The organism is Stygiolobus sp. RP850M, assembly GCF_037389295.1.
Lineage (GTDB): Archaea > Thermoproteota > Thermoprotei_A > Sulfolobales > Sulfolobaceae > Stygiolobus.
The window spans coordinates 1-82,590 of sequence record NZ_JBBHKU010000068.1 but is presented as its reverse complement, the minus strand read 5'-3'; the positions used below and the strand labels follow the sequence as shown (position 1 = coordinate 82,590).

General features: G+C 39.0%; 97 protein-coding genes, 1 tRNA gene and 2 pseudogenes. 48 read left to right on the top strand and 52 right to left on the bottom strand.

Going from position 1 to position 82,590, the window contains the following annotated elements; genetic code table 11:
* From WIW52_RS09160 to WIW52_RS09150, 3 genes are all read right to left on the bottom strand, one after another.
* The coding region (locus WIW52_RS09160; protein ID WP_337710048.1) for a hypothetical protein at positions 1 to 1,087 on the bottom strand (1,087 nt) is incomplete at its 3' end.
* A 101-nt stretch (positions 1,088 to 1,188) separates the two neighbouring features.
* The gene (locus WIW52_RS09155; protein WP_337710047.1) at positions 1,189 to 2,043 is read right to left on the bottom strand and encodes a hypothetical protein; all 855 of its coding nucleotides are present in this window, start codon (positions 2,041 to 2,043) and stop codon (positions 1,189 to 1,191) included.
* A 49-nt stretch (positions 2,044 to 2,092) separates the two neighbouring features.
* Positions 2,093 to 4,393 (bottom strand): 4Fe-4S dicluster domain-containing protein, encoded by a 2,301-nt coding sequence (locus tag WIW52_RS09150; protein ID WP_337710046.1) that lies wholly within the window; start codon positions 4,391 to 4,393, stop codon positions 2,093 to 2,095.
* A gap of 68 nt (positions 4,394 to 4,461) precedes the next feature.
* Here WIW52_RS09150 and WIW52_RS09145 point away from each other — a divergent pair, with 68 nt between their 5' ends.
* The gene (locus WIW52_RS09145; protein ID WP_337710045.1) at positions 4,462 to 5,229 is read left to right on the top strand and encodes a GHMP family kinase ATP-binding protein; all 768 of its coding nucleotides are present in this window, start codon (positions 4,462 to 4,464) and stop codon (positions 5,227 to 5,229) included.
* On the top strand, positions 5,184 to 5,978 hold the full coding sequence (locus WIW52_RS09140) for a 4-phosphopantoate--beta-alanine ligase (RefSeq protein WP_337710043.1): 795 nt from the start codon (positions 5,184 to 5,186) through the stop codon (positions 5,976 to 5,978). Before WIW52_RS09145 ends, WIW52_RS09140 begins: the two co-directional genes overlap by 46 nt.
* Here WIW52_RS09140 and panB read toward each other — a convergent pair.
* Both panB and WIW52_RS09130 read right to left on the bottom strand, forming a co-directional pair.
* Positions 5,951 to 6,760 carry a 3-methyl-2-oxobutanoate hydroxymethyltransferase gene (gene panB, locus WIW52_RS09135; protein WP_337710042.1) on the bottom strand — a complete coding sequence of 270 codons (810 nt, stop codon included), beginning with the start codon at positions 6,758 to 6,760 and terminating at the stop codon, positions 5,951 to 5,953. The two genes, WIW52_RS09140 and panB, sit on opposite strands and share 28 nt — an antisense overlap.
* Complete coding sequence (locus tag WIW52_RS09130) at positions 6,657 to 7,331, bottom strand: hypothetical protein (RefSeq protein ID WP_337710041.1); 675 nt, start codon at positions 7,329 to 7,331, stop codon at positions 6,657 to 6,659. Before WIW52_RS09130 ends, panB begins: the two co-directional genes overlap by 104 nt.
* Positions 7,332 to 7,385: 54 nt before the next feature.
* Between WIW52_RS09130 and WIW52_RS09125 the strand changes: the two genes are divergently transcribed.
* The 3 genes from WIW52_RS09125 to WIW52_RS09115 are packed head-to-tail and all read left to right on the top strand — an operon-like array spanning position 7,386 to position 9,557.
* A complete protein-coding gene (locus tag WIW52_RS09125) occupies positions 7,386 to 8,135 on the top strand; it encodes an ABC transporter ATP-binding protein (RefSeq protein WP_337710040.1) in 750 nt (249 codons plus the stop codon).
* A complete protein-coding gene (locus tag WIW52_RS09120) occupies positions 8,113 to 9,294 on the top strand; it encodes an ABC transporter permease (RefSeq protein WP_337710038.1) in 1,182 nt (393 codons plus the stop codon). The genes WIW52_RS09125 and WIW52_RS09120 overlap by 23 nt, the downstream gene beginning before the upstream one ends.
* Positions 9,295 to 9,329: 35 nt before the next feature.
* Positions 9,330 to 9,557, top strand: coding sequence for an Lrp/AsnC ligand binding domain-containing protein (locus WIW52_RS09115; RefSeq protein ID WP_156007152.1), 228 nt, complete (start codon positions 9,330 to 9,332; stop codon positions 9,555 to 9,557).
* Between the two features lie 169 nt (positions 9,558 to 9,726).
* Here the strand turns inward: WIW52_RS09115 and WIW52_RS09110 are convergent, their stop codons facing one another.
* Complete coding sequence (locus WIW52_RS09110; RefSeq protein ID WP_337700420.1) at positions 9,727 to 10,035, bottom strand: hypothetical protein; 309 nt, start codon at positions 10,033 to 10,035, stop codon at positions 9,727 to 9,729.
* A gap of 145 nt (positions 10,036 to 10,180) precedes the next feature.
* Here WIW52_RS09110 and WIW52_RS09105 point away from each other — a divergent pair, with 145 nt between their 5' ends.
* On the top strand, positions 10,181 to 10,357 hold the full coding sequence (locus WIW52_RS09105; RefSeq protein WP_337700538.1) for a ribbon-helix-helix protein, CopG family: 177 nt from the start codon (positions 10,181 to 10,183) through the stop codon (positions 10,355 to 10,357).
* Positions 10,358 to 11,332: 975 nt separating this feature from the next.
* Here the strand turns inward: WIW52_RS09105 and WIW52_RS09100 are convergent.
* The 6 genes from WIW52_RS09100 to WIW52_RS09075 are packed head-to-tail and all read right to left on the bottom strand — an operon-like array spanning position 11,333 to position 14,812.
* Entirely contained in the window at positions 11,333 to 11,965 is a 633-nt protein-coding gene (locus WIW52_RS09100) for an MBL fold metallo-hydrolase (protein WP_337710036.1), read from the bottom strand.
* Entirely contained in the window at positions 11,962 to 13,122 is a 1,161-nt protein-coding gene (locus WIW52_RS09095) for an isopropylmalate synthase (RefSeq protein ID WP_337710034.1), read from the bottom strand. The genes WIW52_RS09100 and WIW52_RS09095 overlap by 4 nt, the downstream gene beginning before the upstream one ends.
* Positions 13,123 to 13,142: 20 nt before the next feature.
* On the bottom strand, positions 13,143 to 13,787 hold the full coding sequence (locus tag WIW52_RS09090) for a 6-hydroxymethylpterin diphosphokinase MptE-like protein (RefSeq protein ID WP_337710032.1): 645 nt from the start codon (positions 13,785 to 13,787) through the stop codon (positions 13,143 to 13,145).
* Complete coding sequence (locus tag WIW52_RS09085) at positions 13,784 to 13,984, bottom strand: hypothetical protein (RefSeq protein ID WP_337700412.1); 201 nt, start codon at positions 13,982 to 13,984, stop codon at positions 13,784 to 13,786. The genes WIW52_RS09090 and WIW52_RS09085 overlap by 4 nt, the downstream gene beginning before the upstream one ends.
* A complete protein-coding gene (locus tag WIW52_RS09080) occupies positions 13,968 to 14,378 on the bottom strand; it encodes a hypothetical protein (RefSeq protein ID WP_337710030.1) in 411 nt (136 codons plus the stop codon). Before WIW52_RS09080 ends, WIW52_RS09085 begins: the two co-directional genes overlap by 17 nt.
* On the bottom strand, positions 14,375 to 14,812 hold the full coding sequence (locus WIW52_RS09075) for a hypothetical protein (RefSeq protein WP_337710028.1): 438 nt from the start codon (positions 14,810 to 14,812) through the stop codon (positions 14,375 to 14,377). The genes WIW52_RS09080 and WIW52_RS09075 overlap by 4 nt, the downstream gene beginning before the upstream one ends.
* A gap of 31 nt (positions 14,813 to 14,843) precedes the next feature.
* On the opposite strand from WIW52_RS09075, the gene WIW52_RS09070 reads away from it, so the two are divergent.
* Together WIW52_RS09070 and WIW52_RS09065 are read left to right on the top strand one after the other, a co-directional pair.
* Positions 14,844 to 15,350 carry a hypothetical protein gene (locus WIW52_RS09070; RefSeq protein WP_337710026.1) on the top strand — a complete coding sequence of 169 codons (507 nt, stop codon included), beginning with the start codon at positions 14,844 to 14,846 and terminating at the stop codon, positions 15,348 to 15,350.
* The gene (locus WIW52_RS09065; RefSeq protein ID WP_337710024.1) at positions 15,328 to 15,747 is read left to right on the top strand and encodes a 6-pyruvoyl trahydropterin synthase family protein; all 420 of its coding nucleotides are present in this window, start codon (positions 15,328 to 15,330) and stop codon (positions 15,745 to 15,747) included. Before WIW52_RS09070 ends, WIW52_RS09065 begins: the two co-directional genes overlap by 23 nt.
* 4 nt (positions 15,748 to 15,751) lie before the next feature.
* Here the strand turns inward: WIW52_RS09065 and WIW52_RS09060 are convergent, their stop codons facing one another.
* A complete protein-coding gene (locus tag WIW52_RS09060) occupies positions 15,752 to 16,156 on the bottom strand; it encodes a hypothetical protein (protein ID WP_337710022.1) in 405 nt (134 codons plus the stop codon).
* A complete protein-coding gene (locus WIW52_RS09055) occupies positions 16,110 to 17,633 on the bottom strand; it encodes a dihydropteroate synthase-like protein (protein ID WP_337710020.1) in 1,524 nt (507 codons plus the stop codon). The genes WIW52_RS09060 and WIW52_RS09055 overlap by 47 nt, the downstream gene beginning before the upstream one ends.
* Positions 17,634 to 17,709: 76 nt before the next feature.
* Here WIW52_RS09055 and trxB point away from each other — a divergent pair, with 76 nt between their 5' ends.
* Together trxB and WIW52_RS09045 are read left to right on the top strand one after the other, a co-directional pair.
* Complete coding sequence (gene trxB, locus WIW52_RS09050; protein WP_337710019.1) at positions 17,710 to 18,681, top strand: thioredoxin-disulfide reductase; 972 nt, start codon at positions 17,710 to 17,712, stop codon at positions 18,679 to 18,681.
* Entirely contained in the window at positions 18,682 to 19,476 is a 795-nt protein-coding gene (locus tag WIW52_RS09045; RefSeq protein WP_337710018.1) for an inositol monophosphatase family protein, read from the top strand.
* Here the strand turns inward: WIW52_RS09045 and WIW52_RS09040 are convergent.
* Genes WIW52_RS09040 through WIW52_RS09030 form a run of 3 tightly spaced genes read right to left on the bottom strand, consistent with a single transcriptional unit; the run spans position 19,415 to position 22,973 of the window.
* Complete coding sequence (locus WIW52_RS09040; RefSeq protein ID WP_337710017.1) at positions 19,415 to 21,235, bottom strand: AAA family ATPase; 1,821 nt, start codon at positions 21,233 to 21,235, stop codon at positions 19,415 to 19,417. The genes WIW52_RS09045 and WIW52_RS09040 overlap by 62 nt on opposite strands.
* Before the next feature lie 30 nt (positions 21,236 to 21,265).
* Positions 21,266 to 22,837 (bottom strand): phytoene desaturase family protein, encoded by a 1,572-nt coding sequence (locus tag WIW52_RS09035; protein ID WP_337710016.1) that lies wholly within the window; start codon positions 22,835 to 22,837, stop codon positions 21,266 to 21,268.
* Between the two features lies 1 nt (position 22,838).
* A complete protein-coding gene (locus tag WIW52_RS09030) occupies positions 22,839 to 22,973 on the bottom strand; it encodes a hypothetical protein (protein ID WP_337710015.1) in 135 nt (44 codons plus the stop codon).
* A 40-nt stretch (positions 22,974 to 23,013) separates the two neighbouring features.
* Here WIW52_RS09030 and WIW52_RS09025 point away from each other — a divergent pair, with 40 nt between their 5' ends.
* Positions 23,014 to 24,102, top strand: coding sequence for an alkaline phosphatase family protein (locus WIW52_RS09025; RefSeq protein WP_337710014.1), 1,089 nt, complete (start codon positions 23,014 to 23,016; stop codon positions 24,100 to 24,102).
* A complete protein-coding gene (locus WIW52_RS09020; RefSeq protein ID WP_337710013.1) occupies positions 24,095 to 24,631 on the top strand; it encodes a phosphoribosyltransferase in 537 nt (178 codons plus the stop codon). Before WIW52_RS09025 ends, WIW52_RS09020 begins: the two co-directional genes overlap by 8 nt.
* Here WIW52_RS09020 and WIW52_RS09015 read toward each other — a convergent pair.
* Complete coding sequence (locus WIW52_RS09015) at positions 24,628 to 26,301, bottom strand: acyl-CoA mutase large subunit family protein (RefSeq protein ID WP_337710012.1); 1,674 nt, start codon at positions 26,299 to 26,301, stop codon at positions 24,628 to 24,630. The two genes, WIW52_RS09020 and WIW52_RS09015, sit on opposite strands and share 4 nt — an antisense overlap.
* 87 nt (positions 26,302 to 26,388) lie before the next feature.
* On the opposite strand from WIW52_RS09015, the gene mce reads away from it, so the two are divergent.
* Positions 26,389 to 26,820: a methylmalonyl-CoA epimerase gene (gene mce, locus WIW52_RS09010; RefSeq protein ID WP_337710011.1), complete on the top strand. Its 432-nt coding sequence runs from the start codon at positions 26,389 to 26,391 to the stop codon at positions 26,818 to 26,820.
* A gap of 55 nt (positions 26,821 to 26,875) precedes the next feature.
* Complete coding sequence (gene hsp20 / locus WIW52_RS09005; RefSeq protein WP_337710010.1) at positions 26,876 to 27,397, top strand: archaeal heat shock protein Hsp20; 522 nt, start codon at positions 26,876 to 26,878, stop codon at positions 27,395 to 27,397.
* On the opposite strand, the gene WIW52_RS09000 is transcribed toward hsp20, so the two are convergent.
* Positions 27,384 to 27,878 carry a ZPR1 zinc finger domain-containing protein gene (locus WIW52_RS09000; RefSeq protein ID WP_337710007.1) on the bottom strand — a complete coding sequence of 165 codons (495 nt, stop codon included), beginning with the start codon at positions 27,876 to 27,878 and terminating at the stop codon, positions 27,384 to 27,386. The two genes, hsp20 and WIW52_RS09000, sit on opposite strands and share 14 nt — an antisense overlap.
* Positions 27,879 to 27,938: 60 nt before the next feature.
* Between WIW52_RS09000 and WIW52_RS08995 the strand changes: the two genes are divergently transcribed.
* Positions 27,939 to 29,513, top strand: a complete 1,575-nt coding sequence (locus tag WIW52_RS08995; RefSeq protein WP_337710005.1) for a GTPBP1 family GTP-binding protein — start codon at positions 27,939 to 27,941, stop codon at positions 29,511 to 29,513.
* Here the strand turns inward: WIW52_RS08995 and WIW52_RS08990 are convergent, their stop codons facing one another.
* Positions 29,514 to 29,915 (bottom strand): SRPBCC domain-containing protein, encoded by a 402-nt coding sequence (locus WIW52_RS08990; RefSeq protein WP_337710003.1) that lies wholly within the window; start codon positions 29,913 to 29,915, stop codon positions 29,514 to 29,516. It abuts the gene before it with no gap.
* Positions 29,916 to 30,344, bottom strand: coding sequence for a CoxG family protein (locus WIW52_RS08985; protein ID WP_156007205.1), 429 nt, complete (start codon positions 30,342 to 30,344; stop codon positions 29,916 to 29,918).
* A 27-nt stretch (positions 30,345 to 30,371) separates the two neighbouring features.
* On the opposite strand from WIW52_RS08985, the gene WIW52_RS08980 reads away from it, so the two are divergent.
* The gene (locus WIW52_RS08980) at positions 30,372 to 30,929 is read left to right on the top strand and encodes a nucleotidyltransferase family protein (RefSeq protein WP_337710001.1); all 558 of its coding nucleotides are present in this window, start codon (positions 30,372 to 30,374) and stop codon (positions 30,927 to 30,929) included.
* Here the strand turns inward: WIW52_RS08980 and cutC are convergent.
* Entirely contained in the window at positions 30,880 to 31,386 is a 507-nt protein-coding gene (gene cutC / locus WIW52_RS08975; RefSeq protein WP_337700369.1) for a glyceraldehyde dehydrogenase subunit gamma, read from the bottom strand. The genes WIW52_RS08980 and cutC overlap by 50 nt on opposite strands.
* The gene (gene cutB, locus WIW52_RS08970; RefSeq protein ID WP_337710000.1) at positions 31,383 to 32,228 is read right to left on the bottom strand and encodes a glyceraldehyde dehydrogenase subunit beta; all 846 of its coding nucleotides are present in this window, start codon (positions 32,226 to 32,228) and stop codon (positions 31,383 to 31,385) included. Before cutB ends, cutC begins: the two co-directional genes overlap by 4 nt.
* Before the next feature lie 195 nt (positions 32,229 to 32,423).
* Here cutB and WIW52_RS08965 point away from each other — a divergent pair, with 195 nt between their 5' ends.
* Both WIW52_RS08965 and WIW52_RS08960 read left to right on the top strand, forming a co-directional pair.
* The gene (locus tag WIW52_RS08965) at positions 32,424 to 33,293 is read left to right on the top strand and encodes a carbohydrate kinase family protein (protein WP_337709999.1); all 870 of its coding nucleotides are present in this window, start codon (positions 32,424 to 32,426) and stop codon (positions 33,291 to 33,293) included.
* The gene (locus tag WIW52_RS08960) at positions 33,290 to 34,342 is read left to right on the top strand and encodes a DNA polymerase IV (RefSeq protein ID WP_337709998.1); all 1,053 of its coding nucleotides are present in this window, start codon (positions 33,290 to 33,292) and stop codon (positions 34,340 to 34,342) included. The genes WIW52_RS08965 and WIW52_RS08960 overlap by 4 nt, the downstream gene beginning before the upstream one ends.
* Here WIW52_RS08960 and WIW52_RS08955 read toward each other — a convergent pair.
* Positions 34,325 to 34,765, bottom strand: a complete 441-nt coding sequence (locus WIW52_RS08955; protein WP_337709997.1) for a hypothetical protein — start codon at positions 34,763 to 34,765, stop codon at positions 34,325 to 34,327. The two genes, WIW52_RS08960 and WIW52_RS08955, sit on opposite strands and share 18 nt — an antisense overlap.
* Positions 34,766 to 34,781: 16 nt before the next feature.
* Here WIW52_RS08955 and rtcA point away from each other — a divergent pair, with 16 nt between their 5' ends.
* Positions 34,782 to 35,789 (top strand): RNA 3'-terminal phosphate cyclase, encoded by a 1,008-nt coding sequence (gene rtcA, locus WIW52_RS08950; protein WP_337709996.1) that lies wholly within the window; start codon positions 34,782 to 34,784, stop codon positions 35,787 to 35,789.
* Here the strand turns inward: rtcA and WIW52_RS08945 are convergent.
* From WIW52_RS08945 to WIW52_RS08925, 5 genes are read right to left on the bottom strand one after another with little or no spacing between them, the layout of a single operon-like run.
* Positions 35,776 to 36,768 carry an alcohol dehydrogenase catalytic domain-containing protein gene (locus tag WIW52_RS08945; RefSeq protein WP_337709995.1) on the bottom strand — a complete coding sequence of 331 codons (993 nt, stop codon included), beginning with the start codon at positions 36,766 to 36,768 and terminating at the stop codon, positions 35,776 to 35,778. The genes rtcA and WIW52_RS08945 overlap by 14 nt on opposite strands.
* Positions 36,769 to 38,052, bottom strand: a complete 1,284-nt coding sequence (locus WIW52_RS08940) for a glutamine synthetase family protein (protein ID WP_337710050.1) — start codon at positions 38,050 to 38,052, stop codon at positions 36,769 to 36,771.
* Between the two features lie 41 nt (positions 38,053 to 38,093).
* Positions 38,094 to 38,324 (bottom strand): hypothetical protein, encoded by a 231-nt coding sequence (locus WIW52_RS08935; protein ID WP_337709994.1) that lies wholly within the window; start codon positions 38,322 to 38,324, stop codon positions 38,094 to 38,096.
* A gap of 11 nt (positions 38,325 to 38,335) precedes the next feature.
* The gene (gene taw21, locus WIW52_RS08930; RefSeq protein ID WP_337709993.1) at positions 38,336 to 39,106 is read right to left on the bottom strand and encodes a tRNA 4-demethylwyosine(37)-methyltransferase Taw21; all 771 of its coding nucleotides are present in this window, start codon (positions 39,104 to 39,106) and stop codon (positions 38,336 to 38,338) included.
* Positions 39,060 to 40,205, bottom strand: coding sequence for an amidohydrolase family protein (locus WIW52_RS08925; protein WP_337709991.1), 1,146 nt, complete (start codon positions 40,203 to 40,205; stop codon positions 39,060 to 39,062). The genes taw21 and WIW52_RS08925 overlap by 47 nt, the downstream gene beginning before the upstream one ends.
* Before the next feature lie 34 nt (positions 40,206 to 40,239).
* On the opposite strand from WIW52_RS08925, the gene WIW52_RS08920 reads away from it, so the two are divergent.
* Positions 40,240 to 40,431 (top strand): hypothetical protein, encoded by a 192-nt coding sequence (locus WIW52_RS08920; RefSeq protein WP_337709990.1) that lies wholly within the window; start codon positions 40,240 to 40,242, stop codon positions 40,429 to 40,431.
* Positions 40,432 to 40,446: 15 nt separating this feature from the next.
* Here WIW52_RS08920 and WIW52_RS08915 read toward each other — a convergent pair.
* Together WIW52_RS08915 and WIW52_RS08910 are read right to left on the bottom strand one after the other, a co-directional pair.
* A pseudogene (locus WIW52_RS08915) lies at positions 40,447 to 41,538 on the bottom strand (hypothetical protein).
* Positions 41,525 to 41,689: a hypothetical protein gene (locus WIW52_RS08910; protein WP_337709989.1), complete on the bottom strand. Its 165-nt coding sequence runs from the start codon at positions 41,687 to 41,689 to the stop codon at positions 41,525 to 41,527. The pseudogene WIW52_RS08915 and the gene WIW52_RS08910 overlap by 14 nt, the downstream one beginning before the upstream one ends.
* Before the next feature lie 676 nt (positions 41,690 to 42,365).
* Here WIW52_RS08910 and WIW52_RS08905 point away from each other — a divergent pair.
* Genes WIW52_RS08905 through cobA form a run of 3 tightly spaced genes read left to right on the top strand, consistent with a single transcriptional unit; the run spans position 42,366 to position 43,974 of the window.
* On the top strand, positions 42,366 to 42,608 hold the full coding sequence (locus tag WIW52_RS08905) for a hypothetical protein (RefSeq protein ID WP_337700348.1): 243 nt from the start codon (positions 42,366 to 42,368) through the stop codon (positions 42,606 to 42,608).
* Positions 42,609 to 42,658: 50 nt separating this feature from the next.
* Entirely contained in the window at positions 42,659 to 43,246 is a 588-nt protein-coding gene (locus WIW52_RS08900; RefSeq protein WP_337709988.1) for a DUF1404 family protein, read from the top strand.
* Positions 43,243 to 43,974, top strand: coding sequence for a uroporphyrinogen-III C-methyltransferase (gene cobA / locus WIW52_RS08895; RefSeq protein ID WP_337709987.1), 732 nt, complete (start codon positions 43,243 to 43,245; stop codon positions 43,972 to 43,974). Before WIW52_RS08900 ends, cobA begins: the two co-directional genes overlap by 4 nt.
* A gap of 14 nt (positions 43,975 to 43,988) precedes the next feature.
* On the opposite strand, the gene WIW52_RS08890 is transcribed toward cobA, so the two are convergent.
* Positions 43,989 to 44,975 carry a zinc ribbon domain-containing protein gene (locus tag WIW52_RS08890; protein WP_337709985.1) on the bottom strand — a complete coding sequence of 329 codons (987 nt, stop codon included), beginning with the start codon at positions 44,973 to 44,975 and terminating at the stop codon, positions 43,989 to 43,991.
* A 156-nt stretch (positions 44,976 to 45,131) separates the two neighbouring features.
* On the opposite strand from WIW52_RS08890, the gene WIW52_RS08885 reads away from it, so the two are divergent.
* Complete coding sequence (locus WIW52_RS08885) at positions 45,132 to 45,653, top strand: hypothetical protein (protein ID WP_337709984.1); 522 nt, start codon at positions 45,132 to 45,134, stop codon at positions 45,651 to 45,653.
* A gap of 14 nt (positions 45,654 to 45,667) precedes the next feature.
* Here WIW52_RS08885 and WIW52_RS08880 read toward each other — a convergent pair whose 3' ends face one another.
* On the bottom strand, positions 45,668 to 46,096 hold the full coding sequence (locus WIW52_RS08880) for an NUDIX hydrolase (RefSeq protein ID WP_337709983.1): 429 nt from the start codon (positions 46,094 to 46,096) through the stop codon (positions 45,668 to 45,670).
* A 60-nt stretch (positions 46,097 to 46,156) separates the two neighbouring features.
* On the opposite strand from WIW52_RS08880, the gene WIW52_RS08875 reads away from it, so the two are divergent.
* Positions 46,157 to 47,434: a hypothetical protein gene (locus WIW52_RS08875; RefSeq protein ID WP_337709982.1), complete on the top strand. Its 1,278-nt coding sequence runs from the start codon at positions 46,157 to 46,159 to the stop codon at positions 47,432 to 47,434.
* A gap of 122 nt (positions 47,435 to 47,556) precedes the next feature.
* Entirely contained in the window at positions 47,557 to 48,825 is a 1,269-nt protein-coding gene (locus WIW52_RS08870) for a Glu/Leu/Phe/Val family dehydrogenase (RefSeq protein WP_337709981.1), read from the top strand.
* A 36-nt stretch (positions 48,826 to 48,861) separates the two neighbouring features.
* Here the strand turns inward: WIW52_RS08870 and cysS are convergent, their stop codons facing one another.
* From cysS to WIW52_RS08855, 3 genes are read right to left on the bottom strand one after another with little or no spacing between them, the layout of a single operon-like run.
* Complete coding sequence (gene cysS / locus WIW52_RS08865; protein ID WP_337709980.1) at positions 48,862 to 50,265, bottom strand: cysteine--tRNA ligase; 1,404 nt, start codon at positions 50,263 to 50,265, stop codon at positions 48,862 to 48,864.
* The gene (locus WIW52_RS08860) at positions 50,262 to 51,188 is read right to left on the bottom strand and encodes a bifunctional phosphoglucose/phosphomannose isomerase (RefSeq protein ID WP_337709977.1); all 927 of its coding nucleotides are present in this window, start codon (positions 51,186 to 51,188) and stop codon (positions 50,262 to 50,264) included. Before WIW52_RS08860 ends, cysS begins: the two co-directional genes overlap by 4 nt.
* Positions 51,181 to 51,621: a hypothetical protein gene (locus WIW52_RS08855; protein ID WP_337709975.1), complete on the bottom strand. Its 441-nt coding sequence runs from the start codon at positions 51,619 to 51,621 to the stop codon at positions 51,181 to 51,183. Before WIW52_RS08855 ends, WIW52_RS08860 begins: the two co-directional genes overlap by 8 nt.
* A gap of 54 nt (positions 51,622 to 51,675) precedes the next feature.
* Between WIW52_RS08855 and WIW52_RS08850 the strand changes: the two genes are divergently transcribed.
* From WIW52_RS08850 to WIW52_RS08830, 5 genes are all read left to right on the top strand, one after another.
* The gene (locus WIW52_RS08850) at positions 51,676 to 52,992 is read left to right on the top strand and encodes an FAD-dependent oxidoreductase (protein WP_337709973.1); all 1,317 of its coding nucleotides are present in this window, start codon (positions 51,676 to 51,678) and stop codon (positions 52,990 to 52,992) included.
* A 65-nt stretch (positions 52,993 to 53,057) separates the two neighbouring features.
* A complete protein-coding gene (locus WIW52_RS08845) occupies positions 53,058 to 54,146 on the top strand; it encodes a DNA double-strand break repair nuclease NurA (RefSeq protein ID WP_337709971.1) in 1,089 nt (362 codons plus the stop codon).
* Positions 54,139 to 55,959 (top strand): ATP-binding protein, encoded by a 1,821-nt coding sequence (locus tag WIW52_RS08840; RefSeq protein WP_337709969.1) that lies wholly within the window; start codon positions 54,139 to 54,141, stop codon positions 55,957 to 55,959. Before WIW52_RS08845 ends, WIW52_RS08840 begins: the two co-directional genes overlap by 8 nt.
* A 1-nt stretch (position 55,960) precedes the next feature.
* Positions 55,961 to 56,353: a hypothetical protein gene (locus WIW52_RS08835; protein WP_337700321.1), complete on the top strand. Its 393-nt coding sequence runs from the start codon at positions 55,961 to 55,963 to the stop codon at positions 56,351 to 56,353.
* Positions 56,331 to 57,275, top strand: a complete 945-nt coding sequence (locus WIW52_RS08830) for an acyl-CoA thioesterase (RefSeq protein WP_337709967.1) — start codon at positions 56,331 to 56,333, stop codon at positions 57,273 to 57,275. Before WIW52_RS08835 ends, WIW52_RS08830 begins: the two co-directional genes overlap by 23 nt.
* Here WIW52_RS08830 and WIW52_RS08825 read toward each other — a convergent pair.
* Complete coding sequence (locus tag WIW52_RS08825) at positions 57,244 to 58,353, bottom strand: MFS transporter (RefSeq protein ID WP_337709965.1); 1,110 nt, start codon at positions 58,351 to 58,353, stop codon at positions 57,244 to 57,246. The genes WIW52_RS08830 and WIW52_RS08825 overlap by 32 nt on opposite strands.
* 77 nt (positions 58,354 to 58,430) lie before the next feature.
* Between WIW52_RS08825 and WIW52_RS08820 the strand changes: the two are divergent.
* Positions 58,431 to 59,681: pseudogene (locus WIW52_RS08820) on the top strand (SLC13 family permease).
* Here WIW52_RS08820 and WIW52_RS08815 read toward each other — a convergent pair.
* Positions 59,629 to 60,765 (bottom strand): acyl-CoA dehydrogenase family protein, encoded by a 1,137-nt coding sequence (locus WIW52_RS08815; protein WP_337709963.1) that lies wholly within the window; start codon positions 60,763 to 60,765, stop codon positions 59,629 to 59,631. The pseudogene WIW52_RS08820 and the gene WIW52_RS08815 overlap by 53 nt on opposite strands.
* A 221-nt stretch (positions 60,766 to 60,986) precedes the next feature.
* Between WIW52_RS08815 and WIW52_RS08810 the strand changes: the two genes are divergently transcribed.
* Positions 60,987 to 61,658, top strand: a complete 672-nt coding sequence (locus WIW52_RS08810; RefSeq protein ID WP_337700533.1) for an A24 family peptidase C-terminal domain-containing protein — start codon at positions 60,987 to 60,989, stop codon at positions 61,656 to 61,658.
* A gap of 24 nt (positions 61,659 to 61,682) precedes the next feature.
* Here WIW52_RS08810 and WIW52_RS08805 read toward each other — a convergent pair whose 3' ends face one another.
* Positions 61,683 to 61,967 carry a hypothetical protein gene (locus WIW52_RS08805; protein ID WP_337700311.1) on the bottom strand — a complete coding sequence of 95 codons (285 nt, stop codon included), beginning with the start codon at positions 61,965 to 61,967 and terminating at the stop codon, positions 61,683 to 61,685.
* A gap of 254 nt (positions 61,968 to 62,221) precedes the next feature.
* A tRNA-Arg gene (locus WIW52_RS08800) sits at positions 62,222 to 62,311 on the bottom strand.
* 188 nt (positions 62,312 to 62,499) lie between these two features.
* Between WIW52_RS08800 and WIW52_RS08795 the strand changes: the two genes are divergently transcribed.
* Positions 62,500 to 62,778: a hypothetical protein gene (locus WIW52_RS08795; RefSeq protein WP_337709961.1), complete on the top strand. Its 279-nt coding sequence runs from the start codon at positions 62,500 to 62,502 to the stop codon at positions 62,776 to 62,778.
* Position 62,779: 1 nt separating this feature from the next.
* Here WIW52_RS08795 and WIW52_RS08790 read toward each other — a convergent pair whose 3' ends face one another.
* The 9 genes from WIW52_RS08790 to WIW52_RS08750 all read right to left on the bottom strand — a co-directional run bounded on the left by WIW52_RS08790 (position 62,780) and on the right by WIW52_RS08750 (position 68,834).
* A complete protein-coding gene (locus WIW52_RS08790) occupies positions 62,780 to 63,115 on the bottom strand; it encodes a transcription factor S (protein WP_337709959.1) in 336 nt (111 codons plus the stop codon).
* 253 nt (positions 63,116 to 63,368) lie between these two features.
* On the bottom strand, positions 63,369 to 63,653 hold the full coding sequence (locus WIW52_RS08785) for a DNA-directed RNA polymerase subunit L (RefSeq protein WP_337700305.1): 285 nt from the start codon (positions 63,651 to 63,653) through the stop codon (positions 63,369 to 63,371).
* Positions 63,643 to 64,209 (bottom strand): exosome complex RNA-binding protein Csl4, encoded by a 567-nt coding sequence (locus WIW52_RS08780; RefSeq protein ID WP_337700531.1) that lies wholly within the window; start codon positions 64,207 to 64,209, stop codon positions 63,643 to 63,645. The genes WIW52_RS08785 and WIW52_RS08780 overlap by 11 nt, the downstream gene beginning before the upstream one ends.
* Before the next feature lie 8 nt (positions 64,210 to 64,217).
* Positions 64,218 to 65,219, bottom strand: a complete 1,002-nt coding sequence (dph2, locus tag WIW52_RS08775) for a diphthamide biosynthesis enzyme Dph2 (RefSeq protein WP_337709957.1) — start codon at positions 65,217 to 65,219, stop codon at positions 64,218 to 64,220.
* Positions 65,216 to 65,746 carry a 50S ribosomal protein L16 gene (locus WIW52_RS08770; RefSeq protein ID WP_337709955.1) on the bottom strand — a complete coding sequence of 177 codons (531 nt, stop codon included), beginning with the start codon at positions 65,744 to 65,746 and terminating at the stop codon, positions 65,216 to 65,218. The genes dph2 and WIW52_RS08770 overlap by 4 nt, the downstream gene beginning before the upstream one ends.
* A 45-nt stretch (positions 65,747 to 65,791) precedes the next feature.
* Positions 65,792 to 66,040 (bottom strand): KEOPS complex subunit Pcc1, encoded by a 249-nt coding sequence (locus WIW52_RS08765; RefSeq protein ID WP_337709954.1) that lies wholly within the window; start codon positions 66,038 to 66,040, stop codon positions 65,792 to 65,794.
* Positions 66,012 to 67,052 (bottom strand): single-stranded DNA exonuclease, encoded by a 1,041-nt coding sequence (locus WIW52_RS08760; protein ID WP_337709953.1) that lies wholly within the window; start codon positions 67,050 to 67,052, stop codon positions 66,012 to 66,014. The genes WIW52_RS08765 and WIW52_RS08760 overlap by 29 nt, the downstream gene beginning before the upstream one ends.
* The gene (locus tag WIW52_RS08755; protein WP_337709952.1) at positions 67,037 to 67,948 is read right to left on the bottom strand and encodes a lysylphosphatidylglycerol synthase domain-containing protein; all 912 of its coding nucleotides are present in this window, start codon (positions 67,946 to 67,948) and stop codon (positions 67,037 to 67,039) included. Before WIW52_RS08755 ends, WIW52_RS08760 begins: the two co-directional genes overlap by 16 nt.
* Positions 67,949 to 67,955: 7 nt before the next feature.
* A complete protein-coding gene (locus WIW52_RS08750) occupies positions 67,956 to 68,834 on the bottom strand; it encodes a HesA/MoeB/ThiF family protein (RefSeq protein WP_337709951.1) in 879 nt (292 codons plus the stop codon).
* 68 nt (positions 68,835 to 68,902) lie between these two features.
* Here WIW52_RS08750 and WIW52_RS08745 point away from each other — a divergent pair, with 68 nt between their 5' ends.
* From WIW52_RS08745 to WIW52_RS08700, 10 genes are read left to right on the top strand one after another with little or no spacing between them, the layout of a single operon-like run.
* Positions 68,903 to 69,724: a transketolase gene (locus tag WIW52_RS08745; RefSeq protein WP_337709949.1), complete on the top strand. Its 822-nt coding sequence runs from the start codon at positions 68,903 to 68,905 to the stop codon at positions 69,722 to 69,724.
* Positions 69,693 to 70,634, top strand: coding sequence for a transketolase family protein (locus tag WIW52_RS08740; RefSeq protein WP_337709947.1), 942 nt, complete (start codon positions 69,693 to 69,695; stop codon positions 70,632 to 70,634). Before WIW52_RS08745 ends, WIW52_RS08740 begins: the two co-directional genes overlap by 32 nt.
* Positions 70,635 to 71,669, top strand: coding sequence for a chorismate mutase (locus WIW52_RS08735; protein WP_337709945.1), 1,035 nt, complete (start codon positions 70,635 to 70,637; stop codon positions 71,667 to 71,669).
* Between the two features lies 1 nt (position 71,670).
* Positions 71,671 to 72,663 carry a 3-deoxy-7-phosphoheptulonate synthase gene (gene aroF, locus WIW52_RS08730; protein ID WP_337709943.1) on the top strand — a complete coding sequence of 331 codons (993 nt, stop codon included), beginning with the start codon at positions 71,671 to 71,673 and terminating at the stop codon, positions 72,661 to 72,663.
* On the top strand, positions 72,660 to 73,721 hold the full coding sequence (gene aroB, locus WIW52_RS08725; protein WP_337709942.1) for a 3-dehydroquinate synthase: 1,062 nt from the start codon (positions 72,660 to 72,662) through the stop codon (positions 73,719 to 73,721). Before aroF ends, aroB begins: the two co-directional genes overlap by 4 nt.
* Entirely contained in the window at positions 73,709 to 74,500 is a 792-nt protein-coding gene (locus tag WIW52_RS08720; protein ID WP_337709941.1) for a shikimate dehydrogenase family protein, read from the top strand. The genes aroB and WIW52_RS08720 overlap by 13 nt, the downstream gene beginning before the upstream one ends.
* Positions 74,478 to 75,650 carry a chorismate synthase gene (aroC, locus tag WIW52_RS08715; RefSeq protein WP_337709940.1) on the top strand — a complete coding sequence of 391 codons (1,173 nt, stop codon included), beginning with the start codon at positions 74,478 to 74,480 and terminating at the stop codon, positions 75,648 to 75,650. The genes WIW52_RS08720 and aroC overlap by 23 nt, the downstream gene beginning before the upstream one ends.
* Positions 75,623 to 76,435: a shikimate kinase gene (locus tag WIW52_RS08710; protein ID WP_337709939.1), complete on the top strand. Its 813-nt coding sequence runs from the start codon at positions 75,623 to 75,625 to the stop codon at positions 76,433 to 76,435. The genes aroC and WIW52_RS08710 overlap by 28 nt, the downstream gene beginning before the upstream one ends.
* Positions 76,408 to 77,643, top strand: a complete 1,236-nt coding sequence (gene aroA, locus WIW52_RS08705) for a 3-phosphoshikimate 1-carboxyvinyltransferase (protein ID WP_337709938.1) — start codon at positions 76,408 to 76,410, stop codon at positions 77,641 to 77,643. Before WIW52_RS08710 ends, aroA begins: the two co-directional genes overlap by 28 nt.
* Positions 77,640 to 78,305, top strand: a complete 666-nt coding sequence (locus WIW52_RS08700) for a type I 3-dehydroquinate dehydratase (protein ID WP_337709937.1) — start codon at positions 77,640 to 77,642, stop codon at positions 78,303 to 78,305. The genes aroA and WIW52_RS08700 overlap by 4 nt, the downstream gene beginning before the upstream one ends.
* Here the strand turns inward: WIW52_RS08700 and WIW52_RS08695 are convergent.
* Positions 78,289 to 78,591, bottom strand: coding sequence for a Rieske (2Fe-2S) protein (locus WIW52_RS08695; RefSeq protein ID WP_337709936.1), 303 nt, complete (start codon positions 78,589 to 78,591; stop codon positions 78,289 to 78,291). The two genes, WIW52_RS08700 and WIW52_RS08695, sit on opposite strands and share 17 nt — an antisense overlap.
* A gap of 158 nt (positions 78,592 to 78,749) precedes the next feature.
* Here WIW52_RS08695 and WIW52_RS08690 point away from each other — a divergent pair, with 158 nt between their 5' ends.
* From WIW52_RS08690 to WIW52_RS08675, 4 genes are read left to right on the top strand one after another with little or no spacing between them, the layout of a single operon-like run.
* On the top strand, positions 78,750 to 79,043 hold the full coding sequence (locus tag WIW52_RS08690; protein ID WP_337709935.1) for a hypothetical protein: 294 nt from the start codon (positions 78,750 to 78,752) through the stop codon (positions 79,041 to 79,043).
* A complete protein-coding gene (locus tag WIW52_RS08685; protein ID WP_337709934.1) occupies positions 79,027 to 80,700 on the top strand; it encodes an ATP-dependent DNA helicase in 1,674 nt (557 codons plus the stop codon). The genes WIW52_RS08690 and WIW52_RS08685 overlap by 17 nt, the downstream gene beginning before the upstream one ends.
* Entirely contained in the window at positions 80,697 to 81,494 is a 798-nt protein-coding gene (locus WIW52_RS08680) for a thioredoxin family protein (protein WP_337709933.1), read from the top strand. Before WIW52_RS08685 ends, WIW52_RS08680 begins: the two co-directional genes overlap by 4 nt.
* Positions 81,495 to 81,517: 23 nt before the next feature.
* Positions 81,518 to 81,745, top strand: a complete 228-nt coding sequence (locus WIW52_RS08675; RefSeq protein ID WP_337709932.1) for a sulfurtransferase TusA family protein — start codon at positions 81,518 to 81,520, stop codon at positions 81,743 to 81,745.
* A 20-nt stretch (positions 81,746 to 81,765) separates the two neighbouring features.
* Here the strand turns inward: WIW52_RS08675 and WIW52_RS08670 are convergent, their stop codons facing one another.
* Together WIW52_RS08670 and WIW52_RS08665 are read right to left on the bottom strand one after the other, a co-directional pair.
* Positions 81,766 to 82,080 (bottom strand): hypothetical protein, encoded by a 315-nt coding sequence (locus tag WIW52_RS08670; RefSeq protein ID WP_337709931.1) that lies wholly within the window; start codon positions 82,078 to 82,080, stop codon positions 81,766 to 81,768.
* A 17-nt stretch (positions 82,081 to 82,097) separates the two neighbouring features.
* Positions 82,098 to 82,412, bottom strand: coding sequence for a hypothetical protein (locus tag WIW52_RS08665; RefSeq protein ID WP_337709930.1), 315 nt, complete (start codon positions 82,410 to 82,412; stop codon positions 82,098 to 82,100).
* Positions 82,413 to 82,590: the final 178 nt, after the last annotated feature.

Below are 82,590 nucleotides of genomic sequence, written 5' to 3'. Positions count from 1 at the left end.
CAACCATTATAACCACTATCATACCGCTTCCAGCCTTGTAGTTGTAAACCTCACCTCTGAACTGTATCGGGTTCAGTTTACTCATAAGGATTGCTGTGACTAAGTACCCCGCCATTACGCCGCTAAAAAGCGACATGCCTACTGTAAATCTCCCTAGTATAGTGTCTACAATTACAAAGGGAAGTGAGAGGAAGGCAGTTTGCAGAGTCTTAATAATTATTTTTTCTGCTATTATTCTCCCCTGGTCTAAAGACATAAAGGTTAGCCAAGGTCTCTCTTGTGAAAGTGCATAAAGACCGGTAGTAGACAGAAAGGACACGATCAGTACATTAGGTGCTATAATCCCCGTGTAAAACGGTGGACGAAAAGTTATTTCTACACACAAATATACTAAGGAGATAAGCACTGAAATCCCTATCGCCTTATAGTAAGGGATAATGTAGAAGAATATCCTTCTCCCAGAAAAAGTAGAACCATAACCCCAAACGAACTCATAATTATTCCAGATTATACGAAGAACAGATTGTTTACCATTAATGAGACTGCTTCTTTTGGCTCTAACTTTAGACCCAGATAGTTGTAAGTCAGCATATCTAACGGAGTAATAAAGTACGAGTGCTGAAAGGATTAGGGAGCTTAGAATTCCGCTTAATAAGTGTCCAAATATTAACGCTGTTGGTGTAAAGTAGAAGTGAAAATAAGGTAGCCAACTTAGAAAAACTAACGCAAAGATTATATAGAACTTATTTTTTGCTAAGGTCAAAGAACTAACTGCTATTCCGAAAATTGAAAAAGAGGTGAAAGCGATATATGAGTACGGAGGGGGATAGAGCAAAATCATGTAAGTACTGAGAACTATAAAGTAAGCTCCCCCGGTAAACATGCTTCCTACTATATATAAAAGGGCTAATGTTGTAGTCTTTACTGGGGAGGTCAGTAAAAAGTCAAAATCTGCCTTTTGGACTATTGAGGAAAATAAATTAAAGACTAAGAAGAACGTAACAAATTCTAGGGCACTTATTTTTAGTTGGGGAAATAGATAGGTAACAAATATTATTTTTCCTATACTGAGGTAAAACAACACCATTAAACCGGAAAATACAATAGTTAATATGACAAAGCTTTTAGTAAATCTTGATAAAATGAAAAACTTAAGAATATAAAAAAGATAGGTTAAATTATCGTATTTCACAGATAGTTAAAGATTTCAGTGTAATTTATTTGTTTAGGAGAAATTATCATAGCGCCATAATCCACTCCATTGGTTCCCTTTTCAATACCTATTATGACGTATACAGACTGTCCGTTGTCTTTCTGTGCAGTCAATTCATAAACTACTGTCGTAGAGTTCTTTATTATAACATTTCCTTCAAAACTATAGTTATGGGTTTCGAATAGGAAGAAATGGAATAGATTTTCAAGTTTCGTGAAGTTTGCAGAGGTTGAATTAGCCTTTAGTATTATCATCTGGTCATTGGCAAACCCTTCAAAACTCGTGTTCTTTACATATCCTTGGAATATTAAACCGCTTATTGGGGAAGGTAGAACCTTAGGAGAGTTATACAGAGAAATTATTATATTTACGGCTTCAGACGCAGATATGTTATCGTGAGCAAAATACACGTAATGACCGTCGAAACCTATTGCAGTTTTGTTTGCGTAATAGTATATGAGGTTATTATAAGAGCCTTGTTTAAACCCGTGTTGTGTTAAAGTCGAGTTTATATAATAAAATATTAAGGAAGCTTCCGGTCCTTCCACTTGAATATAACCTAGTACTCCTCTTGTGTTGTTGTATTCAAGTACGTGAATTACTCCTTCTCCAAATATGTTAGTGAGATTACTCACATTGTAACCATAAGCCGAAACAAAGCTACTCAATGCGGAAAGGTTGTATATATAGATTGTACCTATGTAGTGTGGATCTTCTAAAGTAGTTTGTTGTGAGCTAGACGCTAGGCTATGTGTTTCAAACATAAGGAAACCTAATACTGAGACTAAAACTACGATTGTTATTAAAACTCCTTTAAATAACGTCTTCATGATTTACAATATACCGCTAAGATTAAAAACTTTTACCAAACAGCTTATTTCAAGAATATAATACGTCCTTAAATATCCTTTCTATCGTTTTAGTAGATATTGCTCTCCTAATTATCTCCCTTAAAGCCTTTTTCATCTCCTCTGACTTAGCTATATCTGCCATAGAGAACTCTAGCCTTGGTGAGGTAACTATCTTGGACTGGGCATCTGAAACTACATCTTCATAGTTCTGGCTCTTAAGGTAATCAACAACTAAAGTCAGCTTACTCTCTAACATTATGGGGTCGTTTATTATGGAATTTAGATACTTGACGATTAAATCCTTTTTGTCAGATGCCTTTAGGTTGCTCTTATAAGTGTCACTGAAGTGTTTTGACAATATAGGGAAGGTAATTGTTATGAAGTACTGCTCTCCTCCTAGGCTCCATAGCCCGACTTTTTCTGCAATTTCATCTACTGACTGGATTAACGCATCTTTTATCGAAACAAGTGCTAAATCTAAGATTTCTTTCTCAGCATCAGCAGCATTCTCGGCGACTTCGGTCTGCTGAATTACGTTCTCTTTATAAAGTTGACCGTATACCGATAAAGTTCCGAACTTCCACGTCGAGAAAGGACATATTGTCGCTACTTGCTTTTTGCTATAAGGGAATGGAAAACCCTGATAAGTAGTAAAAGTCAAACCCGCACATTCATCATCATCACCTTTAATTCCTAATTTCTTAGCCCAACAACCGGTATGTATTTTTCCTTGGACTTGATCCTTAATTACCTCATAAGCTAAAATCCCCTTTTGGTCAGAGAACTTGTTGTAAACGTACAAACCTTCCGGACACATAAAGTATACGTTTATAGCCCCACTGTTGTTCTTTTCTTCAATAATTGACATAACTTTCTTCCTTGCTCCTTCGTCATCTCCAGCTAAATAGTCGTCGAAGCCACAGCACCTCCCAGAGATTAGTCTAACTTTAGGAGAGAATCGTGCTGGGAGCTTATCTCCATTATCTAATAAAAACTGTAAGAACCCTCTCAGACCAATAGGATCATATTTAGCAGCACACCCCACAAATAGGAAGAATAGAGGTCTATTCCTATACTTCTCATTTAACTTCTTCTCAAGTGCTCTTATGTCAGCCGTCACGTCAGATATCTCAATCGGAGGCTTAGTAGTTGGTGATACTTTGTTTACACCTTCAGTCATTAATTCACTAATAGGGATATTTACTGGACATATCTCCTCGTCTTTAGTACAACCGAAACATGTTTCGAAGCTAGTCTCTTCAAATATAAGACGACCTATTCTAGCCATGGGAGAAAAGACTGGGTTACCCGTTATTTTATATGCTAAACAAACATCTAAACATAACCCACAATTTATGCACTTTAACGAGTCTACGTATAATTTGGATATTTTACTGTATTGCTTAGGCGTCTTTACTTTCTTTCCAATCTCTTTAAGAATTGTTAATTCTAATGTTGTATATTCCCTTGGGCTGGGAAAAGGTTTTACATCTTTGTTTTTCAGCAGGAATTCAGAGATCTTCTCCAGATCATTAAATTTTGCGTTACCTATAGTTACGTAATACTTCTCAGGCGAGTTATAATTTATAATGTAAGTCAAAACTTCCTCATAGTTCGGGATCGAAAAGATCTTATTTCTCGAATTCGGAGGATATAAAAGGATTAGAGGGAAATAATCCCTCTTAAAACTTCTTATTATCTGAGAACTAAAGTCACTAAGCAAAGTATAGGAATCCACGTTACCACCTCTACTTATACCCAAAAATTTAGCGTAAAATGAGGGCAAATAATACCTTTCCCTACCGTCTACAATTACGGCACTCCACGCATATTCTGTCTCCGTATCTACTTCTATGACCTCTGGATACTTAGCTGTCATTATAGTTGCTACATTAGATCCAACAAGCTTGTGTACTTCCTTTTTACCCCTCACAAAACCGAACTTATAACTACCAAATCCTGAACCATTACTCGATATAAACCCTCCTACTGTTCCCTTCAAGTAGAAGGGTAAAAGAACGGGTACAAAGCCCGAAGGCTTTAACTCAGTTAATAATTCCTCGAATGTTAAACCAGGAGCCACATTATAGTATTTATAAACTGAAGAACCGCTCTGTTCTTTGCTCTCCTCTATCTTATTTCCATTACCTAAAAGGTTAGGAGATGCGACATATTTGGCTCTAGCATATCTTATTAAGTCACCTGAGACGGATGTAGCCTTACCCACGTAAACTACTTGTTCAGTTTTATCGAGATACTTCTCTATTTTCTTAATGTCTATTGTAGTCAAAGCTCTACTAAAGAGTGACGCGTCAGTAATTACCATCATTTATTACTCTCTATAACGCTGATTTAAGAGATTAAAATATATACTTGAGCTATAAACTTTTGTATAAATTGCACTTAGAGGTATCAGTACCACTAAATGTTTCTGGAGTCTGGTACCCAGTTTATGATAACGACATCTTAAAAAGTGGTTCAATAGGTCTTTCTTTAACGTTAGAACCAAAACTAGTTGTAACCGGAAAATTGAGCGACCGTGAAAAGATATCCGTCATCAGAAGTAACGGTGATAGATTGGAACTAGGTAACTTCGGGAACTTACTCACATTGAAGAAGTTGGGTACGTTATCCATAGACGTATACAGCGAAGTGCCTTTGGGTTATGGTTACGGAATGAGTGGTGCAATAAGCTTAGGATACGCAATGATAGCTTATGAATTGGGATTAACGGATTTAAGGAAGGCATTGCTTACAGCTCACGAAAGCGAGGTCCTGTCAAAAAACGGTCTAGGCGACGTTATTTCGGAGTATTATGGAGGCGGAATAGTTTACAGAAAAAAACCTGGCGCTCCTACTATAGGGGAAGTGGAAGTATTTACAGTTACGGATGACGTACAAATCTGTAGTTTACCAGAGTCACGACTTTCAACGAGCCTTCTCCTCAAGACCAACGAACATGCATTAAACTACATAAACCAGTTCCTCCTTAATCCTACTATCCACAAATTCTTCGAAGTGGCGAAGAAGTTCACAGAGGAATTAGGTTTTATCTCTCCATATAAAGACTCATTTAGAAAGAAAGGCTTAATACTTAAACTAGGAGAGTGTGAAGAAGGATGGATAAAGCACAAGGTAGCAAGGAGTGGAGTGTCCGTTCATTGATCCCAGAAAACCACCCCAGAAAAGAATCCCTCATAATAAGGGAAAAAATCGTAGAAGGATTAGAGGAAGGGTATGTGGTCCCACAAGGGCTGATAGCTCACGGAAGGGGGGAATGCTTCGATTATCTTATAGGGGAAAAGACTCAACAATTTGCAATAGACGCGATCAAAGCCTCTGTAGCAACACTTTTACTAGCTAAACATCCAGTGATATCAGTTAACGGAAATATGGCGGCTCTTGTGCCTAAAGAGATCGTGGAGCTAGCAAAAGAAGTAAACGCAAAGATTGAGGTAAACTTGTTCTACAGAACTGTTGAAAGAGAAAAGGCTATTGAAAAAGTTCTAAGAAAAGCGGGGGCTGAAGAAGTTCTGGGAGTGGGTGAAGACGCCTCAGCCACAATACCTGAGTTATTCAGTGAAAGGAGAAGGGTAAGTCCGAGGGGGATATTAATTGCCGACGTAGTCTTACTAGCTCTGGAGGACGGTGACAGAACTGAGGCTTTAACGAGGATGGGGAAAAAGGTAATAGCGATCGACCTAAATCCTCTGTCTAGGACTGCAAGAATGGCGTCAATAACTATTGTAGACAACGTGATAAGGGCTTTCCCGCTCTTGATAAAATACGCGAGGACAATGAAGAGCTATAGCAGAGATACACTGGAGGAGATAGTTAAAAAATACGATAATAAAACAGTACTCACTACCTCCTTGAGGTTTATAGCTCAACGGTTATCTGAAATTTCCTTGTAGTTTTCTCTAGCTGGGAATTTACCGCTCTTTACATCGTTTATGTATTCGTTAACTGCTTTATCAATTATCTCTTTTAGATTTACATATGCCTTTGCGAAATAGGGTGAGAAGTCAGTAAAGCCCAACAGATCGTGAATAACAAGTATTTGTCCATCGCAATAAGGACCTGCACCAATACATATTGTAGGAATATTCACACTTTCTGTGATCTTTTTTGCAACTTCGGCGTAAGTGTTTTCAACGACAATTGAAAACACACCTGCATCTTCTAATGCTTTAGCATCCCTTATGAGTTGCTCGGCTTCCTTCTCTCTCTTTCCTAAAGTCCTGAAACCTCCTATTCTTAAAAAACGCTGGGGAGTCAAACCTATATGCCCCATGACCGGGATTCCTGCCTTAATTATCGCCCTTATTACGTCAACAACTTCTTCTCCTCCTTCTAACTTAACGGCGTCAGCTCCGTTTCTAGTCAATTTTCCCGCATTTCTTACCCCTTCATTAACCGAGACCTCGTAGGAGAGAAAAGGCATGTCTGCAACAATTAACTGTTTCGGCTTAGCCCTGGCAACAGCTGATACATGTCTTACCATATCCGACATTGTAACATTCAAAGTATTCTCTAGACCAAGAACTACCATCCCTAATGAGTCTCCTACAAGGATTCCATCCAAATCTGTATTAGATATCACTTTCGCTGTCGGGTAGTCGTAAGCTGTGAGCATGGTTATCCTTTCTTTCCTCTCCTTCTTCTTCAGAAAATCCCTGATCGAAACCTTTGCCATAAATCCTCTTCCCTACTTTATAAGCTAAGGTTAATAACTTGTTAATCTGCTTTGCAATACCTTGAGTCTCCTCATACTGAATAGCATCATCATATAATTGCGTTAGTTGTTCTATTTCATCAAAGACTAACTTCCTGAAATTTTTCTTGTCCATCTCCGAAAGAACAGTTTTCCTAGAGTAGAATTCTAGCTTACGTTGAAGCTCCTTCGGATCAAGAGAGTAAAATTTTAAGAAGATAAGTCTAACCCTTGGGTCTTGTTGACCGGAATCAGAAAGCGCAAAAGAGACTTGTTCCTTGTCTAAGAACTTCCACCAGTGCTGATTGGAACTTTTGTATGTAGTTTCCGTTATACCGAAATCCTTTTCTAAGCTTCGTAAGAGCATTTTAGGGTCAAAGTTATAACCCATGTCTATGAGTTTGTCAACGACCCCTTTGTAACTGAAATCACCTAACTCTTTATTCTCGTTCTCTTCGCTGTACTCCAATGCAGCCCTCAATACAAATTCTCCTCTCTCTCCGAACTTTAATAGGAACTCGGCAGTTCTGTCTCTGATACTCCCAGTAATCACAACTAGTTTTTTTCTAACGATTTTAAATTTTAACAAAGCATATATTATGGTATAATGAATTCCGAGATAGCCGTAAGTGTTACAAACGTTTTTAAAAAGTTTAACAATTCCCTAATTCTCAAGGGCATTACCTTCGATGTATTTAAGGAAGACGTTTTTGGCCTCATTGGACCTAATGGCGCGGGAAAGACTACTACCCTGAGGATAATAGCTGGGATTATCAAAAGATATGAGGGAGAAGTAAGTGTCTTCTCTTACAAACCAGAAAAGGCTAAGGAGTTAGGACTCATCTCATACATGCCCGAAGACGCTTTTCCGTATGAAAGGCTCACTGGCTTAGAGAACCTGAACTTATTCGCGGAAATTTATGCTAGAGGTGACAAAAAACTCGTTGAAGAGTATGTAGAGATAGGCGTAAAAATTGCAGACTTAGGGAAAAAAATATACGAGAAGACTTCCACATACAGCAGAGGCATGAAAAGGAGGTTAATTGTAGCCAGAACATTAATGACTAAGCCTAAACTAGCTATCCTCGACGAGCCTACCTCTGCATTAGACGTCGAATCTTCTGTGAGGATAAGGAATGTCATAAGCAATATGGCTAAAAAATTGGGAAGCACTATAATCCTTTCTTCACACAACATGCTCGAAGTGGAGTACATGTGTAACAAAGTAGCAATGATAAACGACGGAAAGATCATACAGATAGGTACCCCTACTGAGATAACAGAAAAACTGGGAGTCAGAAACTTGGAGGAAGCTTTCCTAAAGGTGGTTAGCCGTGATCAGAGTGTTCCTAGCTAAAGAGTTCACTGAAATAAAGAGGGATAAGAAGCTGTTACTTTCCACAATAATTTTACCATTTATTCTGCTCCCCATAGTAGGGATAGTCCTTTATGCCTCGGTTTCTGCCCAACCTCCGGTTATAGCCGTGATAAACCATAACCCGTTAAATGACTTCTACGTTAGTATTGTTACCAATTATATTCAGAGCAGAGGAGGAATAGTTGAGACCAATATATCCTCCTCAATGTATCCGGACGTAATCATAGAGTTTCCTAACGACTTTTATCAGAACGCTAGCAACATAAGTAGGCAGGCTTACATAATTTATCAAGTGGTTATCTCATCTAATCAGCAAGCATCAGATCTAGCTCAGGGTGCGTTATATCAGTTGTTACTTAATATATCCAACTCTAGAATTTATTACTTGGAACATGAGGCAAAAATAAACGTGTCGGTTGTAGATATAAGAGAACCTATATACCTACTCCTTGGTTACAGAACCGTAACTGGACACCCTACTTCAAGTAGCGCTGGACAATTAGCAGAGCTTACGAGAATAATAGCGTTAATAATATTCCCCAGTGCAACTCCGATAGTATTCTATTTGCTTGAGGGAATAACCGGAGAAAGGGAAAGGAGAACTCTCGAATCATTACTGGCTACACCACTTTCAGTAAGGTCGTTTCTCTTCTCTAAGTTAATAGTGGCTTCAGTCTTAGGGCTATTCTCTTCTCTCGGGGATATAATTGGTACCCTCTTATTCGTATTACTATCCAGTGTATCCCTCAGTCTTAATATTAGCCTGACATTACCCTTCTTAGGAATGATAGTTATCGTGTACCTTTTATCAGTGCTGTTAACCGGAGCGCTAAGTTTAATATTTCTAGTAATATTAGGTGGATCAGTTAGAAATATTCAAGTGATTAACTTTATAGTAATAAGCTTTGGAATGATAGCCTCGTTTACTGCACTGTTTATAAATCCTGCCCAACTAAGTTTTCCCTTGTCTACTATATACATTATACCATACGTGCAAATTAGTCTTGGGTTACTCCTATATGTATTCGGATCAATACAAGAATCCATATTCTCTTTATTAGTAACGTTTCTAGTCTCTGTATTTTTAATATATTTATCATCCAGGGCATTTGACTCTGAGAGACTTCTCTTAAAATGAAAAATATTTTATTTTTATACACTAATGATTAGATCATGGGAGTAAAAGCCTACGTTTTAATCGTAACAACTGTTGGGAAAGAAACAGACGTAGCTAATGAAGTTAAAAAGATCAACGGGGTTAAGGAAGCAAACCCCGTATATGGAGAATACGATGTAGTAATTGAGATAAATGCAGAAAACTTGGACGAGTTAAATAAGGTAATTGCACAGATAAGGAAGAACTCGGCTATACTGAGAACCGTAACCCTAATTGTAATGTAATCAGTTCGAGGAATCAATTCATCATCTTTTTTAAGTATCTTTATCAGGACGTCCCTGTAACATCATTTTTAGAATGAGTTAGAATGATCCTATTCTAAGGATTGGGGGGACCCACCTACGTTCATAAGCCCTTGGGACACAAGGGCATTTCGCGTAGGCCCAATTATAATTATTTACTATCCTTATTTATAATTTCCACTTCCTCATCCTCAGCTTCCTTCTCATATAGTTTCTTGATAAGCTCATTGACCATACTCTCCAGCTGTGCTATTCTTGCTTCTAGGAACACCATATTTTCTTCTAGTCTAGAGTATTTATCGTCTTCTTTTTCATCGTTATCCTCCTCATCAAAGGAGTTCTTTAGCCCACTCCTTATGTAAAATTTCACTAAGTCTGTAATCTGCACTCCCATCTCATCGGCCTTTCTCTTCAATTCCTCGTAAAGTGATTCTGGCAAAGATAAGTGTATAGTGGGCAATGTGTATTCTCCTCTGAATAAAAGTATATGAAAACAAATATATTAATCTTCATCAAGTAATCTTCCTCTCGTAAGTGGAATATGGAAATACCGCTCCAGATAATATTTAAACCGAAGCAAGAGGAGTATTAATTTGGGTAGTAAGATGAGAGTTGTAACATTTAAGGTAGAAGAAGACTTATTAGAACTATTAGACAGATATGCAATAAGATATAATTTAAATAGATCAGAGGCAATCAGAAAAGCAATCGAAACGTTAGTAAAAGGAGAATTAGAAAAGGAGACTGTTCCGGTTGCTAAAGTAGAGAAAGTAAAGCTATAATCGTTTCTTTTATCCTTGTAAAAGGACGGCAAGCCATAGGTTTAATGGTTTGAAGCCCTTAAGGCATTGTCTTTTTATAATCCAACCTTTTACGCCCATCTCTTTGTATTTTTGTTAAATAGACTATATGCATAGGAGACAACTATAAGTTAGATTTTACTAGCAGTAGGCTAAGATTGATGGAAAGGGATTAATGAATCTGTTTGGATGTTTTTGGTCAATAAATTTAACTTCCTTTATATTACATTTTTTATTTATATTACACCTTGATAATTCCTCTTCTCTTCTAAGTACTGCTTTAGTCTAAGGAAACTTAACAGTTGTTAAGTAAAACAATCAGCTAAAGAAAGTAAAGTGCTCACATTTGTGTGGTGTAGAATTTCAGATTTAAACTCTCTACTACCTTAAAATAACCAGATTTTAACCAATCCTTTAATATTAATTTGCCTTTTTATGTTCAAGTTTCCTAATTTTATTTTTATTATAAAATTCTATGATTTTTCCCCAAAAGTAATGAGAGAATAACTTCAGGGTCTAATACTACTTTGTTATCGTTTGTCTTCTTGTGACCCTCCAAGAGTTCCTTATCCAGATTATATCCTTTCGTAATTCCAAATAACTTTTCGGTAATTTCTTTGTTTTTAACTAACTTTCGATCAAATAACTTATAGCTTCATCGTATGAAACCCTTTTATCGGTATTTTTCTAGTATAATGAAGATCTCTGTAAGCTTCTTTTTTGTTTCTGATTTTAATCTTATGATTTCTATACTTTTATCCATTAACGTAAGTTACATCATTTTTTCAGAAAACTGAGTAGAAAATCGTGAAAATTATTGTTAATAAATTAAATATACCATGTCATAATGGAAATCTATATCTAGAGGAGTAGATCAGGGTTTACACGTTGCTTATGTATGTCCTAAACTCTGTCATAATGTGTTCAAATGAAGGATGAATGTTGTTGAACTGCTATTTAGTATATATTGAAGTACACGACGCTTCCCTTTTCTATAGTTTCCTCGTTTACTTCAGGCTTATTTATTTGAATTATCTTTATCCCCTCAGTGTTCGCTAGTTGCAAGAAAGGCTCTATAGGATCTAATGGCATGTAGTGTCCTTTAACCCAATAATGCATAGGAAAAACTACTTTAGGGTTTAACGCCTTGATAAGTTGAATAGCCTCTGACGGGTTTATAGTTATCACACCTCCAACAGGAATCATTAAGTAATCCAGATTTTTCAATTCATCAACTAACTTTTCATCTAATAAGTGCCCTAGATCACCTAAATGGACGTAGGTTTTTCCGTTGGGTGACGCTATTTTATATATAGCAGTCTCTCCCCTTCTTTTACCTTTCTCTTTATCGTGGTAAGCCTTTATCCCCTTTATTGTATAGTTTTTGTACGTAAATTCTCCGTAATACTTAAGTTTCACGGTTTCATGAGGTATTATTTCATATGCATTATGGTCGTAATGATTATGGGTGATTAGAATTAGTGAGGCTTTAACCTCAGGTCTCGGTAATCCAATACTTCCACCGTCATGGGGGTCGATTAATATTAAATTATCTAGAAAAAATGCCGAGTGTAATAAAAATCTTATCATGCATTTACTTTTTTAGTAGAAACTTTAATAGCTATCGCTTTTGCATCGTCTACTGTTACCTTGTGTCCGGTTTCAGCAAGTGCTTTTATCTCTTTCAAAACCTCTCTTAACTCATCGTCTGTAAGCTCAATACCTTGATCGGATAACAATTTCTTTAACCCGTGAATTCCGCTGTGTTTTCCTAATGCTATCCTCCTGAAGTTTCCAACTTCTTCAGGTGATATTGGCTCGTAAGTTAAGGGGTTTTCGATAACACCATGAACGTGAATACCTGACTCGTGACCGAACGCATTCTCTCCTACGATTGCCTTAAAGTAAGGTACGGGTACTCCCGTTAATTCCGAAACCAACTTCGAAGTTTCATACAATTTATAAGTTTTCACTCCGACCTCATAACCGAGTAATTTCTTTAACGCCATAACCACCTCTTCTAGTGAAGCGTTTCCAGCCCTCTCACCTATACCGTTAACAGTCACGTGTACCTGCCTGGCTCCTGCCATAACACCTGCTATCGAATTAGCCGTAGCTAAACCGAAATCGTTGTGACAATGTACGCTTATTATCTTCCCGTCAGCGACCTTTACTACCTTACTTATCAAATCGTAAAACTTGAAGGGGTGCATTACACCCACGGTATCTGGAATATTAACTCTATCAGCTCCCGCTTCTACAGCAGTTTTAACAGCCTTAAGTAGGAACTCTTCATCAGTTCTTGTCGCATCCTCAGGTGAATACTCCACAATCAAACCGTGGTCTTTCGCATACCTTACTGACTCATATATCCTATCTAGAACTTGCTCCCTCGTCATTTTCAGCTTGTACTTTAAGTGTATATCTGATGTTGCAATGAATACGTGAATACTTGCTATACCAGTATCTATAGTTCTATCTATATCTTGCTTTACGGCCCTTGATAACCCTATTACCTCTACCATATCCCCTACTTCGTCTAATATCTTCTTAGTTGCCTCGAACTCTCCTTCAGATGCCGCTGGAAATCCTGCCTCTATTACGTCTACTCCTAGGTCTGCTAGTTGTTTTGCTATTCTTACCTTTTGCTCTATAGTTAAGTCTATTCCGGGTGCTTGCTCTCCATCTCTCAGGGTCGTGTCAAATATCCTGACTTTTTTTGAGTTAACAAAGAAAAGACATCCCAAATTTTTCTTTGCTTATACAATTATAAAGTTTTATTAAAAACCTCTTCAATTACGTGCTTAGCAATTTTTAACTTATTTTTCTTAATCCACGATGCAGGTAAATTATTTTCATAATAAGGCTTAGAATATTTACCTACAACCCCCGAATCGAAGTCCATTCCGTACAGTCTTATAGCCTTAGCTTGAAACAGAGAAGCTAAGACTACAGCCCTATCACCATCAGTAAATCCTCCGAATAACTTTAGCCTACCAAAAGGAAACACTTGACAAGTACCGATGAGTTTTCTGCCAGAAATAAATGGAAATTTGCTTACCAGATATTCCGAGTTATTACCATGAGCTAAAACCACATATATTGAGTTTTTTGGATAGACTGAAATTCCGTCGAGATCCGTCACTATTACATCGGGCTTAATGCCCTTAGATACTAAATAATTTGTCGCACCATCAGACGATATTATTACATCTTCGTTCAAATATTCAACTTGTTCTAAATTCGGACCAGCACCCACTACTGCGACAGTCTTTCCGCGGATTAGGTTACGTAATTCCTCAGTATAGTCCTCATAGTTATTTGCTAATAGCTGATCAAGAAGCACTGCCGAATAATAGTCTTCTTCTTCTCTAAACCCAAGTTGTTTTCTGATCTGTGAATAAAAGTTCAACCAGAAGAAGATATCACGCGAAAATAAATCACATCACCTTCGTCTCTGATTATTTCAATTTTGTATTTGTTTATAATCTCTTCAAAATAAGCACTATTCTTATTTATTTTGTATATCACGTTACGAAAATAATTATTTAGGGCTTCAATTACGTCCGAGCTACAAGTATCCTTGTCTAAGTCAATGATGGAACTCATCAAATACAGTATTTGCTAGCTCGAATAAATCTTCAACTTCCTGAAGCAAGTTCTTCACTTCAACGTTCCTAGCCACTACTGAACCCTCTTTGAGCGAAGACTCGTCAACAAGGATAATCGGATAGAGTCTTTGTTCTAGGAGTTGTAATTTTCTTATTAGCGTGATTTCTTTCTCTCTAACCTTGTTTACAATCACGTTTAACATTTGTGCCTTGTGATCGTAAGGATAATAAAAGCCGTAAAGTCCTAGTATACTTGCACTTATTTCTTCGACCACGTTATAAATATAACATAAGCTGTCAATCAGGTCACCTTCTTCGTAGGCCGACCTAGCGTTTCTCAAATTCCTCATAGCCTTAGTTAAATATTCCGAAGCAAAGGCGCTGTTGTTCATAGATCGACCACATCTCCCTTGTTAATTTCGCCCATTCTTATAACATTACCGAATGAAGGTAGTTTAGGAACTTCCATATTGCCGTAGACTAACACGCCTTTAGTCGATAAGTAGACTACTAAGGGAATATGATACTCCAGTTCTGAGGGGTCTACTAACAATGTGTAAATCAAAGGTCTGTGCCCCGTATAAATTACGTAATTGGAGTAAACCTTCTCGGCTTCAACTTTCTTCATGAAATATTCCACGATCTCTTGTCTGGCTAAGAAAGAGATCTTCTTTACGCCTTTAATGACAATGAGAACAAAGAGTGGTTTATTCATGTCCTCTTCTTCTATAGCGGGACCACCGATTATTATAGTGTCGACTTTGGTACCATAGTGTTGTATTACTCTGCCTAGGAAATCTTCTACGACGTCAAAAAGCTCTTTCATACTTTATTACTTACCTCTCAAACTGTTAAATATGAGTAATATAGTTGACGATTATTTAACAGCTCCGCCCACAGAGAAATTGAAAGTCCTAGAGATAGAAATACCATGTGGTACAGAGTGTATAAAGTCCTCCCGTTTTAAGGATTTGTTAAACGTGGAGGCTTTCAGACAACAGTTAGAGGTCATAGACTCCCTTAAATCTCTAATTGAAGACAGGGTAGACGTTTTGATAAGGGAGTTAGAGTCTCGAATGCCAATTAGAGTTAACACCTACGAGCTTGCCTATTCTTTTTACAGAATAGTTGAGGTTGGAGGGGATTACACTATTGGTTCCGACACTCTTAGTTACGAAGACAGAGTAGTGTTTAAGGGTAGGTTCGAGGAGCTCATGAGTGTATACAAGACTATCGAGGAGATTAAGAAAGAAGAGCAGTTGGTCAACTTATGCCATGAAATAAGGTATTTAAGCGAGTCTTTATGGGAACATCTCAACAAAAACATCAGGAGGGCTCTAAATGAAAGTAAGGGTAGGAGTTGAAGGCTTATCATTCGATTCAGCCCACTATACACTTTCTTCAGAGGGTAACGACCAGTTACATGGTCATACGTACAAAATATCAGCAGAAGTAGAGGGAGATGGAATAGACCCTAAGACAGGTTTCGTAATAGATTTCGGTCTGTTAAAGACTACGTTACTTGAAATTATTAAGGAGTGGGACCATAAGCTGTTGATCCCTAAAAAGGACCTAGAAAAGGTCTCAATAACAGGCCCATTTAAGCTGGAAATAAAAGTTATAGAAGCTAATTACCCGACGGTTGAGTATATAGGATATGAAATAGCTAAGGAAATTTTCGGAAAGCTAGGTGGTAAGTATAACGTGAAATTAAAGATATATGAAGGAGAAGGTAGTTACGCAATAATTGAATATCCTTGACTGACTATCTAACTATTAGCCTTAAGCCTATATTATCTATGAACTTTCCCCTTTTTTCCTTAGTGAAGCATATAACACTACCGTCGTCAAAAGCATAACACGCATAAGGGTTTTCAGTGAAGGAACAAGGGGAAAATTGTTCTCCCTTATTTCCTTCATAAACGAAACCCTCCAGATGCACATGGATGAACGATTTGTCATTACTTATCACTACACCGCCGAACACTTTTGCGTAACAAAGCGCTTTATCATATCTGCAAGCGTCCGAGATATTGAATCCGTTACGTTTTAACTCGTCCAAAAAATCGTCATGAGTAACTATAGGAGGAATTAATGCGATGTAAACTCTTAATTTTTTATTTTTAGCCGTTTTTTCTATTACGTTCGGTACTGACGCTGTTATATCCATACGGTTTGAAGAGTGGTTTATCTTGAATATATTCTTTACCCAAGTTAAGAGCTATCTCGGCTTTAGCTAACTCATAGCCTATGTATAGTGCGTGCTCCGCATTTACCCTAGTCTTCTCAAGAAGTCTTCTACCGATACTCAAACCCTCAGCCCCTATTAACGTGAACTTCTGCTCTCCGTACCAGTTGAGGTAGATATATTTGTTATCCTTAACAATCTTTACGAAACCTTCGTCCATATCCTTAGGCTCTATGTGACCTTCAACTATCTCGGGCGAGTAAAGGTCAGTACTACTAGTATCCACTTTTCCTCTTTTTTTGTCTTTAAGGATAAGCAAATCGATTCCTAGGTCCTTAGGAACTTTATGTTCTTTCATAGCTATGCTAACCATTTGTGATGCTTTCTTGACTTCAAGTGCAGACCCCCTAGTCTTACCCTTATCCATAATTAGTAAGTTCCCCACACCTAACTCTCCAGCTATTGTAGTCATTAACGCATTTACTCCAACACTGTCCGCGTCTATTAGCTCTGTAACGTTTAGTATTCCCATGAGCATTGGCTCATCCTTTATGGCTTCCCTCACTTTCTTGAATTCAATTATACTTTCAACTACTCCGTAAAGTGGTGGAGATAATACAGGGTCTAGTACTACTTTTTCGAAACCTTTTTGTTTAGCCCTCTCGTACAACTTAAGCGTGATTTCAGCCCTATTCTCCGTTGAATAAGGTGCGATCACAAATGAGGCGTCCTTTTTAATTACCTCAAGTTTTTCGATGTTCTCCTCGTTTAGGTTGAACACGAAACCTGCTCCGGCTTTGACACCTTCAATCAGCTCCTCTGGAGATGCAGAATCTATAGCGACCGGTATTAACTCTCTAAGAGATGCTACCTTACTCCTAACATCATCTAAATCATTATGACCGTTGGGAAAGCCTAGGACTAAAACATCTATAAAGTCTATTTTCTCTAATACCTCATCTTCGAGTTCCCTCCACGGTTTGGTCGCATCGACCTCGAGAAAAATCCTAAAAGGGGGAGGTACAACAGGGATCTTTACGTTATCCACCTCGAATTTGTAATAGCCAGACTCCTCCACACTTCTCAAAGTGTCTTCCAGGTTCTTACCCCTCTCAATTTGGATAAATTTATCGGCAGGATATACAGTAGACAATTCATACCCCTTCTTTAATAGATCTAACGCAAATGGGAGATCGTGAATGTCCTCAGTACCTTTGTAGGCTCTTATCCCTACTTTTTCTTCAATGGTTTTTGCATCCCCACTTGACAACCCCGGAATTATAATAAGATCAAAGTTGTTCACTTTGTCCTTAAACTTCTTTAGACTCTCCGCTATATACTCCGTCGTCATCAGAGCTGCAACTGGATAATCCAAAACTAAAACATCAGCGTTGATCTTTTTAGCCACTTCCTCGACGGCTTTAAACGCTAATTTACCAGTTACTAAAAGTATTTTCACAAAGTTTAAGTGTAAAAAGCACCTTATAAATGAAAGTTCAGAAAGCCTTAAATTCGAAGAGGAGTGAAATGTAAATATGAGTCTTATACCAAAATCGGCTGATGTTAAACCCGGTGAAACTTTTGATTTAATCATTGTAGGTCTCGGTCCGGCCGCGTACAGTGCTGCACTTTACGCCGCAAGATACATGCTCAAGACACTCGTTATCGGGGAGACACCTGGTGGACAACTCACTGAGGCAGGAGAAGTAGACGATTATCTCGGACTAATCGGAATCAATGCCCAAGACATGATAAAAGTGTTTAATAAGCACATAGAGAAATACAACGTCCCAGTAGTCTTAGACCATGTAGAAAGTATTAGGAAGGACGGGGATGAATTCGTAGTAAAGGCTAAGAGGAAAGGGGAATTTAAAGCAAAGAGTGTTATACTAACTATAGGAGTAAAGAGGAGAAAACTTAATGTACCGGGTGAAGCTGAGTTTACAGGAAGGGGTGTGTCTTACTGCTCGATCTGTGACGCGCCCTTATTTAAGAATAAGGTTGTAGCTGTTATAGGTGGTGGTGATTCGGCCTTAGAAGGTGCTGAAATTCTATCAAGGTATGCGACTAAAGTATACCTTATTCATAGAAGGGACGAGTTCAAGGGACAACCGATCTATCTAGAGAACATAAAAGCAAAGCCTAATGTCGAGATAATCCTCAATACCGTTGTCACTGAAATTAAGGGAGACAAATTAGTGAAGTCTATAGTGACTAAGAACGTGAAAACTGGAGAAACTAAGGAACTAAACGTTAATGGAGTATTTGTGGAGATAGGGTTTGAACCACCGACGGATTTCGCAAGAGCTAACGGACTTGAAACTGACGCCATGGGATATATAAAAGTGGATGAGTGGATGAGGACTAATATACAAGGAGTATTTGCCGCTGGGGATTGTACGGGAATGTGGTTAGGTTTCAGACAAGTCATAACTTCAGCCGCTCAAGGTGCTGTAGCTGCTCACTCGGCTTTTAGGTATCTTAATGAATTGAAGAGGAAAAAATAAATGAAGAGAGACGAAATAACTAAAATAGGGATAGAGGTAGCTAAGTTCTTAAGAGAGAAAAAAGATTCATCAGATATTGCGAAAATTATAGCTACACACGAAGATGACGTGACTAGGAAGATTGACAAAGAGAGCGAAGAATACATATTTGAGCTTATGAGAAAAACAGGTTATAAATTCAAATTTATTTCAGAGGAAGCGGGAACTGTAGAAGACTCAGGTTACGAATACAAAGCCATAATTGATCCCATTGACGGGAGTACTAATTTTGTTTCTGGTATTCCGTGGTCTTCAGTGTCAATAGCTGTTTACAGAAGTGATGAAAATAACTTGTTACAATCAGTTACTGGAGTCATAACGAATATATTCACAATGGACACTTTTTCTTACGACGAAAAGTACTCTTACATTAATGACAAGGTAGTACAAAATATTAGAAAACCGGAAAAGACACTTATCTTAGCTTACTTTTCAAGGAGTGAATTCGAAACGGTAAAAGAGTTTTTAAGCCAAGTCAAGGACTATAAGCTCAGAAGTTTAGGCAGTGCATCCCTCGACATGGTTCTTGTTTGTATGGGAAAAGCTACTATGTTCTTCGATATTAGGGGAAAACTAAGAAACGTAGATATTGCAGCTTCAAGTAACTTCTGTAATAGACTAGGAATAAATCCTCATGATAAAAAGTTAGAAAGCATAAATTCAAGTTTGGAAAAAGTAAGTACGCTAAGTGAAGTCATTGTATCTCTTGATCAGAATTTGAGTTCTTATCTTTCCTCTGCTTTAAAGAAGGTTTAACCATTTCTACTGCTTCTACTAAGTCTTCATAAGTCAGTTTTCTCTGGACGTTCCCTTTAATTATCTCCCTCAAAACTTTAAGTTTAGCTTCTCTAGCTACAGCAGCGAGATCAGCACCACTGAATCCGTCTGTAATTTCAGCTATCTTAACACAGTTAACTTGTTCGCACTCCTCTTTTCCTATATACTTCTTAAGGATGTCCTCCCTTTCTTCTCTATTTGGTAAAGGCATGTAAATTATTCTATCAAACCTACCTGGTCTCTTTAAGGCTGGATCAATATCCTCAATCCTATTTGTCGTTCCTATAACTACTACCTCTTTAAGACTTCTTATTCCATCCATTTCTGTCAATAACTGGTTCACTATCTTAGCCAACTCAGCCTTCTGTCCTTCCCTTCTAGGAGCTATAGCATCTAACTCGTCGAGTAGTATGATTGACGGTTTGTTCTCCCTAGCTCTGTTGAAGACCTCTTTTACAGTACTAACTGCTCCTTCATAACCTTTATATAATATTTCTGCACCGCTCAACATTATCAGTTTCACCTTTAACGTTCTAGCAAGGGCTTTAGCCATCATAGTTTTACCTACTCCGGGCGGTCCGTATAGTAATATTCCCCTTATAGGGGGGATTTTCATCTGTTCCATCAAGTTAGAATACTTTAACTGAACTTCAAGTAAGTCGTAGAGCTCCTTTTTTACGTTAAAATATCCGCCTATATCATCTAAAGTGATCCTTTCGGAATTTTCGTCTTCTACTATTTCAGGTCCTTTAAACTTCCTTTCATAATCCATGCGGAATTTCTCATAGTCATCGAGCATTTGTAACGTTACGCTAGGCTTATACCTCTTTATTACTTCAACAAAATCCTCCATTGTTATCTGCCTTTCCCGTCCGGTCTCAAGGCTCTCAATGGCAACTTTTCTGGCTACCTCTTGACATACGTTTGCCAGATCAGCCCCGGTGAACCTCTCGGTCATCTCAGCAATCTTGTCTAAGTCTACATTTTCGGCTAGCGGTTTACCCACACAGTGAATCTTCAAAATCTCTTTTCTAGATTTTTTATCCGGAACTCCTACATAGATAAGTTTGTCAAATCTCCCAGCCCTAAGTAGAGCCTTATCAAGAAGTTGAGGTACATTAGTAGAACCTACAATTATTACACCATCCTCGCTATGAATCCCGTCTATCTCAGACAACATTAAGGAAAGTAGTCTTGGTGTTACAGAATCACCAGTGTGGCTTTCCCTTTTTACTCCAATAGTATCGATCTCATCGAAGAAGAGAATACAAGGTGCATTTTTCCTCGCATTTGCGAAAAGTTCCCTTAATCTCGCCTCACTTTCACCGTACCACTTACTCATTATATCGCTAATATTAACGTAAATGAAGTTGATCTTAGCTTCATTAGCTAAAGCCCTCATCATTAAAGATTTACCACACCCAGGTGGACCGAACAAGAGAATACCCTTAGGGGGTCTCAAACCGTATTTTTTAGCCAAGTCTTTGTGTTTTAGGGGAAGTTCAATATATTCCTTGATCTCCTTTTTTACATCTTCATAACCGCCTATCATATCCCACGTTATTTTCTCTCCTGCGTCATCCTTTTTCTTAGTACTTTTCTGCTGTAATTGTACTGCCTTATCTGAAAGCATAAACTTTTGAGTATTCTTTTTAAATAACATATAAAGTAAAGTCATCATGACTGCAAGCACCCCTACCAATGATATAACAGTTTCTACATCTTGCGAAAAGACCATAATCAAACATCATTATGGAATTACAAATATTTAAGTCATAGTTAGGTTTTTCAAGTCTCGAAGAATTTCCATGGCAGCGTTGTACCCGGGTGCACCGGTTACACCACCACCCGGATGAGTTCCAGAACCACATAAGTATAAGTTCCTTATAGGAGTTCTGTAATCCGAATAACCTAACAACGGCCTGAAAACATACAGTTGATCAGGGGTCATGTCTAGGTGAAATATATTACCTCCCCACATCCCGAACCTCCTTTCGATATCCAAAGGGGTTAGGAACTCCATTTTCACGGGCTTGAAATTAGGAGCATACTCCCTTACTGTCTCAAGAACGATCTCTGTCATTTTATCTTTTAGGTCATCAAGCTTAGGGGAGTAGGGCAAGTATTGACCGAATATATTAAACACGAATATCCCTTGCGGAGCTAACGTAGGGTCTATTGTAGATGGAATGTTAATAGAAAGCCATGGCTTCTTAGAATAGCCGAAAAACTTGGAGTCTAAGTAAGCATTCTCAATATAGTCCATTGAGGGCATTATAAGGATTGAAGCCTTATGTTCGTCTGTTAGTGACTTACCTTTACCGAAATCCGGTAACTCTTCCAAGTAACCGTTAATTTTGAAAGACACACCCGTGGTTTTCAGTGCATCTACTCTTCTTAAAAAATAGTCGTCCAGTTCCGAGTTTCTTGCCAGCTTAAGAAACGTCGTTTTAGGATCCGCATTTGACACTACTATCCTACTCTCCACGACTTTTCCGTTTTTCAGTTTTACGCCAACTACCCTCTCCTTTCCGTCAGAGTCCTTTTTGGTGAGTATTTCGTCTACTTCTGATGAAGTGAAGACCTCTACTCCCAGATTCTTCGCCGCACTAGCTATCGCCTTACTTACAGCCCCCATTCCTCCCTCTACATACCCCCATGCACCTTTTATCCCGTTCACCTCACCTATGTTGTGGTGCAGAAAAACATAAGCAGTACCGGGAGTCGAGGGAGAGGCATACGTGCCAACAACTGCGTCCTCAATTAAAGCCGCTTTTACCTCTTCAGACTCAAAGAACTCGTCCAAAAACGACTTCCCGTCTTGGAAGAACATCCTAGCCAGACTTAAGGCTTTATCCTCGTCTATGCTCAGACCCTTAAAGAACGAAAAGAGCTCTTCTACCTCAGAAAATTTAGGAGGACGGTTTAGCATGAAAAAGTCTGCAACAGAGGAGAAAGTATCCAGAAGTTGGGCAAATTTCTCGTAGCTCCTTGCATCGTTCTTGGAATACTTCTCAATTTCCTTTATTGTCTTTCTTGTGTCCGTCCATATAGAAATCCCCTTACCGTTTCCGAAAGGTACGTAAAGCCCTGGGTCTTTAAGATAAACCTTAAGACCGTATTTCTCTAGATGTAGATCTTCAATTATTTTTCTCATTAACAAACTTAAGACATAGGAGCCTGTTGATACTTTAATTCCAGGCCATAATTCTTCAGTTGCAGCGGCCCCGCCGATCATCCCTCTTCTTTCGAATACCGCAACTTTCAGGCCTTCCTTTGCAAGATACGCAGCAGTCACAAGCCCATTATGTCCTCCTCCTATTATTATTGCGTCGTACATCTTATGCAGTACCCCGCCTTATTCTAAAAAAGGCCGCAATGACTGCACCTGCAACTGATAAACCTATAGCGAGGTAAGCAAAGATTGTTATCAGGTTCTGAACAGCTAACTCATCAGGAGGTATCGTAGTAGCCATGATCATATAACTTCATTAACTCAGATAAAACTTTACTGGTATGGAGTTCGTATACCCTGATTACTCTTCAAGAAGTATTTATAATCTAGCCTGTGGGATAGCTGAATTTCTCGGGGTAAATAGGCAATGCAAAGGAAATAAGATTGGTATAACCGGCAAAAGATTAGTCTTAGCGTTGATTGATGGCATGGGTTATAAAATGATGGAGAAGGCGGGAATAAATGTAGACACTTACATAACTACTGTTTTCCCTTCAACTACAGCAACAGTCATTACGACACTATTTACGGCCCAACTACCTGGAGAGCACGGGATTTTAGGCTATACAACATATTCCAAGAAACTCGGTTCTGTGATTAACACGTTGAAGTATACTTACCCCTTAATAGACTCAAGGGACTCGATATCTTCACAAGTTAAGTATTCTGCATTATTCCCAGAAGTAAAGAGCTATTTAGCCGAGGTGACGGATAAGAACACTGCAGGGGTAATACCCAAGGGTTTAAACGATACTGAATTTACTAACATGACTCACGGTAAGGTGAAAGTGACAAAGACATATAGCACTTATTTTGACGCATTCTACGAACTGAATAACGCTTTGAATGAGAACTATGATTTTGTGTACTTTTATATACCGGACGTCGACACATTAGCTCATAAACACGGCCCTAACACTGAAGTGGTCAAGGAGGCGATGAAAGATATCTACGGAAGGTTGAGTAAACTAGCTGCGTTGAGAAGAGAATACGAATTCGTTATTATCGCAGATCATGGTCATGTACAAACAAGAGATCATGTAATTTTCAATAACGACACTGAATTCCTTAACATTTTGGATTTACCCCCCTATGGCGACTCAAGGGCTATTTTCCTCCACAGTAAATACGATCTGAAGACCTACCTTTACTCAAGGTATCCTTCATTAAAGGTATTCCCTAGGAATGAGTTTGAAAAGTTGTTAGGTAAGGAAGGCTCTTACGCCGATTTCATAGCTGTCCCTGATGATGATAAGGCTTACGTTTATTTATTTAAGCAACAACAAGATGACTATACAAAGTTAATAGGTCATCACGGGGGACTGAGTGAGGACGAGATGAAAATACCTTTGGTGATCATGAATGGTTGAGTATTATATCCCTAAGTGGGAGGAAATAGAGGAAGGGATTTTAACAATAACAGAAAGAATGCTGAGTGATGATTTTGTCCCTGACGTAATTGTAGCTATTCTTACTGGCGGAGTAATCCCAGCCAAACTAATGTCGGATGTGCTGGGAATAAAGAGCATGAGATATATTGACGTCAAGTTCTATAAGGGAGTAAATACTAAGGAAAATAAGCCTATAGTGAGAGCGGTATACGTAGATAGTCTTGAGAACAAAAAAGTTCTCGTCATAGACGACGTGTCGGATACTGGGGAAACATTAGACTTTATCGGGAACGTCATAGCAATGTTTAACCCTTCTTTAGTAAGGACAGCAACAATATTCGTTAAGCCGTGGTCTAGAAAGTATCCGGACTATTACTACAAAGTAGTTGATAAATGGATCATCTTCCCTTGGGACAAGTGGGAGGTAGTTAGAGAAAACATTGAAGCACCGGTTGATAAGAAAGAGAGGTTCTTAGAAATACTCAAAAAATTGAGGAAAAACAGTTAGAATATAGCGGGTTCTCTATACTCTCCCCAAACTTCTCTCAAGGTAGAGCTTATCTCTCCTACTGTAGCTCCAACCTTTATTGCGTTCAGTATATGTGGGAATAAGTTCTCCCTTTCCTTCTCAGCTGCTTTCCTAACAGCGTTTAATGAGTCCCTCCACTTGATTTCGTCTCTCTCACTTCTATACTTCTTCAGCCTCTCCATTATTCTGTCCCTAATTTGAGGGTTTACCCTAAACACTTCAGTAGTACCTATCCAGTCGGGCTCGTAGAACATGTTCACTCCTACTTTCACCATGTCACCAGTCTCGATCATCTTCTGTATTCTATAAGCACTGTTAGCAATCTCGGCTTGTGGATATCCTTTCTCAATAGCCTTCATCATGCCCCCCATCTTCTCTATTTGATCAATTATCTTCCACGCCCTTTCCTCAATCTCATCAGTTAACCATTCAATATAATAAGACCCAGCTAAAGGGTCAATAGTATCAGTTGCACCGCTTTCATACGCAATTATCTGTTGTACTCTAATTGCGATTTTAGCAGCCTTCTCGCTTGGCAAAGCTAAAGCCTCGTCATAAGAGTTTACGTGGAGGCTCTGTGTACCCCCGAGAACAGCTGCTAGGGCTTGTAAGGTAGTCCTTATTATGTTGATCTCTGGTTGTTGTGCTGTGAGTTCGGCTCCTCCGGTTTGAGTATGGAACCTTAACATCATAGAGTCTGGTTTCTTAGCATTGAACCACTCTTTCATTATCTTAGCCCACATCCTCCTAGCAGCCCTAAACTTTGCTACTTCCTCGAATATGTTAGTATAACCTGCAAAGAAAAATGACAACTTGGGAGCGAAATCATCTACCGGAATACCCCTTTCGGCTGTCTTTCTCACGTATTCAATACCATCAGCTAACGTAAATGCTACCTCAAGAACAGCGTCAGCTCCTGCTTCTCTTATGTGATAACCACTAATGCTTATAGGGTACCACTTAGGTATGTTCTTTGCTGAGTATTCGATTAGGTCTATCGCATAGCGTAAGGAAGGCTCGGGGGGATATATGAAGTTCTTCCTAGCTATGTACTCTTTTAGAATATCGTTTTGTACAGTACCGTCTAACACATTCATGCTTATACCTCTAGACTCAGCAGTTGCTACGTACATAGACAACAGCTCAATTGCCGTAGCATTAATCGTCATTGATGTCGTTACCTTGTCCATTGGAATCCCTGACATTACTAAGTCCATTTCCTTCCAGTGGAACATTGATACTCCTACTACACCTACTTCAGTAAACGCTAAAACGTGGTCTGGGTCTAGGCCCAACTGGGTAGGTAGATCAAAAGCCATACTCAAACCGGTCTGGCCGGCTTGAAGTAGTTTTCTGAACCTAGCGTTTGTGTCTTCAGCCGAGCCGAAACCTGCGTACTGCCTAATTGTCCACAGCCTCCCCCTATACATTGTGGGGTAAATTCCTCTGGTGAACGGGTAATCTCCGGGAAAACCTATCTTCTCGTCATACGTACCTTTGAGGTCAAGGGGAGTATAAAGCCTCCTTACCTCTATGCCTGAAGGTGTTATAAAAGCCTTTTTCCTCTCAGGTCTCTTGGCTAGCCACGGATTCAGTACCCTTTCTTCCCACTTCTGTAAACTTTCCTTGATTTTTTCATCTGTATCCATAAGGTATCATGATTATACTTGTTTAAACACTATATAATCTTTGCTTTTTAAACAAACTTATAAGTCAAAAATGAATTAATTCTAGCCATGGAGACACAAAATATCGACCATATCGGTGTCGTAGTGGAAGATATAGATAAAGCGATTAAATTCTACACCACTACGCTCGGGATGAAACTTGTTCATAGAGAGGACTTACTAGATAGAGGTATAAAAGTGGCTTTTCTCACCGGAACTAATGGTGAAACTGCTGTAGAACTTTTAGAGCCCATTAACCACGAGGACATGAATAACACCGTTGCCAAGTTCCTGAAAACAAAGGGGCCCGGGCTTCATCATTTAGCGGTTAAGGTGGAAAACATAGAAAAGAGCCTGAAAGAGCTAGAATCAAATGGTTTACAACTTGTCGACAAGGTCCCTAGACCTGGCGCTAGAGGGCATCTAGTAGCATTTATACACCCAAAGAGCGTTATGGGTGTGTTGTTGGAGCTTGTTGAGCCTCGTGAATCATCAAGGTAATTTCACGCGTTGATTTTTTTAGCTCTAATTCGTAATTCTCTTTTGGGATAAAGAGATGTCAAGAAGGTATAAGGATCCATTTGAACTATTTGATGAAATGATAAGAGAGATAGAAGAAGAATTCGAGAGGTTCGAGAGGGAATTCATGAGACTTGGAGGAGAAGGCGAAGTAAAAACATTCGGTCCTTATGTTTACGGATTCAGAGTAACAATCGGACCTGACGGGAAGCCAATTGTAGAGGAGTTCGGAAACATTAAGAACTATAAAGGAAAGCCAATGATAACTGAAGAGAGAGAACCTTTAGCAGACGTAATAGAGAAAGGCGATGAGATTAGGGTTATAGCAGAAGTACCTGGTGTTGATAAGAATAGCGTAAAAGTGAAGATAACGGACGGAGGGAAGACATTAATAATAAGGGCTGAAGGTGGGGATAGGAAATATTACAAAGAGATAGAACTACCGACTCAAGTAGATGAGAACAGTGCCAAGGCTACTTATAACAACGGAGTATTGCAGATAATACTGAAAAAAGCGAAAAGCAAGGAAGAGGAAGGCAAAGAAATTAAAGTTGAGTAATTTTTACTTTTTCCGATTGAATGAAGCTCAGACCACTTTCATCATTAATTATTAAGGTAAACGGGATTTTCCCATTTTTTGCATCCTCAAGCTTCTTACATTTCTCTTCTTTACAATTATCCCCCAACTGATCAAGGATTATTTCTAAAATTCCCTCGATAGTCGTCAAGACTCCTTGATATGCTTCACCCGCGGTAACTTCAATTTCTAGCTCGGGGATTATAATGTCCGCAAAAGCTGATCTGTAAACTATTGTTCTTAAGTCCTCTTCCTTTTCAACTTTAAGCTCTAATTTAATTGGTGTCAAGAATTCTAGTGGTTTTACATCTCTCAATCTGTAACCGCAACTTTGACATTCCCAAAACGACAGTTCTAGTTTACCTACATTGGGTGCTTCATATAGATACTCTCTGATGATCATTTGATCCGCATGGCATATGGGACATTTATGTTTTCCTTCATAGAGTAATTGAGGTTCCATTTTAATCTTATTAAAGTTTATCTATTCGGATACAAATTATTATTTGTAAAAAGTGGTGGGATGAAGTATCCTAAAGAGAACGAGATCGGTAAGATAGAGTATAAACTTTTAATAAATAGTAAAGACGAGAATAGATTACAATCTCTCGCTACACAAATGAAATACAGACTTGAAGAAGGAGGAGGAGAAGCGTTTTACGTAATCGGAGTAAGCGATGATGGAGACGTTTTGGGGTTAAGTAAAGAGGACTTAGAAAGTAGCATTGAAACTCTAGACAAAATTGCTTCGGCAGTTAATGCTAAAGTAGTACACAAGAGAATTGTTGAAGTAAAAAAAGGACGATATATAGGAGAAGTGCTCATAAGGTTATTCAAGGATAAGATCCCCGTCCAAGTTAATGTAGCAGTAATGGGGCATGTTAATGCCGGGAAGAGTACTTTGACCGGTGCACTAGTATTAGGAAAACTTGATGATGGTAACGGTACACTGAGGGCTATGGTAGCCCGACATGTACACGAGGTTTTGACTGGGAGGACTTCCTCAATTACTTTAAGGCTTCTCGGATTTAACGATAAGGGAACAATTGTTAACTGGAACTTGAGAGATCCTCTGGACGAAGCGGAAATAACGTTAAAAAGTACGAAGATAGTGAGACTTATAGATCTAGGCGGTCACGAGAGGTACCTCAGAACGACTCTAAAGGGATTATTAGGATACGAAGTAGATTATGTAATGCTCGTAGTGGGGACTGACGACGGATTATCCGCCATGGGAAAAGAACATTTAGCTATTGCATCAATACTTAAGTTCCCAGTGTTCATAGTCATAACAAAAATCGACAAATACGACGAAAAGAGAGTACAAGATATAGTAAATGACATAAGGAACGTGCTTAAGATTCCAGGGATTAACAGGCTCATTATGGAGGTAGAATCCGACGAGGACTTATTAAACGCTATCCTAGCCATGAGGAGTAAGAGAGTAGTGCCGATCTTTAAAGTGTCAAACGTAACCGGGAAGGGACTCGACATACTGAGTAGGTTCCTGAACATGCTACCACCAAAGCCCAAGGTCACAAGTGATGATAGCCAGCCTCCTCTAGTTTATATAGACGAAATATATAACGTGAGCGGAGTAGGAACTGTAGTACTGGGTTCAGTAATAAGGGGGAACGTAAAGACAAATGATAGTTGTTATATAGGTCCTACTAAACTGGGAGAGTTTAAGCTAGTTAAAATCAAGTCGATTCAGTTGAACAGAGTATTTGTTGACTCTGTAAACGCAGGAAGTATAGCGACTTTTGCAGTTCAAGGAGTGGATAAGGAGAACCTGAGAAAAGGAATGGTACTAACAGTGGAAAAACCCAAAAGCTATAAGAGGTTTAGGGCTAGAATAGTAGTACTCCATCACCCGACTACAATTAAGGAGGGATATGTAGCTACCTTGCATCTATACACAATTAGACAAGCAGTGAAATTCCGTGAAATATCCTCGAGATATCTTAGGACTGGTGACACAACAGAAGTGGTGATGGAGTTCCTATATAGGCCGGAATACATAGAGAAGGGGCAGATATTCGTTTTTAGAGAAGGTAGGACTAGAGGTCTCGGGATAATAACCGAGTTACTAGAGTGATTATTCGTCTATTCTTTGTTTAGTACATGTTATTATGTCCTCTGCAATTTTATGTGCTTGCTTCTCTACAAGTTTCTCCAAGCCTTTAATAGTAACTTGCACATCATATTCTATTTTATATATTAGTTTGTCATTGTCAACCTTGACTCGACTGGTAATCGTAGAGGTTACTCCAACTCCTTTAACTTCGATAACAGACACAGACTCATTATCCCTAAACTCAAAGGACTTCACCTGAGCCTTAGTCTCTACTGTCAAAAAACCAATCTTTGCTCTTACGGTAAATTCTTTTCCTTTTATTTCAGTTATACCTGGAATACAATTAATTAAGTTCTGATAAGAACTGAGGAACTCTTTTGCTTTATCCACGTTCTTTATTTTCACCTCTCCGCTAATCTCCAATTACTTCACCTTAGTTTTCACGCACTCAAACAAGTCGTTAACTATCTTACCTACAGCTGAATCCATTAATCTCGCTCCTATCGAGGCAAGAACACCTCCGACTTTTACATCAGCAGAATACTTTAGCCTAACTGGATTATCTAAAACTTGTAAGATTGCATTAATATCTACGTTACTGTTTAACCCATTTCCTTTTGCGATTAAGCTAAGGGTTTTCTTAGCATTGTCTATGTTAACAAAACGAACTAACGCCTTATACTCCCCTTTTATGAAACCTATTCCAGCTGTTCCTACTACTCTATACTCGTCACCTTCCTTGGTTAAACTCTTTATCCCGGGGAAGCAAGAAGCCATGCTTTCTGGTTTTGTCACGAAATTCCAAAGCTCTTCAGCACTTACCTGAACCGGAACTTCTCCTTCATACTTCATAAATAGGTATTTTGAGTAGAAGTATTTATGAGAATCGGGGCTGTAATTCTAGCTGCAGGTGAGGCTAATAGGTTTGGTTCTAATAAACTAATTAAGGAAGTTTACGGAGTGCCTATTATTAGAAGGGTAATAAGTGCTGTTGAAGGAATAGAGAAAGTAATTGTAGTGGGGAAATACTACCAAGAGTTGATGAGAATATTGGAAGACCAAGTAGTATTGTACAACCCTTATTGGAATAAGGGAATGTCTACTTCATTAAAACTCGGGATAAGGTTCTTTCAAGACTATGATGGAGTTATTATACTCCTTGGGGATATGCCGTTTATTACTAGGGATACCGTAAATAAGATAATCCAATCATTCACTGTGGACTGTGATATGGTAGTACCTACACACAAAGGAGTTAGAGGGAACCCAGTACTATTACACAAAAGGACTTTTCCCCTGATCATGAATCTGGAGGGAGATATAGGAGCTAGGGCTATAATGGATAAGGTCAAAAAAATCTGTTACGTTGAGAGTGGTGAAGAAGTCCTCATTGACGTGGATACTCCTTCTGATTTAACCTCAAAGAAGCATCCTTAATAGCTTTTACTATGTTTTGGTAACCTGTACACCTGCATAAGTTACCCGATATACCTTCTCTAATATCCTCCTCTGACGGGTTGGGATTCTCTTTGAGTAACCAGTAAGCCTCCATTATCATACCCGGAGTACAGTAACCGCACTGTAAACCGTGATTGTCCCAGAATGCCTCTTGTATCGGATGTAGCTTCCCGTCTTTGCTAAGACCTTCGACAGTTAGTATATCAGCACCTTCAGCCTCTACTGCCAGAACTGTGCATGACTTAACGGATCTTCCGTTCATTATTACAGTACATGCCCCGCAATTAGAAGTATCACATCCGACATGAACGCTTGTATATCCTAAGTCTCTTAAAACGTGTACCAATAGTCTTCTGGGCTCTACCTCCACCTCGTGAACTTCTCCGTTTACCTTCAAAGTTATCTTAGCCTTTTGGTCTTTCTCTATTATCTTCATTTACGAACACCTCCTAAAGCTTGATTTATACCCCTCTTAACTAATACCTTAACCATCTTTTTCTTATACTCAGCTGATCCCCTTATATCCGAAGTTGGGTTTGCGCTCTCCATAGCCCTTGTCGATGCTTTCTCGACTACTTCTTCAGTGAGTTCCTTCCCTATTAACTCTTCTTCTGCACCCTTTGCTCTAACTGCTACATTGTTTACAGCAGTTAAGCCTATTCTTGCATCTTCGACTCTACTTCCGTTTACCTTCAGAAGGACCGCAACACCTACTATTGCGTAATCACCAGCCCTTCTTTCTAGCTTTTGATATGAAAACTTGTAACCATCAAAAGCTGGAACTTGTATTTCTGTCACAAGTTCTCCAGGGTTTAAATCTGGTGTAAACATGTCTTTTGCGAAGTCCTTAAAATCAACTAATCTCTGACCTTTCTTGCTTCTTATCAAGACCTTAGCGTCCATTGCTATCAAAGAAGCAGGGTAATCTGCCGCTGGGTCTAGGTGTGATATAACACCACCTATTGTTCCCATATTCCTAACTTGGGGGTCTCCGATCGTTTTTGCCGCATCACTTAGTAGCGGTACATTGGATTTTATCATGTCGTAATGGGTCGTTAATGCACCTATTTTATAGATATTTCCTTCTCTTTTCACATAGTTAAGTTGTTGAAATCTCCTTATTTCCACTATATAAGAAGGTCTTATAATCCTGAGCTTTAAAGCGGGTATTAAACTATGTCCGCCAGCTAAAGGTCTTGCATCTTCATGTTGTTCTAAGAACTCTATCGCTTCCTCTATACTATCGGGGATTACATAACCTATCTTGGGAGGATACACAAGTAATGAAATACCATATCTATTTAAAATCTTGCTATAGTTAATATGCCAAACTATACTAATTTATATGTCCTCAAACGGTTTATCTTTTAAGCGAGATAGCTAGTAGATTTATTTAAGGAATACTCTTTACTACTGGTGATGAAGACTTTTGGGTCAGAGTAGTGAAGACGTGGCGGCTATCTGAGGTGTTATATGTTGAAACCCATACATCTTTCAGTTGGTAGAATTAACATAGATGTAATAGTAAAGTTAGATCGATTTCCTCAGCCTGACGAACCTCTTAGCACCGACATTCTTGAAATACAGCCCGGGGGTGCGGCTGTAAATTACGCTACAGCGGTTAATAAACTAGGTCATAGCGTTAAGATTTTAGCCAAAGTAGGGAAGGACTCACTTGTCATAAGACCTATACTCGAAAAACTTGCGGAAACCGGTGTGGGCTTGGATTATGTAGAAGAGGTAAATGCACCACAAAGTATGGCTTTAATTCTTCTGAGGAGTGATGGAAAAGTCTCAATTGTTAGGAAGTTAGGCTCTTCGTTACTTCTATCAAATGAAGACGTGAGAAAGTACTTCGGGATGTTTGATGTGATTCACTTCGCCTCCGTACCTCCTGAAATCGTAATCAGAGACCCTAGCTCGAAGTTAATCAGCTATGACCCAGGGCCAAACAGTGGAAAACTTAATTCTGAACTGGACGTAGATATACTCTACCTAAACGAGAAGGAGAGCAACTCCGTAAACATAAACAATTTGCGGAAAGTGAACTTAATCGTAATAAAAATGGGTGAAAAAGGTGCTAGGGTAATATCCCAAGATAAGGAGTGTGAGGTAGAGGCTTATAAAGTAGATCATGTAATTGATACTACTGGTGCAGGAGACGTATTTGATGCAACATTTAATTATGCGTATATGGAGGGTTATAGTCTGGAGGAGTCGTTAAGGCTCGCAGTAACTTCTTCAGCGTTAAAAATAACCAAATTAGGAGGAACATCCTCTCCCACTCTAAGCGAGATCCTAAATGCATTAAAATCTTACACTCCAAGTGTATATTGTAAATGATTGTGCTCTTCGTGGACTTTGACTACTTTTTCGCCCAAGTAGAAGAGGTACTGAACCCCCAGTATAAGGGCAAGCCGGTAATTGTCTGTGTTTACTCTGGGAGGACTAAGACCAGTGGTGCTGTGGCTACAGCTAATTACGAAGCTAGAAAACTGGGAGTAAAGGCTGGGATACCAATAATTAAGGCGATGGAGTTAGCTCCTTCCGCTATATTTTTACCCATGAGGAAGGAGGTCTACCAAGAAGTTTCTAATAGGATTATGAACGGAATACTCAGGAAATACACCTCAAAGCTCGAAATAGCGAGTATTGACGAAGCATACTTAGATATAACAGATAAAGTAAAGGACTTTGATGAAGCTTACGCCCTAGGTAAGAAAATAAAAGAGGAGATATTTGAGAAGGAAAAACTGACAGTGACGATAGGAATTGCCCCTAATAAGGTATTGGCTAAAATAATAGCTGATAAGAATAAACCGAACGGGTTAGCCGTGCTAAAGCCAGAGGACGTTCAGTCTTTCCTCCAAAGCTTGGACATTGACGAAATACCGGGGATAGGAAAGATTTTGGCTGACAAACTGAAAGAAATGAGGGTTAATAAGTTAGTGAATGTCTTGAACTTTGACTTCATGAAGTTAGAAAGGGAAATAGGTAGGTCTAAGGCAACTTATTTGGTCAAATTGGCTCAGAACAGATACAACGAACCGGTAGAGGACAAGACCAAAAAGCCTCACGGTAGGATTTTAACATTACCGTATAATACGAGAAAGCCCGAAGTAATACTACCTCACCTTAAGAGAGCTGTAGACGAGGCTTATAGCAAAGTTCAAGGCGTACCTATGAAGATAACGGTTGTGGCAATAATGGAGGACTTAGAAATCGTAAGTAAAGGAAAGAAGTTCAAACATGGGATCAGTAAGGAAAACGCATATGAAAAAGCGTTCGAACTACTCAAACAGATCCTCGAGGAGGACGATAGAAAAATACGTAGAATAGGAGTTAGGTTAGATGACGTGATTAAGACCAGAGGGTTAGACCAGTTCTTCTAAGGAAACAATACCCTTTAATACACTGAAATTTACGTTACCATACTTCGATAGGTAGTTCACAAACCCTCTAACCCCCCTACTGTTAGTATCTACTTCTTTAAGTACTTGAATGTTTACGTAAAAAGGCACCACATTACCCTTAACGACCTTTTCTAGAGGGATTACCCTCCTGATCTTATCAAAATCTTCTTCTATATTATTAGCCTCTAAATAAGCTTTCTCACCTCTTATCGCTATGACTACGGGCTCGTCACTTATTTCACCGTACTTATCGTGAATAACTACCAACCTTCCTGCCCTACCTCCAGGAACGTCTTCGTAAAAGTTTAAAGCCTCTACGAAGTCACCGTTACGGGACATAGGTATAACTATTAACTCCTCTATGCTTACGATTTTAACGACAGATTTTATTCTCACTTTCATTTTTATCACCATAGCAATGATCGAGATAGACGGCTCTTACGGTGAAGGTGGGGGTCAAATACTCAGAACATCATTGACACTTTCGGCTCTAACAAAAAAACCTTTTAGGATCTACAACATTAGAGCTAAAAGACAGAAACCTGGGTTACAGAGACAACACTTGACAGCTGTAGAAGCTGTTAAGGCTTTGACCAGCGCTAAGACCAAGGGAGACGTCGTGGGTTCAACTGAACTCATTTTTGAGCCTCAGGATATTGTTGAATCAGGACACTTCACATTCAATATAGGCACTGCTGGAAGCGTTACCCTAGTGCTTCAAACAGTCTTGCCAATCATCCTTAACAGAAAAATAGAGATAAGGCTAATCGGAGGGACAGATGTACCTAAGTCTCCTACCATCGACTATATAAGGCTTGTGTTCCTGCCATTACTTACCAAAATAGGAATAAGAGGAGACATTAACGTTGTCAAAAGAGGTCATTACCCAGAGGGGGGTGGTGAGGTTATAATAAAGAACTTTAAGGCTGATCCTACATCCTTTTCTATAAATACCTTCGGAAAACTGATAAGGATAATAGGAATTTCACATGTGTCCTCACTCCCATCTCATATAGCTGAAAGGCAGAAAACTTCAGCAATATCAATTCTTGCCAAACTGGGAGTTGAGGTCTCGATCGACTTAGACATAAGAGAGAATGAAACTAGTAAGGGGAGTGGGATAACCCTCAGTGCGATAGGAGAGAATAGTATTATTGGTGCAGACTCTTTAGGGGAAAGAGGAAAGAGAGCAGAGGTTGTAGGAGAGGAGGCTGCAGAGCTCCTAGTTAAAGAGTTGAAGACTGGTGCTGCAACCGACAGTCATATGGGAGATATGTTAATGCTTTACGCTTCACTATACGGTGGAGAGTATACATCATCATACTTAACTCAACATGCAAGGACTAATGCCGAAATAATAAAGAAGTTTCTAAACGTAAGCGTTGAAATAATAGGTGAATCACCATACTTATTTAAGGCAAAATAACAGCCCTTCCAACTATTCTCTCCTCTAAAAGATCGTTTATTGCCTCATTAATTTCCTCAAGCTTATAGGGAACCGATAAAGTTTTGAGCTTTCCAGCTTCAAATAGCTTAATTACCTCAACCATATCATCCATATTACCATATAATATTCCCCTTATCCTTAACCCCCTTAAGACTATTAGTTGTTCAGGGATTTGTAAATGACCACCGTATTCACCGATTATTCTTAATTCCCCTTCTCTGCTTAATAACCAAGGGGCATCTTCGAGCGTTTGATCGTTTCCTACGAAATCCAGTACATAGTCGAATTTCTTTCCGGCTACTGGAGAGAATGGAGGGTCTTTCTTTTTCATCGCTAGTACCTCGTCGGCTCCTAAACTCTCCGCCTTACTCAACCTTACCAAATTCCTCCCTATTACGGTAACCTCAGCGTTTTTCATCTTAAGTAGTTGGATAGCCAGCAAAGCTACGGATCCTACCCCTATCACCAATACTCTATCTCCTTCCCCTATCCCTTTCGTGGCATTATAGGCAGTTATTCCGGCATCAGCTAAAGGTGCTGCGGATATGTAATTCCCGCTTACTTTGAATAAGTACTCCTCAGAGGGAACTTTTACATATTCTGCAAACCCTCCGTCCGTATGAACACCTATGACTCTCACGGACTCACAAAACTGCCTATCTCCCCTTCTACAGTATTTACACCTACCGCAGCCTATCGAGCTGTATACGAGAACTTGATCCCCTCTCTTGAACTTGTTACCTCCTTCCACAACCTCACCTACTATTTCATGCCCCAAGATGACGGGAGTCCTCACGGCTACGTCGTTCTCCCATTCACCGAAAATTAAGTGAATATCGCCGTGGCAGAGCCCAGAAGCCTTAACTCTTAAAAGGACTTCACCAGGGTTCAATTTCGGCTCAGGCACGTCCATTATTTGAAGGGGCCTACCTTTTTCTAAAAAAACAGCCGCCTTCATTTACCATCCCGACTTAAGATATGCTGCTATCTCCCAATCTGTTATCTCGTTCTCGTAATCATCTAACTCCTTCCTTTTAATCTCTATAAACGTGTTAATAAGGTCTTGACCCAGTGCATATTTTAACTTGGTGTCACGATCTAGGCTGTTAATAGCCCCCCTTAAACTCGTCGGTAAGGTTACTACGCTGTAATTAACATCTATATCCAAACCTCTTTCTATTCCATCTAGGCCCGCATGAATGATCGCGGATAGAAGTAAATATGGATTTGCTAGGGGATCTGCCAATCTGAACTCGATTACCCCATAATCCTTATACGTTGACGGGATCCTTATTATGTAGTGTCTCTCGTTTCCTATGCCTGCGATTGTCGGTGTAACTATCTCTTTAAATCTCTTATACGAGTTGACAGTGGGGGCTGCAATAGCCATTATTGAGCCTATATGATCAAGTATACCTGCCAAAAAGTTGTAGAAAGTCTTGCTCAACCCCAATCCTTTCGGGTCGTTAACGTCGATACCAATGGGCCTCCCAGTTAAATCCAAGAGCTTAATGTAAACGTCCATACTGCTACTCGGGTAATTCCTAAAGGGCTTTGGCATGAAGGTGGAGTACAACTTATAATACCTTGCGGTGTCGCGTATTATTTCTCTAGCAGTAACTAAAGAGTCAGAAGCTGTTAATGCATTTGACATCGCGAAGGTAATTTCGTATTGACCCGGTCCATAGTGTTTATTGATGTATTGAACCTGAGTATTGACACTCTCAAGATTCTTAATTAAATCCCTTAAGAAACTCTGTTGTTCCATAAGCCCTTCAAGAGAGAACGCTCTTGCTTCATCTGCCGGTAAAGGTTTTCCGTCCTTGAAGTTTATAAGGTAAAAGGTAGGTTCAAAGGCTACTTCCAGCTTTATTCCACTTTCCATCAACTTCTCCATGGAACGATTAAGGAGAGACCTTGTGCAAAGGTTATGAGGAGAGCCGTCACTTTCAGTCAAATAGCTCATTACTCTACCCGTCCTTTCTAAGTAGGGAATAATAGCAAAGGTTGAGATGTCGGGCTGCGCGAACATATCACCATATATGTGTTTTATCGGTGTATCCCTATAGTCGAGAAACAGTAATGACTCAGAATACTCGACCCCCTTTCCCTCTAATACCTTTTCGAACTCTGCCCTCCTTAAAGATCTTCCTCTTACATTTCCTAAAATATCAACGAAGACTACCCTTACATAGTCTACTTTTCCGGATTTTAGTATTTCCAGTACTTCATCCCTGATCAATTTGCTCAAACTATCCTAACTATTACTTTATATAAAAGCATTCAACGAAAACGCATGAAGATCTGACCGGCGTAAATAACGGCATTTTGGTAATCACCGAAAATACCCGACTCGACCACTTTTCCCTCTTTTAACAAGGTTACTATATATAGATAATCTTCGGGTGTCTTTCCCTTCTTACGATGAAATTTTAGCGTGTAGACTCCCAGATTAACGCGCTTCTTTTGGGACACTTCATATCCTAATAACATTATTGTATAGATGTCTACCATAGAGTCCTTAATTACTTTTTAATGTCAACAACTACATGATAAACTTTTGGTTTCACACTCCTTACAATCCTAGCAAAGACTACGTTTGGGTATTCACTCTTTGCCAGACTAACTGGGTCGTTGCCCTCTATTTCAGTGTATAAGTGCAATATCCCACCTGCCTTCAAATGAGGCATAGCTACCTCGTAAGCTTCTTCAGCCTTCTCTGGGAGAGGAGCCAATATTCTATCGACATTATACGGGAGATAGTCCATTTTCTTAAAAGCGTCTCCGTAAATAGGAATAACCCCGAAAGCCTTGTTCAGATCCACGTTAGCCATCATATAATAATAAGCAAAAGGATTAATGTCAATAGAATAGACAGTTGAGGCACCACCCATAACGTAAGAAAGTATTGAAAACGGTCCATACCCTGAGAACATATTGATGATGACTTCCCCTCTCCTTACAAGTCTAGCGACCCTTATGTGCTCGTAGGAAAGTTTAGATGAGTAAAAAACCTTGCTTATGTCTAGGAAGAACTTACACCCGTACTCTTTGTAAATCGTCTCACTCTTTTTTTCACCGGCTAAGTGAACTGTCGTTGAAAGCCTGAAGTCCCCGCTTATATCCCTATACTTCCCCCACACCGACTTAACGTAAGGGATTTTTTCGAGAATTACTTCCGCTAACTTTCTTACTTCTTCTACGTCTTTGTCGAAAGGGATTCCGATTATGGCGATGTCTCCTACTATCTCAACCTTTTTCCAGAGACCTAGTTCTTTCGCCAGTTTTTCTATCAATTTCCTCTAACCTCCTGACGCCCTCTTCGACGTCCTTTAATCCCACGTTTAATGGTAAACCCCCGTCTAACACGGGTTCACCGTTCACTATCACGGTCTCTAATGAATAACTCGAGTACATCAGGGTCTCATAAGGAGATACTATGTCCAAAGGAAATGCCGGAGGCTCAGAGTATTGGAATATAACTAAATCGGCAGTATAACCTGAGTTCAGGACTCCCGAGTTCATTTTGAGTTGAGAATAACCCCAATCAGTCATAGAATGGAAAGCCTCTTCAGCTGTAAGTAAAAGCCTGGTAGACGTATAAGCCAACTCGTGGCGAATGTCAAATGAGGGTACAAGGTCTAGTGATACAGATGGTTTATACTCGCTTAAGGGAAACTTAGATACCTCATAAGAGGGTGTAAATGACAACTTAAAGCGCTTCTTTCTTATTACGTCTAGATCTAACCTTGATCCGCCGCCCAACCCTATTATTTGGTCGTAATCTATGTCCTCTGTGAGATACACCTTGTTATCAACAAGCACGGCAATTTCGTTTTCCTTAGCCAGTTCAACTGCGTCCCTCAGTAAGGACTGATCACAAACTTTCAGGATTACATTATTGGCTCCTTTATGAGACCATCTATTGAACAATGTCCTGAACTCTTTTTCCCAGTCGCTAGGCGAATTACTACAACCAACGGAAACTATTATAATCGGTCTTAAACCCACCTCCGATACTGCTCTAGCTACTATATCTAGATGATTACCGCTAAATCCTACTGTAGTGACACCTTGTTTTAGGAGATGATAAGCCCCTAACAAGGCGAAATAATAAGAATCGTTAGATGAGAAAGTAGAGAGAAGCAGATTAGCGTTTTCCCTGCCGGTGAAGATCCTAAATCTGAATGGATAAAGAGACAAGTAAGTGTGAATTGTTATAAAACCCGGTGATACAATTCTATCCCATCCCCCTATGTCGAGTTCTGCATCCTCATAACCAGTGAGTTCATCATGAGATACTACATCTATTTTAGAGTCTTGCAAACCAACGTAAACTTTTCTGAGTGGTTTACCAGCACCTAAGGCGATCCCAGCCCTTACTATGGTTTTCATGATATTAAATACTGGAGGGTAAAATATAAGACTGATGAATTACATTGAGCTAATAGAAGACGAGGTAAAGAAATTCCACCCTATAGAAGTTGAACAAAAAATTACCTCTGGAATTATAGTAGGGGCCGGAGACTCCTATGCGGTAGCTCTCACTTTGGAAAGAAAGACAGGTAAGAAAGCTATTGCCGTGGACCCATACGACGCCGTTGACGACAGTTTCCAATAAACCGTAAAGTTTATGTTATTTGATATCATTTAACATTCCTAATCCCTTTAATGCTATTAAGTAAGCAGAGGCTGTATGCCTATCAAAACCCTTCTCCCTCATCACCTTGTCGTGATCCTCAGAATTTGTAGTACCCTTTGGATTAACTAACACAACGTTAAAACCCAACCTTAACGATTTAATAACACCGTGAACTAACAACTGCTTCTTAGCAAAACGCGAAACCTTCCTATTACCGCTCTTACTCCCAGTGAACTTCCTCTTCTTAACTAGAAATAAGTCCTCAAAAGCAACATAATCAACACCAAATCCTTGATAGGAAATTGAGAGCTTGTGATAGAGCATTCAAACGCAAAGCCATAGCTTTCCCCTTAGGAAAACCCGGTCTAGTAACATCTGAATACCACCACGTCTTCTTAGTAACAACTTTACCATCCTTGCTAACAACGACAACATTTAGTCTGTCACTATTTAAATTAAAACCGGCAATCAAACCGTAACCATTAGGTTTCAGCGAAGAGAAGTGCTTTAAATAAAACCAGAGTGGGATTTGAGGTGGATCATAGGGTAATCCTTGAAACTAATTACAGCACCGTAACCCTCCTCCTTCCTTCGAGATAACTCCTCTAGCTCAGAAAGTAATGGTAAGTACTCCTTGCCTAAGTACGCCTTTCCGTGAACCCACTTACCCCACGGGTCTTAAACTCTAACTTCCACGTGGTCTTGAAAAACGTGGAACTTCACATTTCTGTTCCCCTTATCGGCTCTATTTCCTCTGCTGGCAAACCAGAACCTCTTGACCTCAGCGTGCATCATCTCGCCCTTTTCATCTTCTCTCTCCAACAAACCGTCAACTATTGTCTTGGCTTGCTTCAAAGCAGTTTCAAGGTAAACGTAGTTTGGTAAGATGTTATAGAACTCCTTGGTTAATTCATCAATACTCTTTCCATCAAACAATGGCCTAATAGCACTCTTAACTACTTGTGAGAAAGCCCTAGCGATCCTAACGAGCCTTTCTTTCTCGCTAAATAAGACTCTACCGTTCACTGTAACGAATTGGAAGTTTTCGAGGGCTTCCCTAGAACAGATAATCCTATTCCTCATCATCTGGTAGGATGACAATTACTATCACCTCTTTTTCTAACAAGCCCTTAATCTTCCCGTGAATGCTCTTAGGAACGTATATTGCGTATTTTGGGTCTCCGTATTTATCATGACCCATTGAGAATATTTTTGAATGGAATGTAACTTGAACCATGATTGATTATTTAAAGTAAAGCTTATAAGCTTTACTTACAAAAATTAATCGGAGGGTACCACTATGAACTCGATGAGCAATGTGAGGGGGAGGAAGGTACTCAATGAAACTCCCCATGTCCTCAAAGGGAGTGGTTTAACTACCGCTCCCGTAGACGGCATGAGGAGGGAAATAAGGGGAATGAGGACGAGAGGTCGAATACAAATTCATGAAACCTCAATGAAAGTCCGACCCCTTATCAGCTGTCTACTCACTTTTCGGTATTGAAATACCTAAAGATTACATTAAGGCTAAGAGTTTTGAACTACGGGAAAAACCATTCTTTGTCGGTCAAGGAGAAAACTACGGTATAGCTTACTACTCAGCTTTAAAATTAAACGAAATTTTCTGCGAGACAGCAAACTACGAGAGATTCGAACTATTTCTTCATTCTCCTATATTCTCTACAAGAGGTAGGCAAATAGTACTCTTGAATTGCGGAGGTGAAAGAGAGAGAAGACTCAAACAACTCATAGACTTTACCTACATCTACTTAACTGAGTGTACTGATGCTTTTTGTAACGCACTTACTGTCATTCTTGCGATAATTGAAAAGATGAAAAGGGAAAACTGGAATGGAATTTGTTTTATGGATGATAAAAAGATCCTAAATATTAGTTCAGAGATGATATACTAGATGGCAAAGACTTTAGATCTAAGGCAAAGCGATACTAAGTGTGGTTCTAGTTCTCCTGCTCTTACCATAATGAGGTTTTGGCTTTCGGAGGGTGGTAATCAAGAAGTAGAGATAATTGCTGTTAAAGGTGTTCAGGCAGACCAGGTGGAAATGTGGGCTGAAGCCATGAAAGATAAGGGAGTTAAAATCCTTTCAAAACAAGACGAAGGAGATAAAGTGATATATAAAGTATATCTACCATAAATCCTAATAATGAATTTTAGGTTGGAGGACAAAATATATTATGATACGAAATGGATTATTTGAGATTCTCAAAATATCTTTCAATATCGATACTGATAGTCTCGCTGTTAATATACATTATCGGAGATCCTATTGAGAAATTATTAGCTTATCAAGGTCCCGTGATAGGTGGAGGTATATTAGGATGGTATGTCCTGAACTCAGTTAGTAGAGATAAAATAATTGAAGAAGAGAACGGTGATAGAGCCCCGGTTACAGCTATTCTCTTGAGGAAATACGCTCTATTGGGGGTAATTATAGGTATATTAATGATTATCCCTTGGTTAGCACCTACGCTGTTCGTATTAGAGGAAACAGTTCAACCTCTTTACATTCTCTCTTTTACGAGCATGGCAATAGGAGGTTTCCTTATCGGATATGTAATCTCGTCTTTTAAATTCATAGAAAAGGTTATACTTTATTCCTTAGGTTTTGTAGGAGACATTTTATATTTCTTTGTGATTTATGTAGCATCGCAATTATTCGGGGTCCCTCAACTAGAAGTAGTGAATTACGTCCTACTAATGGTTTACGGCGTAAAGTTCCCTGAAGGTGCAATATTCGGCTTTTATATCATTAAAAGAGTAAACGCCATATGAACGGCATAGTTTACATAGTCGGTGCAGGACCTGGAGACCCTGAATTAATTACGGTCAAAGCATTGAAAATCTTAAAGATTGCAGATGTAATAATATACGATAGATTAGTTCCACAAGAGTTATTAGAAGGTCTGAACGCGGAATTAATATACGTCGGGAAAGGGTTAGGAGACGCAAAACTTCAAGATTATATAAACGAGTTGTTGGTTCGAAAAGCTAAAGAGGGAAAAAAAGTCGTAAGGTTGAAAGGCGGAGATCCATTTGTCTTTGGACGAGGAGAGGAGGAATGTATCTATGTCTTAAGGCACGGAATAAAATGTGAGATAGTACCTGGAGTAACAAGCGCGATAGCTGTTCCTACATATGCAAGAATCCCAGTCACCAGCAGACTAGTGGAAAGTTCTTCAGGTTTCACGGTAATTACGGGGACGACAAAAGACGGCGGATTAATTTCAGAGGAATATATACCAAGAAAAGGGACCATAATTATACTTATGGGTATTCACGTAATAGACGAGTTAACTAAAGTGTTAATGAAGGTCAGAAGCGGAAAAGAGAAAGTTGCTGTAATTGAAAAAGGTACAACTAAACAGCAAAGAGTTTTTACTGGTACATTAAATGAGCTGTCAAAAATTATAAAAAGGGAAGGAGTAAAGTCACCTGCTGTCATAGTTATCGGTGAGACAGTATCACTGATGGATTTACTTACTCTTAAAAAGGAGATGTGAAAATTCTGTCGTTACTACTGTAAGGGAGAGCCACAGTTACTACAGAATTTGGCTCCAGGTGAATTTACGTAACCACATTTAGGACATTTTATTGGAGTTAACGATGCACCACAGTTAGGACAGAACTTCGCGTTAGAATCTACTTCAGCACCACATTTCCAACACTTTGTAACTACTTTTTGTAGCTGGACTTGTGAGGCTGACGTAGAAGGTTGAATCACTGATGATGAGGTGCTTGATGGTTGGTTCACCGCGGACGCGCTGACGGATTGCTGAGATGTAGGAGATTGAGTTGGTTTGGGAGGATTTTGTTGATAAGGAGGTTGTGGTGGTTGCTGAGGATAAGGCTGAGGATTTTGCTGATAAGGAGGTTGTTGATAAGGGGGCTGAGGGGGTGCTGAAGACTGAGCCATCATAATAGCCATCATAATAGTATTCATGATCTGGTCTTCTTGCATTAAGTCCTTTACTAAATTGTAGGCGTCTACAGCTGTAAGCCCACCACCAGCTAAAGTCAGTAGAGAGTTATGCAAAGTCGTATCCGAAACTGTTGCGACTCCCGCACTTCCTATTAAAGGTATTAAATCTTGCAATAGGTTAGTCATACCCGTTTCTACCATAATCATGTTAGGGCCTTCGCAAATTCTAATTGTGTATGCTTTATTCGAGTCGGTGATCATCCCTAAGAAGCTAGAGTGTTGTGCTTGAATGACAGCCATATACTGCCCTACCATTGGAAAAACTTGAAAACCCTGCCCCATTAAGTACATTACAACTTGTTGAACAACCGGTTGTAAATCAATAGGTCTCTGTATAGGTATCATCTGTTGCTTACCGCCTAACCCTATGGGCTGCATGCACATCATCATATTGAACATAGCATTGGATTGAGGATTTCCACCGTATGGATAGCCAGAAGGTTGAGGATAACTAGATGGGTACCCAGTAGGCGGATAACCGCCCGAACCATAAGGAGGATAGCCTGGAGGAGGATAGCTCATTGTAATTATTATATCTAATATAAATATAAACATTTAGGAAACGTACTTATAACATCTCGTTTCTTACTAGAAAGGGGAATTTGTCTCACCAACTCTTAAATAATTTGAACTATATGGGTTCTTAGGCTAAGAAAAATGCCTCTAAGCTTTCTCATTATGGGTTTGGTCATAACTCTTGCTGTAACTCACTCATTAGAGCCTGACCACATAGTTACCATGAGGATGATGAACAGTCCTAAGGATTATCTAGCTTTTGGTGCTTCTCACGGTGTTGGTTTCGCAATAATTGCCATACCGTTAATCTTACTTTTTAATCATTTCCAGTTTTACGGAATACTAGCCGGTGATATAATAGCTATTGTCTTTGCAATTGTCCTAATATACGGAGAGCTCATAGGAAAGGAATTTGAAATATCACCCAAAGGCTCGGGAGTCCTGCAGGGAGCATTTGCAATAACTCCTTCAAAGGTAGTTGTGGCTGTACTAGCTTCAGAGACTACACTTCTGATAGGAATTGTTTATGTAGCATTATTTATACTAGTATCAACGATTGCAATGTTTGTTGTGGGTGTCTCGTTACACTACGTTCCAGAAAAGCTCGAGAGGGTCATTAATATAGGAATTGCCCTTGTTACTATCGCCTATGTAATCTATACAACGATAAACGGAGAATTGTAGAAGATAAAAAGTCCTCATTTTTCTCGCTCTACAATCCACAACGGGGTCTTCTCCCCCTTTAAATACTTCTCTATCATTTCTAATGTAGTTGGACTTATAGAAATTTTTTTCATTTCGTCTATAGAGAAAAACCTTGTATCCTCAGCATCAGAACCAGCCTTTACCTCACCGTTAGTGATTTCACAAACGAAGTCCAATATCACATAATGGAACCCCTCCTTAATAATTTCCACGATAGCCATCAATTCTTTGGGTCTCACTTCTACAGATATTTCTTCCCTCATCTCTCTTTTCAACGCTCCCTCAATTAACTCGCCAAAATTTACCTTACCTCCTGGAACAGCCCAAGAGCCTTGATTAGGTGGGTGTTTCCTCTTTACTAGTAATACTTTCCTATCTGAGTCAAATATCACGCATCCGACAGCTATCTTAGGCAAATTCATAGAGATTAAAAGTTCTTTCTTGGATAAAAGTTAATATATACTGTATACTCGTGTAATGTGATGAAAGGTTATTTAGTACTTCTACTCGCGTTAATTCTTCTTGCCCCCATAGCTATCATAAGCATTGCTACTACAGCTGAACCTTACCAAACAGTCCAAATTCCTTCATTAACAATATATAAAGACTTGACTTATCATGTAGTAGCTCAAAAGACTCTGAACAAAACCAATGTTACTACAATTTTTAGTGTTAATTACGAAATCACGTCGATAGAGAATACTACTTTATCTGTAAGTGTGAGCGGTAATTTCACTAAGAATATGAGCTATGTGATTGGTGGTTCAGGTAGCTTTAGCGTTAATATATTTAGCGAATTGTTCTCCCTTCATTACCCTTTCATTCCACCTTTCTTAGAATTTAACAACACATACGGACTCAACACCACTGAAGGGAGATGGGATCTCCAGTTTTTGGGGCCCAAAAACGTTACTATAATGAATAAGAATGTGACAGCGTCAGCGTATATAGTCTATTTCAACCAGACTTATTCACAATATTACATAATTTTGAAAAACGGTCTTATTGCGAATACAAGTTATTCAAGTGAAAACGGTTCGCAAATCACAATGTGGCTAGTGTCCTACTCTAATCCCGTTAATATAACGTTTAATGCTCCTTCTCTAAAAGGAATCGGGAAACCTTACCTTTATATTCAATACGTTAACAACTTTGAAACTGACAGCTTAACGCCTGAATACTATTTAGAGGTATATTATCCCTATCAAGTTGGTGACTACTTAGTCCAGATAAACTACTTACTATATCCTCAGCAAGGAAGTTTGGTAGTTCCGGCCAACTTAGGAAACATACCTCAGCCAATTAACTTCGTCGCCGTTTTTGCACCATACTATAAGGAGCAACTGACTTTCGTAAATAATGTAGGTAATAGTACAATAATATGGAAGGGAGTGAACTTAACGCTCATAAACACTACTTATATCAAAACCATTAATGGTACAGACGTAAAAGCCTATCTGTATAAATATTATCAAAATTCTTCAGTTCCGCAAGGATCAATAATACTTTACGTCTACTTCTCTAGCGATGGAACGTTATTACGACAAAGCGTATACTCCGTAGGTCTCAAGAACATTACAGTAATGTTCAGTTTAGTATCGAATCAATACGTAAGTTTAGATTCTCAATATCCCACTCTAACTAAGCCCTTATATACTACATTACCGTATGAGCCTGTAAACCTGCCAACCGCTATACTAATCACCGTGATTATATCGGTAGTTATTTCAGCGTTAATAGTTGTGTTAAGACAAAGATAAAGTATTAATCATTTTTAAAACCAAATGATTTATCACTTATGTTTTACATTAATAATCAAAAGCTTATATGCCTCTATTGCAAAGAAATATATTTTCTAATAGAGAAAGAATCATGAAGTGTTATGACAGAAGCTGTTCAAACCACTCTTACTTCTAACCTTTATGACCAACAAGTAAAAAAGCTATATAGAGTAGGCGAAATTTTAGGACTTCCACAAGATGTTTTAGAAACATTATCTCAACCAGAGAGGGTTATTCAAGTCAAGATAGAGATCAAGGGAAAGAACGGCAAAGTTAAGACTTTTATAGGTTGGAGATCCCAGCACAATAGTGCGTTAGGTCCATATAAAGGAGGAATCAGATACCATCCTAACGTGACTCAGGATGAAGTTATCGCATTATCGATGATGATGACATGGAAGAACTCCCTTCTCTTATTACCTTACGGTGGAGGAAAAGGAGGAATAAGGGTCGATCCAGGTAAACTTTCATTAGAAGAATTGGAAATGTTATCTAGAAGATATATTGATACTTTGTATAAGTATATCGGTAGTGACATAGATATCCCAGCCCCAGATGTTAATACAAATCCTCAAACAATGGCGTGGTTCATAGATGAATACATAAAAATAACTGGAAAAGCTGACTATGCTACCTTTACTGGTAAGCCCGTGGAGTTAGGAGGACTGGCGACCAGAAACTACAGTACTGGATTAGGTGTAGCAACCGTGGCTAAAGAAGCTGCATCAAAGTTTATAGGTGGTATAGAAGGTGCAAGAGTAATAATACAAGGATTCGGAAATGTCGGTAGTTTTACTGCTAAATTCCTGCAAGACATGGGAGCTAAAATTATAGGAGTAAGTGACTCTAAGGGAGGGGTAATAGACCCTAACGGAATTGATATTAATAAAATCATAGAAACCAAGGAGAAGACTGGCTCTGTAATCAACTATCCTACTGGGAAAAAGGTAACAAACGATGAGCTTCTTACTTCAGAGTGTGACATCCTAATACCTGCTGCACTGGAAAACGTAATTCATAAATTCAATGCTGATAAAATAAAGGCTAAAATGATAGTTGAAGGTGCTAACGGACCTCTGACAGCTGATGCGGATCTAGTTATGAAAAATAGAGGAATACCAGTAGTCCCCGATATTTTAGCTAACGCAGGAGGAGTAGTAGGTAGTTACGTGGAATGGGCAAACAACAAGATGGGAGAAATTATGGAAGAAGAAGAGGCTAAAAGACTCATAGTATCTAGAATGGAAAAAGCGTTTAACAGTGTTTATGGCATGTATAACAAACTCGGAGACCAAGACCTCAGAATGGCTGCAATGGCCTTAGCTGTTGAAAGAGTAGTAAATGCTATGAAGGTAAGAGGAATGATTTAGATAATAAGGTAATGACGTAGCAACTTTAAATTCTTTTTATTCGAACCTCCACGTGGTCTTATCTTTCGAATCCAATAATTTTATCCCAGCTTTACTTAATACATCTCTGATCTGGTCGCTAAGATCATACATCTTCTTTGCCCTGAGTATATTCCTGACCTCGACCACAGCGTCAATAACCTTGTTCAAATTGTCGTAAGCTAGATTAAACTCTTCATCCATAACACCATAAACATAGTTAAACTGCCTAAACGCGTCTAAGGCCAACATAGCCCCCATGAAATCTTCTGAGGTTTGTAACTCGTTAAACACTATGGTAGCTATTTCATGGATATAAGATAGTGCTGTTGCGGTATCAAAGTCTTCGCTAAGAGCTTCGTGGAACTTTTGTATAAGGCTGATGATTTTTCTCTGGGATTTAACTTGCTCGTCATCGGAGTAATACTTTGGTCCATCCTTTATGATCCCCCTTAATACACTCATTGCGTCTTTTAACCTCCTCAGGGATGTGGATGCCTGGGAAAGTGAGTCCTCACTAAAATCTATTGTGTTCCTGTACTTGGCTGTCAAAAACCAATACCTGAGAGTATTAGTTCCCCATTTCTTGATTGCCTCGTTCAAGGGAATAATGTTCTTTAAAGACTTACTCATCTTCTCCTTATTGATGGTGAGGTAAGACACATGAACCCAATACTTTACCCATGTTTTGCCCAATAATGCTTCAGATTGTGCCCTCTCGTTTTCATGGTGGGGGAAAACTAGATCTACCCCACCACCATGAATATCGAACTGCTCTCCCAAATACCTCGTAGACATTGTAGAGCACTCTATGTGCCATCCCGGTCTACCCTTCCCCCATGGAGACTCCCAATAAGGCTCACCGGGTTTCCAAGCTTTCCACACAGCGAAGTCGTACGGGTGTCTCTTCTCTTTCACGAATTCTTCTCCCTGATTCCACTCCTCCTTTTTCGTCCCCGATAAAAGACCGTAACTGGGAAAAGTATCAACATCGAAATACACGCTACCACTGGGAGCTACGTATGCATGACCCTTATCAATAAGCCCTTGGATGAACTCGATTATCTCCTTAATATGAGTTGAAACCCTAGGATGTTGATCTATTTCTACTTTAAGCTGACTCATAGCGTCAATATAGTCCTTTAGGTAAAAGTCTACTATTTCAGTCCAATCTTTACCCGTGTCATGAGCTCTCTTAATTATCTTATCGTCAATGTCAGTTATGTTTTGGACTCTTATTACGTTATACCCCCTTAGCTTTAAGTATCTTACCATCGCATCGAAAGCTACAAAAGTCCTACCGTGACCTATATGAACGTAGTCATAAACTGTGGGACCACATACGTACATCTTAACTGTATTCGGTTCTACTGTTTGAAGTTCCTCTAGTTTTTTTCCCATAGTGTTGAAAATCTTAATCATGATAACTCCCTTTCAAATGCCTTATATGTTATCTCCCTTATTTTAGGAATTAACCTTAACTCCTCCGGCTTTAATCCCATAAGTTCTGCCAATTTCACCGATGTAAAACCAGCTAATAGAAACATACTTGAGATAATTTTTAAAGGTGAAGAATAAAGCGGTCTTATAATAATTGCATTGATTAGCTCAGCCGTCTTCTCGTCAATTATATCTGAAGGGAAAACTACTGGCTGAAACTGAAATGGATAGTTCTCAGAATAAAGTTCTATTTCATTATGGTTCGCTTCGGGTAGTTGAGAGAAGAAAGCTGGATATTTCGCGTTCTCATTTACCTCTTGCTTAAACCTTTCAGCTATCGGTAGTAAATCAGAAGCGTAAAACACTGGGATCTTACCTTTAATTTTTGAAGCAAGGTCAGTTGCAATCTCTTTTACCTTGGCTTGACTCTCCGTAACTCCCTCTAAAAGCTCCCTTTCTTTATACCCCACACCTAAAGTGTTGTTTATTAGTTTAATAAGATAAGTGAAAATGTAAGGGAATACGAACCTGGTCTGAAGACCTTTAGGAAGGATTAAAAAAGGATATCCTTTTGCTTTCGCATATTCTAACATTTTTCCTCCGCTAGTTATAATCACTAACTTTCTTACTCCTTGTCTTTCTGCCTCCTTCAATGCAACGAGTGTCTCCGTAGTATTTCCGGAATAGCTCACAGCAAAGACTGTAGTCTTCTCGTCTACTTTTACCTTATATCCCCTAAATACCTCGTAAGGGACAGGTAAGGGAAGAAGTTTTAGTACTTCTCCAGGGATTCCGCTTCCTCCTATACCGAAATAGGCTAACTTTTCGGAGTTTCCTAATTCAGGAACCTGACTGTTTAGTGCATCGGAGAAAAAGTCAGCCCATCTCTCATAAACGTTATTCACTTTTTACCACCATACTAAGATTTATTGATGGTGGGTTTGCAGTTATAGAGGCATTTATACTTTCGACTCCTATCTTCTTAAGATTTGGTCTCAGTTCTAAAATTCCTGAGGATATTACTAAGGAAGCTAATGAGATATACTCTTCTATGTAAGGGGATACCTTACTCTCTGTTGTTAATAACGAGATGTTAGCCGGCTGAAATATGTAAATAAATATTATGTTGATCCTTTGGGTTAAAAGTATAAAACTAGCAAGGGCTTCGTCCCATTTCTGTGAAGATATAGAATCCTCAAACTTCTTTAGCAAGTCCCTTTGTTTCTTCGTTTCAGCCTTTAGGAATTTAACTACCTCGTTCTCGTTAAATGACAAGGATGTTGCACTTAATTCATCTAACTTCTTAATCAAATTATCGAAGAGTAGAGCTTTCTCCATAAATGATATTACAAGCTACAGTATAAAAAGGTCTTTCTTCATTTGATAGATAATATGGAGAAATTAGTCGTAATAGGTGGCGGAGCAGCTGGGATGAGTGCTTCAAGTAGGGCTAGAAGATTAAAGCCACAAATAGAGATAGAAGTCTTCGAAGCTACGAAAATGGTAAGCCATGCCCCTTGCGGAATTCCTTATTTCGTTGAAGGATTATTTGATGACGAGAACTTGTTTATGACGTACACCCCCCAGTTTTTTATTGAAAACAGGAGAATCAACGTGAGAATCAATACAAGAGTGACAGAGATAGACCTGAGTTCCAGAGTCGTGTATGCCGAAGGAAAAGACGGTAAGATGAAAAGTGAATACGATTATTTAGTTATAAGCACTGGGTCTAAGCCGAAAGGGCTGCCGAGTGAAGGGAACGACAGAGTGTTCTATATTCACCACCCGGCCGAAGCTGTGAGCTTAAGGCAAAAGCTGTGGTCTCTTAACACTATCGCAATAATAGGGGGAGGAATATTGGGTGTCGAAGCTGCAGAGGCTTTAACACAGAGGGATAAAAAAATACTCCTCATACATCGTGGCGAGTATTTGTTAAATAAGAGTCTAGACCAAGAGTTAGGAAAACTCATCACGGAAAGAATTTCAAGGGACGTTGAGTTGAGACTTGGAGAGGGAGTTACTGAGATCAAACAAGGCGGAAGATTGATTATTACAGATAAGGGAAAATACGAGGTGGACGGTACTATCATAGCAATAGGAGTAGAACCTAACGTAGATCTGGTAAAAGGCAAAATCCAACTTGGAACAACAGGGGCAATAAAAGTAGACGAGTACATGAGAACGAATTATAGAGAAGTTTACTCTGCAGGTGATAACACAGAAAGCGTTAACATAGTAACGGGAAGGCCTTACTGGGTTCCTTTTGCTCCGGTTGCTAACAAGATGGGTTACGTAGCTGGTAGTAATATTGGGGGAGAGCCGATGAAATTCCCCGGTGTCGTTAACACACAAATTACGAAGTACAAGGAGTATTACATAGGTAGGGTAGGACTTCAGGAAGAAGAAGCTAAAAAGTACGGGTTTCACCCAGTTTCTGCTACAATAACCGGAAAGACAAGAGCTAGGTATTATCCCGGTGCAAAAGACATTCATGTGAAAGTCATAGCCGACGAGGAAACTAAGAGGATTCTAGGGGCTCAAATCGTGGGCGAAGAAGAAGTGCTAGGGAGAATCGACATGATGGCAGCTGCAATCATGAAAGGGTTTACCATCGAAGATACGTTCTTCATAGAAATGGGTTACCTACCGGCAATATCAAGAGTATGGGATCCAGTCATCGTAGCAATAAGGAAGATAATGAAAGATTGAGAAGAGGTAATACCCATGGGTAATACGCCATATTTAAATATTTCGTCAATTAAGTTAATCAAAGCATGAGTAATACTTATGAACTTACTGTAATACTCGACGAGGTAATACAAAAATACATTAGGGAGTACTTTAATGTATATAGCGTAAACCCCTCCTTAGTTGAGGGCCCAGCTACTTTAGCTTCTAATGATATCCTGACAGAGATAACACCTAGGAAATTAAACGGAGAAGTCTTTGCTGTTGACAGCAGTAGCAGAAGTTTAACTTCCGCAGGAGGAGTAATCAGCATAGTAACACTCGGGGTTTCTTCGTTATCCAAACCCTTATACGGCGCTTACCCTGGACTCTTCGGAATAAGTAACCTCGATTTAAACAAGCCTTTTATAGCCCTTGCGTCTTCTTCTTTCTCCAAGGGTATAAACGCATATTTATATTCATCAAAATACGTAACTACTGTCTCCCTTGACGGAACACCCTTTCAGTCAACAACTGAGCCAGAGAGAGTAGAAACAGAGTTGAGAGCGATCCTTGAAACTGAAGCTTTGAAGAAGTTGAAAAACAAAGGATTAATTATCGTAGATGGACCTCTTTTTCCCTCTTATACGTTCCTACCGGAAAAAGTTAAAAAAAATATTATAAAAGAACGTGTTAAAGTCTTAGATCAAAACTACATAGGAGTAGTGAAGAGGCTCGATAAATCCGACTTGTTGGTTAAATCCTTGTCCTCCAAAGCCAAGGAAATATCAGTGAAATATAAGGTTGATCCTAGAGGGTTCATCTCAGATGAGGCTTTCTTATTTCAACTTGTAAGGTTTAACTACACTCCTCCCTATCCTACATTAAGTGTAGGTCCTCTAATTAAGGAGGTAACTGAAGGAGTTAAAATATACGTAAATTATTTAATTTACCCGATACACAAATACGTTCCTAAGTTCTCTTTTTTGAGAATTGAGTCATTCACTAGAGATGCGGTAGAGGGAATCTCGTCACTAAAATTTACACTAGACGGTATACCCATCGTCTTAGCATTAGCCGACAAAACAGCAAAAGAACTTTCTTCGGGAATATTACGTTACATAGCATTCTCACTTGAACGTATGGGACTACAAGAGAGCTTCAGAGGAAAGTTCGAGGTGCTAAACGTTGTCTGAGGACATTTCCAACACTATCAAAGACAAGATAGAAAAGGCTAAAGCCCTAGCTATAACCCTAGGAGTCATAGTCGGAAGAGTAGCGAGAAGTATCCCGAATAAAGTTGATGAAGAGAATTACATTACTAATGTAATAATAGACGCCCCGACTTATTATAAATACCCATTCCTCGGCAAAATGGGGGTGTTATTAGGTGCTGTTGACATTAAGTCCTTGTATTTCGTATTACTTAGGGTCGTTGGTTATGAGAGGAGCGATGTTTCGTCCCTGCTTTTTTCAGAATCTCCAATAATCTCGTCGAATGATACTGGTGAAGAAGAGCCTGGCTCACTGATCTCAAACGTAGTTGTAAAGTGCGAAATGTTAACCAAGGTAAACGTATTAGAATCTACAGAACCTGAGGCTGCAGACATAGTAATAGAACCTCAATCCCCCGTCATAATCCCTCAACCAGAAATAATAGAAAGATCTCTGGACACTAACAGAGGTCTATTGAAACTCGGCTACTTAGATAACCCGTCTAGTCAAGTCAAAGTAGCAATAAGCTTAGACGATCTAAATTATCACATGCTACTTTTGGGAACTACCGGAGCTGGGAAAACCTCATTTGTTAAGGACTTAATAGCCGGGATTTACAAGGCTGCCGATGATACTAGAGCGTTAATATTCGATGCTACCGGTGATTATTACCACATTTTTCTTCCTCCAGATAGAACAACTAAGACTGTGAAACAGAGCGTGAGCATGTTCGAGTCACTCTACTCACGAATGACTGGTATAGACCTCGGGATAATTTACCCTGTAACAAAAAGGTGGTTGAAAAAATACACTAACGGTAAAAAAGACCTCTTATCTATCACCACGGCCTACTATAAGTTGTATGTGGAACCCATAGTGAGATACTTAGAGAGAAAAGGATATACGTTCTACGTTTCTGTAGATAAGGGGAGAATAGTAATATCAAATAGCGAGTGGAAAGCTGAGACCGAGATCTATCCTTTTTATTTCAGGTTTAAGGAAGCTAGGCGTATACTACCTAGGCTTAATCCATACTTCTCAGAACAAGCAATGCAGTTCCTTAAGATCTTGATGAAGAGGGAAGGAAGAAAGTACGAATCACTCTCAGACCTCATTGAAGGTTTCGAAAAAGAGGATCTTGAACATATAAGCATTCATAAGAGCACGAAGGAAAACATCTTGAGGGGGCTTTACCTACTTAAGGAGACTGGCCTTTTCGATGTAGGTGCCGAGAGGGTGCCCTTATCGAACATCCTCCTAAACAATAGTAAGAAAATTCTAGTATTTGACTTATATAATAGCGAAATAGACGATTTCTCTCAGAAAATTCTTACTTACTACATGCTCGACAAGATATTTGATGTCAGAGAAAAACAAATGAAAAGCGGCCTCTTGAAGGATAGAATAATACTCATCGTTGATGAGGCTCATAAGTTCTTCCCTTCCGTAAAGGGAGGAGAAGAAGACTCAAACTACGTCAGGAGGGTAGCTGGAAAAATAGCAATGATGATGAGACTAGGGAGGAGGAGAAAGATAGGGTTTATATTTTCAACACATAATCCTGCGGATTTATCTGATATTATTGTCCAATTGGCAAACACAAAAGTTATATTCAGGATAAAAGCTGAAGTAGCTGAGGCAATGGGATTATCAAGAAGTGAAGCTAAGACTCTTAGCTGGGAGAAAAACGGGGTAGCCTATTTAATCTCCCCTTGGCTTAGGGAGGGAAAGGTGAAGATAAAAGTCCCAGTTCCACCACCACTTGGGCATTACGACTTGTCAAAGGCGACGTGAGATGGGAGAGCTGGAATTAGTCATAAAGAAAATGAAAACTAAAGGAGACAAAGAATCTGTTATAGAATTCCTTAAAACTCTGATGAAATTAATACCACCAACGGACGATATCGGGATTTCTTTGGCCAGAAAAGGGACTCACGAGTATATCTTAGATAGAAAAGGGCTTGCTATAATAAGCTTATCCGAAGACGAGTATCTACCCTTCTTCTCAGCATCTGAAAAGAGAGTTGAACTGGAGAGCTTACCTGATGATGTTGCTAAAAATATAAAGAATAATTGGAGGAACATACTAGATCAGCTAAGAGACTATGTGTTAGATTACAGTAAAATTGATAAGAAGTATTTGAAAGTAGTAGATGAGATAACAGATGCAGTTTTTAAAAATCTCTGACACCAAAGTAACGGCTATTAAAGTCATTCATTACGAAAACACAAATTACATGGGCAGATTACACGGGGGTGATATGCTGAACTTTCTCGTCGACATAGGGATGTTATCGGCGATGAAAGTAGCTAAAGGATTAGCCGTACTGGCTTCTCTCGACGATGTCATCTTTAAGAAACCTATCCTCTTAGGCGACATAATAACAGTTGAAGCTGAAACGGATTATGTAGGGAATACATCAATGGAAGTAAGTATGAGAGCGGTAAAGGGGGACGAAACGTTAGTGGAAGCTACTGGAGTTTACGTTAAAGTGGACGACCTACTCAGACCAACAGTTGTTGATAAGAAAATACAACCTGATAATGAGGAAGAGAAGAAAAAGTACGAAATTGCATTGGAGAGAAGGAAAAACAGAAAAGTTGACACGTCTTCAAGGTATAACGTGAGCGACCCAACAGAGGGACTGACTTATAGACTTGTATCAACAATCTACGTGACCCCGGATATGACTTATAACGGTAAGATAATATCCGCCGGAAAGATGCTTAAAGTAATGGACGACTTGGGCGGAGCCTTAGGTCTAAACTACATAGGTTATGAGGGGTACGGAAAGGGTGATACAGTAGTCACTGTTTCTGCTAATAGTATGAGTTTTTACACTCCAGTCAGATTGGGAGACATTCTGGAAATGAGGGCTGGGATTAGTTACGTGGGAAACACCTCCCTCGAGACTACTATAAACGTGATTAGGGTGGACCCCGAAAACATGAGTAAAGAACACGTAACTACCGCCTACTTTAACTACGTCAGGATAGACAACTCTGGAAAACCGGTAAAGCTGAAACCCCATACGCCACAAAACGATAAGGAAAAAAGGATCTTCGAAGAGGCTTTACTCAGGCGGAAGAAGCTACTTTCACACTATTGACGTAATCATAAAACATAAAGAAAGAGATTACAAAACCGAAGAAAGATATGAAATATGCTTGTGAAATAGAATGAGGGTTTACGATGGCTGAAAGTATACTACCAGCAGCACTAGCTAAGTTTTCCCCTGCGTTAAACAATCCTATTATAGCACCTCTGTTTTTACTTAAGTTCTTGAACATAAGTGAGAAGAAAGCTGTACTGTAAAGAGGGTAGCTAGAACCAAATACTAGAAACACTGGCATTATCCCGTAGGATAAGTTTATAGAGAAAAACACTAAGAATCCCAGCACTAGAACTATCGATGACCTTAATGATATCACTGAGAAAGCATAATACAACTCGTTATCCTTTACCATCTGAGGTGATCTGTAATAAACGTACTCGTCCACAATGTACAATGCAGTATATGAGAGAAAGTAAGTCCAAGAAGGTACTTTATAGATCGTAAGGAGAGGAATGAACATAACGTAGAAAATCTCAGCAGAAAGATTGAACATGGAGAATGATATTAAGGGCTTTAGCAGTATCTTAAACTCTCTTATTCTCTCGTTTTTATCCTCCCTTATTTCACCCTTATAACGCGGGATGACTATCGCATTTATCGCAGTACCAAGTGCAAATAAGACTAAGGGAATTTCGAAATGAGGTAAAACCGCACCAAGGATACTACCTGCTATATTCCCAACTAATGATAGTTGGGAAAGTCTAGAATTGCCTACAACAATCATTTCAGGCGTTAGTTGCTCTAAGAGAATAATTGAGTATAAAGGAGAATCAAGTGCCGAGAAAAACCCTACTAAAGAGTAGCCTAGGAGGCCGAATGGTGTCCTAAATATTATAAATGAAATCAACAAACCGCTTAGTGGAAGTAATATAGTGTAAAAGTATCTCTCCTTACTCTTGTCTAAAAGAAGTCCCCATACATAGGAACCTGCTGCAACAGCTAAGTTATTCAGTGTAATACTAAGACCGAGTAAAGCTGTCGAATGTGTCTCGTCATATAAAGAGATAGGGTAAAGAAGGGAGAGCATTGTAAGCCCAGCAACAATAAATGCCTGACCTATGAATAACTTCACGATATTTTTAGCTAGGAGTGATAAACCTAAAAGATGTAGGGCTTAATTTCATTATCCTTTCGCCTTTCATATTTCATATGGAGTTTATAGCCCTCTTTATAGCGATTTTTACATATTTGATGATAGCACTAAGGAGTATTACGAAAATACCCCCTTGGGCGTCAATGTTCTTTGGTGGGGTATTAATGATTGTAACGGGAGTTATAAGTGTAGATCAAGCTTATTCTAGTATCAATCTAGATGTTATAATATTCCTTATAACTATTTTCACCTTTTCTTCAGCTCTTGAAATCTCGGGTTTCCTGAGATATTTAGCATATAAATTAGTAATGAAATATAGACAACCAAGGAAGATAATATTTTTTATATTTCTCTACTTAGGTCTCCTTTCTAACCTTGTGACCAATGACGGAGTTGCCTCAAGTTGGACTCCAGTCATGTTAGAAGCCTCTAAAGCTATGAATATGGACGAACTCCCTTTCTTATATACTCTGGCTTTCGGAGTAACAATTGGAAGCGTTATGATGCCAACGGGAAACCCTCAGAACTTACTTATCCTACTTGAGGCACATGTACCTTTTCTTAATATTTATAGGAATACTAATCGTCCCGACATTCGTTAACCTAATCTTATCTTATCTTGTTATCGTTTTCTTATTTAAGGATAAGTTAAAGAACGTCGTAATTGACGATATAGAACCGGTAGAAATTAAGGACAGAAGGCTGGCATACCAGTCATTAATATTGCTCATAATAACTGTACTACTCTTCCTCGCCTTAAGCGCATTGCGAATAGATATAGTTTTAGGCTCATTAGTTACCTCCTCCATTCTTCTCTTTATGAGCAAAGAGAGGAGAAGCATAATCCAAAGAATAGATTGGAGTACTATTCTCTTCTTTATTGGACTCTTTATATTCACAGAGGGACTCTTCCAAGGCGGAGTAATCAATCTACTTTACCGCTTCATTCCCCTCCAACAGATGTGCTGACTATAATGGTATCAAGTATAGCCTTGAGTCAGATCCTAAGTAACGTACCATTAGTAGCTATATACATACCAGAAATGCAACAACTAGGAGTTGCTAGTATAATAAACTGGTTAGCTTTAGCGGCAGGTAGTACTATAGCCGGAAATTTTACAATATTAGGAGCTGCTAGTAACGTGATTATATCAGAAGCGTCAGAAATAAGAGGAGGAAAAAGTTTCAATTTCTTTGAATTTATGAAATACGCGACTCCGGTGCTCTTGGTTAATTTCACAGTCCTCTACTTGTTTATTTCTTTGGCTGGAACAGCCTTGATACAGCTACTAGCTGCATCTCATTAGTACCTTCTGCGATCTCCATGATTTTAGCATCTCTATATAATCTCTCCACTTTAGACCCTCTGTTAAGACCGTGACCGCCAAATATATGAAGGGCTAGTCTCGTCACCTCCGTGGCAGTTACTGCAGCGTAATACTTAGCCATTGAAGCCTCTGTAAGTGCCTCTAATCCTTTATCAAACATTGAGGCAGCTCTCCAGGTTAGAAGCCTTGCAGCCTCAACTTTTATGTAAGCATCGGCTAGGTTAAAGCCGATCCACTCCTGCTCTATTATTGGCTTTCCGAACTGCTTTCGGGTCTGAGCCCTCTGGATTGCCTCATCTAAAGCTCCTCTTGCGATTCCCACAGCAATTCCTGCATATCCATTTCTTCCGATCATCAAAGCCTTTAAGGCTCCTCTGTACGCATCACCTTCTTTTCCTATTATACTGTCTTTCGGAATCCTAACGTTGTTGAACTTGACATATGACACACCAGCACCTCTGATACCCATTAGGTCGAGCTTATGAATTTCAACACCGGGCAATTTGGAGTCTACAAGAAGTAAGGATATTCCTTGTCTGTCTCCAGGATTTCCGCTAGTCCTAGCTAATACTACCATCTTTGTTGAGAACGATGCGGCACTAGTGAATATTTTCTCGCCGTTAAGGACAAGCTCATCTCCATCAGGCTTCGCCGTCGTTTGTAATGCACCTAGATCAGAACCGGCTTGTGGTTCTGTTAATGCTACGGCGTATATCTCCTTTGCCTTTATTCCTTTCTCTATCCATTCTTGAGCTGAATCCCCTCCTACTGAAATCAGGAGTTGTAAAGCGTTGTGTTGGGTATGTAGAGAATGGGAAGCACCTCCGCTCTCAGCTCCTAATTCCTCTGTAGCTATTGCGAATGCCACTTCCCCAAGACCGAGACCGCCATACTTTGTGGGCTCCTTAATGCCTAGTAAGTTCATTTCAGCTAAATCTTTCAGTATTTTATCTCCGCCTTCGTTGGTATCGTCCATATATTTAGCATATTCTCTAACAGTTTTCTGAGCATATTCTCTAATTTTATACCTATACTCTTCTAATTCCTTACTTAATTCAAACATGGCTATTTAGGTATAAAGAGTTTAAGTGATATAAAATTTTAGAGTGAATAAAATTAACGATATCTGACGTCTGTGCATTCGGATTAGAGTTAAATAGAGGGGATTATTATATGTAATCAGATGGGGTATCTAGCCCTCTGACTGCCTCGCAGAGGGCTGTGTGAGGAGGGCTTCCTGCCGTGAATATAATATACTTAATACAGGTAGTGTCAACGCTGGTAATGCTAATTCATACATCGATTCTAGACATCAAGACCAGGGAGGTAGACCTCAAGGTTTGGCTAATTTACTCGCCGTTAATACTATTCTTATATTTCGATTATAAGTTAGTTATACCCTTTCTCTACTTATACTCTGTCATAACCACTAACGTTATGATTTACGTGTTTTACAGACTGGCATTAATGGGAGGAGCTGATCTTTTCTTATCAGTTATACTTTCCTTAAGTAACGCCGTAGTCTATCCCTTTTTCTTTCCGAAACTCTCAGAAGAGGGAATAGAACCTTTAGTAATCCTTCTCTACGCCTCACTCTTGATAGGAATAACAGCCTTAGGTAATGTGATCAGAAATCTCGGTCATATAAATGGAGACCTACCATTTACCACCAAACTTAGCTTGATGATATCTGGAAAGAGGATTAAAGTTAGGGATTTTCTCAATTCTAAGTTTCTTTTCCCCCTAACACAGATCGATGAAAAAGGTAATGTCTCATTGAGGACAACTTTTTCTGTAGATGAAGACGATGCAGAGTGGAGGAAGAAATTTCAGGAATATGTGAATAAGGGAATAATTAAAGAAGATGACGAAATTTGGGTAATTTGGGGAGTCCCAGTTATTCCTTTCATATTAGCCGGGTATGTAATTAGTTTAATAATAGGTTTGCCGATTTAGGAGAAAAAGAGTTTAAAGAAAAAATCATATTTTTACTATGATATATATCATAATTAGACCTATTAAGCTCAGAATTGCTATCCCAAGTGAAGGGTAAACGTAAATAGGATTTGAATCCGAAGACCACATCATGAACGAGCCTAAAAGTAAGATTTGCTGAATAACCAGAATAATGCCTAATCCTAAAAGAACTGCTGTAAGTCTGCTCCTTACAGCACTTCTAGTAGATACTAACTCATACGATACCAGTAATGCTAAAATCAGCGATATAATTACAATACCAATGTTAACTATCCAAATGTGAAACATTACGTAAGTATTCTGATAGAGTTTCCTTTTAAGTTTTTACCAAAATTCAATTCTTTTGACCATATTATTAATTGATTATAGTGAAAATAATTCTTTTAAGAATTTTGCAAACTATATGTCTATTCTTAAATAGAAAATAATGGGTATGTATTTATATTCCTAAAATTAATTTAACTCTATTAAACGTTTACATTTACGCAATACTTAGTCGGTAAAAACGTTCATATTATGCGGTTTAAAATAGAGAGATATAGCGGACCCGCCGGGATTTGAACCCGGGACCACCGGCTCTCTTACCGGCCCCATAGAAGGCCGGCGCTCTATCCTGGCTGAGCTACGGGTCCAAGTTCATAATTCATGAGTCTCACATAACTTAAAGGTTTTTCGGTATATTATATGGTACAAATCAAAAACGTCCATCACTAGTTAACGAAAACAAGTTGAACTCTCCCGATTTAAGCCTTTAGTGATAATTAGTATCAGTAATATTCTTACCGTTCATTTATTATTCTTTTTATCGAATATTTATCACATGCCATGGATTTCAGCAAAATCAGCAGATAAATTGGTTTTCGGTCAAGTCATTAAACTAGAAATAGGGAAAGTAATGAGAATCGAAAGCTTTAAGGGAGACCATTGGGTAGAAATCACAAAGATCAGAGAAGACTCGTTCAATATAGTAGAAAGCGGATTTAAGAAGACGACTTACGAGAATGTATCGAAGGAAGACCTGAAAAACTTGTTGAAGAGAATTTTCGATGAGGAATTCCCTAGAAGTCATCAACTTAGAGTGTCAATTCACAGTAGTTAATTCACTCGTATTCACGCCATACTTTTCCACACTTGGTACACTTGTAAAATCTCGTAGGAGGCTCGTCAGCCCTTCTCGTCTGTAAAATCCAGAAATAAGCCTCGTCATTACCACAAGCAGGGCAAGAAATACCCTTAGTTATTTGTGCACCAGTAGGAGGAACGTCGCTCTCCAAGACCAACGTTTTCTCCTTGATAGAGTGCTTAACCGTCGTGGTTATCTTAACTGATTGTTGCCCCGCCACTTCCTCATGACCACACTTAGGACATCTGTAAAGAGTCTTTCCTCCATCTTTCTTAGGAACCATAATGGAGCCACATTTGGGACAGAACTTCATAATTCACCAATAGAAATACCTACTTACACCATAGTTTATTTAATTTTCTTCCAATTTGCTCAGCCAAAGAGTTACAAATTTCGACTTCTTCTCCGCTGTCAACAAAGGTTTTAACTTCCTCCTTAACACTTGATGAATTAAAGGAGTTAATAACCTCTTCTTTACTTTCTCCGAAAAATATTTTTTCTAGAAAAAACCTCTAAATACACATACAATATACAACTTGTCCTGATAAGACGAGACAACCGCTTTTCTAGTTTCCTTTTTCAATACTCTTAACCTCTTCAATGAACTTGTCAGCATAACTCTCGGCGAGTTCAATAGCCTTCTTCAAAGCCTCCCTTGGCTTTATAGTTCCGTCTGTCATTGTCTTTATTATTATACTGTCTATCAGAGGGTGAGGTTGTGTATAAGAGGCGAACTTTACTCCCGGTACCATTAAGAGCATACCCTTTAGTAGGTTGCCCAAAGTGTGATCCTCACCGTCTATTTGTACTTCTAAATACTCATCCGTTTCCTTAAGGATCTTAACTTCCACCTTTCTTCACCTGAAGTAGAGCTATTTTCCTAGACTCAATATTACCACAGTTGGGGCACCTTAAATGTTCTTCGTCATGTTTAGTCATTTTAGTACCGCATATCGAGCATTTAGCGTAAACAACACCCAGTTCCCTCTGTTTTAGAGTTAACGCTATAGGGATCGTGGAGTTCAAAGGCTTAGCCCTTATTATATCTCCGACCTTAACAGCTTCGGATATCGAGTTTAAGTACTTGTTAGTTATCTGAGAAATATGTAGGTAACCTGTAATAGACTCTGTCTGTTTGTCCTCAATACTGTAAATGTTTACTAGGGCTGAGTCTTCCTTAAGCCCAACTACAATTCCTAGCACATACTTAGCCTTTTTTATCATTACAATTCCAGGTCTCTTAAAGGTAATCGAATTTACCTTTCTATTTATCATATCGTAAAACGCTTTCCCAACAACACTGGAGTAGACCTTTCCGTCCTTGTCGTAAGTCCCCTCGCCTGGGACGAATTCTTCCAATACATTTAACTCGTCTCCCGGTAACAATAATTCTCCTTGCTTTCTCAACACTCACATCACCAAGGGAATATATATTTATCTAAATTACCAGATATAATCATTTTCGCTTCCCCCGGAGTTAAAACCGGTTTCTCGTAATCGTACAAATCGTCGATAGGAAGTCTAGGACAAGAAGTTACGACAAACGTATCGACCTCATTATTGTCTATGTTTCTCAGGGTGTCCTTACTCAAAGACCTATTTGTGATTACGAATACCTTATATCCTCTTTCTTTTAGTTTCTTTTCAAGGTACTTAACCATCAGAGGTCTGTTCTGACCGGTTTTCACTCCCTGAATTATAACCCACGTCTTTGCATCTAATGCTTTCATTATCTTTCCGTATCTGACCTTAAGGATTTTATAAACTTCACTAGTTAAGTCCTCATTTCTTCCGGTATAAGGATCAACCTTAATTACAGGCTTTCCAGTAGCAAGACCTACGCCTAAAGCGTGAAATAGTCCTCCTGAGATGTTGAGATATACGTCAGCCTCTACATTTAAAGCCGATTTATAATCACAGCCCAGTATTTGCCCGTCATACATAAAAGGAGAAGAGGGTTTTCCTACAAGCACATTAAATCCCTGAAGTTTTGTAGCCAGTTGCTTGATCAAGTGTACATGTTGTATGGTCGAAGTTATAGAGACTCTTCTCGCTTTATATTTTTCTTCAAGAAGGGACTTTAAGTTCGCTATTTGTTGGTCACTTATATAAAGATTACTTCTGACTTCGATGAACACGGTAGGGAACTTAGGGTAATACCAAGTATATGGTGTATGACCATAGTGAATTATTAGATCTACTTTAAGCGTAGTAGCCTCGTCTTCGGCTATATCACATGCTCCCCAACTGGGTTCAGTAGATATGAGAAATTCTATATTCGGTAATTTTTCTTTTAGCTGTTCAACCACTTGTAATGAAAAAGGTTTTAAGCCCTCCGGAAACTGAAGAAGAACTCTTTTTGCTCCTCTATTCTTTATTTCGTTTACGGTTTTCTCTATCTCAAAGTTATAATTCACTGTACTGGTGCCTCTTTCTTTAACGGCACGATCTCGATCTTAGTCCTAATGGATATTTTGGACTGTGCCATCTTTAATGCTTGTTTTGCTGTCTCTACGTGTTCCTTCTTAACTTTTACGAACATTATGAGGTCTCCTAACCTTTCTATTCTAGCTGCTGTACCTATGGGCTTTCCGAATGAAAGCCTCATACCGTCCTGCAATCTGTCCGCTCCTGCAAAGGCCATCATTTTGTTTTCCCTTAAAACATGGTGGGGATACTTAGTAACAACTAAATAGAAGTTCGTTTCTGAGGCTAATTTCTTCGTTAAATACTTTAACGCTAATACACGTGCAGCTTCTAAAGCGTTATGCCTTATTTGCCCTATCTCACTACTGACTAGTCTTAGTTCGTAATCGTAATCATTATTGGGATTACCCATAGTGAATTTTGTTATTTTAGGCATTGGTACTCCAGGTATGTACTCCTTTCTCGTATAAGCTGGGCCGGAGAAGTGCCTGTAACATCTTCCAGGTCTTAGTGGCATAATTACACACTGTCTATTACTAATTTAAAACTTTCCCTTGAATGTTTACCTTACCTTATTTAGGGTCTTCTCTACCAAGTTTATCTGCTGTATAATTTCGTCAGCCGTGTTCTTTAACGTCAAGATGTCTCTAGGTTTCTCTATATTCATTGACACAATAACGATTAAGTCATCATCAGTTGGCTCCACTTTTATTTCCATCCCTCTGGGAATATTTATGTTGTCCACATTAACTATTTTTGCCACATTATTAGGCTGCGAAGTCCTAATCCTTAGAGTTATACTTATCTTCAACTCTTATCAACCCTTCTTTTCCAGAATTAACGTAGAAATATCTGCTTGTAAATAAGCCCTCTTGAGTCTTTATAAGTATTGGTTTATCTCTTCTGACACGGCCTTGTTGTATGAATATTAGTTGAAGTAGTATCGGCGACCTCAGTGTTGAATTCACAACGTAATACTGTGTGGTCTCGGTTAATCCGCTTATTTTAAAACCCTTAGCCATGTCGTCCCTGAACTTAGTTATTAAAGTCTCGGCATAGTTCGGTGTATAAACGAGTTGAAATAGGTCTCCAATCCCTCTAACGTCTAAAAAGTACAAGGTCGTAAAGGCCAATTCTAAAGTATCGTACTCCATATAGTAAACTCTATCGGTTATCAGGTCTGTTCTATCGAATTTTGGATTAACCTTCATAACACTCGAAGCTATTCTCATCATAAGTGTGTTCAGTTTCGCCTCATCTAGATCCTCCAGTTTATCCGTAGCTTCGATTCCAAGTTCGTCTAACGCCTTTATTGTATCTTCTCTATTCCCAGTCATATCCGGTATATACGGATCTATGGACATTGTTAAAGATGAAAATAATGGCAAGTGTTTATAGTTAGGTATCTTAATATTTTTCTCTACTGAAACTCCTAAATTTTCCATTTGTGATAATACGTTACGTTCATATTCCGTCAAAGGTCTTCTTTCTAAGACTAATGACGAGAACATACCAGTAAGTATTGGAATTAAGTCATCTACTGATATGGGAAACAATGACGAAAATGAAGTTTGTCCTATGTTATACTGCTTGTCGAAAATAGTAATAACTCTACCAGAAGGGACAATTTCTAATTTTATAGGGCATTCTCCCCTGATGCTTAGAGCAAACTCATCACCTTCGCTATTTGCATACTTACTAATTAAAAACGAGAATATTATGGCGTCTGGGTTATAAGGAGCTTTAATACACCTTACCTTAGACGCTATGATTTCGCTCGTTATTTGTTTGTCTGGACTAGGCTCTTTTAGATAGTTTTCCAAACTTCCTTCACCTCTTTTCTGATCTCATCAATACTAATTTCCCTAACATAAACAAAGCCTAAAGAATATGATAGTAGCTCAAGAACTCTTATCTGGAGAACTAAGAGAGGAGGAACTATTGCGGTTAATGCAAGCTCAGATATCCCTGCCGCAGAAGGTATCGGTACTAATAAAGCGACTTGATAAGTAGTATTAATCAATAGTGATTCTATTAATGACCTTGAAACCAGATAAAAAGGCAAGGATTGTACTACATAGCTAAGAACTGTGAGAAACATCGACGATATAGTTAGGAAAGGGTTGCTTAACCTTTCTTTTATCTCACCCTTAGCGTTCAAGTAAGCGTCTTGTAAGGGCTTAAGATATTTAATAGAAAATATCTTTTGTTCTATTCTATTTAAGTTATAGTTCGATGTACCGTAAATATATCCTATCCCAAAGATCCAAAGTAAAACGTTTCCCAATGCTGTAAGAACCAAAATTATCTCGAAAGCTGAGAACTTAAACCAGATAAATACTAAGAACATTACCGCTATTACATTCACGTCATAAAATGATTCTAAAAGAGAGAGGGAAAACGCTATATCGATACTTACCCCTTTCCTGATATAAATTACAGCTCTGGCTAGATCAGGACCCATTGCTCCTGGAATTATAAGACTTACACTGTTTGCAAATATTCTTGCTTTAAACGCGGTATAGAAATCTATTCCTGTTATCCTCGAGTCCCTTAAAGAGACTATTAAAATTTGGGTGAGATAAGCCACAAAGAAGAATATCACGAAATAAGGATCCAACTTCAAGAATATATTTAGAATATCAATCTTGAATATTTCAGAATATACTCCTATGATTATGATTGGAAGAAGTATGACTAATACTAATTTTTTATCCACGCCTTCATTAGCGAGAAACTTTTTTAAAACATTTTCCGTCAGGATAACAAATAATAAATCCGTCCTTCACTTTCTCAGTTTTTACACCCTGATTTTTAGACATATATCCTTCGGAAGTTCTTAGTCTCTTTATACCACAGCTCACTTCAAGCCTTGAGTTAAGATACACATATTGGCCCTTTGAACAAGCTTCACATTGGCTGCTCCTTTCGATACGTATTCTATCTAGTCTAAGGCTCTTCATGTCCAGATAGTACAAATTTCCGTCAATTTCACCCATTAGATGTTTCAGCATTAATTGAACTTGCAGACTTGCGGTCACATCGATAACAGTATTTAAAGTGCCTATTGTCTCACAAGCGTTTGTATCCGCCTCATTTGCGTAGTTCATAAAGCAAGACAAACAAGATGTGACTTTGGGAACTATTAATTTTACTGACGAGTATTCTCCAATTACTCCACCGTAAATTAAGGGGATCCCAAGCTTTACGCATGCGTCATTTAAGACAAGTCTGTAGAATAAACTGTCCAGAGCATCAAATACATAGTCACTACCCTTTATTAACTCCTCTACGTTGGTTTGATCAACAACATCAATTGCTGCATCTATCTTTATACCTGAATTTATTTTAGCTAATCTATCCTTGCATACAAGAGCCTTAGGTTTTCCTACATCCTCTTCCGTGAAAAGCCTGGTTCTATGAAGATTACTAATTTCTACTATATCTGCATCAATAATTTTAATATAACCTACTCCCAGCCTTGTTAGGAGTTCAGCTAAGGCTGTGCCTAATGCTCCACAACCAACAATAGTAACCTTTAATCCAGCTAGCTTCTGCTGCACTTCAAAGCCTAATACTAGTATCTGCCTTGAGTATCTTTCCACACAATCTTGTATAACAAAGCTTATAATTAAGTGTTTGGAAGATGTGATGGGGGCTTGGTTTTGCACCAATGGAAAAAGGTGGAAGTGATGGAACTCCAATATCATTAGAGGAATTAAATAAGCTAAAGTCAATAGCCGAAAGAGCCAGAAGGAATGTAATAAGGATGCTGTTTTACGACCAGACAATCCATGTTGGTTCTTCACTGAGTAGTATAGAAATATTAACGACCTTGTTCTTCAGGTATCTAAGGGAAGGGAAAGATCCGATTAACCGAGACTGGTTAATACTAAGTAAAGGACATGCCGCTCCCGCATTATATGCGGTATTAGCTGAAAAGGGCTACATAAGCGAAGATGAGTTATGGAAAATTCAAGACATCTCAGGACTACTTCAAGGACACCCAGAAATCTTCATACCCGGTGTGGACATGGCTACCGGTAGCTTAGGTCAAGGCTTAAGCTTCGGAATAGGAGTTGCCCAAGGAATTAAAATGAAGGGAGGTACTGGGAGAGTTTTCGTAATAATGGGCGATGGTGAGCAAGACGAAGGTGAAATATGGGAAGCCATGACACATGCCGTTACGAGAAAGCTAGACAACTTAATTGCCTTCATAGAGATGAACGGGTTCCAGCTGGACGATTCAACGGGTAATGTAAAGCCTAAGGACTTCTTACCCGATGTCTGGAAAGCTGTCGGTTGGAAGACATTAAGTTGTGACGGACATGACTTCGTAAGTATAATAAACACAATAGATGAGGCACTTAAAATAAAAGCACCAGTAGTTATATTTGCAAAGACAGTAAGAGGAAAAGGTTTCCCAGTCATCGAAAACTCTAAGAGACAGAGGTCGAGCCCAGATGATGCAAGGAAGTTCCTACTCAATGCGTGATACTTTTGGTAAGTTATTAGCGGAGCTAGGAGAGAAGAACAAGGATATTGTAGTAATTTCTGCTGACGTAGGGGACTCTACAAGGGCAATGTACTTCAGGGAGAAATTCCCTGATAGATATTTCAACGTAGGTATTTCAGAGCAAGACATGATTAACTTTGCTGCGGGTCTATCTGCAGTAGGATTTAAACCGTTAATAGTAAACTTTTCCATGTTCGTAATGAGGGCGTGGGAGCAAATTAGGAACTCAGTAGCCAGAATGAACTTAGACGTAAAGATACTTGTAACTCACGCAGGTTATAGTGACAGCGGTGACGGATCGAGCCACCAGAGTTTAGAGGACATAGCATTGATGAGGGTTCTACCGAACATGAAGGTGATAGTGCCCGCTGATCCGGAGGATATAAAGAGAAGTTTGCCCGTAGTCGTTCAGGAACTGAGGGGACCTCTTTACTACCGTGTGGGCAGAGAATACTCGCCATCAATAACGACAGGAGTGGATTACGACTTCAAACTCGGTAAAGCGTACGTGCTTAGAGACGGAGATGATGTAGCTATAATGGGTGCTGGAGTCGTACTATGGGACGCATTAAAGGCTGCAGAAGAATTAGAAAAGATGGGTATAAGTGCTGCTGTAATCAACTTATTCTCTATAAAGCCGATAGACGAAGATACGATAGAATATTATGCGAGAAAAACCGGAAGAGTGGTAACAATAGAGGAACATAGCATATATGGTGGTATAGGTTCTGCTATAGCTGAAGTGTTAGCAAAAAGATATCCGACTAAGATGAGGTTTATAGGAGCCACCACTTTCGGCAGGAGTGCGAGAAGTCAAAGGGATCTCCTAGATTACTACGGAATCAATTATAAATCCGTCATAAGCGCTGTGCTGGAGCTAGTGAAATGAATGAGCACAGAGCTGGAAAAGCTGAGAAAGGAGATAGAAGATATTGACAATCAGATACTAGAGTTATTACACAGAAGGCTTAAGGTCTCTGCGAAGATAGGAGAAATTAAGAGGAGGACAGGGAAAGAAGTTACAGACTCAAAAAGAGAGGAATATGTTAAGACTTATTGGCTCGAAAAGGCAAGGTATTTGGGAATACCAGAGTCAATGGTAAATCTTATTTTACCTATTTTATTCTCTTATTCTAAACTTTATCAAATTTCCCCCGGGAAAAAGAAGAAAGTCGTAATAGTGGGATACGGGGGGATGTCACGCTCACTTACTTCACTTCTCACCCTCGCCGGTCACAATGTTGTTATAACGGGAAGGAATTCAAAAAAAGCTGAATCGTTGTCAAGACAATTCAACGCAGTATTCATGGAACCAGAACAAGCACTTAATTGGGGGGAATACATAATTCTAGCCCTCTCTCCTTCCGCAGTAGATTACATTTCATCACTCCTTAGTAAAATACCTCAAGGAAAGGTCGTCATGGATATATTTTCCTCTAAAGTGAGTACTTTCAAACAGCTCGAAGAAATGTCCGTAAAGAACGGCTTTAAGTTCGTGTCAACCCACCCGCTATTCGGACCCATATTATACCCTATTGGTGAGAGGATTGCAATCATACCCTCAGCTACTTCAGGAGACATAACTGAAATAGTAGAATTCTGGAGGGACGTAGGACTTCAACCTGTAGTCACTACAGTTGAAGAACACGAGAAGGCTATGGCTATAATTCAAGTCCTCACCCACTTTTTCATTTTGGGTTTAAATAAGGCTATTCCGAGCCTTCAAAAGGAGCTTGAGATAAGTGATAACCTTCTGAAAGAATTACAAACAACTAATTTTAGGGAAGTATCAAAGATACTCGCTAGGATGAGCGAGTTATACCCAGTGATTATAGAAATACAAAAGAGTAACCCTTATGCTTATAAGGCTAGAGAAATAGGGATTATGAAGCTAAAACAAGTTAAAGACGAGCTAGGTGAGTAGATTGTTATTTATCCTAAAACAAGGAGTAGATTATTCTACACTAAACGAGAAGTTAAAGGAGTCATCAGCTTCTTATAAATTCCTTGATCTATACGGGAAAAAAATAGTAATAGCGTGGCCCGACGCGTATGTTGAAAATATCAAAGATCCGTCTATAGAAGTATCCGTAAAGCCCAAGAGACCTTTCCAATTGGCCAGTAATGAGTGGAAAAAAGAACCAACGGAAGTTGATATCAATGGAGTAAAGATAGGAGGAAATAAGGTTGTAGTAGCTGCAGGTCCTTGTGCTGTAGAAGATGAAGAACAAGTACTAACCGTAGCCAAAGCTGTGAAGAGAGCCGGAGCCTCAATACTTAGGGGAGGAGCCTTTAAACCGAGGACTAGCCCTTACTCCTTCCAAGGTCTCGGTGAAAAGGGTCTTCAGATATTAAGAAAAGTAGGAGACGAGGTAGGTTTACCCATAGTATCTGAAATAATGGACACCAGACAAATAGATATGTTCAAGAAATACGTCGACATGCTTCAAATCGGGGCAAGAAACGCCCAAAACTTTGACTTGCTAAAGGTAGCTGGACAATCTGGGTTGCCAGTTCTTCTTAAGAGAGGGATGGGTAACACAGTCGAAGAGTGGATATTGACTTCAGAATACATACTTTCGGAAGGAAATGGGAACGTCGTTCTTTGTGAGAGGGGGATCAGAACTTTTGAAAAAGCCACAAGATTTACTATGGACATAGGTGGAATGGTAGCAGCTAAATTACAGACCCATCTACCTATATGTGCTGACCCCAGCCATCCTGCTGGGAAGAGAGAACTGGTTCACTCCCTCGCATTAGCGGCAGTTGCAGCTGGGGCAGACATGTTATTAATAGAAGTCCATCCTCATCCCGAGAAAGCTTTTAGTGACTCAGAGCAACAGTTAACCCCTGAATCCTTTGAGGTCTTAATGAATAGAATTAAGGCGTTAACTAACGCTCTGGGTAGAACTGCATGATTAAAATAAGTGAAGATTTTTGCAACACGACTACCCATGTCATAATCGGTAAGGGTTCAGTTTCATCTCTTTCCGAAATAATAGGAGACAAGAAAGTTGCGTTATATTACTCGAGAAAGCTAAACGTTGACAAGATCAAACAAAGTTTGAAGAGTTATTACGAATTCCCCATGGAGGACGGTGAGGAAGCTAAAGATATATTATACTCATTAAAATTAGTAAGAGAACTATTCGAGAAGGGATTCGACAGAGGAGATTATGTAATTGCAGTAGGAGGAGGGACAGTAACAGACGTAGTAGGCTTCATAGCATCTATATACATGAGGGGATTAAACCTAATTAATATACCAACCACGTTGCTGGGTATGGTAGATGCTGCAATAGGAGGTAAAACCGGTGTTAATTTTGAGAACGTTAAGAACGTATTGGGAACGTTTTACCAACCATCCTTTATAATCTCCGACATAGACTTTCTTGAGACACTTCCTCTAGAGGAAATAAAGAAGGGTATAGCTGAAGTAATCAAATACGGCTTGGTGCTAGACAAGGAGCTTTACAATTATTTAGTTATGCATAAGGATGAAATATACAGAAAAAAACCTGAAGCTTTGGAGACTGTGGTATATAAATCCGCATTAAATAAACTAGCAGTAGTAAAGGAGGACGAAAGAGAGACTAAAGGCATTAGGATAGTCCTGAACTTCGGTCATACAATTGGTCACGCTATTGAAGCCGGATCCAACTTCAGGATTTCTCACGGTTATGCCATATCAGTAGGAATGGTATGTGAGGCGAAGATAGCTGAGGAAATGGGATATGCAGAGGAAGGAGTTGTAGAAGACACTACATGGATATTATCCCATTACGAATTACCTATAACAGTAGACTCATTGAAGGAAAATATAGACCTCAGGATAGCACTGGAAGCTTTGACCAAAGACAAAAAAGTCAGGGGAGACAAAGTCCTTATGCCTTTTCCGACTAGAATAGGCGACTGGAAAAGAATAGAAGTACCGGTAGAAACTCTGAAGGGGTTTGCGGAACAATGCTTGAAATAAATTATTATACTAAACTACTAGGTGTAGTAGGAGAAAATATACCTTACACCTTATCACCCTCAATACATAATTACGTGTTTCAAAAACTTGAGATAAATGCTGTTTACCTCGTGTTTGATATTAAGAAAGAGAAGTTTCACGCTACTTTCCCCGGTTTACTTAACATAAGCTATGGGTTAAATATAACAATTCCCTATAAAGAGGAGGCGTTAAGATACGTAAGACCAGAAAAAGAGGCGGAAATGATAGGAGCTGTAAACACAATTTTTGAGGGAAAAGGGTACAACACGGATTATATAGCCTTGAACACGTTAATAAGAGAGAAAGTAGACGTAAACGAGATTAAAGTATGCACTGTATTCGGTGCTGGTGGAGCGGCTAGGGCAGTAATATACTCCTTACTTAATGCTGGTTGTGAGGTATTCGTGATCAACAGAAGCACAGAGAGGGCTGAGAGATTGAGGGAAGAGGTATCTCAGAAGGGATTCAGTATTAAGATCGCAGGGGAATGTCCTAAAAGCGACGTAGTTGTAAATACAACTCCCGACCCTAACTTCGTATCTGATGAGTGTGTTCAGGGAAAGTTAGCGATAGATTTCGTATACAAACCTGTAAAGACCTCGTTGATAATCAGGGCTGAAAAAAGAGGTATAAATACTATAAACGGGATCGAAATTCTTGTAGAGCAAGCTTTAGAGGCCGATAAAATTTGGTTCGGCAAAAGGTTAGATAGAAATGAAGTAATGGGGTATTTATATGCCAGGCAGCTCGTTCGGTGAAATGTTCAGAATAACTACATTTGGAGAGAGCCACGGTCCTGAAGTAGGAGTGGTTATTGATGGAGTCCCTGCAGGGCTATACTTGAGTAAAGATGACATACAGTTTGAACTCCTCTTCAGGAGACCAGGCAGACAATATGTAACCGGTAGACGTGAGAAAGACGAACCTGAGATCGTAAGTGGAATATATAACGGGAGGACTACGGGGGCACCGATAGCAATAATAGTAAAGAACTCAGACGTTATCTCGTCACTATACGAGGAAATAAAATATAAACCGAGACCGGGACACGCGGATTTACCTTACATTATGAAATACGGTTATGAAAACTGGGATTATAGAGGGGGCGGGAGGGCGAGTGCGAGAGAGACCGTTAGTAGAGTAGCCGCCGGTGCTATAGCTAAAAAGTTGTTAATGCTTACTGACACGGTAATTGCTGGACACTTAAAGGGTCTGGGACCTATAGAGTTAAACGAAGACGTTACCTTCGAGGAGATCCTTTGCTCAAAGTACAGCCCCGTCAGGGCCAGTAAAAAGTGGTTGGAGGAAAAGTTCGAAGAACTCATCAAACAAGCTACAGTAGAGGGAGATAGTTGGGGAGGAATTGCCGAAATTGTGGTCAAAAACCCACCATCGGGCTTAGGTGAACCCGTTTTCGACAAACTAAAAGCCGACTTAGCTAAAGCCGTACTCTCAATTCCTGCTGTTACAGGTTTTGAATACGGACTTGGCTTTAAGGCAGGAAGAATGAGAGGTAGTGAAGCCAATGACGAAATTATCGTTAAGGACGGAAGACTCAGGTGGAAAAACAATACTTCAGGAGGGATCTTAGGCGGACTGTCTAACGGAGAAGACATAATATTACGTTGTGCTTTTAAGCCTACAAGCTCTATAAGAAAACCCCAGAAAACGGTAGATCTGAGGACTTACGAAGAGACTACGATATCTGTAATAGGTAGACATGACCCTGCAGTAGCAATTAGGGGGGTCTCAGTAGCTGAGGCGATGGTAGCCCTAGTCTTAGTAGACCATGCGATGAGAGCTGAATATATACCTACAGTAAAACTAACTGAGGAGCAAGCGAAAGTTATAGAGGAAAGGTGGAGGAGGTACGTTGAGTCATGCAAGCCTATGCAGGGGTCTCAGTAGTTAACGCACTTCCAAGTTGGTACGGCTCATCAATGGCTATAAACGTTAAGGTTGACGTTAAAATAAGAGAGAGCAAGGAGTGTGCTACACATCCTTCTCAGCTGGTAAACGAGATTGTGTTGTATTTCAGAGAGAACTATAATATACCATGCATTGAAGTGGAGATTAATTCCGAGATACCCCCGAAGAGCGGACTAAAAAGTAGTAGTGCTGTATCCTCTGCGTTAATAGGGGAAATCGCAGAAAAATTCCAGTTACCTGTAAAAGCTTGGGATGTACCTGTTCTCTCCGCAATTCTGTCTCTGAAGTCCCGTGTTTCGTATACTGGCGCGTTGGACGACGCTTCAGCTTCGTACTTTGGTGGAGTATCTTATACGTACAATAAGGAATTTAAAATAATCGACATGAAAGAGCCTCCTTCAGAGATCTCGATCATAGTCATACCCAGAGGAAAGAGATCTGTGTCAGTTGATATGACTAAGCTTAGAAAATTCGAGCCCCTCTTTAAGGAGATCTTTACCCTAGCCAGACATGATGTAATTACGGCTATGAAACTTAACGGGCTGGCTGTGGGAATAATTATGGGGTACGACCTTACTTTAGCGAATGAAGCCCTGAAAAAAGGTGCATTGGCAGCCGGAATTTCAGGAAACGGACCTTCCATGTTTGCTGTAACTAAGATAGGTAATGAAGGAGTTATTTTAGACCTGTTCGAAAAACAAGCCGAGAAACCTATTGTAGTCCAACCGGTGGGACTATGCGAGCAGAGATTAAGAAATCGATAATAAGAGGGAAAGTAAAAGCCCCTACGTCAAAGAGTTTCGGCATTAGACTAATTCTTTATTCATTATTAGCAAATGTCAAGTTAAAAAACGTCTCAGAACCTTCGGACGACATTCAAATTGCAAGAGAAGTTGTTAAAGAGCTAGGTATAAGTGAGAAAGGAGAGTTTCAGTTCACATCAAACAAATCAGAATTGAAAGTGCCATCGTCATTATACTTTGGAGGTTCGGCGACGACACTGAGAATGATAATACCAATACTAGCAATATTAGGAGGGAAAGCCCTCTTAGACGGTGATACAAGTTTAAGAAGGAGACCGCTTAACGCTATTATCGAAGCATTAAAACCTTACGTCACTTTCTCCTCCACTAACTTACCTACGGTAATAGAGGGAAAGCTTAACACTGATCACGTTACAATTAGCGGAAGTGAAAGTAGCCAGTATATATCTGGGTTCATATACGCATTTTCTCTGAAGGGTGGGGGAGAGATAGAAATTATCCCGCCGGTCTCGTCTAAGAGTTACATAAACATGACAATCGACCTCATTAACTCCTTAGGCGGCAGAGTTACGATGAAGGGGAACAAAATAATAGTTGAGGAGGGAGAGTTTATGGAATACGAAGGCGAAATACCCGGGGATTACGCCCTTTCCTCTTTTTACGCCATCGCCTCAGTCGTTACCGGGGGAGAGATAGATATAAGCAACCTTTATCCAATACCCTACTACGAGGGTGATCACAGCATAGTAAAGATACTAAAAGACATGGGAGTGAGGACTGTAGTTGAGGATGGTTCGTGGAGTGTGAGAGGAGCAGAAAAGTTAAGAGGGATAAGAATTAACGTTGACGATTTCCCAGACTTAGCACCCTCAATAGCGTCTATAGCTCCCTTCGCTGGGAGTGAAACCGTGATAGAGGGAATTAAGAGGTTGAAGACGAAAGAGAGTGACAGGATCCAGTCTATCACTTCAACTCTGAAAAGTTTCTCCGTTAACGTTGAAAGTGACGACCAGAAAATGGTGATTTACCCCTCTGACGTTAAGGAGGGTCATATAGAATGTCCAAACGACCATAGAATTGCGATGTTAGCTGGAGTTCTTTCACTAACTTCAGGAGGAACGGTCTCCAAGGCTGAGTGTGTAAGTAAAAGTAACCCCTATTTCTGGAAAGACTTAATTTACTTAGGAGCTAATATTAAACTAGAATGACATGCGTAGTAGCGTCTTTACCGGTTAGAAGTATAGCGGAGTTAAACGAGAGGATGAAGAGGTTAAGGGACACAGACCTGATAGAGTTAAGGTTGGATTATATGCACGAATTACCACCAGTTGATGAATTCATTAAAAAAGTGGAGGACTTCAGAGATAAAATTATAGTTACCGTAAGAGATGTAAACGAGGGAGGAGTCAATAAAATATCCGTATCTTCGAAAGCAGATTTCCTAAAAGTGCTTTACAAAGAGGGCATTATTTACGACGTAGAGGTCAGGTTCCTAAAAAGAAATATTGTACCTTACGAGAATGTGATAGTATCGATCCACTATTTTGACTATCTTCCCACCTTTGAAGAAGTGAGAAATAACTTGTCACCTTATGCAAATAGAGCCCTAGTGAAACTAGCTGTAATTGGGACTGGAAAATATAAGCAACTCTTAGCCAAGGTCTTGGAGGAGTTTCCAAATTCAGCTGTAATGCCAATGAGTGTTAACCCGTTAGAGAGGATAGCCTTCAGTATCCTGGGTTCAAAACTTATATATGCCCATACAGGTGAGGAAACAGCTAAAGGCCAAATGTATTATAAGGATGTTAAAAACATCCTTTCTTATTTCAACGTTGAATGTGAGAAACTGTTCCCTAATCCTCGACGATGATGTCTTCCTTTTCCACTGTCACCCTATAAGTCTTTATAGGTTTTTTGGTAGCTCCCTTAATTGCCTTTCCGTCTACAAGGGAAAAATGAGTAAAGTGACACTGGCACACTAGTTCTTCCCTTATCACTACACCGACCTTACTTAGGTCGCATCCTAGATGAGGACACTTACTGTCAACAGCGTAAAATCTATCTGCACCTAAGTATACGATAAGTAGCTCTTTATCGTTAACCTTTATTTTTCTTCTGTCTCCCGGTCTAAAATCAGACTTAGGGATCCTAATCATCGAATCCAATAATTTTTAAAAGATTTAAGACTAATCATACACAATCTCTAAGTCTACGGCTCAATTTGTGATATTTTTATATAGTTTGTCATATCCTATATACGATTAGTTTATAATGTTAAAATGCTATATACATAATAGTAAAGAGGTGTGAATAAATGAATACAACTATTGAGGAAAGAATTGCTAACAAAGTAGATTATAGGCTAATAGAGATAAATAATATTTCCCCGTCAGCTGAAGTACAAGCTATAATAATAACGTCGAGACCGCCATCCTCTGATGTAGTTGAGGACGTTAAAAGGGTAGTTCACATTATAGCCGTGTTTCCGTTCTTATCTACCATAAAAGTCAAGGGCAAGGTAAGAGACGTATTATCACTTACTGAGAAGGATTACGTTAAATATATAATGCTAGAGGAGATATTAGCTAAAATTGAGGAGTTTTTCTAACATAGAGCTGAGAGAGTGGCAAAAGAAACTAAAAGAAAAAATTAAGAGTGCCATTAACACCAATAAGCTGGTATTTTTAAACTCTCCCACAGGTAGTGGAAAGACATTATTTTCTCTTTTAGTGGGACTTGAAACAAAAGGTAAGGTTCTTTTCTTAGTAAGAACGCACAACGAATATAACCCTGTTTTCAGGGATTTCCTGAAAATTAACACTGATAATGCTCTGAAATTCTCATTCCTCATGGGGAAACCTACTGCTTGTTTATTTTCCGAAGGGGATGCAAGCACAGATGATATAAACTGTAACTTATGCAGTTTTAAAACGTCTATTATAGATCTAGAAGTGGAAAAATATCCCAATGAATTTGTTAAGGAGTTAAAAAAACAAGGTATTGAAAAAGGATTTTGCCCTTATTTCTCTCTTTTTAACGACATAGGTAAAGCCGACGTGATAGTCCTTACATATCCTTACTTTTTCATAGACAGGTTCAGGGAATCCCTAGGTATAGAATTTGAGGATTATCTGATAGTAGTGGATGAAGCTCATAATGTCGAAAAAATAGGGGATTTTGAGGAAAGAACACTCTCAAGCCATTTACTCGATATGGCCATAAAACAAGCCAAAAATGAGTTTGTAAAGTTCATATTGCAGAGAGTAAAGGAGGAGTTGGTTAGAATAGCTTCTAATGTAGAGAGTTATATTAGAGCGAATGAGATTCCTGAAATCTCAGAGGATGAAATAGAAGTTCTCAAAGAGGAGTATGAGGAACTGAGAGAGCAAATGATAAAGGAGAGGAAAATAAAAAGGATATATTTAGGTTCTGTAATTAAATTCTACGAAAGCTACAAAGATGGTGAAGGACTAGTACCTTTTATTCATAAAAATAAAATAGTTTTGAAGAGCATTGATATATCAAATTTCTTACAAATACTAAACGATAATGACCTAACATTTCTATTAATGTCTGGAACTCTCCCACCTGAAGATTACATCAAAAAGATCTGGAATATAACAAGGAGTTTAATTTATATTAACGTCGAGAGGGAAATTAAGGAAAAAGTGTCTGGTGATTATGAATGTATTTTAGCAATCGATGTAACTTCTAAATACGATAGTAGAGGAGACGTAATGTGGAAAAAATATGGAGATTACTTGCTAAAAGTGTATTATCAAGCAAAGGCTCACGTGTTATCTGTGTTTCCCTCATATGAGATAATGAATAGGGTAATGGAGTTTATACAAGTGCCAAAATACTTAGAAGATGAGGACTCCGAAATAGAGACATTATATTCGTTTGTAAAAAAATTCAACAAGGTTATAATAGGGGCAGTAGGTAGGGGGAAACTGACGGAAGGGGTAGAACTGGTGAAAGACGGGAGGAGTTTGATCAGCGACGTTGTGATAGTGGGAATTCCATATCCGCCTCCAGACGATTATACGAAGTTAGTTGCTCAAAAAATATCGGAAAGGCTAGGAATAAAAAGTGATGAGTACCTCTATAAAATCCCCACATTAATGACTGTGAGACAATCCATAGGAAGGGGGATTAGAGGAATTAATGATCATGTAAAAGTATGGCTCTTAGACAGAAGGTTCGATAGCTTATGGTGGAAGAAAAACCTAAATTGCTTCAATCCAAAAAAGACTCGATTATGAAAGTAGAAATCTTTACGCACAAGACCTGCACTGAATGTAACTTACTGTTAGAATATCTAGAGAAAGAAGGACTATTAGGCAAAGTAATAGTAATTGATACACAACTTTATCCCTTCATAGCTTTGGAAAGGGGAGTGATATCTACTCCTTCGGTTTTCATAGACGGGAAATTAGTGTATGCAGGTGTAGTGGATTTTGAGGAACTGGCTAAGATGATAAGAGAAGGTAAAGTAGTTACTCAACAAATCGATAAAGACAAGCTCGTGGACAAACTGATGACCGGTATAGTCAACTCTTTTGCTGCAACTGCATGGCTATTTGTGAATAGAGATTTCGACGCTTTTATGGCTCAAAAAGACTTCGTGTACGCTGTTACAGGCCTCTCGCTCACTGATGAAAACATTGCTTCTGAAATGTACAATTACTTACGTAACGTGATGGTAAAGGAAGGGGAGTATTATATGGATAAATGGAAAGAACAGTTCTTTAGAGTTATATCTGCTAATTTCATCCGTGAACTGTACTATTTATACCGAAGAAAATTGACTTCTGAAGAGATAACTAAAAAATATCCAGTAGAAGTATTCGCCCACTGGCTAATGGTTAGGGGAGGGACTGTAGGAAGAGTAGGACTGAGGATTCATCCCTTGAATGAGGAAGATACCATGAAGAGGATCAGTGAGGCTTATACTTATATGCTATTGAATGCGGAAAAGTTATGGTCCAAGGTTATGAGCGAGGATGAACTTTTATCAAAATCTAACAGAGAAGAAGTTAGATTCATAAGTTTTTAAACTATAATTATTTAATGTTATTTATGACACAAGAAATAAAATTGGATTTAAGAGGAAAATCTTGTGAAGAATTTATATTGGAGATCTCTAAAATTTTAGTTGCTATGAAACCAGGTGATGTATTAAATATAGTCGCTGATCAAGACAGAGTACTTTGTACACACCAGTTGTTAAGAAATGCTAGAAATTTTCTATATAAAGGTGACATAGTTGATGATCATGCTGAAATAAGCATAAGGAGATTGAGATAAAAGAGTAATGAGTTTAAAAATTATTCCCCGTGGATTCCGTTTCTTAATATAATTTTGTTACCTTCAAGTTTAGCATCAACTCTTCTATTATTTAGAGCTTTCAGTAAGAAGTCTGCGTATTTCTGGTTTATTCCTAATTCTTCCAATTCTACAACGTCTTTCTGCTTAATTTGAGGAAGTATTGCATCTATTATTTCTTCTAATTGCAGGATTACATCTCTTTCTCTCACGTATTCCATTATCCGTTCTATGTTGATTAAAGAGCCGTGAAGCCTATTTACTTTTTCACAATAAGGTGTATATGCTGACTGGAAAGTTATAACCAATTCATTCATTATTTCTTCAAGACTCTTCAGTTCAGGGGTAGAGAACCTAGTGAATATATCCTTAAAAGTACTATAAGACATTCATAACTAAGATAAGATCGCTTAGTGAATCTTTCTAAAACTTTCGACGATTGTACTAGCTCATTTATTGTAAACTGTTGCAAAGGCAGAGTAGCGATATCTTTCTTTAGCTCAAACGTATCCGGTGTTGTTAGTAAAATTCCACTTATTTCAGTAGCTTTACTGAGACAAAGGTTCAGCTTAGTATTTATGTCTTTTATATCTATGCTCTCGACTTTTTCTATTATACTTTCCTTATTGATGACTTTAACCTTTTGCATATAGATTCCAAGAGTCCTAGACAAGTTATCTATTAAGTTATTTACTATATTAGTAGCGAGTGTGGAGATAGTGTCGTCATTAAGTTACAAATTCTGGGATTAACCTTCTCTCCCACAAGACTAGGGCTATGGAGTACATCATGCTGCGAATGCTCCTATTTACTGCCTTCGTTGCCCT

Bases quoted from the DNA above. Each gene is read 5' to 3' on its own strand.
- WIW52_RS09155 (WP_337710047.1), bottom strand. From the start codon at position 2,043: ATGAAGACGTTATTTAAAGGAGTTTTAATAACAATCGTAGTTTTAGTC.
- WIW52_RS09150 (WP_337710046.1), bottom strand. From the start codon at position 4,393: ATGATGGTAATTACTGACGCGTCACTCTTTAGTAGAGCTTTGACTACA.
- WIW52_RS09140 (WP_337710043.1), top strand. From the start codon at position 5,184: ATGGATAAAGCACAAGGTAGCAAGGAGTGGAGTGTCCGTTCATTGATC.
- panB (WP_337710042.1), bottom strand. From the start codon at position 6,760: ATGGCAAAGGTTTCGATCAGGGATTTTCTGAAGAAGAAGGAGAGGAAA.
- WIW52_RS09125 (WP_337710040.1), top strand. From the start codon at position 7,386: ATGAATTCCGAGATAGCCGTAAGTGTTACAAACGTTTTTAAAAAGTTT.
- WIW52_RS09115 (WP_156007152.1), top strand. From the start codon at position 9,330: ATGGGAGTAAAAGCCTACGTTTTAATCGTAACAACTGTTGGGAAAGAA.
- WIW52_RS09105 (WP_337700538.1), top strand. From the start codon at position 10,181: ATGAGAGTTGTAACATTTAAGGTAGAAGAAGACTTATTAGAACTATTA.
- WIW52_RS09100 (WP_337710036.1), bottom strand. From the start codon at position 11,965: ATGATAAGATTTTTATTACACTCGGCATTTTTTCTAGATAATTTAATA.
- WIW52_RS09085 (WP_337700412.1), bottom strand. From the start codon at position 13,984: ATGAGTTCCATCATTGACTTAGACAAGGATACTTGTAGCTCGGACGTA.
- WIW52_RS09080 (WP_337710030.1), bottom strand. From the start codon at position 14,378: ATGAACAACAGCGCCTTTGCTTCGGAATATTTAACTAAGGCTATGAGG.
- WIW52_RS09075 (WP_337710028.1), bottom strand. From the start codon at position 14,812: ATGAAAGAGCTTTTTGACGTCGTAGAAGATTTCCTAGGCAGAGTAATA.
- WIW52_RS09070 (WP_337710026.1), top strand. From the start codon at position 14,844: ATGAGTAATATAGTTGACGATTATTTAACAGCTCCGCCCACAGAGAAA.
- WIW52_RS09065 (WP_337710024.1), top strand. From the start codon at position 15,328: ATGAAAGTAAGGGTAGGAGTTGAAGGCTTATCATTCGATTCAGCCCAC.
- WIW52_RS09060 (WP_337710022.1), bottom strand. From the start codon at position 16,156: ATGGATATAACAGCGTCAGTACCGAACGTAATAGAAAAAACGGCTAAA.
- trxB (WP_337710019.1), top strand. From the start codon at position 17,710: ATGAGTCTTATACCAAAATCGGCTGATGTTAAACCCGGTGAAACTTTT.
- WIW52_RS09045 (WP_337710018.1), top strand. From the start codon at position 18,682: ATGAAGAGAGACGAAATAACTAAAATAGGGATAGAGGTAGCTAAGTTC.
- WIW52_RS09040 (WP_337710017.1), bottom strand. From the start codon at position 21,235: ATGGTCTTTTCGCAAGATGTAGAAACTGTTATATCATTGGTAGGGGTG.
- WIW52_RS09035 (WP_337710016.1), bottom strand. From the start codon at position 22,837: ATGTACGACGCAATAATAATAGGAGGAGGACATAATGGGCTTGTGACT.
- WIW52_RS09030 (WP_337710015.1), bottom strand. From the start codon at position 22,973: ATGGCTACTACGATACCTCCTGATGAGTTAGCTGTTCAGAACCTGATA.
- WIW52_RS09025 (WP_337710014.1), top strand. From the start codon at position 23,014: ATGGAGTTCGTATACCCTGATTACTCTTCAAGAAGTATTTATAATCTA.
- WIW52_RS09020 (WP_337710013.1), top strand. From the start codon at position 24,095: ATGGTTGAGTATTATATCCCTAAGTGGGAGGAAATAGAGGAAGGGATT.
- WIW52_RS09015 (WP_337710012.1), bottom strand. From the start codon at position 26,301: ATGGATACAGATGAAAAAATCAAGGAAAGTTTACAGAAGTGGGAAGAA.
- mce (WP_337710011.1), top strand. From the start codon at position 26,389: ATGGAGACACAAAATATCGACCATATCGGTGTCGTAGTGGAAGATATA.
- hsp20 (WP_337710010.1), top strand. From the start codon at position 26,876: ATGTCAAGAAGGTATAAGGATCCATTTGAACTATTTGATGAAATGATA.
- WIW52_RS09000 (WP_337710007.1), bottom strand. From the start codon at position 27,878: ATGGAACCTCAATTACTCTATGAAGGAAAACATAAATGTCCCATATGC.
- WIW52_RS08995 (WP_337710005.1), top strand. From the start codon at position 27,939: ATGAAGTATCCTAAAGAGAACGAGATCGGTAAGATAGAGTATAAACTT.
- WIW52_RS08985 (WP_156007205.1), bottom strand. From the start codon at position 30,344: ATGAAGTATGAAGGAGAAGTTCCGGTTCAGGTAAGTGCTGAAGAGCTT.
- WIW52_RS08980 (WP_337710001.1), top strand. From the start codon at position 30,372: ATGAGAATCGGGGCTGTAATTCTAGCTGCAGGTGAGGCTAATAGGTTT.
- cutC (WP_337700369.1), bottom strand. From the start codon at position 31,386: ATGAAGATAATAGAGAAAGACCAAAAGGCTAAGATAACTTTGAAGGTA.
- WIW52_RS08965 (WP_337709999.1), top strand. From the start codon at position 32,424: ATGTTGAAACCCATACATCTTTCAGTTGGTAGAATTAACATAGATGTA.
- WIW52_RS08960 (WP_337709998.1), top strand. From the start codon at position 33,290: ATGATTGTGCTCTTCGTGGACTTTGACTACTTTTTCGCCCAAGTAGAA.
- WIW52_RS08955 (WP_337709997.1), bottom strand. From the start codon at position 34,765: ATGAAAGTGAGAATAAAATCTGTCGTTAAAATCGTAAGCATAGAGGAG.
- rtcA (WP_337709996.1), top strand. From the start codon at position 34,782: ATGATCGAGATAGACGGCTCTTACGGTGAAGGTGGGGGTCAAATACTC.
- WIW52_RS08945 (WP_337709995.1), bottom strand. From the start codon at position 36,768: ATGAAGGCGGCTGTTTTTTTAGAAAAAGGTAGGCCCCTTCAAATAATG.
- WIW52_RS08935 (WP_337709994.1), bottom strand. From the start codon at position 38,324: ATGGTAGACATCTATACAATAATGTTATTAGGATATGAAGTGTCCCAA.
- WIW52_RS08925 (WP_337709991.1), bottom strand. From the start codon at position 40,205: ATGAAAACCATAGTAAGGGCTGGGATCGCCTTAGGTGCTGGTAAACCA.
- WIW52_RS08920 (WP_337709990.1), top strand. From the start codon at position 40,240: ATGAATTACATTGAGCTAATAGAAGACGAGGTAAAGAAATTCCACCCT.
- WIW52_RS08910 (WP_337709989.1), bottom strand. From the start codon at position 41,689: ATGGTTCAAGTTACATTCCATTCAAAAATATTCTCAATGGGTCATGAT.
- WIW52_RS08905 (WP_337700348.1), top strand. From the start codon at position 42,366: ATGGCAAAGACTTTAGATCTAAGGCAAAGCGATACTAAGTGTGGTTCT.
- WIW52_RS08900 (WP_337709988.1), top strand. From the start codon at position 42,659: ATGGATTATTTGAGATTCTCAAAATATCTTTCAATATCGATACTGATA.
- cobA (WP_337709987.1), top strand. From the start codon at position 43,243: ATGAACGGCATAGTTTACATAGTCGGTGCAGGACCTGGAGACCCTGAA.
- WIW52_RS08890 (WP_337709985.1), bottom strand. From the start codon at position 44,975: ATGAGCTATCCTCCTCCAGGCTATCCTCCTTATGGTTCGGGCGGTTAT.
- WIW52_RS08885 (WP_337709984.1), top strand. From the start codon at position 45,132: ATGGGTTTGGTCATAACTCTTGCTGTAACTCACTCATTAGAGCCTGAC.
- WIW52_RS08880 (WP_337709983.1), bottom strand. From the start codon at position 46,096: ATGAATTTGCCTAAGATAGCTGTCGGATGCGTGATATTTGACTCAGAT.
- WIW52_RS08875 (WP_337709982.1), top strand. From the start codon at position 46,157: ATGAAAGGTTATTTAGTACTTCTACTCGCGTTAATTCTTCTTGCCCCC.
- WIW52_RS08870 (WP_337709981.1), top strand. From the start codon at position 47,557: ATGACAGAAGCTGTTCAAACCACTCTTACTTCTAACCTTTATGACCAA.
- cysS (WP_337709980.1), bottom strand. From the start codon at position 50,265: ATGATTAAGATTTTCAACACTATGGGAAAAAAACTAGAGGAACTTCAA.
- WIW52_RS08855 (WP_337709975.1), bottom strand. From the start codon at position 51,621: ATGGAGAAAGCTCTACTCTTCGATAATTTGATTAAGAAGTTAGATGAA.
- WIW52_RS08850 (WP_337709973.1), top strand. From the start codon at position 51,676: ATGGAGAAATTAGTCGTAATAGGTGGCGGAGCAGCTGGGATGAGTGCT.
- WIW52_RS08845 (WP_337709971.1), top strand. From the start codon at position 53,058: ATGAGTAATACTTATGAACTTACTGTAATACTCGACGAGGTAATACAA.
- WIW52_RS08835 (WP_337700321.1), top strand. From the start codon at position 55,961: ATGGGAGAGCTGGAATTAGTCATAAAGAAAATGAAAACTAAAGGAGAC.
- WIW52_RS08830 (WP_337709967.1), top strand. From the start codon at position 56,331: ATGCAGTTTTTAAAAATCTCTGACACCAAAGTAACGGCTATTAAAGTC.
- WIW52_RS08815 (WP_337709963.1), bottom strand. From the start codon at position 60,765: ATGTTTGAATTAAGTAAGGAATTAGAAGAGTATAGGTATAAAATTAGA.
- WIW52_RS08810 (WP_337700533.1), top strand. From the start codon at position 60,987: ATGCTAATTCATACATCGATTCTAGACATCAAGACCAGGGAGGTAGAC.
- WIW52_RS08805 (WP_337700311.1), bottom strand. From the start codon at position 61,967: ATGTTTCACATTTGGATAGTTAACATTGGTATTGTAATTATATCGCTG.
- WIW52_RS08795 (WP_337709961.1), top strand. From the start codon at position 62,500: ATGCCATGGATTTCAGCAAAATCAGCAGATAAATTGGTTTTCGGTCAA.
- WIW52_RS08790 (WP_337709959.1), bottom strand. From the start codon at position 63,115: ATGAAGTTCTGTCCCAAATGTGGCTCCATTATGGTTCCTAAGAAAGAT.
- WIW52_RS08770 (WP_337709955.1), bottom strand. From the start codon at position 65,746: ATGCCACTAAGACCTGGAAGATGTTACAGGCACTTCTCCGGCCCAGCT.
- WIW52_RS08745 (WP_337709949.1), top strand. From the start codon at position 68,903: ATGGAAAAAGGTGGAAGTGATGGAACTCCAATATCATTAGAGGAATTA.
- WIW52_RS08740 (WP_337709947.1), top strand. From the start codon at position 69,693: ATGATGCAAGGAAGTTCCTACTCAATGCGTGATACTTTTGGTAAGTTA.
- WIW52_RS08735 (WP_337709945.1), top strand. From the start codon at position 70,635: ATGAGCACAGAGCTGGAAAAGCTGAGAAAGGAGATAGAAGATATTGAC.
- aroB (WP_337709942.1), top strand. From the start codon at position 72,660: ATGATTAAAATAAGTGAAGATTTTTGCAACACGACTACCCATGTCATA.
- WIW52_RS08720 (WP_337709941.1), top strand. From the start codon at position 73,709: ATGCTTGAAATAAATTATTATACTAAACTACTAGGTGTAGTAGGAGAA.
- aroC (WP_337709940.1), top strand. From the start codon at position 74,478: ATGCCAGGCAGCTCGTTCGGTGAAATGTTCAGAATAACTACATTTGGA.
- WIW52_RS08710 (WP_337709939.1), top strand. From the start codon at position 75,623: ATGCAAGCCTATGCAGGGGTCTCAGTAGTTAACGCACTTCCAAGTTGG.
- aroA (WP_337709938.1), top strand. From the start codon at position 76,408: ATGCGAGCAGAGATTAAGAAATCGATAATAAGAGGGAAAGTAAAAGCC.
- WIW52_RS08700 (WP_337709937.1), top strand. From the start codon at position 77,640: ATGACATGCGTAGTAGCGTCTTTACCGGTTAGAAGTATAGCGGAGTTA.
- WIW52_RS08695 (WP_337709936.1), bottom strand. From the start codon at position 78,591: ATGATTAGGATCCCTAAGTCTGATTTTAGACCGGGAGACAGAAGAAAA.
- WIW52_RS08690 (WP_337709935.1), top strand. From the start codon at position 78,750: ATGAATACAACTATTGAGGAAAGAATTGCTAACAAAGTAGATTATAGG.
- WIW52_RS08680 (WP_337709933.1), top strand. From the start codon at position 80,697: ATGAAAGTAGAAATCTTTACGCACAAGACCTGCACTGAATGTAACTTA.
- WIW52_RS08675 (WP_337709932.1), top strand. From the start codon at position 81,518: ATGACACAAGAAATAAAATTGGATTTAAGAGGAAAATCTTGTGAAGAA.
- WIW52_RS08670 (WP_337709931.1), bottom strand. From the start codon at position 82,080: ATGAATGAATTGGTTATAACTTTCCAGTCAGCATATACACCTTATTGT.
- WIW52_RS08665 (WP_337709930.1), bottom strand. From the start codon at position 82,412: ATGCAAAAGGTTAAAGTCATCAATAAGGAAAGTATAATAGAAAAAGTC.